This window comes from Planosporangium spinosum, assembly GCF_049999945.1.
Taxonomy (GTDB): Bacteria; Actinomycetota; Actinomycetes; order Mycobacteriales; family Micromonosporaceae; genus Planosporangium; species Planosporangium spinosum.
Genome location: NZ_JBLYUB010000004.1, coordinates 226,047 through 339,738 on the forward strand (window position 1 = coordinate 226,047; position 113,692 = coordinate 339,738).

General features: G+C 72.0%; 106 protein-coding genes and 1 pseudogene (2 of these 107 only partly in view). 73 read left to right on the forward strand and 34 right to left on the reverse strand.

The window, feature by feature from the left end; genetic code table 11:
- The 3 genes in view from cbiM to ACNTMW_RS07775 are tightly spaced (each overlapping or abutting the next) and all read left to right on the forward strand, a layout consistent with a single transcriptional unit that may run on beyond the window.
- Positions 1-39: the final stretch of a cobalt transporter CbiM gene (gene cbiM / locus ACNTMW_RS07765; protein WP_426632723.1), read on the forward strand. The gene continues 1,074 nt to the left of window position 1, outside the view; the window shows 39 of its 1,113 coding nt (coding positions 1,075-1,113); its start codon lies beyond the left edge, outside the window; the stop codon is at positions 37-39.
- Positions 36-1,055, forward strand: a complete 1,020-nt coding sequence (gene cbiQ, locus ACNTMW_RS07770; protein ID WP_426632724.1) for a cobalt ECF transporter T component CbiQ — start codon at positions 36-38, stop codon at positions 1,053-1,055. The genes cbiM and cbiQ overlap by 4 nt, the downstream gene beginning before the upstream one ends.
- Positions 1,045-1,899 (forward strand): energy-coupling factor ABC transporter ATP-binding protein, encoded by an 855-nt coding sequence (locus ACNTMW_RS07775; protein WP_426632725.1) that lies wholly within the window; start codon positions 1,045-1,047, stop codon positions 1,897-1,899. Before cbiQ ends, ACNTMW_RS07775 begins: the two co-directional genes overlap by 11 nt.
- 42 nt (positions 1,900-1,941) lie before the next feature.
- Here ACNTMW_RS07775 and ACNTMW_RS07780 read toward each other — a convergent pair whose 3' ends face one another.
- Complete coding sequence (locus tag ACNTMW_RS07780) at positions 1,942-2,727, reverse strand: SAM hydrolase/SAM-dependent halogenase family protein (RefSeq protein WP_426632726.1); 786 nt, start codon at positions 2,725-2,727, stop codon at positions 1,942-1,944.
- Positions 2,728-2,925: 198 nt separating this feature from the next.
- On the opposite strand from ACNTMW_RS07780, the gene ACNTMW_RS07785 reads away from it, so the two are divergent.
- A complete protein-coding gene (locus ACNTMW_RS07785) occupies positions 2,926-4,983 on the forward strand; it encodes a transglycosylase domain-containing protein (RefSeq protein WP_426632727.1) in 2,058 nt (685 codons plus the stop codon).
- 91 nt (positions 4,984-5,074) lie between these two features.
- Here the strand turns inward: ACNTMW_RS07785 and ACNTMW_RS07790 are convergent, their stop codons facing one another.
- Positions 5,075-5,986, reverse strand: a complete 912-nt coding sequence (locus ACNTMW_RS07790; protein ID WP_426632728.1) for an LLM class F420-dependent oxidoreductase — start codon at positions 5,984-5,986, stop codon at positions 5,075-5,077.
- A 63-nt stretch (positions 5,987-6,049) separates the two neighbouring features.
- Positions 6,050-10,675 carry an ATP-dependent helicase gene (locus tag ACNTMW_RS07795; RefSeq protein ID WP_426632729.1) on the reverse strand — a complete coding sequence of 1,542 codons (4,626 nt, stop codon included), beginning with the start codon at positions 10,673-10,675 and terminating at the stop codon, positions 6,050-6,052.
- 107 nt (positions 10,676-10,782) lie between these two features.
- Between ACNTMW_RS07795 and ACNTMW_RS07800 the strand changes: the two genes are divergently transcribed.
- Together ACNTMW_RS07800 and ACNTMW_RS07805 are read left to right on the forward strand one after the other, a co-directional pair.
- Entirely contained in the window at positions 10,783-11,493 is a 711-nt protein-coding gene (locus ACNTMW_RS07800; RefSeq protein WP_426632730.1) for a DUF4231 domain-containing protein, read from the forward strand.
- 219 nt (positions 11,494-11,712) lie between these two features.
- Positions 11,713-12,381, forward strand: coding sequence for a DUF4240 domain-containing protein (locus ACNTMW_RS07805; protein ID WP_426632731.1), 669 nt, complete (start codon positions 11,713-11,715; stop codon positions 12,379-12,381).
- On the opposite strand, the gene ACNTMW_RS07810 is transcribed toward ACNTMW_RS07805, so the two are convergent.
- Positions 12,356-13,168: a helix-turn-helix domain-containing protein gene (locus ACNTMW_RS07810; RefSeq protein WP_426632732.1), complete on the reverse strand. Its 813-nt coding sequence runs from the start codon at positions 13,166-13,168 to the stop codon at positions 12,356-12,358. The genes ACNTMW_RS07805 and ACNTMW_RS07810 overlap by 26 nt on opposite strands.
- Positions 13,165-14,406, reverse strand: coding sequence for a bifunctional pyridoxamine 5'-phosphate oxidase family protein/GNAT family N-acetyltransferase (locus tag ACNTMW_RS07815; RefSeq protein ID WP_426632733.1), 1,242 nt, complete (start codon positions 14,404-14,406; stop codon positions 13,165-13,167). The genes ACNTMW_RS07810 and ACNTMW_RS07815 overlap by 4 nt, the downstream gene beginning before the upstream one ends.
- A gap of 37 nt (positions 14,407-14,443) precedes the next feature.
- On the opposite strand from ACNTMW_RS07815, the gene ACNTMW_RS07820 reads away from it, so the two are divergent.
- The 9 genes from ACNTMW_RS07820 (at position 14,444) to rny (ending at position 24,354) form a co-directional block, all read left to right on the forward strand.
- Positions 14,444-15,763 carry an aminotransferase class I/II-fold pyridoxal phosphate-dependent enzyme gene (locus tag ACNTMW_RS07820; protein ID WP_426632734.1) on the forward strand — a complete coding sequence of 440 codons (1,320 nt, stop codon included), beginning with the start codon at positions 14,444-14,446 and terminating at the stop codon, positions 15,761-15,763.
- A gap of 70 nt (positions 15,764-15,833) precedes the next feature.
- Positions 15,834-16,508, forward strand: a complete 675-nt coding sequence (locus tag ACNTMW_RS07825) for a UdgX family uracil-DNA binding protein (protein WP_426632735.1) — start codon at positions 15,834-15,836, stop codon at positions 16,506-16,508.
- Between the two features lie 45 nt (positions 16,509-16,553).
- Complete coding sequence (locus ACNTMW_RS07830) at positions 16,554-17,324, forward strand: hypothetical protein (RefSeq protein ID WP_426632736.1); 771 nt, start codon at positions 16,554-16,556, stop codon at positions 17,322-17,324.
- 71 nt (positions 17,325-17,395) lie between these two features.
- The gene (locus ACNTMW_RS07835; RefSeq protein WP_426632737.1) at positions 17,396-18,538 is read left to right on the forward strand and encodes an acyl-CoA dehydrogenase family protein; all 1,143 of its coding nucleotides are present in this window, start codon (positions 17,396-17,398) and stop codon (positions 18,536-18,538) included.
- Positions 18,535-19,854, forward strand: coding sequence for an MFS transporter (locus ACNTMW_RS07840; RefSeq protein WP_426632738.1), 1,320 nt, complete (start codon positions 18,535-18,537; stop codon positions 19,852-19,854). Before ACNTMW_RS07835 ends, ACNTMW_RS07840 begins: the two co-directional genes overlap by 4 nt.
- Before the next feature lie 3 nt (positions 19,855-19,857).
- Complete coding sequence (locus ACNTMW_RS07845) at positions 19,858-20,058, forward strand: DUF3046 domain-containing protein (RefSeq protein ID WP_426632739.1); 201 nt, start codon at positions 19,858-19,860, stop codon at positions 20,056-20,058.
- A gap of 240 nt (positions 20,059-20,298) precedes the next feature.
- A complete protein-coding gene (gene recA, locus ACNTMW_RS07850) occupies positions 20,299-21,345 on the forward strand; it encodes a recombinase RecA (protein WP_426632740.1) in 1,047 nt (348 codons plus the stop codon).
- A 13-nt stretch (positions 21,346-21,358) separates the two neighbouring features.
- Positions 21,359-22,003 (forward strand): regulatory protein RecX, encoded by a 645-nt coding sequence (locus tag ACNTMW_RS07855; protein WP_426632741.1) that lies wholly within the window; start codon positions 21,359-21,361, stop codon positions 22,001-22,003.
- A 569-nt stretch (positions 22,004-22,572) separates the two neighbouring features.
- The gene (rny, locus tag ACNTMW_RS07860) at positions 22,573-24,354 is read left to right on the forward strand and encodes a ribonuclease Y (RefSeq protein WP_426632859.1); all 1,782 of its coding nucleotides are present in this window, start codon (positions 22,573-22,575) and stop codon (positions 24,352-24,354) included.
- Between the two features lie 90 nt (positions 24,355-24,444).
- On the opposite strand, the gene ACNTMW_RS07865 is transcribed toward rny, so the two are convergent.
- The 6 genes from ACNTMW_RS07865 to ACNTMW_RS07890 all read right to left on the reverse strand — a co-directional run bounded on the left by ACNTMW_RS07865 (position 24,445) and on the right by ACNTMW_RS07890 (position 28,689).
- Positions 24,445-24,747 (reverse strand): hypothetical protein, encoded by a 303-nt coding sequence (locus ACNTMW_RS07865; RefSeq protein ID WP_426632742.1) that lies wholly within the window; start codon positions 24,745-24,747, stop codon positions 24,445-24,447.
- Positions 24,748-24,933: 186 nt separating this feature from the next.
- Positions 24,934-25,845 carry an amino acid ABC transporter permease gene (locus ACNTMW_RS07870; RefSeq protein ID WP_426632860.1) on the reverse strand — a complete coding sequence of 304 codons (912 nt, stop codon included), beginning with the start codon at positions 25,843-25,845 and terminating at the stop codon, positions 24,934-24,936.
- A 110-nt stretch (positions 25,846-25,955) separates the two neighbouring features.
- A complete protein-coding gene (locus ACNTMW_RS07875; protein WP_426632743.1) occupies positions 25,956-26,660 on the reverse strand; it encodes an amino acid ABC transporter permease in 705 nt (234 codons plus the stop codon).
- A gap of 47 nt (positions 26,661-26,707) precedes the next feature.
- Positions 26,708-27,592 carry a glutamate ABC transporter substrate-binding protein gene (locus ACNTMW_RS07880; RefSeq protein ID WP_426632744.1) on the reverse strand — a complete coding sequence of 295 codons (885 nt, stop codon included), beginning with the start codon at positions 27,590-27,592 and terminating at the stop codon, positions 26,708-26,710.
- Between the two features lie 76 nt (positions 27,593-27,668).
- Positions 27,669-28,424: an amino acid ABC transporter ATP-binding protein gene (locus tag ACNTMW_RS07885; RefSeq protein ID WP_426632745.1), complete on the reverse strand. Its 756-nt coding sequence runs from the start codon at positions 28,422-28,424 to the stop codon at positions 27,669-27,671.
- Positions 28,425-28,470: 46 nt separating this feature from the next.
- Positions 28,471-28,689 (reverse strand): DUF2277 domain-containing protein, encoded by a 219-nt coding sequence (locus ACNTMW_RS07890; protein ID WP_426632746.1) that lies wholly within the window; start codon positions 28,687-28,689, stop codon positions 28,471-28,473.
- Between the two features lie 41 nt (positions 28,690-28,730).
- Here ACNTMW_RS07890 and miaB point away from each other — a divergent pair, with 41 nt between their 5' ends.
- Positions 28,731-30,224, forward strand: coding sequence for a tRNA (N6-isopentenyl adenosine(37)-C2)-methylthiotransferase MiaB (gene miaB, locus ACNTMW_RS07895; protein WP_426632747.1), 1,494 nt, complete (start codon positions 28,731-28,733; stop codon positions 30,222-30,224).
- A 76-nt stretch (positions 30,225-30,300) separates the two neighbouring features.
- Here the strand turns inward: miaB and ACNTMW_RS07900 are convergent, their stop codons facing one another.
- Both ACNTMW_RS07900 and ACNTMW_RS07905 read right to left on the reverse strand, forming a co-directional pair.
- Positions 30,301-31,056 carry a tyrosine-protein phosphatase gene (locus ACNTMW_RS07900; RefSeq protein ID WP_426632748.1) on the reverse strand — a complete coding sequence of 252 codons (756 nt, stop codon included), beginning with the start codon at positions 31,054-31,056 and terminating at the stop codon, positions 30,301-30,303.
- A 97-nt stretch (positions 31,057-31,153) separates the two neighbouring features.
- Complete coding sequence (locus tag ACNTMW_RS07905; RefSeq protein ID WP_426632749.1) at positions 31,154-32,362, reverse strand: DUF349 domain-containing protein; 1,209 nt, start codon at positions 32,360-32,362, stop codon at positions 31,154-31,156.
- Between the two features lie 294 nt (positions 32,363-32,656).
- Here ACNTMW_RS07905 and ACNTMW_RS07910 point away from each other — a divergent pair, with 294 nt between their 5' ends.
- From ACNTMW_RS07910 to dapF, 3 genes are read left to right on the forward strand one after another with little or no spacing between them, the layout of a single operon-like run.
- Entirely contained in the window at positions 32,657-32,908 is a 252-nt protein-coding gene (locus ACNTMW_RS07910) for a hypothetical protein (RefSeq protein WP_426632750.1), read from the forward strand.
- Complete coding sequence (gene miaA, locus ACNTMW_RS07915; protein WP_426632751.1) at positions 32,905-33,831, forward strand: tRNA (adenosine(37)-N6)-dimethylallyltransferase MiaA; 927 nt, start codon at positions 32,905-32,907, stop codon at positions 33,829-33,831. Before ACNTMW_RS07910 ends, miaA begins: the two co-directional genes overlap by 4 nt.
- Positions 33,832-33,859: 28 nt before the next feature.
- Complete coding sequence (dapF, locus tag ACNTMW_RS07920) at positions 33,860-34,759, forward strand: diaminopimelate epimerase (RefSeq protein ID WP_426632861.1); 900 nt, start codon at positions 33,860-33,862, stop codon at positions 34,757-34,759.
- Positions 34,760-34,776: 17 nt separating this feature from the next.
- Here dapF and ACNTMW_RS07925 read toward each other — a convergent pair whose 3' ends face one another.
- Positions 34,777-36,270 (reverse strand): NAD-dependent malic enzyme, encoded by a 1,494-nt coding sequence (locus tag ACNTMW_RS07925; RefSeq protein ID WP_426632752.1) that lies wholly within the window; start codon positions 36,268-36,270, stop codon positions 34,777-34,779.
- 150 nt (positions 36,271-36,420) lie between these two features.
- Between ACNTMW_RS07925 and hflX the strand changes: the two genes are divergently transcribed.
- Both hflX and ACNTMW_RS07935 read left to right on the forward strand, forming a co-directional pair.
- Positions 36,421-37,923, forward strand: a complete 1,503-nt coding sequence (gene hflX / locus ACNTMW_RS07930) for a GTPase HflX (protein ID WP_426632753.1) — start codon at positions 36,421-36,423, stop codon at positions 37,921-37,923.
- A 177-nt stretch (positions 37,924-38,100) separates the two neighbouring features.
- A complete protein-coding gene (locus tag ACNTMW_RS07935) occupies positions 38,101-39,489 on the forward strand; it encodes an SMP-30/gluconolactonase/LRE family protein (RefSeq protein ID WP_426632754.1) in 1,389 nt (462 codons plus the stop codon).
- A gap of 86 nt (positions 39,490-39,575) precedes the next feature.
- Here the strand turns inward: ACNTMW_RS07935 and lexA are convergent, their stop codons facing one another.
- Complete coding sequence (gene lexA / locus ACNTMW_RS07940; protein WP_426632862.1) at positions 39,576-40,328, reverse strand: transcriptional repressor LexA; 753 nt, start codon at positions 40,326-40,328, stop codon at positions 39,576-39,578.
- A 608-nt stretch (positions 40,329-40,936) separates the two neighbouring features.
- Between lexA and nrdR the strand changes: the two are divergent.
- From nrdR to ACNTMW_RS07960, 4 genes and pseudogenes are all read left to right on the forward strand, one after another.
- Positions 40,937-41,371 (forward strand): annotated as a pseudogene (gene nrdR / locus ACNTMW_RS07945) (transcriptional regulator NrdR); the annotation flags it as partial.
- A 267-nt stretch (positions 41,372-41,638) separates the two neighbouring features.
- Positions 41,639-44,539, forward strand: coding sequence for a vitamin B12-dependent ribonucleotide reductase (locus tag ACNTMW_RS07950; RefSeq protein ID WP_426632755.1), 2,901 nt, complete (start codon positions 41,639-41,641; stop codon positions 44,537-44,539).
- Positions 44,540-44,847: 308 nt separating this feature from the next.
- A complete protein-coding gene (locus tag ACNTMW_RS07955) occupies positions 44,848-45,225 on the forward strand; it encodes a PadR family transcriptional regulator (RefSeq protein WP_426632756.1) in 378 nt (125 codons plus the stop codon).
- A complete protein-coding gene (locus ACNTMW_RS07960) occupies positions 45,212-45,925 on the forward strand; it encodes a hypothetical protein (protein ID WP_426632757.1) in 714 nt (237 codons plus the stop codon). The genes ACNTMW_RS07955 and ACNTMW_RS07960 overlap by 14 nt, the downstream gene beginning before the upstream one ends.
- Here the strand turns inward: ACNTMW_RS07960 and ACNTMW_RS07965 are convergent.
- Positions 45,824-46,147, reverse strand: coding sequence for an NUDIX hydrolase (locus ACNTMW_RS07965; RefSeq protein ID WP_426632758.1), 324 nt, complete (start codon positions 46,145-46,147; stop codon positions 45,824-45,826). The genes ACNTMW_RS07960 and ACNTMW_RS07965 overlap by 102 nt on opposite strands.
- Before the next feature lie 141 nt (positions 46,148-46,288).
- Between ACNTMW_RS07965 and ACNTMW_RS07970 the strand changes: the two genes are divergently transcribed.
- The 10 genes from ACNTMW_RS07970 (at position 46,289) to ACNTMW_RS08015 (ending at position 51,149) form a co-directional block, all read left to right on the forward strand.
- Positions 46,289-46,726: a hypothetical protein gene (locus tag ACNTMW_RS07970; RefSeq protein WP_426632759.1), complete on the forward strand. Its 438-nt coding sequence runs from the start codon at positions 46,289-46,291 to the stop codon at positions 46,724-46,726.
- On the forward strand, positions 46,708-47,142 hold the full coding sequence (locus ACNTMW_RS07975) for a type II toxin-antitoxin system VapC family toxin (RefSeq protein WP_426632760.1): 435 nt from the start codon (positions 46,708-46,710) through the stop codon (positions 47,140-47,142). The genes ACNTMW_RS07970 and ACNTMW_RS07975 overlap by 19 nt, the downstream gene beginning before the upstream one ends.
- 141 nt (positions 47,143-47,283) lie before the next feature.
- On the forward strand, positions 47,284-47,406 hold the full coding sequence (locus ACNTMW_RS07980) for a hypothetical protein (RefSeq protein ID WP_426632761.1): 123 nt from the start codon (positions 47,284-47,286) through the stop codon (positions 47,404-47,406).
- Positions 47,407-47,761: 355 nt separating this feature from the next.
- Positions 47,762-48,073, forward strand: coding sequence for a gas vesicle protein GvpO (gene gvpO / locus ACNTMW_RS07985; protein WP_426632762.1), 312 nt, complete (start codon positions 47,762-47,764; stop codon positions 48,071-48,073).
- On the forward strand, positions 48,070-48,513 hold the full coding sequence (gvpJ, locus tag ACNTMW_RS07990; RefSeq protein ID WP_426632763.1) for a gas vesicle protein GvpJ: 444 nt from the start codon (positions 48,070-48,072) through the stop codon (positions 48,511-48,513). Before gvpO ends, gvpJ begins: the two co-directional genes overlap by 4 nt.
- Entirely contained in the window at positions 48,510-49,283 is a 774-nt protein-coding gene (locus tag ACNTMW_RS07995) for a GvpL/GvpF family gas vesicle protein (protein WP_426632764.1), read from the forward strand. The genes gvpJ and ACNTMW_RS07995 overlap by 4 nt, the downstream gene beginning before the upstream one ends.
- Positions 49,276-49,479 (forward strand): gas vesicle protein, encoded by a 204-nt coding sequence (locus ACNTMW_RS08000; RefSeq protein WP_426632765.1) that lies wholly within the window; start codon positions 49,276-49,278, stop codon positions 49,477-49,479. The genes ACNTMW_RS07995 and ACNTMW_RS08000 overlap by 8 nt, the downstream gene beginning before the upstream one ends.
- Positions 49,476-49,832: a gas vesicle protein K gene (locus tag ACNTMW_RS08005; RefSeq protein ID WP_426632766.1), complete on the forward strand. Its 357-nt coding sequence runs from the start codon at positions 49,476-49,478 to the stop codon at positions 49,830-49,832. Before ACNTMW_RS08000 ends, ACNTMW_RS08005 begins: the two co-directional genes overlap by 4 nt.
- 61 nt (positions 49,833-49,893) lie before the next feature.
- Positions 49,894-50,343, forward strand: coding sequence for a gas vesicle structural protein GvpA (locus tag ACNTMW_RS08010; RefSeq protein WP_426632767.1), 450 nt, complete (start codon positions 49,894-49,896; stop codon positions 50,341-50,343).
- Positions 50,343-51,149, forward strand: a complete 807-nt coding sequence (locus tag ACNTMW_RS08015; protein WP_426632768.1) for a GvpL/GvpF family gas vesicle protein — start codon at positions 50,343-50,345, stop codon at positions 51,147-51,149. Before ACNTMW_RS08010 ends, ACNTMW_RS08015 begins: the two co-directional genes overlap by 1 nt.
- A gap of 372 nt (positions 51,150-51,521) precedes the next feature.
- Here the strand turns inward: ACNTMW_RS08015 and ACNTMW_RS08020 are convergent, their stop codons facing one another.
- Complete coding sequence (locus ACNTMW_RS08020) at positions 51,522-53,021, reverse strand: APC family permease (RefSeq protein ID WP_426632769.1); 1,500 nt, start codon at positions 53,019-53,021, stop codon at positions 51,522-51,524.
- 108 nt (positions 53,022-53,129) lie between these two features.
- Here ACNTMW_RS08020 and ACNTMW_RS08025 point away from each other — a divergent pair, with 108 nt between their 5' ends.
- Positions 53,130-53,594 (forward strand): Lrp/AsnC family transcriptional regulator, encoded by a 465-nt coding sequence (locus ACNTMW_RS08025; protein ID WP_426632770.1) that lies wholly within the window; start codon positions 53,130-53,132, stop codon positions 53,592-53,594.
- Between the two features lie 87 nt (positions 53,595-53,681).
- Here the strand turns inward: ACNTMW_RS08025 and ACNTMW_RS08030 are convergent, their stop codons facing one another.
- On the reverse strand, positions 53,682-53,978 hold the full coding sequence (locus ACNTMW_RS08030) for a DUF6582 domain-containing protein (RefSeq protein ID WP_426632771.1): 297 nt from the start codon (positions 53,976-53,978) through the stop codon (positions 53,682-53,684).
- Between the two features lie 258 nt (positions 53,979-54,236).
- Between ACNTMW_RS08030 and ACNTMW_RS08035 the strand changes: the two genes are divergently transcribed.
- The 4 genes from ACNTMW_RS08035 (at position 54,237) to ACNTMW_RS08050 (ending at position 58,253) form a co-directional block, all read left to right on the forward strand.
- Complete coding sequence (locus ACNTMW_RS08035; protein WP_426632772.1) at positions 54,237-55,328, forward strand: alpha/beta hydrolase; 1,092 nt, start codon at positions 54,237-54,239, stop codon at positions 55,326-55,328.
- A 44-nt stretch (positions 55,329-55,372) separates the two neighbouring features.
- Positions 55,373-56,389 carry an ADP-ribosylglycohydrolase family protein gene (locus ACNTMW_RS08040; protein ID WP_426632773.1) on the forward strand — a complete coding sequence of 339 codons (1,017 nt, stop codon included), beginning with the start codon at positions 55,373-55,375 and terminating at the stop codon, positions 56,387-56,389.
- A 6-nt stretch (positions 56,390-56,395) separates the two neighbouring features.
- On the forward strand, positions 56,396-57,571 hold the full coding sequence (lhgO, locus tag ACNTMW_RS08045) for an L-2-hydroxyglutarate oxidase (protein WP_426632774.1): 1,176 nt from the start codon (positions 56,396-56,398) through the stop codon (positions 57,569-57,571).
- A gap of 118 nt (positions 57,572-57,689) precedes the next feature.
- A complete protein-coding gene (locus ACNTMW_RS08050; RefSeq protein ID WP_426632775.1) occupies positions 57,690-58,253 on the forward strand; it encodes a hypothetical protein in 564 nt (187 codons plus the stop codon).
- A 42-nt stretch (positions 58,254-58,295) separates the two neighbouring features.
- Here the strand turns inward: ACNTMW_RS08050 and ACNTMW_RS08055 are convergent, their stop codons facing one another.
- A complete protein-coding gene (locus ACNTMW_RS08055) occupies positions 58,296-58,976 on the reverse strand; it encodes an iron-dependent transcriptional repressor DtxR (protein ID WP_426632776.1) in 681 nt (226 codons plus the stop codon).
- Positions 58,977-59,029: 53 nt separating this feature from the next.
- Here ACNTMW_RS08055 and ACNTMW_RS08060 point away from each other — a divergent pair, with 53 nt between their 5' ends.
- Genes ACNTMW_RS08060 through ACNTMW_RS08070 form a run of 3 tightly spaced genes read left to right on the forward strand, consistent with a single transcriptional unit; the run spans position 59,030 to position 63,697 of the window.
- Positions 59,030-59,881 (forward strand): sulfurtransferase, encoded by an 852-nt coding sequence (locus ACNTMW_RS08060; protein WP_426632777.1) that lies wholly within the window; start codon positions 59,030-59,032, stop codon positions 59,879-59,881.
- Entirely contained in the window at positions 59,878-61,053 is a 1,176-nt protein-coding gene (locus ACNTMW_RS08065; RefSeq protein WP_426632778.1) for an acetoin utilization protein AcuC, read from the forward strand. The genes ACNTMW_RS08060 and ACNTMW_RS08065 overlap by 4 nt, the downstream gene beginning before the upstream one ends.
- Before the next feature lie 4 nt (positions 61,054-61,057).
- Complete coding sequence (locus ACNTMW_RS08070; RefSeq protein ID WP_426632779.1) at positions 61,058-63,697, forward strand: bifunctional acetate--CoA ligase family protein/GNAT family N-acetyltransferase; 2,640 nt, start codon at positions 61,058-61,060, stop codon at positions 63,695-63,697.
- Between the two features lie 90 nt (positions 63,698-63,787).
- Here ACNTMW_RS08070 and sigB read toward each other — a convergent pair whose 3' ends face one another.
- The 3 genes from sigB to ACNTMW_RS08085 all read right to left on the reverse strand — a co-directional run bounded on the left by sigB (position 63,788) and on the right by ACNTMW_RS08085 (position 66,907).
- A complete protein-coding gene (gene sigB, locus ACNTMW_RS08075; RefSeq protein ID WP_426632863.1) occupies positions 63,788-64,825 on the reverse strand; it encodes an RNA polymerase sigma factor SigB in 1,038 nt (345 codons plus the stop codon).
- A gap of 173 nt (positions 64,826-64,998) precedes the next feature.
- A complete protein-coding gene (gene dtd, locus ACNTMW_RS08080; protein WP_426632781.1) occupies positions 64,999-65,421 on the reverse strand; it encodes a D-aminoacyl-tRNA deacylase in 423 nt (140 codons plus the stop codon).
- Position 65,422: 1 nt separating this feature from the next.
- Positions 65,423-66,907 (reverse strand): DUF7782 domain-containing protein, encoded by a 1,485-nt coding sequence (locus ACNTMW_RS08085; protein WP_426632782.1) that lies wholly within the window; start codon positions 66,905-66,907, stop codon positions 65,423-65,425.
- Positions 66,908-67,077: 170 nt separating this feature from the next.
- Here ACNTMW_RS08085 and ACNTMW_RS08090 point away from each other — a divergent pair, with 170 nt between their 5' ends.
- The 8 genes from ACNTMW_RS08090 to ACNTMW_RS08125 all read left to right on the forward strand — a co-directional run bounded on the left by ACNTMW_RS08090 (position 67,078) and on the right by ACNTMW_RS08125 (position 74,632).
- The gene (locus ACNTMW_RS08090) at positions 67,078-68,019 is read left to right on the forward strand and encodes a ribose-phosphate diphosphokinase (RefSeq protein WP_426632783.1); all 942 of its coding nucleotides are present in this window, start codon (positions 67,078-67,080) and stop codon (positions 68,017-68,019) included.
- A gap of 141 nt (positions 68,020-68,160) precedes the next feature.
- The gene (locus ACNTMW_RS08095; RefSeq protein WP_426632784.1) at positions 68,161-68,568 is read left to right on the forward strand and encodes a helix-turn-helix domain-containing protein; all 408 of its coding nucleotides are present in this window, start codon (positions 68,161-68,163) and stop codon (positions 68,566-68,568) included.
- A 35-nt stretch (positions 68,569-68,603) separates the two neighbouring features.
- Positions 68,604-69,023, forward strand: a complete 420-nt coding sequence (locus ACNTMW_RS08100; protein ID WP_426632785.1) for a VOC family protein — start codon at positions 68,604-68,606, stop codon at positions 69,021-69,023.
- A 375-nt stretch (positions 69,024-69,398) separates the two neighbouring features.
- Positions 69,399-69,986, forward strand: coding sequence for an HhH-GPD-type base excision DNA repair protein (locus tag ACNTMW_RS08105; RefSeq protein WP_426632786.1), 588 nt, complete (start codon positions 69,399-69,401; stop codon positions 69,984-69,986).
- 256 nt (positions 69,987-70,242) lie between these two features.
- The gene (locus tag ACNTMW_RS08110) at positions 70,243-71,943 is read left to right on the forward strand and encodes an FAD-dependent oxidoreductase (protein ID WP_426632787.1); all 1,701 of its coding nucleotides are present in this window, start codon (positions 70,243-70,245) and stop codon (positions 71,941-71,943) included.
- Positions 71,944-71,977: 34 nt separating this feature from the next.
- Positions 71,978-73,264, forward strand: coding sequence for a cytochrome P450 (locus tag ACNTMW_RS08115; RefSeq protein WP_426632788.1), 1,287 nt, complete (start codon positions 71,978-71,980; stop codon positions 73,262-73,264).
- 358 nt (positions 73,265-73,622) lie between these two features.
- Positions 73,623-74,042: a large conductance mechanosensitive channel protein MscL gene (mscL, locus tag ACNTMW_RS08120; RefSeq protein ID WP_426632789.1), complete on the forward strand. Its 420-nt coding sequence runs from the start codon at positions 73,623-73,625 to the stop codon at positions 74,040-74,042.
- A 236-nt stretch (positions 74,043-74,278) separates the two neighbouring features.
- Positions 74,279-74,632 carry a DUF3099 domain-containing protein gene (locus ACNTMW_RS08125; RefSeq protein ID WP_426632790.1) on the forward strand — a complete coding sequence of 118 codons (354 nt, stop codon included), beginning with the start codon at positions 74,279-74,281 and terminating at the stop codon, positions 74,630-74,632.
- Positions 74,633-74,710: 78 nt separating this feature from the next.
- Here ACNTMW_RS08125 and ACNTMW_RS08130 read toward each other — a convergent pair whose 3' ends face one another.
- A complete protein-coding gene (locus ACNTMW_RS08130) occupies positions 74,711-75,625 on the reverse strand; it encodes a carbohydrate kinase family protein (RefSeq protein WP_426632791.1) in 915 nt (304 codons plus the stop codon).
- A 1-nt stretch (position 75,626) separates the two neighbouring features.
- Positions 75,627-76,532, reverse strand: coding sequence for a pseudouridine-5'-phosphate glycosidase (locus ACNTMW_RS08135; protein WP_426632864.1), 906 nt, complete (start codon positions 76,530-76,532; stop codon positions 75,627-75,629).
- A gap of 135 nt (positions 76,533-76,667) precedes the next feature.
- Between ACNTMW_RS08135 and ACNTMW_RS08140 the strand changes: the two genes are divergently transcribed.
- Both ACNTMW_RS08140 and ACNTMW_RS08145 read left to right on the forward strand, forming a co-directional pair.
- Positions 76,668-76,910 (forward strand): DUF3039 domain-containing protein, encoded by a 243-nt coding sequence (locus ACNTMW_RS08140; RefSeq protein WP_426632792.1) that lies wholly within the window; start codon positions 76,668-76,670, stop codon positions 76,908-76,910.
- A gap of 249 nt (positions 76,911-77,159) precedes the next feature.
- Positions 77,160-78,893 (forward strand): DEAD/DEAH box helicase, encoded by a 1,734-nt coding sequence (locus ACNTMW_RS08145; RefSeq protein WP_426632793.1) that lies wholly within the window; start codon positions 77,160-77,162, stop codon positions 78,891-78,893.
- Between the two features lie 353 nt (positions 78,894-79,246).
- Here the strand turns inward: ACNTMW_RS08145 and ACNTMW_RS08150 are convergent, their stop codons facing one another.
- Positions 79,247-79,477, reverse strand: coding sequence for a DUF7455 domain-containing protein (locus tag ACNTMW_RS08150; RefSeq protein ID WP_426632794.1), 231 nt, complete (start codon positions 79,475-79,477; stop codon positions 79,247-79,249).
- A gap of 288 nt (positions 79,478-79,765) precedes the next feature.
- The gene (locus ACNTMW_RS08155) at positions 79,766-81,349 is read right to left on the reverse strand and encodes an RNA polymerase sigma factor (RefSeq protein ID WP_426632795.1); all 1,584 of its coding nucleotides are present in this window, start codon (positions 81,347-81,349) and stop codon (positions 79,766-79,768) included.
- Between the two features lie 263 nt (positions 81,350-81,612).
- On the opposite strand from ACNTMW_RS08155, the gene ACNTMW_RS08160 reads away from it, so the two are divergent.
- A complete protein-coding gene (locus ACNTMW_RS08160; RefSeq protein WP_426632796.1) occupies positions 81,613-82,434 on the forward strand; it encodes an inositol monophosphatase family protein in 822 nt (273 codons plus the stop codon).
- A gap of 66 nt (positions 82,435-82,500) precedes the next feature.
- Here ACNTMW_RS08160 and ACNTMW_RS08165 read toward each other — a convergent pair whose 3' ends face one another.
- Positions 82,501-83,037, reverse strand: coding sequence for a LytR C-terminal domain-containing protein (locus tag ACNTMW_RS08165; protein ID WP_426632797.1), 537 nt, complete (start codon positions 83,035-83,037; stop codon positions 82,501-82,503).
- A gap of 408 nt (positions 83,038-83,445) precedes the next feature.
- On the opposite strand from ACNTMW_RS08165, the gene ACNTMW_RS08170 reads away from it, so the two are divergent.
- Together ACNTMW_RS08170 and ACNTMW_RS08175 are read left to right on the forward strand one after the other, a co-directional pair.
- On the forward strand, positions 83,446-83,742 hold the full coding sequence (locus tag ACNTMW_RS08170; RefSeq protein ID WP_426632798.1) for a DUF4193 domain-containing protein: 297 nt from the start codon (positions 83,446-83,448) through the stop codon (positions 83,740-83,742).
- A gap of 147 nt (positions 83,743-83,889) precedes the next feature.
- Positions 83,890-84,873, forward strand: a complete 984-nt coding sequence (locus ACNTMW_RS08175) for a hypothetical protein (protein WP_426632799.1) — start codon at positions 83,890-83,892, stop codon at positions 84,871-84,873.
- Positions 84,874-84,896: 23 nt separating this feature from the next.
- Here ACNTMW_RS08175 and ACNTMW_RS08180 read toward each other — a convergent pair whose 3' ends face one another.
- Positions 84,897-85,460: a DUF3093 domain-containing protein gene (locus tag ACNTMW_RS08180; RefSeq protein WP_426632800.1), complete on the reverse strand. Its 564-nt coding sequence runs from the start codon at positions 85,458-85,460 to the stop codon at positions 84,897-84,899.
- Positions 85,461-85,532: 72 nt separating this feature from the next.
- Here ACNTMW_RS08180 and dut point away from each other — a divergent pair, with 72 nt between their 5' ends.
- From dut to ACNTMW_RS08200, 4 genes are all read left to right on the forward strand, one after another.
- Positions 85,533-86,060: a dUTP diphosphatase gene (gene dut, locus ACNTMW_RS08185; RefSeq protein ID WP_426632801.1), complete on the forward strand. Its 528-nt coding sequence runs from the start codon at positions 85,533-85,535 to the stop codon at positions 86,058-86,060.
- Positions 86,057-86,809 carry a DUF3710 domain-containing protein gene (locus ACNTMW_RS08190; protein WP_426632802.1) on the forward strand — a complete coding sequence of 251 codons (753 nt, stop codon included), beginning with the start codon at positions 86,057-86,059 and terminating at the stop codon, positions 86,807-86,809. Before dut ends, ACNTMW_RS08190 begins: the two co-directional genes overlap by 4 nt.
- 62 nt (positions 86,810-86,871) lie before the next feature.
- On the forward strand, positions 86,872-87,255 hold the full coding sequence (locus tag ACNTMW_RS08195; RefSeq protein ID WP_426632803.1) for an OB-fold nucleic acid binding domain-containing protein: 384 nt from the start codon (positions 86,872-86,874) through the stop codon (positions 87,253-87,255).
- A 20-nt stretch (positions 87,256-87,275) separates the two neighbouring features.
- A complete protein-coding gene (locus ACNTMW_RS08200) occupies positions 87,276-87,944 on the forward strand; it encodes a DUF3159 domain-containing protein (protein ID WP_426632865.1) in 669 nt (222 codons plus the stop codon).
- 35 nt (positions 87,945-87,979) lie between these two features.
- On the opposite strand, the gene ACNTMW_RS08205 is transcribed toward ACNTMW_RS08200, so the two are convergent.
- Positions 87,980-88,672 (reverse strand): potassium channel family protein, encoded by a 693-nt coding sequence (locus ACNTMW_RS08205; RefSeq protein WP_426632804.1) that lies wholly within the window; start codon positions 88,670-88,672, stop codon positions 87,980-87,982.
- A complete protein-coding gene (locus ACNTMW_RS08210) occupies positions 88,672-89,337 on the reverse strand; it encodes a potassium channel family protein (RefSeq protein ID WP_426632805.1) in 666 nt (221 codons plus the stop codon). Before ACNTMW_RS08210 ends, ACNTMW_RS08205 begins: the two co-directional genes overlap by 1 nt.
- A gap of 191 nt (positions 89,338-89,528) precedes the next feature.
- Here ACNTMW_RS08210 and ACNTMW_RS08215 point away from each other — a divergent pair, with 191 nt between their 5' ends.
- Together ACNTMW_RS08215 and ACNTMW_RS08220 are read left to right on the forward strand one after the other, a co-directional pair.
- Entirely contained in the window at positions 89,529-91,634 is a 2,106-nt protein-coding gene (locus ACNTMW_RS08215; protein ID WP_426632806.1) for an APC family permease, read from the forward strand.
- Positions 91,635-91,639: 5 nt separating this feature from the next.
- Positions 91,640-92,842, forward strand: a complete 1,203-nt coding sequence (locus ACNTMW_RS08220) for a class I SAM-dependent RNA methyltransferase (RefSeq protein ID WP_426632807.1) — start codon at positions 91,640-91,642, stop codon at positions 92,840-92,842.
- A gap of 91 nt (positions 92,843-92,933) precedes the next feature.
- Here ACNTMW_RS08220 and ACNTMW_RS08225 read toward each other — a convergent pair whose 3' ends face one another.
- Positions 92,934-94,163: an ROK family protein gene (locus ACNTMW_RS08225; RefSeq protein WP_426632808.1), complete on the reverse strand. Its 1,230-nt coding sequence runs from the start codon at positions 94,161-94,163 to the stop codon at positions 92,934-92,936.
- A 206-nt stretch (positions 94,164-94,369) separates the two neighbouring features.
- Between ACNTMW_RS08225 and ACNTMW_RS08230 the strand changes: the two genes are divergently transcribed.
- The 9 genes from ACNTMW_RS08230 (at position 94,370) to ACNTMW_RS08270 (ending at position 105,887) form a co-directional block, all read left to right on the forward strand.
- Entirely contained in the window at positions 94,370-95,647 is a 1,278-nt protein-coding gene (locus ACNTMW_RS08230) for an ABC transporter substrate-binding protein (RefSeq protein ID WP_426632809.1), read from the forward strand.
- A gap of 64 nt (positions 95,648-95,711) precedes the next feature.
- Positions 95,712-96,602: a carbohydrate ABC transporter permease gene (locus ACNTMW_RS08235; RefSeq protein ID WP_426632810.1), complete on the forward strand. Its 891-nt coding sequence runs from the start codon at positions 95,712-95,714 to the stop codon at positions 96,600-96,602.
- Positions 96,599-97,501 carry a carbohydrate ABC transporter permease gene (locus tag ACNTMW_RS08240; RefSeq protein WP_426632812.1) on the forward strand — a complete coding sequence of 301 codons (903 nt, stop codon included), beginning with the start codon at positions 96,599-96,601 and terminating at the stop codon, positions 97,499-97,501. The genes ACNTMW_RS08235 and ACNTMW_RS08240 overlap by 4 nt, the downstream gene beginning before the upstream one ends.
- A gap of 27 nt (positions 97,502-97,528) precedes the next feature.
- Positions 97,529-98,734 (forward strand): ABC transporter ATP-binding protein, encoded by a 1,206-nt coding sequence (locus tag ACNTMW_RS08245; RefSeq protein ID WP_426632813.1) that lies wholly within the window; start codon positions 97,529-97,531, stop codon positions 98,732-98,734.
- Positions 98,735-98,904: 170 nt separating this feature from the next.
- Positions 98,905-100,848 carry a 1-deoxy-D-xylulose-5-phosphate synthase gene (gene dxs, locus ACNTMW_RS08250; protein WP_426632814.1) on the forward strand — a complete coding sequence of 648 codons (1,944 nt, stop codon included), beginning with the start codon at positions 98,905-98,907 and terminating at the stop codon, positions 100,846-100,848.
- A 134-nt stretch (positions 100,849-100,982) separates the two neighbouring features.
- The gene (locus ACNTMW_RS08255) at positions 100,983-102,464 is read left to right on the forward strand and encodes an outer membrane protein assembly factor BamB family protein (protein ID WP_426632815.1); all 1,482 of its coding nucleotides are present in this window, start codon (positions 100,983-100,985) and stop codon (positions 102,462-102,464) included.
- 23 nt (positions 102,465-102,487) lie between these two features.
- Positions 102,488-103,915: a hypothetical protein gene (locus ACNTMW_RS08260; protein ID WP_426632816.1), complete on the forward strand. Its 1,428-nt coding sequence runs from the start codon at positions 102,488-102,490 to the stop codon at positions 103,913-103,915.
- Between the two features lie 86 nt (positions 103,916-104,001).
- Complete coding sequence (locus ACNTMW_RS08265) at positions 104,002-104,679, forward strand: response regulator transcription factor (protein WP_426632817.1); 678 nt, start codon at positions 104,002-104,004, stop codon at positions 104,677-104,679.
- Positions 104,676-105,887, forward strand: coding sequence for a sensor histidine kinase (locus ACNTMW_RS08270; RefSeq protein ID WP_426632818.1), 1,212 nt, complete (start codon positions 104,676-104,678; stop codon positions 105,885-105,887). The genes ACNTMW_RS08265 and ACNTMW_RS08270 overlap by 4 nt, the downstream gene beginning before the upstream one ends.
- Before the next feature lie 65 nt (positions 105,888-105,952).
- Here the strand turns inward: ACNTMW_RS08270 and ACNTMW_RS08275 are convergent, their stop codons facing one another.
- The 3 genes from ACNTMW_RS08275 to ACNTMW_RS08285 form a co-directional block, all read right to left on the reverse strand.
- Positions 105,953-106,885, reverse strand: coding sequence for a DUF2637 domain-containing protein (locus ACNTMW_RS08275; RefSeq protein ID WP_426632819.1), 933 nt, complete (start codon positions 106,883-106,885; stop codon positions 105,953-105,955).
- A gap of 214 nt (positions 106,886-107,099) precedes the next feature.
- Positions 107,100-109,172, reverse strand: a complete 2,073-nt coding sequence (locus ACNTMW_RS08280) for a 3-hydroxyacyl-CoA dehydrogenase NAD-binding domain-containing protein (RefSeq protein WP_426632820.1) — start codon at positions 109,170-109,172, stop codon at positions 107,100-107,102.
- Positions 109,169-110,362 carry a thiolase family protein gene (locus ACNTMW_RS08285; RefSeq protein WP_426632821.1) on the reverse strand — a complete coding sequence of 398 codons (1,194 nt, stop codon included), beginning with the start codon at positions 110,360-110,362 and terminating at the stop codon, positions 109,169-109,171. Before ACNTMW_RS08285 ends, ACNTMW_RS08280 begins: the two co-directional genes overlap by 4 nt.
- A gap of 469 nt (positions 110,363-110,831) precedes the next feature.
- On the opposite strand from ACNTMW_RS08285, the gene ACNTMW_RS08290 reads away from it, so the two are divergent.
- Entirely contained in the window at positions 110,832-111,911 is a 1,080-nt protein-coding gene (locus ACNTMW_RS08290; protein WP_426632822.1) for a hypothetical protein, read from the forward strand.
- 127 nt (positions 111,912-112,038) lie between these two features.
- Positions 112,039-113,692, forward strand: partial view of a hypothetical protein gene (locus tag ACNTMW_RS08295; RefSeq protein WP_426632823.1) — the 5' portion only. The gene runs 167 nt beyond the window's last position; only the first 1,654 of its 1,821 coding nucleotides appear in the window; the start codon lies at positions 112,039-112,041; its stop codon lies beyond the right edge, outside the window.

A 113,692-nucleotide genomic window follows, 5' to 3' on the forward strand; every position in this document is an offset into this window, starting at 1 on the left:
GGCCCGGAGCGGGGTACGGCCGAACCGGAGACGGCATGACCACCGCGGTACGGGTCGGCGACCCCGCCACCGCCGTCCGGACCGGCGGCGACGCGGCAACGGTACGGGCCGGCGACGCCACGGCCACCGCCGACCGGACCCGCCGGACGCCGGACTGGCTACTGCGCGGCGAGGCCGGCTTCGGCCCGTGCGGCTGTTCCGGAGCCCGCCGCAAGGGCTCCTTCGTGGCGAAGACCCTCGACGGCAGTGCGGGCCTGCTGCGTCAGGTGATGTTCTCCGACGACGTCGCCGGTCGCCCGGGCCTGCTCCAGCGCCTCGACCCCCGGCTCAAGGCCGTCTCGCTGCTGGTCCTGCTGGTCGCCGTCGGCCTGGTCCACCACGTGGGCACGCTGGTCGCCGCGTACGCCGGCACGCTCGTCCTCGCGGCGGCCTCGCGGCTGCCGCTGACGTTCTTCGTGAAGCGGGTGTGGCTGTTCGTGCCGCTCTTCACCGGCATCGTGGTGCTGCCGGCGACGCTGTCGATCGTGACACCGGGCCACGTGGTCCTGACCCTGTGGCACTGGCACGGGACGCCTGAGGGGTTCACCGCCCAGGGGCTCACCTCGGCGGCCCTCGTGATGAGCCGGGTGGCCACGTCGGTGTCGCTGGTCGTGCTGCTCACCCTGACCACGCCGTGGACCAGGCTGCTGGCGGCGCTGCGCGCCCTGGGCGTACCCCGGATCTTCATCCTGATCGTCAGCATGGCCTACCGGTACGTGTTCCTGCTACTGGGCGTCGTGACGGAGATGTACGAGGCCCGCAAGGCCCGTACCGTGGGCGCCGCGGCGCACGACCGGACCTCGCGCCGCTTCGTGGCCGCGTCGGCCGGCGCGCTGTTCGGCCGCGCCGGCCACCTCTCCGAGGAGGTCCACCAGGCGATGGTGGCTCGCGGGTACCGGGGCAACCCCCGGACGCTGCACGCATTCCGGCTGCGGGCGGTGGACGCCGTCGCGGCGGTCGTCGTCCTCGCCGCCGCGGTGGCGATCTACGGAGGTGACCTGCTCCTTGGCCGCTGACTCCCGGCCCGCCGGACCCTCTGCTCTCCACGCCCGGCCCGCCGGCTCCACGGCCGCCGGCTCCCGGTCCGCCGACCTCGCAGCCGCCGATGGCGTCGTCTTCGCCTGCCGTGACCTGCGCTACGCCTACCTCGACCGGTTCCCGGCGCTGGCCGGCGTCTCCCTGGACGTGCGGCGGGGCGAGAAGCTCGCACTGCTCGGCCCGAACGGTTGCGGCAAGTCGACGCTGCTCAAGCTCCTCGCCGGGCTGATCTTCCCGGACAGCGGCACGTTCACCGCATTCGGCCAGGCGGTCACCGAGGACACCCTGGAAGACGAGCGGTTCTCGACCGCCTTCCGCACCCGGGTCGGCTTCGTGTTCCAGAACTCCGACGCGCAGGTCTTCTCCCCGACCGTACGGGAGGAGATCGCCTTCGGCTGCCTCCAACTCGGCCTGTCGACCGACGAGACGGCCGGCCGCGTCGACGACGTCATGGCGATGCTCGACATCGCCGACCTCGCCGAACGGGCGCCGTTCCAGCTGTCGGGCGGGCAGAAGAAGCGGGTGGCGATCGCGTCGGTCCTGGTGATGAACCCCGAGGTGCTGCTGTTCGACGAGCCGACGGCGGCCCTGGACCCGCGTACCCAGGCCTGGCTGATCGACCTGATCGGCGAGCTGAACGGCGCCGGCAAGACCGTCGTCCTCGCCACGCACGATCTCGACGCGCTCGAGACGATCGCCGACCGCTGCCTGGTCTTCGCCGAGGACCACACCATCAGCCGGGTGGGTACGCCCGACGAGATCCTCGCCGACCGCGAGCTGCTGCTGCGGGCCAACCTGATCCACGAGCGCAGCCGGATCTGATCCGCGGGCGCGGTCGGTCCGGTCCGGGAGCGCAGTGGGATCTCACGCGTCCGTGATGTGGACGACGTCCCCCGGCGCCACCGCCAGCGCCACCACGGCCCGACCGCCGTTGATGGCGACGGCGACCCGGTCGGCCGAGTCCACGTAGACCACCAGCGCTCCCGGCTCCGCGTCGCCGAACGTGGTGACCCGCCGGGCGCCGACCCCGCTGACCCGCAGCCGCTCGCCGAGGTGGTCCAGGGCGTCCCCGGACGCCGCCAGCTGCACGTTGCCGAACCGGTCGACGGTCGTCACCTCGGCCTCCAGCCAGCCGTCCCCGACCACGACCACCGGCTGCGGCAGCCGTACCAGCGTCGCCGGGTCCAGCGCGGTACCGGCCTCGGCGAGGTCGGCGCCCGCCGCCAGCCGGGCGGCCACCGGTGCGAACACGTCCCGGCCGTGGAACGTGGGGGAGACGGGCGCGGCGAACCAGGCGGCGTTATCGAGCACGACCGCGCGCCGGATGCCGCCCAGCGCGTCGGCCGCGGCCGGCAGCAGGCCGTTGTCCGGGCCGACCAGCAGGCCCCGCTCGGCCTCGAGCGCCACCCCACGGCGGGTGGTGCCGACCCCGGGGTCGACCACGGCCACATGGACCGCGGGCGGCAGATGGGGCACGGTCTGGGCGAGGACGGCGGACCCGCGGGCGACGTCCGCCGGCGGAACCTGGTGGGTCACGTCGATGACCCGTACCTGCGGCGCGAGCCGGGCGATCACCCCGTGGCACGCCGCCACGAAGCCGTCCGACAGGCCGTAGTCGGTGGTGAGGCTGATCCACTCGTACCCGGGCATGGATTCGAGACTATCCGCCGTATCAGCCGGTCCGGGCGCGGTGCGCGACGCCGGTGACCAACCTGGGAACAGGCTCTGAATCATCCTTGAGGTTGCCAACAGTCTTGTGCCCCGACGGGTGTGGACCTCGGCTGGCGGTAGCGCGGGCTCGTGCTGGGGTATTGGATCTTCAAAATTCTTACGGCGATCACGAACGCGATGCTGGTGGGACTCATCCTGGCGTGCGCGATGCTCCCCGCGGCGCTGGGGGCCGGGTACGTGCTCCAGGCGACATACGAGTCGTACGACAGGCTGCCGCAGAACCTGCGCACACCGCCGCCCGCCCAGACGTCGTACCTGTACGCGAACGACGGCAAGACCCTGATCACCGCGTTCTACGAGGAGTACCGCACCGACGTCAAACTGGCCGACATCGCCCCCGTCATGCAGAAGGCGATCGTCGCGGCCGAGGACAGAAGCTTCTACGAGCACGGTGGCGTGGACCTGAAGGGCGTGCTCCGGGCACTGGTCGCCAACCGGGGGAGCGGCCGCGTCACCCAGGGGGCGTCCACCCTGACCATGCAGTACGTCCGGAACGTCCTCAAGACCGACGTGACCCTGACGGAGGAGCAGCGCCGACTGGCGACCGTCGAGACCCCCGAGCGCAAGGTGCAGGAGATCCGGTACGCCCTGCAACTGGAGCGGAAGCTGTCCAAACAGGAGATTCTGAACCGGTACCTGAACATCACGTACTTCGGTGCCGGCGCCTACGGCATCGAGTCGGCCAGTCAGACGTACTTCTCCAAGCCGGCCAAGGAGCTGACACTGCCCGAGGCGGCGATGATCGCGGGTATCGTGCAGTCGCCGGAGGTCGACAACCCCATCGACGGTAACCGCAACCTGGCGCTGTCGCGCCGGGCCTACGTGCTGGACGCGCTGGCCGGGATGAAGGTCATCACCCACGCCGCGGCCGAGAAGGCGAAGGCGCAGCCGTTGAATCTGCGCCCGACCCCGGCACCGCCCAACAAGTGCGTCAACGTCACACCCGAACACAACGACTGGGGCTTCTTCTGCGACTACTTCCACCAGTGGTGGCGGACGCAGCAGGCGTTCGGCGCCTCGAGCGCGCTGCGCGAGCGCAACCTCAAGCGAGGTGGGTACCGGATCGTCAGCTCGCTCGACCCGGGCATCCAGACCAGTGCCATGCGGGAGTCACTGGCGGTCTACCCGTACGGCAATCCGCGGTCGCTGCCGCTGGCCGTGGTCCAGCCCGGCACCGGGCGGGTGCTCGCCATGGCGGTCAACCGCTACTACAGCCTCGCGCCGAACCCCGACAACGCCCCCTATCCGAACACCGTCAACCAGTTCGTCGGCGGTGACGACAACCTGGCCGGCTACCAGGCGGGGTCGACGTTCAAGATGTTCACCATGCTCGCGGCACTCGACGACGGGAAGCCGTTGTCCACCCTGTTCAACGCGCCCAGCCCGCTGGTGACCCACTGGCCCGGCGGTGGTGGTGCCGTCTGCGGTGGCCGCTACTGCCCGCCCAACGCGAACCCCGGATGGATGAACGGCCCCCGAACGATGTGGGACGGGTTCGGGCGTTCGGTCAACACCTACTGGGTCTGGCTGGAGGAGCAGATCGGTGTGGAAAAGGCGGTCGCGATGGCCAAGAAGATCGGTATTCAGTTCCGCACCCCGCTGGATGCCGAGCTGGCCGGGCCGCGCATCAACGAGTGGGGCGCCTTCACCCTCGGCGTGTCCCAGACCACGCCGGTGGACCTGGCCAACGCGTACGCGACGGTGGCCGCCGAGGGCATGTACTGCCCGGCGCTGCCGGTGCTGTCGATCACCACGTCGGACGGGCGGAGCCTGCCCCAGGGCACCCCGTCGTGCCAGCGGGCATTCAGCGAGGACGTCGCCCGGGCGGCGACGGACGCGGCGCGCTGCCCGATCGGACAGCAGTCGTTCTACGGCAAGTGCAACGGCGGTACCGCGGACAACATCTCGGCGGTCCTCGGCCGGCCGGTCGCGGGTAAGACCGGTACCTCCGACGGCGCCAGTACCGAGAGCTTCGCAGCCTTCACTCCGCAGATCGCCGCCGCGGCCACCGCGGTGAACCCCGACAACCCCAACGACGCCGTCGGCGATGGCGTGTCCGGATCGGTGAACCTGGCGGTCGCGAACACCATGGTGGACGCGCTGCGCAATCAGCCAGTCAGGGACTTCAACCGGCCCAGCGCGGCCATCGCGGGTCTGGGTACCCCGACGCAGTAGCCAGCGGTGACCCTGGACACCCGGCGGCGCCACCGGCCGCCGGGTGTCCGTGCGATCGGCCCGGCCGGGCTCGCCCGGGCCGTGGCCGGGCTCACGCGAGCTGCGGTGCGACCTTCGATGCGATCACGTCGAGGTGGTCGAGGTCGGACAGGTCGAGGATCTGCAGGAACAGCCGGACCGCACCGGCCTGGGCGAACTGCCCGATCTGGTCGACCACCTGGTCCGGCGTGCCGTACAGCGGCGGCGTCCGGCCGATCGCCTCGGCCCGCTTGCGCGCCTCCGCCTCGGTGCGCCCGACCGCGATGGTCTGCGCGGCCGAGAAGACCGGCGGGGCGGCGCGGCCGGCGCGTTCGCAGGCCTCGGTGACCCGCTGGTACATCTGCGCGGTCTCGTCCAGCGGGGCGAACGGCACGTTGAACTCGTCGGCGAACCGGGCCGCGAGTTCCGGGGTGCGCCGCGGACCGCGCCCGCCGATGATCACCGGTGGGTGGGGGCGCTGTACCGGCTTGGGTAGCGCGGGCGAGTCCTCGACCCGGTAATGGGTGCCCTGGAAGGTGAAACGCTCGCCGACCGGCGTGGTCCACAGCCCGGTGATGATCTCCAGCTGCTCCGCCAGCCGGTCGAAGCGCTCCTTGACCGGCGGGAACGGGATGCCGTACGCCTTGTGCTCCGCTTCGAACCAGCCGGTGCCCAGACCCAGCTCGATCCGACCGCCACTCATCTGGTCGACCTGCGCGGCGCTGATCGCGAGGACCCCCGGGTAGCGGAACGTCGCCGAGGTCACCAGGGTCCCGAGCTTGATCCGGGACGTCTGCACGGCCAGCGCCCCGAGCGTCACCCAGGAGTCGGTGGGGCCGGGCAGCCCGTCCGCATCACCCATGACGAGGTAGTGGTCGGAGCGGAAGAACGCGTCGAACTCCAGTTCCTCGGCGTGCCGGGCGACCCGGAGCTGGTCGTCGTACGACGCGCCCTGCTGAGGCTCGATGAAGGTAACCAGTCGCATCGTTCCACCCTGTCACAGGAGACGCCCATGATCACCTTTCCCGTGCGGCGCCCGGTGGGGCGGTCACGGGGAGGAGCGCAGCCGCAGGCCGCGCGGGGTGGCCCGGAAGCCGGCCGCCGCCAGCGCGTCACCCAGCGGCGAGGCGTGGATGCCCCCACCGTCGGCCCGCTCCACCGACAGGGCACCCAGCGCCCCGGCGTGCACCGCCGCGGCCAGCGCCTTCGCCGCCGCTGCCAGCCGCTGCGGGTCGTCGACGAACGACAGCAGAGTGCGCCCGCCGCGCTCCACGTACAGCGCCAGCTCACCGCCGACGAGCACCACCAGCGCCCCGGCCTTGCGCCCCGGCCGATGACCCGTACCGGCGCGATCGCCGGCATCGACGACCCGCTCCGGCCACGGCAGCGCCGCCCCGTACGGGCTGGCCGGGTCGGTCGCGGCGAGCACCAGCGCGTCCCCGTCGTCGCCGTCGCCGACCGCCCGCAGCCGGTCCACCGCTCCCGGCAGCGCGAACTGCGCCGCCCCGAGCCCCTCGACGAAGTACCCGCGCCGCGCGGCACCGCGCTCCTCCAGCGCGGCGAGGACCGGGTAGACCCCGGCGAAGCCGCCCGGCACGCCCTCGGCCGCCACCGCGCCCCGGGTCACCACGCCGTGCCGTTCCAGCAGCGCGTCCGCGGCCGCCGCGGCACGGCGGGTCGGGTCGGTGTCCCGCTCGGGCAGCCGGTACCACCGGCCGGCCGCGGTCGGCGGGCCGGCCCGCAGCACCGACAGCGACGCCGGCCGGCCGGGTCGCCGGTACCGGGAGCGGGGCGCGGCCGGCCGGGACCGGTGCACCCCGCCGCCGCCCAGCCGGGACCGCAGCGGCGCGAGGGTGTCGTTGGCGATCTGCCCGGCCCAGACCAGGTCCCAGACGGCGGCGAGCAGGTCGTCGTCGGGTACCCCGGGGACGCGGTCGGCCAGCGACCGGAAGAACAGCGCCTGGCCGCCGTCGAGCGCGTCGAGCACCGCCTCGTGCACCGGCGACGAGGGGCCTTGCGGGTCCGGCGGCGCGAGCAGCAGCGGCGCGGTGTCGGCGAACGCGAGGCTGACCCAACCGTCGCCGCCCGGGATCGCGCCGGCACCGGCCCAGACGACCTCACCGGCCGCGCACAGTTCGTCGAGGTAGGCCGGCGAGTAGTCGCGCACCCGCGCCGGCAGCACCAGCCGCTCCAGCGCCGAGGCCGGCACGGCGACGCCCTGCAGTTGCTCGACCGCCGCGGCGACCGCCTCGATGCCACGCGCGTCCCCGCCGACCTGCTGCCACCGGGGCAGGAACCGGGCGAGGGCGCGCGGCGGCACCGGCTCGATCTCGCGGCGCAGCGCGGCCAGCGACCGCCGGCGCAGCAGGCGCAGCACCTCCGCGTCGCACCACTCCGAACCGGCCCCGGCCGGGGAGAACTCGCCGGAGACCACCCGACCGGCCGCCGCGAGCCGTTTGAGCGCCTGCTCCACCACGAACACGCCGAGCCCGAACCGCGCGGCGCAGGTCGCCGCGGTGAACGGGCCGTGGGTGCGCGCGTACCGGGCGACGAGGTCGCCGAGCGGGTCGGCGACCGGTTCGAGGTAGGCCAGCGGCAGCCCGACCGGCAGCGCGGCGCCGAGCGCGTCGCGGACCCGGCCGGCGTCCTCGACAGCCAGCCAGCGCTCCGCGCCGGCGATGCGTATCCGGATCGCCCGCCGCGCGGCCTCCAGTTCGGCCAGCCACTCCGGCCGGGCCCCGCGCTCGGCCGCCTCGGCGGCGGTCAGGTCGCCGAGGATGCGCAGCAGCTCCGCGGTGTCCTCGGCGTCGCGCGGCACCCGCTCGCCGGACAGCCATTGCAGCCGGCGCTCGGTCTCGGCGACCACGGCCGGGTCGAGGAGGTCGCGCAGCTCGACCCGGCCGAGCAGCTCGCCCAGCATGGTCGTGTCCAGTGCGAGGGCGGCGGCCCGTCGCTCGGCCAGCGGCGCGTCGCCCTCGTAGAGGAACGCCCCGACGTAGCCGAACAGCAGCGACCGCGCGAACGGCGACGGGCGTGGCGTCTCGACCTCGACCACGCGCACCTTGCGCGCGCTGACCTGCCGCATCACCTCCACCAGGCCGGGAACGTCGAAGACGTCCTGCAGGCACTCGCGGGCCGCTTCGAGGGTGATCGGGAAGTCGGCGTATTCGCGTGCCACGTCGAGCAGCTGCGCCGAGCGCTGCCGCTGCTGCCACAGCGGCTGGCGGCGGCGCGGGTCGCGGCGCGGCAGCAGCAGCGCCCGGGCGGCGCACTCACGGAATCGGGCGGCGAACATCGCCGAGGTGCCGACGGTCTCCTCGACGATCTGCGCGATCTCCTCGGGGTCGAAGGTGATCAGGTCGGCGCCGGGCGGCTCGGCGCCCGGACCGGCCTGCGCACCCTCTCCGGGCAGCCCGGACCAGCCGTCGACGACGTCGGGCAGGCGGACCACGATGCCGTCGTCGCTGGGCAGGACCTGGCCGTCGACGCCGTACCGCTCGGCCAGGCGGCGGCCGATCGCCAGTGCCCAGGGCGCGTTGACCCGAGCCCCGAGGACACAGTGGACGGCGAGCCGCCAGTCGCCCAGCTCGTCGCGGAAACGTTCGACGACCACGGTGCGGTCGTCGGGCAGGTGCCGGGTGGCCGCACGCTGCTCGCCGAGGTAGGCCAGCAGGTTACCGGCGGCCCACTCGTCGAGACCGCCCGCGCGCAGCCGGGGCGTGGCCGCCTCGTCACCGAGTCGGGTCAGCTCCCGCAGCCGGGCGCCGATCGCCCGGCCCAGCTCGACCGGACGACCGGGCGAGTCGCCCTTCCAGAACGGCATGCGCGCCGCCGCGCCGGGGGCCGGCGAGACGAGCACCCGGTCCGGCGTGATGTCCTCGATGCGCCAGGAGGTCGAGCCGAGCAGGAAGACGTCGCCGACGCGCGACTCGTACACCATCTCCTCGTCGAGCTCGCCGACCCGCTTTCCCTTCCCCGCCTCGGCGCCGGCGAGGAACACGCCGAACATCCCCCGGTCGGGGATGGTGCCGCCGCTGGTCACCGCGAGCCGCTGGGCACCCGGCCGGCCGGTGAGCAGGTCGGTGGTGCGGTCCCAGACCAGGCGGGGGCGCAGCTCGGCGAAGGCGGTCGACGGGTACCGCCCCGAGAGCATGTCGAGCACCCCGGTGAACGCCGACTCCGGCAGCTCGGCGAACGGCGCGGCGCGGCGTACCACCGCAGCGAGGTCCGGCACCGACCAGGGCTCCATCGCCACCATCGCGACGACGTGCTGGGCGAGCACGTCGAGCGGGTTGCGCGGGTACCGCAGCTCCTCGATGGCACCCGCGGTCATGCGCTCACTGACGACGGCGCAGGAGAGCAGGTCACCGCGGTGCTTGGGGAACACGACGCCGCGCGACACCGCACCGACCTGGTGGCCGGCGCGGCCGATGCGCTGGAGGCCGGCGGCGACGCTCGGCGGGGACTCGATCTGTACCACCAGGTCGACCGAGCCCATGTCGATGCCCAGTTCGAGACTGGACGTGGCCACGACGGCCGGCAGCCGCCCCGACTTGAGCGCCTCCTCGATCTGGCGGCGCTCCTCGCGGGAGACGCTGCCGTGGTGGGCGCGGGCGATGACCGGCGGTGCGCCGGTGGCCATGCCGGACTGCGCCATGATCTCCGCCGGCATCCGGCCGGCAGGCGGGATCTCCGCCGGCATCCGGCCCGGCGGCCGGCTCTCCGCCGGCATCCCGCCGGGCGGTGCCGGTGTCTCGCCGTGCCGCTGCGCGGCCAGCTCGTTGAGGCGCGCGCACAGCCGCTCGGCGCTCCGCCGCGAGTTGGTGAACACGATCGTGGAGCGGTGCGCCTCGATCAGATCGCACACGCGCTCCTCCACGGCCGGCCAGATCGATGCCCGGCGCGGTCCGTCGGGGTCGTCCTCGTCGGCGGCCTCGTCGAGGCGGGTCATGTCCTCCACCGGGACCTCGACGCTCACCTCGATCGTCTTGGTCGTAGGCGGCGCGACGACCTCGACGGGTGCGGCGCCGCCCAGGAAGCGCGCGGTCTCCTCGACCGGGCGGACCGTCGCCGACAGCCCGATCCGCTGCGCCGGCCGCTCCAGCAGGGCGTCCAGCCGCTCCAGCGACAGCGCCAGGTGCGCGCCCCGCTTGGTCGAGCAGACGGCGTGCACCTCGTCGACGATGACCGTCTCGACGCCGCGCAGGGACTCCCGTGCGGCCGAGGTGAGCAGCAGGAACAGCGACTCGGGCGTGGTGATGAGGACGTCCGGGGGGCGGCGGCCGAACGCGCGCCGCTCGTCGGCCGGGGTGTCGCCGGTGCGCATGCCGACGGTGATGTCCGGCGGTTCGAGCCCGAGCCGGGCGGCGGCCTGGCGGATGCCGGCCAGCGGGGTGCGCAGGTTGCGCTCGACGTCCACCGCGAGTGCCTTGAGCGGGCTGACGTAGAGCACCCGGCACCGGCGGGCCGGATCGGCCGGCGGCGCGGCGGCCAGCCGGTCGAGCGACCACAGGAACGCGGCGAGGGTCTTACCCGATCCGGTGGGCGCGACGACCAGTGCGTGCCGGCCGGCGGAGATCGTCCGCCAGGCGCCCTCCTGGGCCGCGGTGGGCGCGGCGAAGGCGGTCTCGAACCAGGCCCGGGTCGCCGGCCCGAACCTGTCCAGCACGGTCATGGCCCCCATCCTGCCTCGCGGGTACGACGTTTTGCCGCCGGCTGCGTCGGATAGGCGACTCTCCGCGGGGAGCCCGCGAGGGCGCCCGGCTGGCTACAGTCCGCTGTGTGACGGACCTCTCGACCCGACCGGAGCAGCCGTCCCCGGCGGAGCCGGGGGACGACCCGCCGAAGCGGCGGCGCGACGTCGACCTCTATCTCACCGAGTTCCCGCTGTTGACCTGGTCGCGTAGCGAGATCCGGCACAGCCTCGACGAGCTGTACGCCTGGGGTGAGCGCCTGGCGACCGACGCCATCGGATGGTACCTGGCCGAGAAGCGGGCCAAGGCGCGCTGGTCGCGGGCGCTGCGCACGGCCGCCGTGGTCCTGGCCACGGCCGGCGCGGCCGTCCCGGTCGCCGCGCTCGCCGCCGGCCGGCCCACCGCCGGCAACTGGGGCTTCCTGCTGCTGGCGCTCGCCGGCGGGTGCGTCGCGTACGACCGGTCGTTCGGGTACTCGTCGTCCTGGCAGCGCTACATGGCCACCGCGACGTCGCTGCGGGCCCAACTGATCGAGTACCAGGCGGGGTGGGCCAAGGAGATGGTCGCGATGGCCGGGCGGGAGCCCGACCGCACCGACGCGGTCCGGCTGATCGACTTCGTGCGTACCTTCGCCTGGAACGTCAGCGACACGGTCCGCAGCGAGACCGAGGCCTGGTTGGTCGAGTTCCACACCCGGCTCACCGAGCTGGAGTCGCGGTTGCAGCAGGCCGAGGGCGGTCTGCCCCGGCGCGCCGGGGCGCCCGGCGCGGCACTGCCCGGCCCGACGCCGTCACCCTGAGCCCGTGCCCGGCCCCGGCGGCCCACGCCCTGGTCATGATCGTGGAAATTCGTCCGTGTCCCAGCACGGAGGAATCTCCGTGATCATGGAGGTCGTGAGGGGGGCGGTGGTGGCGAGCGCGCCGTGTGACCGTCATCGGACGGTGCGTATCGTCAACCGAACGGCCGACTATCAATAAACGATCATTGGGCTGGCCGCCGCGTCACCGTTCAACGGCGTATGTCAGGCTTCCGTCCCGTGGAGATGGACGCGTTCTGGGACCTCATCGAGCGGTCCTGGCGGCACACCGCCGATCCGGACCGGCGGTTGGAGTGGCTCACCGCTCAGCTCACCCGACTGTCGCCGGCCGAGATCGTGGAGTTCCAGGTCTGGCTGGACCGGCTGCACCGGTGGGCCGACAGCTGGCGGATGTGGGGCGCGGCCTACCAGCTCTGTGACGGGCTGTGCTCTGAGGACGGTTTCTGGTACTTCCAGGCGTGGCTGGTCGGGCAGGGCCGGGACGCGTTCGAGCGGGTGGTCGCCGACCCCGACGCGCTGGCCGACCTGCCGGCGGTGCGCCGGCTCGCCGGCCGTCCCGTCGAGACCTGGTCGGACGCGGAGTGGCCGGAGTGGGAGTGCCTGGACTACGTCGCCCGCCGGGCGTACGGGCAGGTGACCGGCGAGGAGGACGGATTCGAGGAGGCGCTGGAGGCGCGCGGCCACGATCCCTCGCTCTCCGCCGAGCCCGCCGGCGAGCGCTGGGACTTCGAGGACGCCGCGGAGGTGGCCCGGCGGTTCCCCCGATTGGGTGAAATGTTTCCGCTCAGCCCGCTCGCCGACCGTGGTTGCAAGGCCACCGAGGGCGGGCCCGACGAGGACGCCGTCAGGCAGTTGGCAGGGGAGCGGTAGCGCGCAGCGCCGTGGCCGTGGCGGGGTCGGCCGGGAAGAACGACTCGATCGCCAGTTCGGCCACGGTGATGTCCAGCGGTGTGCCGAAGGTGGCGACGGTACTGACGAAGGCCAGCTCGCCGCCGGAGTGCCGGACCCGCAGCGGTACGACGACGTCGCCCGGCCCCGGCAGTTCGACCTCCGGCTCGGGCTGGTCGCACGGGTACCCGCGCAGTTCGTCGTACAGGTCCGCCAGGACCGGGTCGGCGGTGCTGCCGACCTGGCGGCGCAGCCGGCCGAGCAGGTGGGCACGCCATTCGCCGAGGTTCACGATGCGCGGAGCCAGGCCGTCGGGGTGCAGGCTGACCCGCAGCACGTTGACCGGCGGGTCGAGCAGCGCCGCGGCCACCCCGGTCAGCAGCAGGCCCAGCGTGGCGTTGGCGTCCACCAGGTTCCAGTGCCGGTCGACCACGACCGCCGGGTACGGTTCGTGCGCGGTCAGGACCAGGCGCACGGCGCCACGTATCGCCGACATTCGCGGCGCGTCCAGCGTGGTCTCGGCGTACACCGGCGCATAGCCGGCGGCCAGCAGCAGGTCGTTGCGGTCCCGTAGCGGCACGTCGAGCTCGTCGGCCAGGCGCAGGACCATGTCCCGGCTGGGCCGCGACCGTCCGGTCTCCACGAAGCTCAGGTGCCGGGTGGAGATGTCGGCCTGGATGGACAGTTCCAGCTGGCTGAGGCGGCGCCGCTCGCGCCACCGGCGCAGCAGCTCACCGACCGGCCGCCGGGGTGTCCGTACCGTCGTCATCGGCGCTCCCTCGTGGAGATCCGGTCCGACAGCCGTTGCCGGACGGCGGGCCACTGGTCCGCGGTCATCGCGTACAGCACGGTGTCGCGCCACGAGCCGTCGGGGCGCTGCCGGTGCCGGCGCAGGACGCCCTCGCGGGCCGCGCCGAGCCGCTCGATCGCCCGCTGCGAGCGCTCGTTGCGGATGTCGGTGTGCCACTCGACGCGCTCGGCGCCCAACTCCTCGAACGCCCGGGTCAGCAGCAGCAGCTTGGACTCGGTGTTGACGCCGGTGCGCCACCACGCGCGGCCGATGAAGGTGTGCCCGATCGCCACCGCGCGGTGAACGGGGTCGACGGCGTAGAACGAGGTGGTGCCGATGACCGCCCCGGTCGCGGTGTCCCGCTGGACCCACGGCACCCGGCCGCCGGCGTGCGCCGTCGCCAGCGCGCCCGCGACGTACGCCGCCATCTCATCCCGGTCGGCCGGGCGGCGGTGCGTCAACCAGCTCCACACCTCGTCGTCGGCGGTGGCCGCGAACAGGCCGTCCACGTGGGACCCGTCGAGCGGTTCGAGCGTGACGTACCGGCCGCGCATGACCGCCGGCTGCAGCCACGGCGAGCGGGCCGGCCGCAGGTAGGCCGGGACGGGCGCGGTCACGCCGGCATCGGGCTCGGGCACGCCCGGCGTCAGGCGCAGCGGCACCACCCCGGCCCAGTACGGCAGCGCGTGGTCCGCCGGCTCGTCGATGACGCCGCCGGTGCGTACCTTCGCCGACACCTCGCGCAGGGGCAGCGCCAGCACCGCCGTCCGGGCCAGTTCCTTGTCGGTCGGCGGCCGGCTGTCGCCCGCCCGGCCGGCGCCGACCTTGTCGACCATGGCGGTGAGGATCCGTCGCTGGTCGGCCTCGTCGGTGACCAGTCGCGCGACCCCGTGCGCGACCACCGAGCGGTAGTTGGCCGAGTGGTCGAACTGCGAGCGGGCGTACACCAGTCCGTCGAGGAGGGTCACCGTGACGCAGACCGGCAGGCCGTCGGGGCCCCGGGCGGCCAGCAGCGGGCGGCTGCCGGTCGATCCGTGCAGGTACAGCGTGTCGCCGATGCGGACGTGCAGGGTGGGCAGGACCCGTGGTTCGCCGTCCACCACGAAGCCGAGGTGGCACACGTACGCCTCGTCGAGGATCGGGTGGACGGTGTCGGCGTCGTAGACCACGCGGTCACGGTCGCGCAGTGCCGTCGTCCGAGGGGTCTTCGGATACATTGCGCGTCCTCCTTTGTGCTAGTACAATCTTGAAGCTGTGCCAGTACATTATCAGGTCACTGGATCAACGTCGGCGGAGATCTCCGCCAGCGTCGAGACGGGCGTGCGTGACGGCGAACTGGCCGCGGGTGCGGTGCTCCCGCCGGTCCGCGGCCTCGCCGCGACGCTCGGTGTCAGCCCCGCCACCGTCGCCGCCGCGTACCGCACGCTGCGCGAGCGCGGCGTGGTCTCCACCGCCGGGCGGGCCGGCACCCGGGTCCGGGCCCGGCCACCGCTGCAACCCCGGCAGGCCCGGCGGCTGCCCGTGCCGTCGGGCACGCTCGACCTGTCCACGGGCGACCCGGATCCGCGCCTGCTGCCGCACCTCGGCGACGCGCTGCGCCGGCTCGGCGGCGACCCGGTCGGGTACGCGGCCGCCGGCCCGCTGCCCGACCTGCTCGACCTGGCCCGCGAGCGGCTCGCCCCGGTCCGGCCGCCCGCGCTGACCCTCACCGGCGGCGCCCTCGACGCCGTCGAACGCGTCCTGACCGCCCACCTGCGGCCGGGTGACCGGGTCGCGGTCGAGGACCCGGGGTGGGCCAACCTGCTCGACCTGGTCGCCGCGCTCGGGCTCACCCCGGTGCCCGTCGGAGTCGACGACGACGGACCCACCGAGGCGGGGCTGCGCGCCGCCCTGGCCGGCGGTGCGCGCGCCGTCATCGTGACCGCCCGGGCGCAGAACCCCACCGGCGCCGCCGTCAGCCGGGCCCGGGCGGCCACGCTGCGCGCGCTGCTGCGCGGGCACCGCGACGTCCTGGTGATCGAGGACGACCACGCCGCCGAACTGTCCCCGGTGCCGCTGCACCCGCTGGTCGGATCGACCGGTTCCTGGGCCTTCATCCGGTCGGTGTCCAAACCGTACGGTCCCGACCTGCGGTTGGCCATGGTCGGCGGGGACGAGGTGACCGTCGCACGGGTCGAGGGGCGGATGCGGCTCGGCAGCGGTTGGGTGTCGACCGTGCTCCAGCGCCTGGTTCTCGACCTGTGGCAGGACCCGGCCGTACCCGACCTGGTGCGCGCGGCGGCCGACAGCTACGCCGCCCGGCGCCAGGCCCTGCTGGCGGCGCTGCGCGCGCGGGGCGTACCGGCCTGCGGCCGCACCGGCATCAACGTGTGGGTACCGGTCGTCGACGAGACGGCGGCGCTGGCCCGGCTGCGCGACGAGGGGTACGCGGTGGCGCCCGGCTCGCTGTTCCGCATCGGGGCGCCGCCCGGGTTGCGGATCACCATCAGCCCGCTGGAGCCGGGGCAGGTGCCGGCGCTCGCCGACGCGGTCGCGCGGGCGGTCGGCCCTGGCCCGACCACCTGGTCGGCCTAGCCGCCATCGTCGAAGGAGCCCCCGACGCCGGGATGGCATAGCGGTCGCCGCCCAGGGGTACAGCCGAGGAATGGCCGACACCGTTCCGACCGCCGCGCCGTTCGTGCCCGCGACCGGCGACCTCGACCGGCTGCGCGCGGCCGCGCAGGGCTGCCGGGGCTGCGACCTGTACCGGGACGCGACGCGGACGGTGTTCGGCGAGGGTCCGCCGGACGCCGAGGTGGTGATGGTCGGCGAGCAGCCCGGCGACATGGAGGACCGGGAGGGCAGGCCGTTCGTCGGCCCCGCCGGCAAGCTGCTCGACCGGGCGATCGCTGAGGCCGGGCTGGACCGGTCGCGTACCTACGTCACCAACGCCGTCAAGCACTTCAAGCACAAGCCGGCCGCGCCGGGTAGGCGGCGCATCCACGAAAGCCCCAACCGTACCGAGATCATGGCCTGCCGTCCGTGGTTGGTCGCGGAGTTCGGCCTGCTGCACCCGCGCGCCGTGGTGGCCCTCGGCGCGGTCGCGGCCAAGGGTCTGCTCGGCCCGTCCTTCCGGGTGACGCAGCAGCGGGGGATTCCCATGCCGTGGCCGGAGTCGGCCTACCACCCCGAGGACTTCGCCGGAGAGGCGCACGACGACGCGTTCGTGCTCGCCACCATCCACCCCTCGGCGGTGCTGCGCGCCGACGACCGCGACGCGGCCTACCGGGGGCTCGTCGACGATCTGCGAAAAGCGTCCGAGCGCCTGGTGAAGGCGTAGCGTCCGGGCGTTACGATCCGCCTCGTGATGATCGGGGACGGATCGATGAGGCTTCGTACGGGGCTGGCCGCGCTCGCGCTCGCCGGATGCGCCCTGCTGGCGGCCGGTTGCAAGGCCGGCGGCACGGCAGGCCCGGCCACGTCGGCATCGAGCGGCGCGGTGGCGGCCACGCCGGCGGCGGCGCACGCCGCGGACGAGGTGGTCGCGGCGGCGGACAAGCTGCGCACCACCAGCTACACGTTCACGATCACCGGAGCCGGGCTCACCATGCAGGGGGCTGCCGACCCGCCGAACAGGACCCTCACGATGGATGCCGTGATGTCGATCAAGGCCATCATGGTGGACGGACAGATCTACCTGAAGTTCCCCAAGGACATGCCCGGTGCCGGCGCCTTCGGCGGTGGCGACACGTGGCTGCACCTGGACGCTTCGAAGTTCGCCGCCAGCAGGCTGGGCATCCAGCAACTCGGCGACCCGGGCGGCGTCTACGACACCGTCAGGACGGCCACCGCCGTGGAGAAGGTCGCCGACAAGCACTACAGGGGCACGCTGGACTATACGAAGACGCCCGCGTTCGCGGCCAACTCCACGTTGCGGTCGACCCTGGGTGACTCGGCGAAGGCCGTACCCTTCGAGGCGACCGTCGGCGACGACGGCTTCCTTTCCACCCTGGACACCACCACGACCGTCAACGGCACCGAGGTCACGCAGCACATGACGTTCTCCGGCTTCGGTACGAAGGTGACGGTTGCCAAGCCGGCGCCCGCCGAGGTCACCGAGGCGCCGGAGCGCATCTACGGCCTGCTGGGGGCCTGACCCACGCGACAATCCGGCCGGCCCGCGTCGCCCGCCACGGGCCGGCCGCTTCTCTCCACCGGACGGAACGCATGCACCAGCACCTGTACGAAGCCGACCACGAAGAGTTCCGGCAGCTCTGCCGGCAGTTCCTGGCCCGCGAGGCGGCACCGCACCACGACGAGTGGGAACGGGCCGGCATCGTGGACCGCGACGTCTGGCGCAAGGCCGGGGCCGCCGGGCTGCTCGGCATGGACGTCGACCCCGAGTACGGCGGGGGCGGCCAGCGCGACTTCCGGTACAACGCGGTGCTGGACGAGGAGATCACCGCGGCGGGGCTGACCGGCCTCGGGTTCGGGCTGCACAACGACGTCGTCGCGCCCTACCTGACCGGGCTGACCACGCCCGACCAACGCAAGCGCTGGCTGCCCGGCTTCTGCTCCGGAGAGCTGATCACGGCGATCGCGATGACCGAGCCGGGCGCCGGCTCCGACCTGGCGGGCGTGCGCACCACCGCGGTGCGCGACGGCGACGGGTATGTCCTCACCGGCCAGAAGACGTTCATCACCAACGGCGAGCACGCCGACCTGGTCATCGTCGTGGCGAAGACCGATCCGGCGCGGGGCGCGCACGGCGTGAGCCTGATCGCCGTCGAACGGGGCGCGCCCGGCTTCACCCGCGGACGCCGGCTGGAAAAGGTGGGTCTTTCGGGCAACGACACCGCGGAACTGTTCTTCGACGACTGCCGGGTGCCGGTCGACAACCTCATCGGTACCGAGAACAGCGGCTTCTACCACCTCATGGCCAACCTGCCGCGGGAGCGGCTGAGTATCGCCGTGGCGGCGGTGGCCGCGTCCGAGCGGATGCTGGCGCTGACCGTGGACTACACGCGGGAGCGGCAGGCGTTCGGCCGCCCGATCGGCGAGTTCCAGCACAGCCGGTTCGTCCTGGCAGAGCTGGACACCGAGGTCACGATCGCCCGCACGTTCGTCAACCACTGCGTCGCCGAGTACAACGCCGGCCGGCTGACCGCCGTCGACGCGGCCAAGGCCAAGTGGTGGACCACCGAGTTGCAGAACAAGGTCGCCGACCGCTGCGTGCAACTGCACGGCGGATACGGGTACATGCGGGAGTACCCGATCGCCAAGGCGTGGCTGGACAGCCGGGTCCAGACGATCTACGGCGGGACCACCGAGATCATGAAGGAGATCATCGGGCGGTCGCTCGGCCGGTGAGCACAGACGTCTCAAGGATCCAACGCCGCACCCTGTCGCTGCTGTTCGTGGCCCAGATCGTGGGCGGCAGCGGGGTGGCGATGGGCATCGCGGTCGGCGCGCTGCTCGCCGCGGCGATGGGCGGCGCCGGGGTGTCCGGCCTCGCCGCCAGCGCCAGCGTCGTCGGAGGTGCGCTGCTCGCGGTGCCCGCCACCCGGCTCATCCGCAGCCGGGGCCGCCGGCCGGGACTCGTCTTCGGGTACGCCTGCGGCGTGTCCGGGGCGCTGGCCGTGGTGACGGCCGCGGCGATCGGTTCGGTGGCGCTGCTGTTCGCCGGGATGGCCCTGTTCGGCGGCGGCAGCGCGGCCAACCTGCAGGCCCGGTACGCCGCCGTGGACCTCGCCGAACCCGGTCACCGCGCCCGGCACCTGTCGTTGATCGTCTGGGCCAGCACCCTCGGTTCGGTGGCCGGGCCGAACCTCGCCCCGCTCGCCGACCGGTACGCCCACCGGTCCGGCCTGCCCGCGTACACCGGGCCGTTCGTGGTCAGCGCCGTCGCGTTCACCGTCGTCGCGCTCGCGATAGCCGCCGCGCTCCGGCCGGACCCGCTGCTGGTGGCGCGCGGGTCGGGCCGTGGCGCTGCGCCGGCCTCGCCGGTCCCGCCGACACCGCCGGCCTCGCCGGTCCCGCCGGCACCGCCGGCCTCGCCGGTCCCGCCGACACCGCCCGCGGCCGGCCTGCGGGAGGCGGTGCGCGCGGTCCGGTCGGTCCCGGAGGCGCGGCTCGGCATCTCGGCTGTCGCGGTCGGGCACCTGGTCATGGTCGGCGTCATGTCGATGACCCCGGTGCACATCGGTGGGTACGTCCACGGTGACGTGCTCCGCGTGGTCGGTGTCGTACTGAGCCTGCACATCGGCGGTATGTACGCGTTGTCGCCCCTGGTGGGCTGGCTGACCGACCGGCTCGGCCGGCGTCCGGTGATCCTCGGGGGCCTCGCCGTCCTGCTCGTGGCGTGCGCGGTCGCCGGCACGGCGGGGCACCACACGCCCCGGCTCGGGGTGGGGCTGACGCTGCTCGGCATCGGCTGGTCGGGCACCATGATCGCGGGCTCGACGTTACTTTCGGAGTCGGTGGGTACGGTGGTCCGACCGGCCGTACAGGGCCTGTCGGACCTGGTGATGGGGCTGTCCGGGGCCTTCGCCGGCGCCGTGTCCGGGCTCGTCGTGTCCTGGTCGGGGTACCCGACCCTGACCCTGTTGTCGGCCATCGCGGCGGTGCCGCTGGTGGCCCTGGCGCTGCGGCCCGTACCGGCGGTGGCGATATCGGAAAGGAACTAGAGAGTGCGGCTGACCGACTTCTGGGAGCGGCTCGAGCAGACCTTCGGGCCCGGCTACGCGCGCAGCATCGCCCACGACCAGGTGCTGTCGCAGCTGGGTGGTCGCACGATCGAGCAGGCGCTCGCCGCGGGCGAGCAGACCGTCGCGGTCTGGCGGGCCGTCGTCGCGGCCTACCCCGACCGGGTACCGCCCAAGCTCCGCTGACCGGCTGTCTCCTGTTTCGTCCCGTATGTCGGGAAAATTTCGCTGACCGTGCAGGTTCCGCCTGGGTGTCGCTCCTTGTCTCGAACACGTGTACGGGTATTGTCGCCAACGGCACGGACCGGACTGTGCTGACTGCTACGGCCTGCCGACGCGTTTTTGTCGGACCCAGCGCCTAGCGTGTCCGGAGTGACGAAGCGACCGACCGCATCCGCGAAGACGGCCAATACAGGGGTGACAAACATGGCAGGCATGCCAGACCGCGAGAAGGCGCTGGGCCTTGCCCTGGCGCAGATCGACAAGCAATTCGGTAAGGGCTCGGTTATGCGACTGGGTGAGCGGCCGGTCACCCAGACGCAGGTGATCCCGACCGGCTCGATCGCCCTCGACGTGGCGCTGGGCATCGGTGGCCTGCCGCGTGGCCGGGTCATCGAGGTCTACGGCCCGGAGTCCAGCGGTAAGACCACCGTGGCGCTGCATGCGATCGCCAATGCGCAGCGTGAGGGTGGCATCGCGGCGTTCATCGACGCCGAGCACGCGCTCGACCCCGAGTACGCGCGGGCGCTGGGCGTCGACACCGACGCGCTGCTGGTGTCTCAGCCCGACACCGGTGAGCAGGCCCTCGAGATCACCGACATGCTGGTGCGCTCCGGCGCGCTGGACATCATCGTCATCGACTCGGTCGCCGCGCTCGTGCCGCGCGCCGAGATCGAGGGTGAGATGGGCGACAGCCACGTCGGTCTCCAGGCCCGCCTGATGAGCCAGGCGCTGCGGAAGATCACCGGTGCCCTCAACAACTCCGGCACCACCGCGATCTTCATCAACCAGCTGCGCGAGAAGATCGGTGTCATGTTCGGCAGCCCGGAGACCACCACCGGTGGTCGGGCGCTGAAGTTCTACGCCTCGGTGCGGCTGGACGTGCGCCGGATCGAGAGCCTGAAGGACGGCACCGAGGTCGTCGGCAACCGGACCCGGGTCAAGGTCGTCAAGAACAAGGTGGCCTCGCCGTTCAAGCAGGCCGAGTTCGACATCATGTACGGCAAGGGCATCTCCCGCGAGGGCTCGCTGATCGACGTCGGCGTCGAGCAGAACATCATCCGCAAGTCCGGCGCCTGGTACACGTACGAGGGCGACCAGCTCGGCCAGGGCAAGGAGAACGCCCGCAACTTCCTCAAGGAGAACCCGGACGTCGCGGCCGAGATCGAGAAGAAGATCAAGGAGAAGCTCGGCGTCGGAGTGGCAACGGCCGACGCGGCCGGCGCCCCCGTCGACGTCTCGGTGGACTTCTGAGTCCCGCCTGATCGTGGCAGGACGTCGCTATCGGCACCGAGGGGGTCCCGCTGACCAGACTCAGCGGGACGCCCCTGCCGAAGGATCCACTCGAAGGCGCGGCGGGTCCGCCGCCGAGCCCGACCGCAACCCGGCCGAGCTGGCGCGGGAGATCTGCCTGCGGCAGTTGGCCGTCCGCCCGCGTACCCGCGCGGAGCTGGCGACCGCGCTGCGCCGTCGCGGTATCGCCGACGACGTCGCCGATCAGGTGCTCGACCGGTACGACGAGGTCGGCATCATCGACGACGAGGCATTCGCCCGCGCCTGGGTGACCAGCCGTCACCACGGCAAAGGTCTCGCCCGCCGGGCCCTGGCCGGTGAGCTGCGCCGCAAGGGCGTGGATGCGGAGGCCGTCGGCGAGGCGCTCGACGAACTGGACCCGCAGACCGAGGAGGAGACCGCCCGGGCGCTGGTGGCTCGCCGCATGCGGGTCGAGCGGGGCGCGGCGCCGGATGCGGCCTTCCGCCGGCTGGTCGGGATGCTCGCCCGCAAGGGGTACCCGGCGGGCCTCGCGATCCGGGTGGTCAAGGACGCGCTGGCGGCGCAGGCGGAGACCGCGGAGTTCGCCGACGGCATCGACCCTGACGCGCTCGCGGAGACGCCCGAGCCGGGGGAATAGTTCGGCTCCGGCGCGCTCGCGCAGGCGATCGAGCCGGGAGGGTAGTTCGGCTCCGGCGCGCTCGCGGAGGCGGCCGAGCCGGGGAGTCGATCGACCCCGGCTGTCGGGTCGCTCCGGCGTCGGCGGCGGATGCGCGGACGCGCGTGAATTTCGGCATCGCCGGGCATCTCTGTGCACTGTGGCATGACCAGGGCACTCGATGGCCGGCCAGTTACCCGTGCGCTACGCCCCGATCCGGTGCTGATCATGAGTTCTTGACCGAAGCGCCCTCTAAGACCTAGCCTTCGGCTTACTGAGGAGAGCGCCCAACACCGCGGGTTCAACCGCACAACATAGATCGCGTTACAGATCAGCAACGCTTTGGCTATCGGCCTCGATAGCTCCGGCAGCTCCGGTGGGGCCGCACCGGCGCCCGCCGAGCCCCTTTGCCGTCGGCGATGCCAGCCAGGCACCGCGGGACGGATTCCACCTCGGCCCCCGCCGCGGACCCGGGCATCTCCTTGCCGGTAGACGGTTCAACCGGTAGACGGCGCACCGGTCCATTCGGCGCCGATGGGGAGGGGGTGGCCATGCAGCCGGCCGAGATCGCGCTCACGTTCGCGGTCGCGATCGTTGCCATCCTTCTCGTGGTCGTCCTCGTCGTCGGCCTGCGGGTCATGCGCCGGCTCCAGGAGGGGTCGAAGGCGCCCACAGGTGGCGACGGCGACGCTGTCTACCTCGCCGAGAAGGACCGCCAGGAGAACTCCCTCGCCTCCCTGCGTCACGCCGCGGAGGAGGCGACCGCGGCGGTCGACCAGGCCCGCGCGGCGGCCGCCGCCGCCCGTACCGAGGCCGCGGCCGCGAAAGCCGAGGCGAGCGCCGCCCGCGCCGAGGCCCGCCGGGTTCTCGACGCTGCCCGCGCCGAGGCCGACGCGGCGCTCGAACGGGCGCACCGTCAGGCCGAGCATGATGCCGAGCAGGCACGCGCCGCTGCCCGGCGGGCCGGTGAGCGTGAGGTCGCCCAGCTCACCGCCGCCGCCAAGGAGCAGACGCAGGACGCCGAACGGCGTCAGCGGCGCCTCGACGAGCGCGAGCGGTTGCTGGCGGAGGAGGCGGAACGGCTGGCCGAACGGGACCGGCGGATCACCGCCGCCGAGGCGGAGCTGGTCGACCGGGAGGGCGTCCTCGTCGACCGGGAGGCCGCCCTGGCCGAGGTGGAGGAGAAGCACCGCCGTGAGCTGGAGCGCATCGCCAATCTGACCGTCGAGGCCGCCCGCGCCGAGCTGATCGACTCGATCGAGGCGCAGGCCAAGCGTGAGGCGGCGCTACTGGTCCGCGACATCGAGCACGACGCCCGTGCGACCGCGGAGCAGCGCGCCCGGCACATCGTCGTCGACGCCATTCAGCGGGTCGCGAGCGAACAGACGGCCGAGAGTGTGGTCAGCGTGCTCCACCTGCCCAGCGACGAGATGAAGGGCCGGATCATCGGCCGGGAGGGGCGCAACATCCGGGCGTTCGAGTCGGTGACCGGGGTCAACCTGATCATCGACGACACCCCGGAAGCCGTGCTGCTGTCCTGCTTCGACCCGGTACGCCGGGAGATCGGCCGGTTGACGCTGGAGAAGCTGGTCCTCGACGGCCGGATCCACCCGCACCGGATCGAGGAGGTGTTCGACCTCGCCAAGCACGAGGTCGAACGGCTGTGCCAGCGGGCCGCGGAGGACGCGCTGGTCGAGGTCGGCATCACCGACCTGCATCCGCAGCTGGTGACCCTGCTCGGCCGGCTGCGCTACCGCACCAGCTACGGGCAGAACGTCCTCAAGCACCTGGTCGAGACCGCGCACATCGCCGGCATCATGGCGTCCGAACTCGGCCTGGAGTCGGCGCTGGTCAAGCGCTGCGCGTTCCTGCACGACATCGGCAAGGCGCTGACCCACGAGGTCGAGGGCAGCCACGCGCTGATCGGCGCCGACCTGGCGCGCAAGTACGGCGAGCCCGAGGACGTCGTGCACGCGATCGAGGCGCACCACAACGAGGTGCTGCCGCAGACCATCGAGGCGGTCCTGACCCAGGCCTCGGACGCCTGCTCCGGCGGCCGGCCGGGCGCCCGGCGGGAGAGCCTCGAGGCGTACGTGAAGCGGCTGGAGCGCATCGAGGAGATCGCCGGCGGCAAGGCCGGCGTGGAGAAGGTCTTCGCGATGCAGGCCGGCCGGGAGATCCGGGTCATGGTGCGCCCGGACGACGTCGACGACATCGGTGCGGCGGTACTGGCCCGGGACGTGGCCAAGCAGATCGAGGAGGAGCTGACCTACCCCGGTCAGATCCGGGTCACGGTGGTGCGGGAGTCACGGGTCACCGAGATCGCCCGCTGACGGACCGGCTCGCGGAATGATCGCGGAGGCTTTTCCGTGTTCCATTACGGAAAAGCCTCCGCGATCGCGAGGAACCGGAGCCGTGGCCGCTCAGTCGGGGTAGTCGGCGCCGTAGTAGTTGATGCTCTTGGTGTTGCCCGGGCACCAGGCCTGGGAACGCTGGTTCGGATTCGCCCAGGGACCGTAGGCGTACTGCGTTCCCGTGGCGGTGTTGCACGAGATGATGATCCGGTGGGCCCGGTTGGTGCACACCGAGTACGCGGACCAGTTGTAGGTCCAGTCCCGGTTTGACCAGCAGTTGGGCTCGTCGGCGTGCGCGGGCTGGGCGATGACGCCCATGGCGCCCAGCGTCAGGGCGCCGGTGAGCACGACGGTACGCACGCGTTTCAGCATGGCTTCCTCCCCAGTGAGTGACTGCAGTCACTCGGAGAGTAGTCGTCGCATTGAAGTAGATCAATTGTGGCAGGTGCTCTTTTGAGCAACGAGAACCGATGGGATGGCACCGAGCCGCGCCGTACCGGGGTGAACGACGTACGGGAAGTCTGAGATCGCGGCCGCTCGCCGAGACGCGGCCTCAGGTCAGGTGGTGCTTCCCGGTGCCGCCACCGATTCCGCCGTTGCAGGGTCGTCGTCGCGGCCACGGCCCGACAGGCCGCGACGGCTCAGCCGCCGCTGCGTGTACCCGGCCAGCTTGGACAGCGCGTAGTTGACCACGATGAAGAACACGCCTACGACGAAGTACAGCTGAATCGGGTTGTGCAGGAGCTGGGTTGCCTGTTTCGCGACGTTGAGCAGTTCCTCGTAGCTGATGATGAACGCCAGCGAGGTGTCCTTGAGCACCACCACGAGCTGGCTGATCAACGCTGGCAGCATGATGCGGAACGCCTGGGGCAGCAGCACCAGCCGGGTGGACTGCATGGGCGTCAGGCCGATCGAGGCGGCCGCCTCCCGCTGACCCCGGGGTAGGCCCTCCATGCCCGAGCGCAGGATCTCGGCGATGACCACCATGTTGTAGATGGTCAGGCCGATCACCAGGTACCACAGCGGGGTGCTGAAGTTGACCCCCCACGCCGGCAGGCCACGGCCGACGAAGAAGATCGTGATGACCACCGGCAGACCGCGGAAGATCTCGACGCAGACCCGGGTCACGACGTTGAGTACCCACGTCAGCGCGCGCAGGACCAGTGCCACCGGGGCCGGTAGCCCGACGTAGCGGCGCCGCGCGAGCTCCTTGAGTTGGATGCGGAGGACGGCGATGAGGGTGCCGAAGATCAGCGAGGTGAGGATCGCCAGTACCGCTGCCGTCAGGGTGGCCTGCGCGCCCTGGCCCAGTCGCTGCCACAGCAGGTGGAAGCTCTTGTCGGACGGGTCGAGCAGTGGCCCCCACAGCTTCGCGCTGAACTGCCCCTTCGCGTTCAGGGGCTCGATGATGAAGAGCCAGGCGCCGGCGATGATCAAAATGCCGATGACGACGCTGGTCACCAGGGTGATCCGCCGAGCCCGTGGACCCGGTGCGTCGTAGAGGACGCTGGCCTGCGGCGTGGACGCGCGGCGCGGCGGGCGCTTCGTGGCGGCCGGCTGCGGGGTCGTCGGGGCCGTGGTCACCGGGTCACCACCCGTCGTTCGACGCGGTCGAGGAGTATGCCGAGCGGAACCGTCATGATCAAGTATCCGATCGAGATGCCGATAAAGACGGGGATCAGTGGGAGCCCCTCGGCGGAGACGAGCGAGTCGGCGGTCTGCGAGAGGTCGCCGACGACGCCGAAGAATCCGGCGAGCGCGGAGTTCTTGATCATTGCGATGATCACGCTACCCAGCGGGACGACCGCCGCCTTCCACGCCTGCGGCAGGATCACGTACCGCAGGTTCTGGGTGAAGGTCAGCCCGATGGCGCGCGCCGCCTCCGACTGGCCGGCGGCCACCGCGTTGACACCGCTGCGCAACGCCTCGCAGACGAACGCGCCGGTGTACAGGCTCAGGCCCAGCACGGCGAAGCGGAAGTACGGAAGGTCCATGCCGAGCCGGGAGAACACCGAGCTCAGGCCCGGGATGGCCAGGAACCGGGCGTTGGAGCCCAGGGCGGGCAGCCCGAACGCGGAGAAGAACAGCACGACCGTCAGCGGCACGTTGCGGAACACCGTCACGTAGGCGGTGCCCACCGCCCGCAGCGGCGGTACCGGCGAGATCCGCAGCACCGCCATCAGCGTGCCGATCAGCAGCGCTCCGACCCCCGCCAGGATGCAGATCTGGAGGGTGAGCCAGAAGCCGCCGGCGAAGACATCAAACCGGTCGACCAGTACGTTCACCGCTCACCCTCCAGATCCATGTCACTTCGTTCCGGTTCCGGTCGCTGTCAGTACCGGTCGACGGCCGGGGCGGCCGGCGTGTTCTTGTCGACCTTGCCGACGGTGTCCTTCCACGCCTTCTCGTACCGACCGTCCTTGGCGATCTTCTCCAGGGTGTCGTTGATGAAGTTGCGGAACTCGGTGTCGCCCTTCTTCAGGCCGATGCCGTACGGCTCCTTCGTGAACTTCTCGCCGACGAGCTTGAAGTCGTTCGGGTTGTCGGACACGAAGCCGGACAGGATGACGTTGTCGGTGGTGAGCGCGTCGACCTGCTTGTTCTTCACCGCGTCCGCGCACTTGGAGTAGGTGTCGAACAGCACCAGCTGGGTGGTCTTGTCCTTCAGGTACTGCTCGATGTTCTTGCCGGGGGTCGAGCCGGTCACCGAGCAGACCTTCTTGGTGCCGTCCTTGAACGAGTCCGGCCCGGTGATCGAGTTGTCGTCCTTACGGGTCAGGATCTGCTGGCCGGCCACGTAGTACGGCCCGGCGAAGTCGACCCGCTGCTTGCGGGTGTCACTGATCGTGTAGGTGGCGACGACGATGTCGACCTTGCCCTGCTCGATGTACTCCTCGCGGACCTTCGAGGGCGACTCGACCCACTCGATCTTGTCGGCCGGGATGCCCAGCTCGCCCGCGATGAGCTTGCCGATCTCCACGTCGAAGCCGGCCGGCTTGCCGTCGAGGCCCTTGAGCCCGAACAGCGGCTGGTCGAACTTGGTGCCGATCCGGATCTTCTGGTCCTTGTTGAGCTTCTCCATGGTGGTGCCGGCCGCGAAGTTGACGTCCTTCTTCACGTCCGAGCCGCCGTCGCTCTTGCTGTCGCCGCCACAGGCCGCCGCACCAAGAACGAACACCGCGGACGCTGCGAGCGCCGCGAAGCGGGTCAATCGCATCTAGTTACTCCTCCCGTCGAGTGGCCGATCCGGGGTCGGCCGCCTCCACAATGAACGACACTGAGCCAGGAAAGTGTCAGTGCGTAAGAATCTTGGACAGGAAGTCCTTGGCCCGGTCGCTTCGGGGATTGGCGAAGAACTCCGCGGGTGGCGCCTGCTCCACCAGTTGGCCATCGGCCATGAACACGACCCGGTTGGCGGCGTGCCGGGCGAAGCCCATCTCGTGGGTCACCACGATCATCGTCATGCCGTCGGTGGCGAGCGAGGTCATCACGTCGAGCACCTCACCGACCATCTCCGGGTCGAGGGCGCTCGTCGGCTCGTCGAACAGCATCGCCTTCGGCTGCATCGCCAGCGCCCGGGCGATCGCCGCGCGCTGCTGCTGACCGCCGGACAGCTGCGCCGGCAGCTTGTCGGCCTGGTTGGCGATGCCCACCCGGTCGAGCAGGCTCATCGCCCGCTCGCGCACCACGGCCGGCTTCTCCCTGCGCACCTTGATCGGGCCCAGCATGACGTTGTCGAGCACCGTCTTGTGGGCGAACAGGTTGAACGACTGGAACACCATGCCGACCTCGCTGCGCAGCCGGGCGAGCGCGCGCCCCTCGGCCGGCAGCGGCTGTCCGTCGAAGCGGATCTCGCCGGAGTCGATCGGCTCCAGGCGGTTGATCGAACGGCACAGTGTCGACTTACCCGAACCGGACGGGCCGATCACCACGACCACTTCACCGCGGTCCACGGTCAGGTCCACGTCCCGGAGGACGTGCAGCGAGCCGAAATGCTTGTTGACCCGTTCCATGGCGATCAGCGGCTCGCCGGTCGACGTCGTTGTCATGTACCCCGCCTTCGTACTCTCGTGTGCTGATCGTCAGGCCTGGAGGTCACGTACGGGTAACGCCCTGTACCTCAAGCTCGTTGAGCAGGGTACGGGTTGCCTTCGCGACCTCCGCGACCGCCGCCTCGAAAATCACCTTGTTGCGGGCCGAAGGCTGACGAAAGCCCGAAATCTTCCGCACGTACTGCAGCGCCGCCGCCTCGATGTCGGCATCGTCCACGTCAGGGGTGAACGGCGGGCGGAGCGTCTTGATACTGCGACACATTCTTCGTCTCCCGACCGGGCCGGATACGCTGTACAACCGTTATGGGTACCACTACCGTGCCAGCCGCCGCGCGCACCTACGAGGTGCGCACCTACGGCTGCCAGATGAACGCGCATGACTCCGAGCGCATCTCGGGGCTGCTCGAGAGTGCCGGGTACGTACCCGCCACCGACGGCGAGCAGCCCGACGTGGTCGTGTTCAACACCTGTGCGGTGCGGGAGAACGCCGACAACCGCCTCTACGGCAACCTCGGACACCTGCACCCGGTGAAGAAGGCCCACCCGGGCATGCAGATCGCCGTCGGCGGCTGCCTCGCGCAGAAGGACCGCGGCGAGATCGTCAAGCGGGCGCCCTGGGTCGACGTGGTGTTCGGTACCCACAACATCGGCTCGCTGCCCACGCTGCTGGAGCGGGCCCGACACAACGCCGCCGCCGAGGTGGAGATCCTCGAGTCGCTCGAGGTGTTCCCGTCGACGCTGCCGACCCGCCGCGATTCGGCGTACGCCGGCTGGGTGTCGATCTCGGTCGGCTGCAACAACACCTGCACCTTCTGTATCGTGCCGGCGCTGCGGGGCAAGGAGAAGGACCGCCGGCCCGGCGAGATCCTCGCCGAGGTCGAGGCGCTGGTGGCCGAGGGGATCCTCGAGGTGACCCTGCTCGGGCAGAACGTCAACACGTACGGCGTCGAGTTCGGCGACCGGCTCGCGTTCGGCAAGCTGCTGCGCTCCTGCGGTGGTATCGAAGGGCTGGAGCGGGTCCGCTTCACGTCCCCGCACCCGGCGGCGTTCACCGACGACGTGATCGACGCGATGGCCGAGACGCCCAACGTCTGCCACCAGCTCCACATGCCGCTGCAGTCGGGCTCCGACCGGGTGTTGAAGGCGATGCGCCGGTCCTACCGCACCGACCGGTACCTGGGGATCATCGACAAGGTCCGGGCGGCCATGCCGGACGCGGCGATCACCACCGACATCATCGTCGGGTTCCCGGGGGAGACCGAGGAGGACTTCCAGGGCACCCTGGAGGTGGTCCGGGCCGCCCGCTTCGCCAGCGCCTTCACGTTCCAGTACTCCAAGCGCCCCGGCACCCCGGCGGCCACTTTTGCCGACCAGGTGCCCAAGGAGGTCGTGCAGGACCGGTACGACCGGCTGGTCGCCTGCCTGGAGGAGATCACCTGGGCGGAGAACAAGCAGTTGGTCGGGCAGACCGTCGAGGTCCTGGTCGCCACCGGTGAGGGGCGCAAGGACGGCGCGACCGGCCGGATGTCCGGCCGGGCCCGCGACGGCCGGCTGGTGCACTTCGCCGCTGGTGACACCCGGATCCGGCCCGGCGACATCGTGCACACCACGATCACGTACGCCGCCCCGCACCACCTCAACGCCGACGGGCCGCTGGTCTCGCACCGGCGCACCCGGGCCGGCGACGTCTGGGCGGCCGGCAACGCCGTACGTACCCCGGGCGTGGCGCTCGGGATGCCCACCCTCGGTGCGCCGCCGGCGACGAGTGCTCCGGCGACCGCCTGCGGCTGCGACTGACCATCCATCCGAGCCGTGATCGTGAAGGGTTTCCGGGCCAGAGCCTCCGAAACCTTCACGATCACGGACGTGAGGGTCAGTCGAGCAGGTTCTCCCGTAGCCGGGTCACGTCGGTGACCGTCAACCCGGCCCGCCGGACGTAGCTCTCCACCGAGCCGTGGCGCTCGCGCAGCTCGGTCAGGAACAGGTGCATCGCCTCCCGGGGGCACGGGTTGAGCACCCAGGCCGGCGCGTGGCCGGCCTCCTCCGGTACGTCCGGGGAGAGGCTGCGGCGCCACTGCCGGAACCGCCGTTCCGACTCCTCGGTGAGCGCGTAGTCGGCCGCGATGTCGTCGTCGCTGACCCCGAGCAGGCTCAGGGTCAGCGCGGCGAGCACCCCGGTGCGGTCCTTGCCGGCGGCGCAGTGGAACGCCAGCGGGGCGGACCGCGAGTCGGCGATCAGCCGCAGCGCCGCACCCACGCCGTTGCGGCCGGTCAGGCCCCCCTCGGCCATCTCGGCGTACCGGTCGGCAAGGTACCGGGGCATGTCGTCGGGGCCCAGGTTGTGATCCGGCCACATGTCGGCGTGGAAGTTGACGTTGTGGTAGTCCAACCTCAGGGAGTCCGCCACGCGGCCGTCGGCCGCCAGCTCGTCCGGGCGCCGGAGGTCGAGCACGGTACGCACGCCGAGCGCGGCGAACTCCTCGAAGTCGTCGTCGACCAGCCGGTGCAGCCCGTCGGAGCGGTACACCCGGCCCCACCGGACGGTCCGGCCGTCGGCGGCCTCGTAGCCGCCGAGGTCGCGGAAGTTGAAGACCGTGGAGAAGCGGATGATCCGCTCGACCGCGGTCACCTGCCGCGACCGGGTCGTTCCCAGGCCGGGCACCGCAGCCGGCGCGGACCCGGGCACCGCAGCCGGCACGGACCCGGGCACCGCAGCCGATACGGGTTCAGGCACTGTGCTCGGCGAGGGCAAGGAAGTTCCGCTTGGACTCCAGCGCCTGCTGAGCCTCCCGGATGCGCCGGGCGTCACCGGCGGCCTGCGCCTTGGCCAGCCGCTGCTCGGCCTCGGCGACCTGCTCGCGCATCTGCGCCAGCAGCGGGCTCTCCTCGGGCGGGGTGCGGCGCCAGGCGGCGTCCATCGCGTGCTTGACCCGGTCCTCGATGGCGCGCAGCCGCCGGTCGAGGCCGGCCGCGGCGTCGCGTGGCACCCGACCGATGTCGTGCCACTGGCCCTGGATCTCGCGCAGCTTGGCCTGCGCGGCCCGCGGGTCGGCGTCGACGTCGATCGCCTCGGCCTGCGCCAGCAGCTCCTGCTTGCGCTCCAGGTGGCCCTTCAGCTCCGCGTCACGGGCGGAGAAGACCTCGCTGCGGCGGCTGAAGAACGCGTCCTGCGCCGCCCGGAACCTCTCCCAGAGTTTCTGCTCGGCCTCCTTGGACGCGCGCGGCGCGGCCTTCCACTCGCCCATCAGCTCCTTGAGCCGGGCGGCGGTGGGGCCCCAGTCCGTGGAGTCGGACAGCGCCTCGACCTCGGCGACCAGCTCCTCCTTGTGGTTCTGGGCCTGCTTGCGGGTGGCGTCGAGGATGGCGAAGTGGGCACCCCGGCGGCGGGTGAACGAGTCGCGGGCAGCCGCGTACCGCTTCCACAGTTCGCCGTCGGTCTTCTTGTCGACGCCGTGGATGGTCTTCCACTCGTCGAGGATCTCCTTGAGCCGGTCGCCGGCGCTCTTCCAGCCGGTCGCCTCGGCCGCGATCTTCTCGGCCTCCTCGACCAGCGCGGTCTTGCGCGCCACCGCCTCGGAACGCGCGGCGTCGCGGGCCGCCCGCGCCGCGCCGGCCTTCTCCTCGGCGATCGTGGCGAGCTTGTCCAGCCGGGCCGTGAGGCCGTCGACGTCGCCGACGACGTGCGCGGTGTCCAGGCTGGCGCGCAGGCGGCGGATGCTGTTCAGGGAGTGGGCCGCGTCGGCGGTGCCGCTGCCCAGCCGGGCCTCGATGAGGTCCACCTCGGTGGCCAGGTCGGCGAAGCGTCGGGCGAAGTGGGCCAGTCCCTCCTCGGGGGTTCCGGCCTGCCAGGAACCCACGGCGCGTTCACCCGCCGCGGTCTTCAGGTACACCGTGCCGTCGGCGTCGACGCGACCGAAGGCCGTGGGGTCGGTCATGCCGCCACCTCGCTTCGCTCGGCCTCGGCACGAGACTCAAACGCGCTGAGCCTCCCGATTCGCTCGCTCATGTGCCCATCCTCGTTTTCCCGGCGCCCGTGGATTTGCGGTAACCCCCGGTGTCGCCGCCGTCGCGCAGCAGTGTTCAGTCGTTCCGGGCTCATTCTCACAGGTCCGACCCCGTCCGCGTCGAGCGGCCGCAGCCGAACCGTGACTTTCCCTGTCAGGTTGCCGCCGACGAGTTCCGCCCAGTCCGGTACGGACCGGGTGAAGCCACCCGATACCGTTTTCGGCGTGCCGTTCACCGCCGCCGTCTGCCCCAGCCCGACGCTCCCCACCTCCGACGCCGCCTCCGGTGTCGCCGGAGCCGGTGTTCCGGGAGCCGCGGTGGTGCGACGGGGCGCGGCCCGACGGCGGTCGGCGACGCTCGGCGACGGTTGCCGGACGTGGGAGTCATCGTCACCGTACCGCGATTCGGCCGCCTCGTGGGGTGAGCGGACCACGGTCGCGGTGCACACCGGCCACGCCACGGTGGTACGGCCGTGACCGCGCTGCCGGGTCCGGTGATCGCCGTGGTCGGGCCGACCGCGGCCGGCAAGTCCGACCTGAGCCTCACGCTCGCGCACGCCCTCGGCGGCGAGGTGGTCAACGCCGACTCGATGCAGTTGTACCGCGGCATGGACATCGGTACCGCCAAGCTGCGCCCCGACGAGCGTGCCGGCGTCGCCCACCACGTCCTCGACATCTGGGACGTGACCGAGCCGGCCAGCGTCGCGGTGTACCAGCGGCTGGCGCGCGCCGCGATCGACGACATCCTGGCGCGCGGCCGGGTACCGCTGCTGGTGGGCGGGTCGGGGCTGTACGTGCGTGCGGTCCTGGAGGAGTTCGAGTTTCCCGGCACCGACCCCGTGCTGCGGGCGGAGCTGGAGGCCGAACTGGCGGAAAACGGCCCGGCGCCGCTGTACGCCCGGCTGGTGGCGGCCGACCCGGTGGCGGCCGAGCGGATCCTGCCCAGCAACGGCCGGCGCATCGTGCGGGCCCTGGAGGTGATCGCGCTCACCGGCGGGCGGTTCACCGCCGAGCTGCCGGAGCCCCGGCCGCACTACCGCGCTCTCCAGCTCGGCGTCGACCTCGACGCGGGGCTCCTGGACGCGCGGATCGCCGCCCGGGTCGACCAGATGTGGGCGGCCGGCCTGGTCGACGAGGTGCGCGCGCTGGAGGCCCGGGGGCTGCGCGACGGGCGTACCGCCAGCCGTGCTCTCGGCTACCACCAGGTCCTGCGCTTCCTCGACGGCGCCGACACCGAGGAAGCGGCGCGCGAAGCGACGATCCGGACCACCCGCCGGTTCGTCCGGCGCCAGCGGTCCTGGTTCCGGCGTGATCCGCGGATCCACTGGCTCGACGCGGCCGCCCCGGACGCCGTGGCGGTCGCCCGAGGTACGGCGGAATCGTTCCTGGAGGTGTCATGATGACGGCGTGTTACGCGAGGGCAGGGCGTTGAACTACGCCAAGGGGCACGGCACCGGCAACGACTTCGTCATCCTTCCCGATCCGGACGGGACGCTGCCGCTCACGCCGCGGCTGGTGGCCGCCCTGTGCGACCGGCGTCGGGGGATCGGCGCCGACGGCGTGCTGCGGGTGGTCCGCACCGCCGCCCACCCGGACGCCGCCCGTTTCGTCGGTGACGCCGAGTGGTTCATGGACTACTGGAACGCCGACGGCACGTACGCCGAGATGTGCGGCAACGGCGTACGGGTGTACGCGCGGTACCTGGTCGAGACCGGCCTGGCCGCCGCCGGCGAGCTGACGGTGGCGACCCGCGCCGGTGTCGTACGCGTGGTCGTCGGCCCCGAGGAGATCTCCACCGGCCTGGCCAAGCCCCGCGTGTACGGGCAGAGCGTGGCCCGGGTCGAGGGCAGCCGGTACGTCGGCGAGGCCGTCGACGTCGGCAACCCGCACCTGGTCTGCCGGGTGGCCGACACGCACGAACTCGCCGGCCTGGACCTGTCCACGTCGCCGGAGTTCAGCGACGCGGACTTCCCCGCCGGGGTCAACGTCGAGTTCTCCGCGCCGGCCGTCGCGGTGCCCGGCGCCGACCTGCACGTCCGGATGCGCGTCTACGAGCGGGGCTCGGGGGAGACGCTGTCGTGCGGTTCGGGGGCGTGTGCCGTGGCGGCCGTGGCGCTCGCCGACGCGGGCTTCCGCACCGGCCGGGTGGCCGTGGACGTCCCCGGCGGCAGGCTGACCGTCACGCTCGACGACGAGGCGTGCTGGCTGGCCGGGCCGGCGGTCATCGTGGCCACCGGCACCGTCGACCCGGCGGCGCTCGACGTGCGGCTGCCGGCACCGGAGGACGGCCACCGCGAGGTGGGTGCGGCGGAGGCCGGCGCCGCGTAGCGCCGGCCCCGCGACCGTCAGTTCACCGCCGGGTCCGGCACGTCGGGTACCTGGCCGATGGTGGTCCGCAGGATCTCCGACGCCGCACCGCCGGCGAACCCGTCGCCGGTCGTCACGTCCTCGCCCTTGGCGACGGCGCGGACGGCCGCGGCGACCGCCGGTGCGACCCGGGCGTCGAACACGCTGGGCACGATGACGCTGGCGTTGAGCTTGTCCGCGCCGACGGTGTCGGCGATGGCCCGGGCCGCCGCGAGCGCCATGTCGTCGGTGTACCCGCGCGCCTGCGCGTCGAGCATGCCGCGGAAGACGCCGGGGAACGCCAGGACGTTGTTGATCTGGTTGGGCTGGTCGGAGCGGCCGGTGGCGACGATCGCGGCGTGCTCGCGGGCCGCCCGGGGGTCCACCTCCGGGTCGGGGTTGGCCAGCGCGAACACGATCGAGTCCTTCGCCATCGTGGCGATGTCGTCGCCGGTGAGCAGGTTGGGGGCGCTGACGCCGATGAACACGTCGGCACCCCGGATCGCGCCGCGCAGGTCACCGGCGTAGTTGTCGCGGTTGGTGTGCTCGGCCAGCCACTGCCAGGACCCGCTCAGCCCCGGCATGCCGCGGTACAGGGCGCCCGGGCGGTCGGTGGCGATCAGGTCGCCGACGCCCTGGCGGAGCAGCAGCTTCATGATCGCGGTACCCGCGGCGCCGGAACCGGAGACCACCACCCGGACGTCGGCCAGTCGCTTGCCGACCACCCGCAGCGCGTTGGTGAGCGCGGCGAGCACGCAGATCGCCGTACCGTGCTGGTCGTCGTGGAAGACCGGGATGTCGAGCGCCTCGCGCAGGCGCGCCTCGATCTCGAAGCAGCGTGGCGCGGCGATGTCCTCGAGGTTGATTCCGCCGTACGCGGGCGCGAGAGCCTTCACGATGCTGACGATCTCGTCGGTGTCCTGGGTGTCCAGCACGACCGGCCAGGCGTCCACCCCGGCGAACCGCTTGAACAGGGCGGCCTTGCCCTCCATCACCGGCAGCGCGGCGGCCGGGCCGATGTTGCCCAGGCCGAGGACGGCCGATCCGTCGGTGACGACCGCGACGGTGTTGCGCTTGATCGTCAGGCGCCGGGCGTCCTCGGGGTTCTCGGCGATCGCGAGGCAGACCCGGGCCACGCCCGGCGTGTACGCCCGGGACAGCTCGTCGCGGGTGCGGAGGGCGACCTTCGAGGTGACCTCGATCTTGCCACCGAGGTGCAGCAGGAACGTGCGGTCGGAGACCTTGCGGACCTCGACGCCGTCCATGGCCTCCAGCGCGCCGACGACCTGGTCGGCGTGTGCGGCGTCGGCGGTGTCGCAGGTGAGGTCGGCGATGATGCGGGTGTGGTCGGAGTCGACCACGTCGAGGGCGGTGACGACGCCGCCCGCCTCGCCGACCGCGGTAGTGAGCCGACCGATTGCGGAGGCGTCCGCGGTCACGGCGGCCCGGATGGTAATGGAGAACCCGGCACTGGGAAGACGACGTACGGTCACGGCGTTCTATTTTGCGGGTTATCTCCCCGTCAGCAACGCCCACCCCGCCCGTATCGGCAGGCATCACGTGCGGTAACGGGGGTACGCAAACCCTGGCGGCCCGCAAATTGCGGGTGCGCCGCCTGTGACGACATGACACGATCGGAAGCGATGCGAGAAACCAACCTGACATCCGCGTACGACCTGGACCTCGAGCTCGACCTCGACGATCTGGGCGGGCGGCCGGGCCAGGGCCGCGACGGCGCGGACCTCGACGACGCCACCACCGGCGAGCTGGAGCTCGAGGAGCGTCACGCGCTGCGCCGGGTCGCGGGCCTGTCGACGGAACTGTCCGACATCACCGAGGTCGAGTACCGGCAGCTACGGCTGGAGCGGGTCGTCCTGGTCGGTGTCTGGACCGAGGGCACCGCCACGGACGCCGACAACAGCCTCGCCGAGCTGGCGGCGCTGGCCGAGACGGCCGGCTCGCAGGTGCTCGACGGGCTGATCCAGCGGCGCGGCCGGCCCGACCCCGCCACCTACATCGGCCGGGGCAAGGTCGCCGACCTGCGCAGCGTGGTCGTGGCCACCGGTGCCGACACGGTGATCTGCGACGGCGAGCTGTCCCCGTCCCAGCTGCGCAACCTCGAGAACGAGGTCAAGGTCAAGGTCATCGACCGGACCGCGCTCATCCTGGACATCTTCGCCCAGCACGCCAAGAGCAAGGAGGGCAAGGCCCAGGTCGAGCTGGCCCAGCTGCAGTACCTGCTGCCCCGCCTGCGCGGTTGGGGTGAGGCGATGAGCCGGCAGGCCGGTGGCTCCGCCAGCGGCAACGGCGGGGTGGGTCTGCGTGGCCCCGGTGAGACCAAGCTCGAGACCGACCGCCGGCGCATCCGTACCCGGATCTCCCGGCTCAAGCGCGAGATCGCCGGCATGGCCACGATCCGTGAGACCAAGCGGGCCGGTCGCCGCGAGCGCCGGGTGCCGAGCGTCGCGATCGCCGGCTACACCAACGCCGGCAAGTCCAGCCTGATCAACCGGTTGACCGGCGCCGGGCTGCTGGTGGAGAACGCCCTGTTCGCCACCCTCGACACCACGACCCGCCGGGCCCGCGCCACCGACGGCCGGATCTACACGCTGTCGGACACCGTCGGGTTCGTCCGGCACCTGCCGCACCAGCTGGTCGAGGCGTTCCGCTCGACGCTGGAGGAGGTGGCCGAGGCCGACCTCGTGCTGCACGTGGTCGACGCCAGCCACCCCGACCCCGAGGAGCAGGTCCGCGCGGTACGTGAGGTGCTCGCCGAGGTCGGCGCCGACACGGTCGCCGAGCTGCTGGTGGTCAACAAGACCGACGCGGCCGACGAGGAGACCCTGCTGCGCCTCGCGCGGGAGTGGCCGGAGGCCGTCTTCGTGTCCGCGCGTACCGGGGCCGGCGTCGCCGAGGTACGGGCGGCCGTCGAGGACCGGCTGCCGTGGCCGGCCGTCGAGGTGTACGCCTGCGTGCCGTATGACCGGGGCGACCTGGTTGCGCGGGTGCACTCCACCGGCGAGGTGCTCGGCACCGAGCACACCAGCGACGGGACCGTGCTGCACGTCCGGGTGGCCGAGGGTCTGGCGGCGGAGTTGGCGCCGTATGCGCTGGTCGGCCGATCCGCGGCGGGCCATGTGGCGTAGTTGAGGCCGGGCCGTACCCCGAATCGACAACACCTCTGCCAAACTGATCCGATGCGACGAGTGGGGTTGGTGGTCATCGGGTTATGGGTTGCCGTCTTCGGACTGGTGACCCCGGCGGGTGCCGAGCCGAGCCCGACGGCGGCTGCTGCGGGCTCGGCTCCCGAAACCGTCTGTACGTTGACCGACAACCGGCTGACCGGCGTCACCGGGCTCGTCGCGACGTCGGAGGGGTTCGTGGTGGCGACCACCGGGGCGGAGTCCGCCGCCCGGCGGCTGTACTACCTGGACAGCAAGTGCAAGCAGCTGCGCCAGCCGCTGTCGTACCCGGCGGCCAACCCCGCCCGCGATCCGCAGGACCTGGCGGTCGCCTCCGACGGCACGGTGTGGGTGGCCGACACCGGTGACAACTCCACGAACAACGCCGACCGCCGGGACACCATCGCGCTGTGGAAGGTGCCGCCCGGCGGCGCCGCCCCGGTCATCCACCGCCTGGCATACCCCGACGGTGAGCACCACGACGCCAAGGCGCTGCTGTTCGGGGCCGGGGACACGCCGGTCATCGTGACCAAGGAGACCAGCGGCACCACGCAGATCTTCCAGCCGACCGCGGAGTTGCAGCCCGGGAGCAAGCAGGGCGTGCCGCTCAAGAAGGTCGGCGTGTGGAACCCGAAGCGCACCGGCACCTCCAACAGCATGGGTACCGTCGGTCAGTTGCTGGTGACGGGCGGCGCCCAGTCACCCGACCGCAAGCGGGTCGCGCTGCGGACGTACTCCGACGCGTACGAGTGGACCGTGCCCGACGGCGACATCGTCAAGGCGATCACGACCACCGAGCCGCGGGTGACTCCGCTGGCCAGTGACCAGCAGGGCGGTGAGTGCCTGGCCTACAGCCCCGACGGCAAGACGTTCCTGACCTGTTCGGCCCTGGGCGGCGCCAAGATCCTGCGGTACCAGCCGGCGGCCGCGACCGCTGCGGCCACCCCGGCGGCCGACAAGTCGGCCCAGACGGGTGACACCCGCTCCTGGTACCAGAAGCTGTCGCTGCCTCAGATCATCAACCTGGTGGCCGGCGTCGGCGTGCTGGGCCTCATCCTGGTGGTGGTCGGCGTGATCGGGATCCGGCGGTCGCGCAAGGTGCGGCGGGCGGCGATCGAGGAGCAGGGGGCCGACCGGCCGGCCGGCGGAGACGGAACCGGATCGGCGACGCCGTCGGGCGGCAACCGTCCGCCGGTCGCGGCGGCCACCGCTGCTGCTGGCCCTCGTCCGTCGGTGCCGCCCGGCGGAAACCGTCCCGCGGCTGCCGCGGCCGGTCCCCGGCCACCGGCCGGTCCCCGGCCACCGGCCGGGCCGATGCCGCCGGCCGGTGGCATGAACCCCGGCCGGCCGGGACGTGCCGTGGGCGCGCCGCCCTCGCCGCCGCAGCGCGGCGGCGGCGCGCCGCCGTCCGGCGGCGGAAATGTCTACGGTGGCGGTCCGGCCCGGCCCGGTTACGACCAGACACCGGGGAACCGGGAGTACTTCCAGCCCGGGTATCACTCCGGACACGACGGTGACGGTCGCTACTGAACACCTCAGGGCCCGCTGATCGTTACTGAAAAGGGCCCCGGGGCGCGTTGCCAGCGCCCCGGGGCCCTTTTCCGCGTGTCCGGAGGTCAGATCCGGCGCAGGACGGCGACGACGCGGCCCAGGATGGTGGCGTCGTCACCCGGGATCGGCTCGAACGCCGGATTGTGCGGCAGCAACCACACGTGCCCGTCGCGGTTGCGGTACGTCTTGACCGTCGCCTCGCCGTCCAGCATCGCGGCGACGATCTCGCCATTGTTGGCGGTCGGCTGCTGGCGCACCGCTACCCAGTCGCCGTCGCAGATGGCGGCGTCGATCATCGAGTCACCCTTGACCTGTAGCAGGAACAGGGTGCCTTCGCCGACGAGTTCGCGGGGGAGCGGGAAGACGTCCTCCACCGCCTGCTCGGCGAGGATCGGGCCACCGGCCGCGATCCGGCCCAGCATCGGCACGTAGGCCGGGGCGGGGCGGGCGGCGCGGGCGGCCTCCTCCTGCTCGGCGACGAGGTCGCTGGGCGGGCGCACGTCGACCGCGCGCGGCCGGTTGGGGTCGCGCCGCAGGTACCCCTTCCGCTCCAACTCCTTGAGCTGGTAGGCCACGCTCGACGGCGAGACCAGGCCGACGGCCTCACCGATCTCGCGGACGCTCGGCGGGTAGCCGTTGCGGTCGACCGCGCCGCGGATGAACTCCAGGATCCGCCGCTGGCGTTGGGTCAGATCGGCCGCGACGAGGTCGGGGAAGGCGGTCACGACCGACGTGACGGGGCGGATCTCCGGCTGGCCACCGCGCTTGCCGGCGCCGCGCCGGGCCGCGGTGCGGCCGCCGCGCGGCGCTGAGGGGATCGCCGTACCGGCGGGGCGGCCCGGGGTGGGCGCGTGGTCGGGGGTGGTGCCGGGGTCGGGGTCAGGGCCCCGGCCGTCGGTCTGGCGCCCGCTCGCGGGGTCGTCGGTGGCCACGTCCATCCTCCTTGTCGCAGCGACGGTCCGGGTGGGGGCCCGCTCCGTGGTGCGTGATCGATATGCCGAATGAACCTAGCCGCCCGATCCGGCACTTTCAAACATCTGTACTACTCCGTCCGGCGTGTCGCGGCGTGGCGGCTCGACGCGGCTTGGCCGGCTCTGATACATCACATCGTACGTCCGTTCGATAGAACGCGTGTGCGAAGGGGTGTCGTTTCGGACACGAGGTGCGATCGGCCAGCGACCGAATCCGTTCCCGCGCGTTAGACACGCGACACGCGCCACGGATAGGGCGTTTTAACTTGCGAATGATCGGCGCACCGCCTAACGTCAGCCCCTAGATGTAGTAGTCCAGTGGTACGAGATGCCCACAGGTTGGGGTTTCGCGCTCACGGTTCATCCACTCGTCATACACGGTGACGCCCCCCCCTGGCGGGTCGGTGTCGCTGTGTTCGGCATGCCCGCGCCCACGCAGGAGAGGCCCTCAGACCATGCGCTGCCCGTACTGTCGGCACCCGGACTCCCGGGTCGTCGACTCACGCGAGGCCGACGACGGCCAGTTGATCCGTCGTCGCCGCTCCTGCCCGGAGTGCGGCCGCCGGTTCACCACGGTCGAGGAGGCCGTGCTCGCCGTGGTCAAGCGCAGTGGCGTCACCGAGCCGTTCAGCCGCTCGAAGATCATCACCGGGGTGCGCAAGGCCTGCCAGGGCCGGCCGGTCGACGACGACGCGCTCGCCGTGCTGGCCCAGCGGGTCGAGGAGGCCGTCCGGGCGCGCGGCGCCGCCGAGGTGCCCAGCCACGAGGTCGGCCTGGCCATCCTCGGACCGCTGCGCGAGCTGGACGAGGTGGCATACCTGCGCTTCGCGAGCGTCTACCGGTCGTTCGACTCCCTGGGTGATTTCGAGCGCGAGATCGCGGCGCTGCGGGTCGACCGGGGTCGGGCCGAGCGGGAGCAGGCCGATCGGGTGGACCGGACCGACCGGGTGGACCGGACCGACCGGGTGGACCGGGAGCGGGCCGACCGGACACCCGGGGCGGGACGTACGGTCGCGGCGGCCCCGAGCGGCTGACGCGAGCGGGTGCGCCGGCGCGGCGCGCCGACCCGGCAACCGCAGCCGGGCTCGAAGTGTGACGGAAAAAGACGAGGACGACAGCACACGGGGTCGTCACGCATTCGGCAGGACCATTCAAAGATGGTGGGGGAAGGTATGACAGAGGCAGTACGCACGTCGTCGGGCAGGGCACGCGGGGGGAGCGGTGCCGCCAAGAACGGCACCGCCAAGGCGGCCGGCGCCCGGGGGCTGCAGGTCGCGCGGGTGTGGACCACCGAGGGTGTCCACCCGTACGACGAGGTGACCTGGGAGCGCCGCGACGTCGTGATGACGAACTGGCGGGACGGCTCGGTCAACTTCGAGCAGCGCGGCGTGGAGTTCCCCACCTTCTGGAGCGTGAACGCCGCGAACATCGTCACGACCAAGTACTTCCGTGGCGCCGTGGGCACCCCCGAGCGGGAGGCGAGCCTCCGCCAGCTCATCGACCGGGTGGTGAACACCTACCGGGAGGCCGGGGAGCAGCACGGGTACTTCGCCTCGCCCTCCGACGCCGAGATTTTCGCCCACGAGCTGACCTGGATGCTGCTGCACCAGGTGTTCAGCTTCAACTCGCCGGTGTGGTTCAACGTCGGCACCGCCTCGCCGCAGCAGGTCAGCGCCTGCTTCATCCTGTCGGTCGACGACTCGATGGACTCGATCCTCGACTGGTACAAGGAAGAGGGCTTGATCTTCAAGGGCGGCTCCGGATCGGGTGTGAACCTGTCGCGCATCCGCTCGTCCAGGGAGCTGCTGTCGTCCGGCGGCACCGCGTCCGGCCCGGTGAGCTTCATGCGGGGCGCCGACGCCAGTGCCGGGACGATCAAGTCCGGTGGCGCCACCCGCCGCGCGGCCAAGATGGTCATCCTCGACGTCGACCACCCCGACATCCAGGAGTTCGTCTCGACGAAGGCGCGCGAGGAGGACAAGATCCGCGCCCTCCGCGACGCCGGCTTCGACATGGACCTGGGCGGCAACGACATCGTCAGCGTCCAGTACCAGAACGCCAACAACTCCGTCCGCGTCTCCGACGAGTTCATGCGGGCCGTGGAGTCGGCCGGGACGTTCGACCTGCGCGGCCGCCTCGACGGCAAGGTCATCGAGACGATCGACGCCAAGAGCCTGTTCCGGGCGATCGGCCAGGCCGCGTGGGAGTGCGCCGACCCGGGTCTGCAGTACGACGACACGATCAACGACTGGCACACCTGCCCGGAGACCGGCCGGATCACCGCGTCCAACCCGTGCAGCGAGTACCTGCACCTGGACAACTCCTCCTGCAACCTCGCCAGCCTCAACCTGATGAAGTTCCTGCGCTCCGACGGCTCGTTCGAGGTCGAGAAGTTCGTCAAGTCGGTGGAGTTCGTCATCACCGCCATGGACATCTCGATCTGCTTCGCCGACTTCCCGACCGAGAAGATCGGTGAGACCACCCGCGCCTACCGGCAGCTCGGCATCGGGTACGCCAACCTCGGCGCGCTGCTGATGGCCAGCGGCCTGGCGTACGACTCCGAGGCGGGCCGCTCGCTTGCCGCCGGGATCACCAGCCTGATGACCGGTACGGCCTACCGCCGCTCGGCCGAGCTGGCCGGCATCGTCGGCGCGTACGACGGGTACGCCCGCAACGCCAAGCCGCACAAGCGGGTCATGCGCAAGCACGCGGCGGCCAACGACGCGATCCGCCCGCTCGGCGCGGTCGACACCGTGATCGTGGACGAGGCCAGCAAGCAGTGGCAGCGGTGCCTGACGATCGGCGAGAAGAACGGCTGGCGCAACTCGCAGGCCAGCGTGCTCGCCCCTACCGGCACGATCGGCCTGATGATGGACTGTGACACCACCGGTGTCGAGCCCGACCTGGCGCTGGTCAAGTTCAAGAAGCTGGTCGGCGGCGGCTCGATGCAGATCGTCAACCAGACCGTGCCGCGGGCCCTGCGCACCCTGGGGTACCAGGAGGAGCAGGTCGAGGCGATCGTCGAGTACATCTCCGAGCACGGCCACGTCGTCGACGCGCCGGGCCTCAAGCCGGAGCACTACAGCGTGTTCGACTGCGCGATGGGCGAGCGGGCGATCGCGCCGATGGGGCACGTGCGGATGATGGCGGCGATCCAGCCGTTCATCTCCGGCGCGATCTCCAAGACGGTCAACATGCCGGAGTCGGCCACCGTCGAGGAGGTCGAGCAGATCTACTTCGAGGGCTGGAAGCTCGGCCTGAAGGCGCTCGCGATCTACCGCGACAACTGCAAGGTCGGCCAGCCGCTGTCCAACGCCAAGCAGGCGAAGAAGGAAGAGCCGGCCGCCGTCGCGGTCGCCGAGCCGGAGAAGGTCATCGAGTACCGGCCGGTGCGCAAGCGGCTGCCGAAGAAGCGCCCGTCGCAGACGGTGTCGTTCTCGGTCGCGGGTGCCGAGGGTTACCTCACCGCGTCGTCCTACCCGGACGACGGCCTCGGCGAGGTCTTCCTGAAGATGTCCAAGCAGGGCTCGACCCTCGCGGGCGTCATGGACGCGTTCTCGGTGGCCATCTCCATCGGCCTGCAGTACGGCGTGCCGCTGGAGACCTACGTCAGCAAGTTCACGAACATGCGGTTCGAGCCGGCGGGCATGACCGACGACCCGGACATCCGCATGGCCTCGTCGGTGATGGACTACATCTTCCGCCGCCTGGCACTGGACTTCCTGCCGTACGAGCGCCGCGCCGAGCTGGGCATCCTCACCGCCGCCGAGCGGGCGCAGCAGCTGCGCGAGGAGAGCGGCGAGGCGTCGGTCGACCTGACCGAGATGGCGTCGTCGGCTCCGGTCGAGTACGTGCCGGTGGAGAGGCCGGCCGCCGCGCCGGCCCCGGCGGAGGCCCCGGCTCCGGTGAAGGCCGCGCACTCCTCGACCGAGCTGCTGGAGCTGGTGCAGGGCATGGCGGCCGACGCCCCGCTCTGCTTCACCTGCGGCACGAAGATGCGGCGGGCCGGTAGCTGCTACGTCTGCGAGGGCTGCGGCTCGACCAGCGGCTGCAGCTGAAACCCCGCCTTATTGCATCTGATGCACCATACGAGGCGCGTGGTCGACGCGTGAAAACGCCTTGACCGAAGGGCGGTGTCGGGTTTCCCGACACCGCCCTTCTGCATGTCAGGTGCGCAGTGACCTTGTCGTCTGGTGCACCGACGCAACGATGTTGCATCGGATACAACAAGGCGTCGGAGCGTGCAGCAGGATTGGCAGCCCTTCATCGCTGAGGTCGAGAACGCCGCCGCGGCGGCCTCGGCGGCGACGGATTCCCGCTCGTGAGGTACTAGGCATCACCTAGTACCGGCACTACTATGTGTCACATGACACCGGATCCGGACCGTCGCACGCAGCTGCTGCGGGGTGCGCTGGACACCTGTCTGCTGGCACTCCTGGCACAGAAGCCCACCCACGCCTACGGCCTCGTCGTCCTGCTGGAGCAACACGGGCTACCGGGCGTCGGCTACGGCACCGTCTACCCCTTGATGGGGCGCCTGCGCCGCCAGGGCCTGGTCAGCGAGCGCAGCGAGCCCAGCCCCAGCGGTCCACCTCGAAAGATCTTCGAGGTCTCACCTGCCGGGGCTGAGGCGCTCGCCGAGTGGGCCCGCCAGTGGGTCGACACGACTTCCGCCATCACCGGGCTCCTGGCGTCGGTCGGAGCCCTCGACACCCGAGAGGTGAGCTCACGTGTCCATCCCTGACAGCGGGCCCATCCGCACCGAGCAGATCCAAGCCGTGACCGCGGAGCTGGACCGCCGGCTCCGACGGATGCACCTCTCCCGGCGTGACCGGCGGACGGTCGTGGACGAAGTCCGAGCTGACCTGGAGACGGCTGCCGCCGAGGGGGTGAACCCCGAAGCCCTGGTCGGACCAGACATCGACGCGTTCGCGCGGGAGGCGATCGAGGCGGGCGGGTACCGCCCGTGGCCTCGCGACTACCCTCGCGTCCTGGTTGGTGGCCTCCTCGCGGCAAGCGTGGCCGTTGTCGCCGCGTACTGGCTCATCGTCGGGGTGGTCCAGCCGGCCTTCGCCTCCTGGTTCACGCTGGAAGGCAGGTATCCGACTGCCGGCCCGGTCGTCGTCTTCGGCGCCATCGCCCTGACCGGGTTGCTCGGCGCCCTCGCCGGCCTGAAGTGGCTCTTGGCCGGTCGACCGGCCGCCCGACCGACGCTGAGAAGAGCTGCCCTGCTATTGCCGATCGGTGCAGTTGCCGGCATCGCCGCCGTGGTCGCCGTGGCCCACGACCCGGACTACCGCTCCACCCTCGGCACTGTGACGCTTCAGGTGCTGTTCGTGGTGCTAGGCGTCGTCCTGGCCCTGGGCGTCGCCCGGTGGTGGGCGGTCCGCGCGACCACCGACCGCGATGGCGCGGCCAGCATTTCTCACGCCGCATGGAACTGACCTCGGGGCCAGAGCCGGCCTCGGTGCTGGCCGCATCACCTGTGTGCGGACGCCGGTCTCCTCAACCACTTCCCGCTGGGCGGCCTGGGCCGGGTCCTCGTCGGGGTCGATGTGGCCACCGGGGTAGAGCCACCGGCCGAGCTTGTTGTGGTGCACCAGCAGCGCCCGTTCGTGGTCGTCGAAGACGATCGCTGAAGCGGTGAAGTGGCGGATGCCGGCCATGACCTGGTTCCTCCATGGGCAAGGGTGGCGACCCGTCCGGCCGCCCGCTCTATGGCGGAGTCGGTCAGGCCGTATCGGCTTTGGCTAGAACGCGGACTTCCGGGACCGACGTTAGGTTGCTACCGGCGGTAGCATTGCTGCATGAGTGCAGCAGCCGCTCCACCATTCTCGCCGCACGAGGACGGTCCGGCCGCAGAAGCCGGTTCGGCCGCAGAAGCCGGTTCGGTGGGCGAGATTGTCCGGTTGCTCGACGACCTCCGTCACGGTGGGACGGACTCCCGCGAGCTTCAGGATGCGGCTGCCCGGCTCATGGCCGCGCTGGAATCCGATCCTGGTCGACGGCTCAAGCTGGTGGGGCGTGCTCGCAAGGTTAGCGTGTCGATGCCTGCGGACCTCGCGGACGCCATCCAACGGCGGGTGGGGCGTGGAGCGTTCAGCCAGTACGTGACCGATGCCGTCGCGCGCCAACTCGAGCTGGATCTTCTGGGAGAGCTTTCCGCACTGCTGGCTTCCGAACATGGTCCGGTCTCCGATGAACTGCTGGCCGAGGCGAGGCGCTCGTGGCCCGACGAGCGGTAGGCCTCGGCGGCACGCTGGTCCTGGACAGCGAAGGGCTGGTCAAGCTGGCGGCTGGTGACGCGCGGGTGCGCGCCTATCTCGAGAGCGCGCGTGAACGCGGTGCCCGGGTGACGGTCAGCGCCATCACCCTCGCGGAGGTGCTGCGCGGTGGCCCCCGGGACGCTGCGGTTCACCGTGTGCTGTCCCGGATCGTGGTTCAGCCGGTAAGCGCCGACGTTGGTCGACATGCCGGTGACCTACTTGGAATGACGGGTTTGTCGGGGCACCGGTGTGCCATCGACGCGGTGGTGGCTGCGATGGCGCTGGCGGCGGCCCGGCCCGTGGTGCTGCTGACCAGCGACCCGGACGACCTGAACATGCTGGTGGAAGAGTCGAGCCGAGCAAAGGGCGAGCGGGTCGTCGTCGTACACGTGTGAGTTGGCCTGGGGACAAGACCCGAGCACGGCGCGCCCGATTCGGCTCCGACCACGTCCGCCTGACCGTCGACACGTTCCCGCGGACCATGTTCTGCTACCGGACGGTGCCTTCGAGCCGGCCGCCTTCGAGGTGCGGACCGCGTGTTACTGATCGCGCTGGCCGAGGTCGACGACGGGTACACCTTCGACGACCACATCGGTGCGGGCCGGTCGCGACGTCGGCACCGCCCCTCTCGATGGTCACGTATGGGCCGCCGCGCGTGATGACGGCAGGCCGGGTGAAGCGCTGATCATCTCCGTACGGCGGGCCGGATCCGCCGACACGGTGTCGCCAGTCCATCGTGGACATTTCTGGTTCCGGGCCGGCCCGGTCGTCCGGTACTCCGGGTGTGATTACGCCAAGTAATGAGAATGGCGCTTCTTGGTAATATCTGGTACTCATTTGTCAATTGTGGACATAATGAAGGTCACGTTTATTCGCGCTTGAGCATGCATATCGATGTAGTTCGCGCAATATGACACATACGACCATACTCCTCGATAGTCGACCTGTCTATGTCTCATTCCACAGAGGGTTACATATCCCCTGAGCTGCGCATACGTGGCACAATTCGCTGTTATGGCGCGAAGTAACGATCAGGGTGAGATTAGCCAAAAAGGACAGTCACCCCCACCCCTGACCCTCGCGCAGGTCGCCCGGGTGGCCATGCGTGAATTCGTGGAGTTCACCGGACTCGATCCTGCGGCCATGACCGGGGCGCGGCCCGATGGTGACGGATGGTCACTGCTCGTCGACGTCACGGAGCTCGAACGGATCCCGGCGACCAGCAGCGTCATGGCCACCTACCGGATCGACACCGACCGGTCCGGACACATCGTCTCGTACGAGCGGCTCCGCCGCTTCTCCCGGAACGCGACTGATCCGTCATGAACCCAGAACCACGAACCAGCCAGGTACGGCAGAGCCAGTACGCCGTCGCGTCGCCGCGGTTCGGCGCCCAGCGGACGGACTCGCTGGCGGACATCCTCGAACGCGTCCTCGACCGCGGCGTGGTGATCGTCGGCGACATCGTCGTCGGCGTGGTCAACGTCGAACTGCTGACGCTGAAGGTGCGGCTCCTCGTCGCCTCCGTCGACACCGCAAAGGAGATGGGCATCGACTGGTGGATGAACGACCCGTCGCTCAGCTCGAAGGCGGCCCGGGAGCGCGACGCGCTGGAGGCGGAGAACCGCGACCTGCGCGGCCGGTTGGACGCCCTGGAACGCCGCCTCGGCACGGGGGACACGCAGGAGCGTCGCCTCGAGTCCGGGGAGGCACCCGAGGCCGGGGAGACATCGGAACGTAACCCCGAACCGGGGGAGGCGTCATGACGCCCGAGCGCGCCCTGTACCTGTACGCCGCCACCTCCGGCGACTGCGCCGTCGCGGACCTGTACGGAATCGGCGACGAGCCGGTCGACATCCTCGTCGCGGACGGTCTCGGCCTCGCCGTCAGCGACGTGACCACGGCCGAACTGGCCGCCGTGAACGACGACTCCGCCGACCCGCGCCTCGTGGCGGTGCTGGCCCAGCGGCACGACTCGGTCATCCGTACGGTGACCGCCGCCGCGACCGCCGTCCTGCCCTTCCGGCTCGGGATCGTCGTCACCGACCGGGAGGCCGCGCACCGTTTCCTGACCGTCCGCGCGGACGCGCTCCGATCCGGGCTGGCCCGCGTCGCCGGCTGCGACGAGTGGGGGGTCACCGTCCGCGACGACGGCGACCCGGCCGCCCAGAGCGGCGGCGAACCGGTACCGGCCGGTACCGGCGGGGCCGCGCCGGGCGCCGGTGCCGCGTACCTCGCCCGGCGCCGGCAGCACTTCGACCGGCTGGAGCAGCGCCGCCGTGCGGCGCGGGAACTCGTCGCCGAGATGGAGGACGCGCTGGCCGGGATCGCCGGGGACTCGGCGCCCGGACGGCGGGAGGGAAGCCTCCTGCTCGACCGCGCCTACCTGGTACGCCGGGACGAGCAGCCCAGGTTCGTGGAGATCCTCGACGCGTGCGGCGACCGGCTGGCCGCCGACGGGTTCGCGCTGCGGGTGACCGGGCCGTGGCCGCCGTACTCGTTCGTCACCGACCTGGAGGTGACGGCGGATGGCTGACTCACTGCCGCTGCCGGCCCGCCACGCCGGCGCCGCCGACCTGGTCGACCTCCTCGACCGGGTCATCGACCGGGGCGCCGTCGTCGTCGGTGACATCGTCATCGGGCTGGCCGGCATCGACCTGATCCGGCTCGACGCGCGCCTGCTGCTCGTCGCGGTGGACCGCCTCGCGTCCGACGGGCGGGACGACCGATGACCGGGCCGGGGACGCCGGGCGACCCGGCTTGGGAACCGGGCGGCACGTTGCGGTTCAACATCGACCCCGACGATGCCGGGCGCGGACTCGGCCGGCTCGTCATCGCCCTGCTGGAGATCGTTCGCCAGCTCCTCGAGCGCCAGGCCCTGCGGCGGGTGGACGCCGGCTCGCTGACCGACGACGAGGTCGAGCGGCTGGGCCGGGCGCTGATGGCGCTGGACGAGCGCTTCGCCGAGCTGCGGGAGATCTTCGACATCTCCGCCGACGACATCCGGCTGTCCAACGACGCGGTGGACCGGCTGGCGCCGACCGAGGCGCCACCGGCCGAGGCGCCACCGGTCGAGAGGAGTTAGCCGGGAAGCCGAGAAGGGCTGGCCGCACCGAGGAGCGTCAGCCGAACCCCTACCGGAAGAGGTGAGAACGATCAGCTCGTATTCAGGAGTAACGCGCGCTCCACGGCCGAGCGGACTGGCCGACGTACTGGAGCTCATTCTCGACAAGGGGATCGTCATCGACGCGTACGTGCGCGTCTCGCTCGTGGGCATCGAACTGCTCACCATCGACGCCCGCATCGTGATCGCGAGCGTCGACACCTACCTGCGCTTCGCCGAAGCGGTCAACCGGCTGGACCTGCAGCCGGAAGGGCAGGTGACCGGCCTGCCGGGGCTGGTGCAGGGGATCACCAACGGAGTCACCGAGGGCGCCGCCAAGCACAAGACGCGGGGCGTGCTGGGCGGTGTCAAGGAGACCATCAGCGACGCGGCCGACGCCCTCCTGCACGGCGACGACGACCGGGACAGCCGGCGGGTACCCGCCCGGCGGGCATCCGGCAGCCGCCGCGCCCGGGCGGGGGAGGACGGGTGATGCCGGTCCTGGTCTACGGCATGGTGCGCGCCGGCCACCCGGACCCGCGGGACCTGCCCGGTGTGGGCGGGCCGGCCGCCCCGGTCCGGCTGGTACGGTCCGGCCAGGTGGCGGCAGCCGTGAGCGACGTGGCCGGCGACACGGCCGGTACGGAGTCACGCGACCCCGACCTGGCCGAGGTCGAGCTGCGTGACACCGACGCGGTCGGGTACCTCGACGTCATCACCGCGCTGCTGCCGGACGGTCCGGTGCTGCCGGTCCGGTTCGGCACGGTGGCGCCGGACGACGACTCCGTCCGCACCGAGATCATCGAGCCGGAGCATGACCTGCTCACCGGCCGCCTCGACGCCCTCGACGGGCTGGTCGAGGTCAAGCTGGACGTCGTCGTCGACGAGGACGCCGGGATCCGGCAGGCGGTCGCCGGCGACCCGCACCTACGCCGCCTGGTCGAGCGGTCCCAAACCAACGGGGCGCTGGACGTCCGCATCGGTCTCGGTGAGGAGATCAGTCGGGCCCTGGACGCCCGCCGCGGCGCCCTCACCGACCGGGTCCTGACCGACCTCGGCGCGGTCGCGGTGTCGCACGTCGTCCGGCTGCCCGACGACGTGACCGTGGCGCGCTACGCGTTCCTGGTACCCGCCGCGCGACTCGCCGACGTCGACGACGCGGTACGCCGCCTGCGGGCCGATCTCGGCGACGGCTACGAGATCGGGTACGTGGGCCCGCTGCCGGCCTTCGACTTCATCGACTCCATCGAGGACGCGCCGGGGCCACAGGAGCCCGCCCATGGGCGGTGGGGCTGGTGACCATGACGGTGGGGAAGGGGAACGAACGGTGAAGGACAGTGTGAAGCTCGGTGCGGCCGTCGCCGGCGGCTACCTGCTGGGCCGTACGAAGAAGGGCAAGGCCGCGATCGGCCTGGCGCTCTGGCTGAGCGGGACGCGGATCGGCAACCCGCGGGAGGTGCTCGCGCGACTGGCGGCCGTTCCCGAACTGGCCGAGTTGGCGGCGCACGTGCGCGGTCCGCTGCTGGTGGCGGCGCACCGCGCGGCGACCGCCACCCTGGAGTCCCGTACCGCGGCGCTGACCGACTCGCTTCAGCAGCGGACGTCCCGGTTGCTCGCGGCGGCCGGTGCCACGGACGACGACGCCACCGACGAGGCCGACGACGACTATGACTATGACGAGTACGACGACGACGACGACGACGACGCCGACGACGCCGACGACGCCGACGACGCCGACGACGCCGACGACGCCGACGACGCCGACGACGCCGACGACGCCGACCTCGACGAGGAGGAGATCGACGACGAAGCCGTAGCGGAGGAAGAGCCGGAGGTGCCGGCCACCCGTCGCCGCCGGTCCCGGTAGTCGGCCCCGGGACACCGGGCGGACGGTACGGCGTACCGGGCGAACAGCAGCGCGGCGGCGGCCAGCCCGACCGGCAGGACCAGCAGTGCGCCGCAGAAGACCAGGATCGCCGTGGTGCACAGGACCCCGGCGAGGGCGCAGTACCACAGGGGACCGCGACGGGGCAGCAGCCTCGTCGCGGCGAGCATCCCGGCGACGGTGACCGCGGCCAGGCAGGCCGACGTGGCGCGCAGTTGGGTGTCCAGGTCGATCGGCAGCGCGACGGTGGCGACGGCGACGGCGCCGGACAGGGCCGCGAGAAGGCCGAGACTGCGCCGGGGTACGTCCCCGGTCGCGCCGCCGTGGGCGAGCCAGCCGGGCAGGGCGCCGTCGCGGCCGAGCGCGGCGCCGAGGCGTACCCCGCCGGCCACGTAGGTGTTGACCGCGCCGAACGTCAGGAAGAGCGCGGCCGTGGCGGTGACGGCCCGGGCCGGACCGCCCACGCCGACCGTGAGCAGCGCCGTCAGCGGCATACCCGTGGTGCCGGCGCCGGTGCCGAGCACGCCGATCGTCGTGGCGGCCAGGCCGAGGTAGAGCACCGTGACGACGACCAGGGTCAGGACGGCCGCCCGGGGCAGGTGCCGGCGCGGGTCGCCGAACTCGGCCGACAGGTGGATCGCGGCCTCCCACCCGGCGACGGCGAAGAACAGCACGCTGGCGGCGGTCCCCACCGAGGACCAGCCGTGCGGGGCGAACGGCGTGAAGTGGTGGCGGTCGGCGTGGGGTAGCGCGGTCACGATCGTGCCGACCAGCAGGGCGACCAGCACGCTGACCAGGGCCAGTTGTAACCGGCCCGAGAACCGCAGCCCGACCAGGTTGCCGCCGAAGGCCGTGGCCAGCAGCAGACCCGCGACGACCGGCGCGCCCGCGCCGCCGAGGTCCAGGGCGGCTGCCACGTACCGGCCCCCGATGAGTGCCCCGGCGACGGCGCCCACGGGTACGGCGAAGTAGAACCACCACCCGACGACGACGGCGGCGCGCCGGCCGAACGCCCGACCGACGAGGGCGGACACCCCGCCCGCGTCGGGGTGCCGGCCGGCGAGTGCGGCGAACACGAGCGCCGTCGGCGCGCTGAGGGCCAGCAGGCCGATCCAGGAGAGCAGGGACGCGGGCCCGGCGGTGGCCGCCGCCAGCGAGGGCAGGGCCAGTACGCCGGGGCCGAGCACCGCGCCGACGTACAGGGCGGTGCCTTCGGCGAGGCCGAGGCGGTGCGGCGGCGGTACCGCGCGCCGCGGTGCGGTGACCGGCGAGGTCGACCAACTCATCAGCGTCTCCGTCACATGGGTGCCTGTGACGGTGAAAGCTAGCCACATGAGCAATGGAAAGTGATGGTCGCCGACCATTTGCGCGGCGTACCCGCCAAAATAGCGCCCGTGGACGAACTTGATTCGGCGATCATCCGTCATCTCCAGCAGGATGCGCGGCAGACCAACCGGGAGCTGGCCCGCCGGCTGGGCGTGGCTCCCTCCACCTGCCTGGAGCGGGTGCGAGCGCTCCGGGAGCGTGGAGTCATCACCGGATATCGGGCCACGGTCAGCCTGCCCGCCCTCAACCGGAGGGTGCAGGCGCTGCTGTCGGTGCAGGTCCGGCCGCTCAGCCGGGAGGTCATCGAGGGCTTCAAGGCGTACGTGACCGGCCTGCCGGAGGTGCTGTCGGTGTTCGTGGTGGCGGGCGGGGATGACTTCCTCGTCCACGTCGCGGTGCAGGACGTCGACTCCCTGCACGCCTTCCTCATGGACCGTTTCAGCAAGCGCCGGGAGATCGTCAACTTCCGCAGCTCGGTGATCTACCAGCACACCAGCAACACCGTGATCGCCCCGCTGACCGCGACGGAGTGACGCACCCGGCCGGACCGGTTGCCGCCCCATCGTGTGACCGGGCCGGGCCGGGTACGTCAGCACCGGCTGTGCTCGCGCCGGCTGTCGTCAGTGCGCCGGGTTGCGGGTGTGCGGCCGCGTGCCGAGCTGGCGCCAGTCGTCCTCGGCGATGTCGACGTCGTAGTGTTTCGCCGCCGCCCGGATGTTGGCGAACGCCTGGTCGCGTTCGGCGTCGCTGACGCCCTGTACCTGGTCGAAGCGGGCCAGCGCGGTGCGGACGTGGGCCGCGTCGGTCAGTGGTTCCTTGCGCTTGTCGGGGAATGCGTACGCGCTGTCGGGTAGTTCCTTACGCTGGGTGGTGGACAGCTCCCCGTGCTCCCCGTGCGGTTTCCACGTGGTCTTCATCTCTCCCAGGGTGCCCCCGGTGCCGGGCCGCTACACGTACTCAGCGCCGCTTCACGTCCTCAGAGCCGCTTCACGTACTGAGAGTCACTGATCATCCGGTTCCCGCCGGTACCCTCGTGGTCGCGGGTGCGGACCCCTACGGTTCGTGATCGAACGGTCGCGCGGATGTGCGCGTCAGTCCGACCCGCCGACGACGTCGAACCCGCGCACCGTCGGCTTCGTAACGGACATGAGACACCCGACGTCAGGAGGCGACGAATGCGGCTGTCCGGCACCCCCCGGCGCCTGGTACTCCGGCTGACCCGCGACGTGGCGACCACGGCCCTGGCCGTTGTCGTCGGTTTCGGCGGCTGGCTGTTCGGACCGGTCGAGGCCGCGGCCGCCGCCAGCGCCTCCGCCGCGTTGCCCGGGACCGCCGCGTGGCGCGGTGACCGGATCGCCGGCCGGTCCTTACCGGACCCGCTGCGGGCCACGCCGGCCGAGGTGGCCCGCTTCTTCTCCGGCCTGAGCGGGGCCGACCGGACCGCGCTGGCCGACCGGTACCCCGCGATCGTCGGCAACCTCGACGGCGCGCCGCTGGAGCTGCGGTTCGCGGTCAACGCGCGCCGTTCGTCGTGGTCGCCCGAGCGCCAGCTGATCGAGTACGACCCGCGCGGCAGCGGACACGTAGCCGAGGTGATCGGCGACCTCGCCACCGCCGACCGGATCGCCGTCATCGTCCCCGGCCTGAGCAACCGGCTGGCCAACTTCGACCGCGGCTGCGCCGGCCGGCAGCGCCGGGCGCCGTCCTGGCAGGCCCGCCAGCTCCACGACCAGATGCGCGCGCTCGACGGTACGGCCCGGATCGCGGTGATCGCCTGGCTGGGGTACGACCCGCCGGAAGGCATCGGGCGCGAGGCCGCCCGCGAGGAGCGGGCCCGAGCCGGAGCCACCGCGCTGACCCGGTTCGTCGCCGGGCTCGGCGCGTACCGGCCCGCCGCCACGGTGACGGTGGTCGGGCACAGCTACGGTTCGGTCGTCGCGGGCCTCGCCGCGCCGGCACTGGACCCCCGGGTACCCGACATCGTCGCTCTGGGGAGCCCGGGCATGGGCGTGGAGCGGGCGGCCGAGCTGCGTACCACCGCGCGGGTCTGGGCGGGCAGCACGCTGTCGGACTGGACCCGGGACGTGCCCGGTGTCCGGATCTTCGGTGCCGGCCACGGCACGCTGCCGTTCGACGCCGCGTTCGGCGCCCGGCCGCTGCCGGTCGGCAACGTGGTCGAGCATGACGGCTACTTCGTGCCCGGTTCGGACTCGCTGCGCGCCGTCGCGGAGATCGCGCTCGGCGCGCCCGACACCGTCGGCCGGTAGCCGGCCTGGCGCCGCGACCCCGGCATCGGGCATGCTGAGTCGCGATGGCCACCGCAGCACATGATCGCGCATCGGGGAGCCTGTACGGTCTGGCGTTCGGCGACGCGCTCGGTGCGCCGACCGAGTTCATGCCGTACGAGCGGATCGTCGAGGTGTACGGGCCGGGCGGCCCGCGGGAGCTGGTCGGCGAGCCGGCACGGGTCACCGACGACACCCAGATGGCCCTCGCGTTCGCCTCGGCGCTGTACGCCGCCGCCCTGGAGGAGTGGCCGCTGAGCCCGGAGCGGCTCGCCGCGCAGACCCGGGAGGCGTTCGTCCGCTGGGCGGTGAGTCCGGACAACAACCGCGCGCCCGGCATGACCTGCCTGCGCGCCTGCGGCGGACTCGCCGAGGGTCTGCGCTGGCAGGACGCCACGGTCAAGGACTCCAAGGGCTGCGGGGCCAACATGCGGGTCACCCCGGTCGGCCTCGCGCCCGGACTGGCCGACGCCGACCGCGCGGGGGCGGCCCAGTTGCAGGCGGCGCTGACCCACGGCCACGCCACCGGGCTCGCCGCGAGCGAGCTGACCGCGTTCGCCGTCTGGTGGCTGCGGGAGGGGATCCGCCCGGCGGACCTGCCCGCCGCGCTGCGCGAGCGGGCCGCCAGCCAGCGTGAGGTGTACCACGAGCGGTGGCTGGGCGACCTGTGGCGGCGCCCCGGGGTCACCGATCCGGTCGGGTACATCGCGCGCGGCTGGGACGAGTGCCTGGCCACGCTCGACCGGCTGGACGCGGCCCTCGCCGCACCCGACCGGGCCGCCGACCCGTGCCTGGCCACCGGCGCGGGCTGGGTCGCCGAGGAGGCCCTGGCCACCGCCCTGTACTGCTTCCTGCTGTACCCGGACGAGCCGGTCACCGCGATCGCCCGGGGCGCCGCCTCGTCCGGTGACTCCGACTCGATCGCCTGCCTCGCGGGTGCGTTCGCCGGCGCCGCCCACGGGATGGCGGCGTGGCCGGCCGGCTGGGTCGCCCGCATCGAGTACGGCGACCGGTTGGCCCGGTACGGCGCGGCCTGGGACTGAGCCATCGTGGGTACGCGGTACGTGGTGATCGGTGGCGGCATCGTCGGGCTGGCGGTGGCGTACCGGCTGGTGTCCGACCGGCCGGGCGCAACCGTGACGGTGGTCGAGAAGGAGTCGGCGGTCGGCGCCCACCAGACCGGACACAACTCCGGCGTCATCCACGCCGGCGTCTACTACCGCCCCGGCAGTCTGAAGGCGCGGCTGTGCCGGGCCGGCAGCGCGTCGATGGTGCGGTTCTGCACCGAGTACGGCATCCCGGTCTCCGTCTGCGGCAAGCTGATCGTCGCCACGGCCGGCGACGAGGTGCCCCGGCTGCACGCCCTGCACTCCCGCGCCCTGGCCAACGGGCTGCCGGTGCGCCTCCTGAGCCCTGCCGAGGCCCGCGGGTACGAACCGCACGTCACCTGCGTCGCGGCGATGCACGTCGCGTCGACCGGGATCGTCGACTTCGGCGCGGTCTGCGAGCGGCTCGCGACGCTGCTCACCGAGGCCGGCGCGCAGGTGCGGACGGGGGAGCGGGTGGTGGCGCTGCACGACGGGGTCGTGGCGACCACGGCCGGTGAGATCCGCGCCGACGCGGTGGTCAACTGCGCCGGCCTGCACGCCGACCGGATCGCCGCGCTGGCCGGCGTCGACGTGCCGGCGCGGATCGTGCCGTTCCGGGGCGAGTACCACGAGCTGCGGCCGGAGCGGCGGTTCCTGGTCAACGGCCTGATCTACCCGGTACCCGACCCGGCCCTGCCGTTCCTCGGCGTCCACCTGACCCGCATGATCGACGGCAGTGTGCACGCCGGGCCGAACGCGGTGCTGGCGCTGGCCCGGGAGGGGTACCGGTGGTCGCGCGTCGACCCGCGCGACGTCCTCGACGCGGTGAGCTACCCCGGCCTGTGGCGGTTGGGCCGCCGTCACCTGCGGTACGGCCTGACCGAGCTGGGTCGGTCGCTGTCGCGGCGGCGGTTCGCGGCGAGTCTGGCCCGGCTGGTGCCCGAGATCGGCGTCGACGACCTGCTGCCCGCGGCGGCCGGGGTACGGGCGCAGGCCGTCCGGCCGGACGGGTCACTGGTCGACGACTTCCTGATCGTGCGGCACGGCCGGCAGGTACACGTGCTCAACGCGCCGTCGCCGGCCGCGACCAGTTCGCTGGAGATCGCCCGACATATCACGGCACAGCTACCGGATTAGCGATCTTCGCCTGATCGTGATGGAAAGCCCGCTTCCCCCGCCGGCGCGGCACACCGTACGGTGATGCCTCGGCGAGGGGAGACGTCGGGTGTCGAGATGGCGGCCAACGATGGACCGGATGGCGTTCGTGTCCAGGGCGCTCGGCGTGCTCTCGGCCGGTGCGGTGCTGCTCGCGGCCGCCGGCTGCGGTGGCAACCGGGATGCCGCCCGGTTCGCCGCGGCCGGCACGCCGTCGACCCGGGTACCGGCGGCCGCCGCGGGCGGAGCCTGCTACCTGCTGGAGTACGAGACGATCGAGCAGACCGTCGGGACCGCCTTCGACGTCGCGGCCGCCAGTACGTCCACGGAGACGTTCACCTGCGTCCTGCAGGCCAGCGGCCAGAGCCTGCCCGACCTGATCCTCTCGGTGACGCCGGTCGCCGCGGACGTCGCCGTGTTCACCTCGACCGTGGCGCCCAAGGACTCGGCGGGAGTGGAGGAGCTGGGCCGGGTCGGGTACACGGCCGCCCTGGCGCCCGCCGCCGGCACCGGCCCCGGCGTGGAGGTCGGCTGGCTGTCCGGCAACGGCCGGCTGCTCGTCCTGCGGTACCGCTGCCCGGCGCAGGTCTCGCCGGAGGAGGCCGCCGCGCTGACGCCGAAGCTCGTCACGCTGGCGCGGAAGGTCGACCAGAACAGCGTGTGAGCGCGGTAGCCCTCAGGTAGCGGTAGCCCCCAGGCACGGGACTCAGCCGACCGCGACGAACACCCGCGAGGCGACCTCGCGGGGGAGCCTGATCTCCTCGCCGCCCCGGTCGACGCGGACCGCGTCCCGTTCCTGGGCCACCGTGACGCGGGCGCCCGGGTCGATCCCGGCAGCGTGCAGCTGGCGCAGCACGTCCGCGTCGGTCTGCACGCTCTCGCAGATGCGGCTCACCACGACCGGCCCGGCCAGGCCGGGGAAGGCCAGGTTGCGTTCGCCGTCGGCGACGAGGGCGCTCGGCTCGGTGCCGTCGAACTCGCTCAGCCCGGGGATGGGGTTGCCGTACGGCGAGCGGGTGGGCCGTCCGAGCAGCTCGTACACCCGCTGCTCGACCGACTCGCTCATCACGTGCTCCCAGCGGCAGGCCTCCTCGTGGGCCTCCTCGTAGGGCATCCCGATGACGTTGACCAGCAACAGCTCGGCGAGGCGGTGCTTGCGCATGACCGCGACCGCGTACGCGCGTCCGGCATCGGTGAGCACGAGATGCCGATCACCTTCCACGGTCAGCAGGCCGTCGCGCTCCATCCGCGACACGGTCTGGCTGACCGTCGGGCCGCTCTGGCGCAGCCGTTCCGCGATACGGGCACGCAGCGGCCGGACGCCCTCCTCCTCAAGTTCGAGGATTGTCCGGAGATACATCTCCGTGGTGTCGACCAGCTCGTTCACAACATGCCCTCCCGTTTGTCGATGTTACCTGCTAGGTAGGACAAACTGGTTTCATGACCAACCGGCAGCACCTTGTCGACGAGGCCGCGCTGATCGGCGAACTAGCCCGTGACGATCCGCCGACCGTACTGGACGTGCGGTGGACCCTGACCGGCGGTGGCCGCGCCGCGTACGAGGCGAACCACCTGCCCGGCGCCGTCTTCGTCGACCTCGACGCCGACCTCGCCGCCCCACCCGGCGCCGGTGGCCGCCACCCGCTGCCCGACCCCGGGGCGCTGCAGGCCGCCCTGCGCCGGGCCGGCGTCCGCGCCGGGCATCCCGTCGTCGTGTACGACGCCGGCGGTGTGCCGCCGACCGGTGCCGCCGCCCGGGCCTGGTGGATCCTGCGCTGGGCCGGGCTGGCCGACGTGCGGGTCCTCGACGGCGGGTACGCCGCCTGGGTCGCCGCCGGCGGTGCGCTGACGGCGGACGTACCGGTACCCGCGCCGGGCGACGTGACGGTGCGGGCCGGTGCACTGCCCGCCGTGGACGCCGAGGGCGCGCGGGCCGTCGCGGCGGGCGGGGTGCTGATCGACGCCCGCGTAACGGCCCGGTACCGGGGCGAGACCGAGCCGGTCGACGCGGTCGCCGGCCACATCCCCGGTGCGCGCAACCAGCCCGCCGCCGAGACGGTCGACGCCGACGGCCGCCTGCTGGCACCCGAGCGGCTCCGGGCGCGCTACGCCGACCTCGGCGTACGGGCCGACCGGCCGGTCGGCGCCTACTGCGGGTCGGGCGTGACCGCCGCCCAGACCGCGCTGGCGCTGACCGTCGCGGGGTTCGCGCCGGTACTGTACGTCGGCTCCTGGAGCCACTGGATCACCGATCCGGACCGGCCGATCGCCGTCGGGGAGGAGCGGCCGTGACCGACACGACGGTCGTCTGGAACGAGGCACTGCTCGGCTACGACCTGGGTGAGCACCCGCTCAACCCGGTCCGGGTCGAGCTGACCATGGCCCTGGCCCGCGACCTGGGCGTACTCGACCGGCCCGGAGTGCGCCTGGAAGCTCCGGCACCGGCCGACGACGACGCGCTGCTGCGGGTGCACACGCCGGAGTACCTGGACGCGGTCCGTCGCGCCACGCCCGCGACCCACGGCCACGGGCTCAACACCCCGGACAACCCGGTCTTCCCGCACATGCACGAGGCCAGCGCGCTCGTGGCCGGGGCGACCATGCGCGCCGCCGAGGCGGTCTGGCGCGGTGAGACCACCCGGGCCGTCAGCATCTCCGGTGGCCTGCACCACGCCATGCCCGACCGGGCGTCGGGCTTCTGCGTCTACAACGACCCGGCCGTCGCCATCGCCCGCCTGCTCGACCTGGGTGCCGAGCGGATCGCGTACGTCGACGTCGACGTGCACCACGGCGACGGCGTGCAGGAGATCTTCTACGACGATCCCCGGGTTCTGACGATCAGCCTGCACGAGACGCCGCTCACGCTGTTCCCCGGCACCGGGTACCCGGCCGAGACCGGGGGCCCCGGCGCCGAGGGCAGCGCGGTCAACATCGCCCTGCCGCCCGGTACCGGCGACGGCGGCTGGCTGCGCGCCTTCCACGCGGTGGTACCCGGCGCGCTGCGCGCGTTCCGGCCGCAGGTGCTGGTCACCCAGTGCGGCGCCGACGGCCACCGGCTCGACCCCCTCGCTGACCTGCGGCTGACCGTCGACGGCCAGCGCGCGACCTACCTGGCGCTGCGCGACCTCGCCGACGAGCTGTGCGACGGCCGGTGGGTGGCGATGGGCGGCGGCGGGTACGCGCTGGTCGAGGCCGTACCCCGGGCCTGGACGCACCTGCTGGCGGTCGTCACCGGCGAGCCGCTCGACCCTGGACTCGCCACCCCGACGAACTGGCGGGCGCTCGCCGCCGACCGGTGCCCCGACCGCCGCTGCCCGGAGGCGATGACCGACGGTGTCGACCCGGCGTACCTGCCCTGGTCGCCGGGGTTCGCCGCACCCGACGCGATCGACCGGGCGGTCCTGGCAACCCGCCGGGCGGTGTTCCCGCTGCTCGGGCTCGACCCGGCCGACCCGAGGGACTGACGGCGTGGGCACCACCGGACGCACCAGATCGGCCGACATCGTCCTGTCCGACGGCTCCACCGCGCATGTACGGCAGATCCGGCCCTCCGACGGGCCGGCCGTGCTCGCGCTGCACTCCCGCTTCTCCGAACGCACCCGGTACCTGCGCTACTTCTCCCCGTACCCGCGGATCCCGGCCCGCGACCTGGAGCGCTTCGTCAACGTCGACCACCACGACCGGGAGGCGTTCGTGGTGGAGCTGGGCGACCAGCTGATCGCGATCGGCCGCTACGACCGGCTCGGCGAGGGCTCAGGCGAGGCCGAGGTGGCGTTCGTCGTCGAGGACGCCCACCAGGGGCGGGGGCTCGGCTCGGTGCTGCTGGAGCACCTGGCCGAGGCCGCGCGGGAGGAAGGCATCAGCCGGTTCGTCGCCGAGGTGCTGCCGATGAACTCCACGATGCTGCGCGTCTTCGCCGACGCCGGGTACTCCGTGGAGCGCCAGTACGCCGACGGCGTGGTGCACCTGACGTTCCCGATCGCGCCGACGGCCGAGTCGCTCGCCGTGCAGTGGCGGCGCGAGCAGCGCTCCGAGGCGGCCTCGATCGCCCGGCTGCTCAGCCCCCGGGCGGTGGCCGTCTACGGCGCGTCGTCGCGGGACAAGGGGGTCGGGGCCGCGCTGCTGCGGCACCTGCGGGCCGGCGGGTACGCCGGGCAGATCGTCCCGGTGCACCCGACCGCGCCGACGGTCGGCGGCCTGCGCGCGTACCCGTCGCTGGCCGAGGCGCCCGGCGGCGTGGATCTCGCCGTCGTCGCGGTACCGGCCGACGGCGTCCCCGCGGTGGTCGCCGACTGCGCCGCGGCCGGGGTGCACGGCCTCGTGGTGGTCTCCGCCGGCTTCGCCGAGTCCGGCCCGGACGGCGCGGAGGCGCAGGCCCGGCTACTGCACACGATGCGCGGCCACGGCATGCGCCTGGTCGGCCCGAACTGCCTGGGCGTGGCCAACAGCGCGGTGCGCCTCAACGCCACCCTCGCGCCCGCGCTGCCCCGCGCCGGCCGGGTCGGGTTCTTCAGCCAGTCCGCCGCGCTCGGTACCGCCCTGCTCGGCGAGGCCGACCGGCGCGGCCTCGGGCTGTCCAGTTTCGTGTCGGCCGGCAACCGCGCCGACGTCTCCGGCAACGACCTGCTCCAGTACTGGCGCGACGACCCCGGTACCGACGTGGTGCTGCTGTACCTGGAGACCTTCGGCAACCCGCGCAAGTTCGCGCGGATCGCCCAGGAACTGGCCCGGCACAAGCCGGTCGTCGCCGTCGCCAGCGCGGTACGGCCACCGGCGCTGGAGGCGGTCGCGCCCGGCCCGGACGCGCGCGGCGTGGCCGCCCTGTTCGCCCACGCCGGCGTGATCCGGGTCGACACCGTCGCCGAGTTGTTCGACGTCGGGCTGCTCCTGGCCGACCAGTCGCTGCCGGCGGGCCGGCGGATCGGTCTGGTCACCAACGCGGCCGCGCTCGGCGCGCTCGCCGAGGCCACCGCGCCCGGGTTCGCCCTGGAGTTCGCCTCCGGCTACCCGCACGATGTCGGCCCGACGGCGGACGCGGCCACGATCCGGCAGGCGATCGCGGACGCGCTCGCCGATCCGCGGGTCGACGCGCTGGTCGTCGCGTACGCGCCGGCGTTGGCCGAGGAGTGGGACGACGCCGCCGTGGTCGCCGAGGGCGTGCACGCCGAGGCGGCCGGCAGCGACAAGCCGGTGCTGGCGGTGTTCCCGTCCGACCCGGCGCTCACCTCCCGGCTGCGCGGCCCCGGCGACCGCACCCTCCCCGGCGAGGTACCTACGTACCCGACGGTCGAGGAGGCCGTCCGTGCGCTCGGCCGCGCCGCGGCGTACGCGGCCTGGCGGCGCGAGGAGCCCGGAACGGTGCCCGAACTGCCGGACGTGGACCCCGGCCGGGCCCGGCGGCTCGTGGCCGAGCTGGGCGCCGCGGCCGTCTCCCGGATCGGCGACCTCGGCGAGGCCGACGAGCTGCTGGCCTGCTACGGCATCGAGGTCGTGCCCAGCCGGGCCTGCGCCGGCCCGGCCGAGGCGGTCGCCGCCGTGGCCGCCGAGGTCGGCTTCCCGGTGGCGATCAAGGTGGCCCGCTCGCCGTGGCGGCACCGGATCGACCTCGGGGCGGTACGGCTCGACCTCGCCGACGCCGACGACGTGGTCCGCGCCTACGACGAGCTGCAGCGGCTGTTCGGTACGGGCGTCGAGGTCGCGGTCCAGCCCATGGTCGCGCCGGGGGTCGGCTGCGTGGTGGAGGCGGCCGAGGACCCGGCGTTCGGGCCCGTCGTCGGGTTCGGGATCGGCGGGGTCGCCAACGACCTGATCGGCGACCGGGCCTGGCGGCCGGTGCCGTTGACCGACCGGGACGCCGCGTCGCTGGTACGGGCACCGCGGGCGGCGCCGCTGCTCACCGGGTACCGCGGTGCCGCGCCCGTGGACCTGGACGCGCTCGCGGACCTGGTCCTGCGGGTGGGCCGGATGGCCGACGAGCACCCGCAGCTGCACCGGCTGGAGCTCAACCCGGTGCTGGCCCGGCCCGACGGACTGTCCGTGCTGCACGTCAGCCTGCGGGTGGGCACACCGGCCGCGCGTCCCGACACCGGACCCCGCCGGCTGCGCTGACGCCGCCTCTTTTCATGACAATGAAGACTTCGGGGGCCACTGGCCCCCGAAGTCTTCATTGTCATTCTGAATGAGAGTCAGGAATGAGGGTCAGCTCGCGTACGCCTCCAGCCGGCCGGCCCGCTCCGGGTCACGGAGCTTGAGCAGCGTCACCTTCTCGATCTGCCGGATGCGCTCGCGGGACAGGCCGAACTCGCGGCCGACCTCGTCGAGCGTGCGCTGGCGGCCGTCGTCGAGGCCGAACCGCAGCCGGATCACCGCCTGCTCGCGCTGGGACAGCGTCGCCAGGACGATCTCCACCTCGTCGCGCAGCATGCCGTTCTCGGCGCTGTCGGCCGGCTCCTCGCGGGGATCCACGCGGGCCACGAAGTCACCGAGCGCGCTCTCGCCGTCCTCGCCGACCGCCTGGTCGAGGCTGACCGGCTCCCGGTCGTACGAGATCAGCTCGATCACCTGGAACTCCTGGATGCCCAGGTGCCGGGCGATCTCGCCGATCGTCGGTTCGCGGCCCAGCTCCACCGTGAGGTCCCGGCGGACCCGCACCATCCGGTTGACCTGCTCGACCATGTGCACCGGGATGCGGATGGTGCGGGCCTGGTCGGCCATGGCCCGGCTGATGGCCTGGCGGATCCACCAGGTGGCGTAGGTGGAGAACTTGTAGCCCTTGGTGTAGTCGAACTTCTCGACCGCGCGGATCAGGCCGAGGTTGCCCTCCTGGATCAGGTCCAGGAACGCCATGCCCCGGCCGGTGTACCGCTTCGCGATACTCACCACGAGGCGGAGGTTCGCCTCCAGCAGGTGGTCCTTGGCCGCCTGCCCCTCGGCGGCGACGACGGTCAGCAGGGCGCGCAGGTCGGCGTCGTCGATGTCGTCACCGGCGAGCTTCTCCTCGGCGTACAGCCCGGCCTCGACCCGCCTGGCCAGCTCGACCTCCTGCTCAGCGGTGAGCAGCTTGGTGCGGCCGATCGCGTTGAGGTACGCCCGGACGAGGTCGGCGGACACCCCCCGCTCGTCGGCGCCGCCCGCCCGCTCGGACGCCTCGACCGCGTCGAGGTCGGCGCCGTCCAGTCCCGTGGCGTCCAGCCCGGTGCGGGTCTCGGACTCCAGGTCGATCAGCGGCTGAGCCACGCTCCTCGCCTCCCCGTTGACAAAGTGGAGCATCATGTGGGGAAAGCTTGGTCCAGCCGGCGTTAAGCCGCGGTGAGGCGACGATCAGGTAACGGCCATCGACGGGTAATGCCGGTCACATTCCGGTGTCGGGGCGGCGGCTCAGACCGCCGGCAGCGGGGTCGCACCCCCGCTCAGATCTCCAGCAGCACCGTCCGCGGCCCGACGTTGACGCTCTCGACCAGCATGTGCGCGCCGAACCGGCCGGTCTCGACCAGCGCGCCACGCGAGCGCAGAGCCTCGACGAACGCCGTGACCAGCGGTTCGGCCACCGGTCCGGGTGCGGCGGCGGTCCAGCTCGGCCGCCGGCCCTTGCGCGCGTCGCCGTACAGGGTGAACTGGCTGACCACCAGCAGCGGTGCGCCGGTGTCGGCGCACGACTTCTCGTCGTCGAGGATGCGCAGCTCGTACACCTTGCGGGCGAGGGTGTCCGCCTGCGCCGTCGTGTCGGAGTGCGTCACGCCGACCAGGACCAGCAGCCCGTCGGTGACCGCGCCGACCACCTCGCCGTCGACGGTGACGCTGGCCCGGCTCACCGTCTGCACCACCGCGCGCACGTCAGCTCCCCGCCGGCAGCAGGATGCCGCGCTCCACCAGGTGCGCGACCAGCGGGACGGCGGCCACGGCCAGGGCCGCCGGGTCCGCCTCGTGCGCCGCGGCCAGCAGGTCGACCTGGTCGCGCAGCGGGAGGCTGCCGTCGCAGGCGCTCACCAGTGCCAGGACCAGCGGATCGATCTCCTCCACCCAGCGCAGGCCGTCGGTGAGTGCCAGCAGCTGGCGGTCCACCTGCCAGCCGTCCGGGCCGCGGGTGGCCTCCTGGTTGAGCTGGAGACCGTCGGCGGCGACCAGCCGGGCGCCCAGCAGGGCGTCAGCCGGGTGGGCACGCAGCCAGTCCTGCCGGTCGAACCACGGCTCGACGTGCGCGCCGAGCGGCTGGTCGACGGCCTGCCGCAGGTCCTCGACGCGTACCGTCGGGTCGTCGTGACCGCCGGCCCGCAACGTGATCAGACCCAGTCCGACCGCCTCGATCTTGTTGGCGTCGAACCAGTCCAGCCAGGCGGCGGCGCGGGCCGGCCGGGTCGCCGGGTCCTCCGAGGCGTCGTCGAGCCACAGGTTGACGTACCCGACCGGGTCGGACACCTCGCGCTGGATCACCCAGGCGTCCAGGCCGGTACCGGCCACCCAACCGGCGACCCGGTCGGACCAGTCCTCTCCGGCGACGTGCAGCCAGTTCGCCAGGAACTGCAGGTACCCGCCCTCGTTGAGCAGCCGGGGCGCGGCCGCGACCAGTTCGGCGCAGACGGCGTCACCGGCCCGGCCGGAGTCGCGGTACGTGTGCGTGGTCGTACCCGGACCGACCACGAACGGGGGGTTGCTCACCACCAGGTCGAACCGGCGCCCCGCCACCGGCGCGGTCAGGTCGCCGCGCAGCAGCTCCCAGTCCAGGCCGTTGAGCGCGGCCGTGGTCGCCGCGAACCGCAGCGCCCGCTCGGACAGGTCGGTCGCGGTGACGCGGCCCGCGTGCGCGGACAGGTGCAGCGCCTGCACCCCGCAGCCGGTACCGAGGTCGAGCGCGGTGCCCACGCTCCTGCGGATCGTCGACTGCGCCAGGGTCGTCGATGCCCCGCCGACGCCGAGGACGTGGTCGGGTGGCAGCGGCCGGCCCGGGCGCATCGCGGCGTCGACGTCGGAGACGATCCACTGTTCGCCGTACGCCTCGATCTCCAGCGCCGCCCGCAGTCCGGAGCCGACGCGTTCGACCAGGCCGGCGGCGAGGGCGTCGGCGAGCGGCAACGGCGCCAGCGCCGCCGTCACGGCCGGCTCGGACTCGGTCTGGCCGCACACGAACACGCGGATCAGCGTCGCGAGCCGGTCGGGCGCGCCGGCGGTCGCGTGCAGCGCCGCCCGCAGGTCGCCCAGGCGCATCCCGACCGTACCGGCCGGCCCGATGCGTTCGGCGATCCCTCGTGAGATGTACCCGGCCGTGGTCAGGGCTTCCCGGAGCCGGGCGATTCCGTCGGGGGAGAGGATGGCGTCGGTCACCGTCCCATCCTGCCCTGTGCCCGTGAACCACCTGCCCGGAGCCCGTGGGTCGCCGGCCCGGCGCCGGTGGACCGCCCGCCCCGTGCCGGGCCGTTCGCCGGAGGGTCGCTCGGCGTTCGCTGAAGCGTCACGTACTTTTGTGCCGGAGCAAAATCGTCAAGGGAGCATTCGTGCGGGCAGGCATCGCGGTCTTCAGTGGAAGCGCACATCCTGAGCTGGCAGCGGAGATCTGCCGGCAGCTCGGGGTTCCGCTGAATCCCACCCGGACCACCCGGTTCGCCAACGACTGCCTTGAGGTGCAGCTTCAGGCCAACTGCCGGGAACGTGACGTCTTTCTCATCCAGCCGCTGGTGCCGCCGGTCCAGGAGAACCTGGTCGAGCTGCTGCTCATGCTGGACGCCGCCCGGGGGGCGTCGGCGGCCCGGACGACCGTGGTGATGCCGCACTTCGCGTACGCCCGCTCGGACAAGAAGGACGCCCCGCGCATCTCCATCGGGGCGAAGCTGGTCGCCGACCTGATGCAGACCGCCGGCGCCGACCGGGTACTCGCGCTGACCATGCACTCGCCGCAGGTACACGGCTTCTTCGGGGTCCCGGTCGACCACCTGCACGCGCTGCGCGAACTGGCCGCCCACTTCCGTCAGTATGATCTGTCGAACGCCGTGGTCGTCTCGCCCGACCTGGGCAATGCCAAGGAGGCGGCCCGGTTCGCGCGGCTGCTCGGCGTCGGCGTCGCGGCCGGCGCCAAGGAGCGCCTGTCCGACGACAAGGTGCGGATGAGCGCGATCATCGGCGAGGTGGCCGACCGGGACGTGATCGTGCTCGACGACGAGATCGCCCGCGGCACGACCGTGCTCGAACTGCTGGATCTGCTGCGTAAGCAGGGAGTCCGCTCGATCCGGGTGGCGTGCACCCACGGCCTGTTCGCCGACGACGCGCTGGAGCGGATCGGCGCTGAGCCGGACGTCGCCGAGATCGTCTGCACCAACAGCGTCCCGGTCCGGTACTCCTCGCCCAAGCTGCGGGTGCTGTCCGTGGCGCCGGCGCTGGCCGAGGCGATGCGCCGCATCCACGAGGGTGAGTCGGTCAGCGCGCTCTTCGCCGATCACTGACCACCGACAATTCGGGGCGTGCGGTACGCGCTGCCGGGCCCGTCGAGGTCCGCGCGCTGTCACGCCGCGCATGCTCCTCGTACCACCGCTCGCGGGCGGTTCGGCGCCGGTAGTCTGGCGCGGGATCGGCGGAGGTGATCGATGAGCCGCGCGGTGGAGGAGTCCAACCGGGCGATGCTGCGCGCCCGCGACGCCATGGACCGGGCGTACGCGCAAGCACTCGACGTGCCCGCGCTGGCCCGGATCGCGCACGTGTCGGAGGCGCACTTCATCCGCACCTTCCGCGCCACCTTCGGCGAGACCCCGCACCGGTACCTGCAACGGCGCCGGGTCGAACGGGCGATGTTCCTGCTGGTCCAGACCGATCGGAGCATCACCGACATCTGCTACGCGGTCGGCTTCGGCAGCCTCGGTACGTTCAGCCGCACGTTCCGCGACATCGTCGGTGAGCCGCCGTCGGACTACCGCAAGCGGAAGGTCACCGCCACCGCCGCCGCCATTCCCGGCTGCTTCATCAAGGACTGGATGCGACCCAGCAGTTTCGGATAAGCACCAGGCCAGCGGCGCTGTCTAGCATGATCGGCATGACGATGAATGCGATCTCCCGCTCCCAGATCTACGTCCTCGACCAGAACGAGGCCCTGGACTTCTATGTCGGCAAGCTCGGCATGGAGGTCAACACCGACGTCGACCTCGGCTTCATGCGCTGGCTCACGGTCAACCTGCCCGGCGACCCCGAGCGCGAGGTCCTGCTGGAGAAGCCCGGGCCGCCGGCCCTCGACCCGGCCACCGCCGAGCAGGTCCGCGAGCTGCTCGCCAAGGGGGCGCTGGGCGGCCACCTCTTCATGACCACCGACGACGCCCGCAAGACGTACGAGGATCTGGTGGCCAAGGGCGTGGACGTCTACGACGAGCCGACGGAGCAGCCGTACGGCATCGACTTCGGCATCCGGGACCCGTTCGGCAACAAGATCCGCATCGGCCAGATGTTCCCGCGGGACTGAGGGGCATGCGGTGATCGAAGCGACCGTGCCGGGCGTGGGCGCGGTGATGACACCCGACCGTGGGGGCGTGAGCGTGCTCGCGCCCCCCGACCGGCGGGTGATCGACGTCGAACCGGTGGCACCCGCTGACACGTCCATCCGGGTCTCTGGTCCGGATGTACGCCAGGTTCGCGACAGCCGAAGGCCTCCACGGTGATCTCCCTGCCCATCGACTCTGCCGCCAATGGCCTGCTGCGGCGCGGCCCGCTCGCACTGCTGATCGGTATGGTCCTCGACCAGCAGGTGTCCCGAGGAACAGCAGGGCCGTTCTGACCGTGGCACGCCACGGCGTGTACCGGCGCATTTCGCCAGCGGGGATACGGCATGATCTCCGGTGTGCCGACCCTCGCAATCGCCCAGGACGACGCCGCCGACGAGCTGCTCAGCCGTGACCCGCTGGCGCTCACGATCGGCATGATGCTCGACCAGCAGTTCCCGATGGAGCGCGCCTTCGGCGCGCCCCGACTGCTGGCCGGCCGGCTGGGCGTCGAAACGCTCTCTGCGGCGGACCTCGCCGCGATGGACGGCGCGGAGCTGGTCCGGGTGTTCCAGGGGCCGCCCGCGCTGCACCGCTACCCGGGGTCGATGGCCGCCCGCACCCAGGAGCTGTGCCGACTGCTCGTCGAGCGGTACGACGGGCGGGCCGAGGCGGTGTGGGCCGACGCGCCCGACGGTGCCACCCTGCTGCGCCGAGTGGGTGAGCTGCCAGGGTTCGGGGCGCAGAAGTCGAAGATCTTCGTCGCCCTGCTCGGCAAGCAGTACGGGGTCACGCCGCCGGGCTGGCGGGAGGCGGCAGGCGACTACGGCCAGGAGGGCTCGTTGCGGTCGGTCGCCGACGTGACCGGGCCGGAGTCGCTGGCGGAGGTCCGCCGGTTCAAACAGGAGCAGAAGGCCGCAGCGAAGAAGGCCAACGCCGCCGGGTGACGCGCCGGGGGCGGCTGAGCGCTGCCCTGGCTATCGCGCGTGGAGCCACCGGTGTCGAACCGGTGGCACCCCACTGAACGGTACAAGATCATGACGCAGCGCGGGCTGCGCTGCGAAAGGATGCGGGAGCGCGGGCGGCGTCATGCTGACGTCCGCGTGGTGGGAGTCCCGGAGAACGTGGCCCTGCTTCAACGCGGTTTGCCGGCACCTCGACCGGGCAGGGCACGCAGGCAGGCCCGACCGGGAGGGACGGCCCATGAGAGTCGTGGTGAACCTCACCCGCTGTCAGGCGTACGCGCAGTGCGCCTTCCTGGCCCCTGATGTCTTTCAGCTGCGCGGCACCGAGGCGTTGATGTACGACCCGCAGCCCGACGACGCGCAGCGTGAGCGGGTGCTGCGGGCCGCGGCGGCCTGCCCGGTGCAGGCGATCCTGGTCGACCGGATCGAGGATCGGGAAGCCACCACGGATGCCAGGTCGGCGGCCGTGGCGGCGCGGCCAAGACCGGTATCGCCGGACCGCTCATCCGGGCGCGCCGTGCCGACCCGGGCGTCCGCGTCGGCGTCCGGCTTGCGCGACGCGGCGGTCGAGGCGATGCGGCGTACCGGGCGGATCGTGATCGTGGGGGCGTCGCTGGCCGGGATGGCCGCCGCGGCCACCCTGCGCCGGGAGGGCTTCACCGGCTCGCTGACGGTGATCGGGGACGAACCGTACCGGCCGTACGACCGGCCGCCGCTGTCCAAGCAGGTCCTCGACGGATGGGTGCCCGCCGACCACACCGGGCTGCCCCGTGCCGATGACATCGACGCCCGCTGGCTGCTCGGCGCGCCCGCCACCGGACTCGACCTGTTCGGCAAGCGGGTCCGCCTCGCCGATGGCGGTACGGTCGACTACGATCGGCTGCTGATCGCCACCGGTACCCGGGCGCGGCCCTGGTTCCACCCGGACCAGGCCGCCCTCGACGGCGTGTTCGTGCTGCGTACCCGCGACGACGCCGCTCGACTGCAACAGCGTCTGGCCGACCGGCCCGGGCGGGTGCTGGTCATCGGCGGCGGGTTCACCGGCTCCGAAATCGCCTCGGCCTGCCGGGACCGCGATCTGGCGGTGACGGTCGTCGAGCGGGGCCCGGCGCCCCTGGTCGGGGCCCTCGGCGGGGTGATCGGCGCGGTCGCCGCCGACCTGCAGCGTGCGCACGGCGTCGACCTGCGCTGCGGTGTCACCGTCACCGGTCTGGAGGGCGATGCCGCCGGTCGGCTGCGCCGCGCCCACCTGTCCGACGGCGGCACGGTCGACGCCGAGGTGGCCGTGGTGGCGCTGGGCGCGGTCCGCAACACCGAATGGCTGCACGGCTGCGGGCTCGCGGTCGGCGACTGGGGGGTGGGCTGCGACGCCGGCTGCCGGGCGTTCGATGCGGCCGGTGTGGTCACCGACGACGTGTTCGTCGCCGGGGACGTGGCGCGGTTTCCGCATCCGCTGTACGACTACGAGTTCCTGGCCCTGGAACACTGGGGCAACGCGGTTGCCCAGGCCGAAGTCGCCGCCCACAACATGGTCAGCGCCCCGGCCGACCGGTGGCCGCACCTTGCCGTTCCGGTGTTCTGGTCGGCGCAGTTCGGCACCAACATCAAGTCCGTCGGGGTGCCGACCTACGCCGACCATGTCGTCATCACCCAGGGCTCGGTCGCCGAGCGCCGGTTCGTGGCCGCCTACGGCTGCCAGGGCCGGATCACCGCCGCGGTCGGGTTCAACCAGACCAAGTGGCTGGACGCCTACCAGGATCTGATCGAAGTGGCCGCGCCGTTCCCGCCCGGCTTCCGCCGGGTCGACCAGGCCGCCGACGGGCAGCCGGTGCCGGCTCAGCTGCCCGACCGCAGGATCCGCGACCTGCACGCCACGGTTGTGGTCACCGGCCACGATCCGAGCGAGCGCCGTGCCGAACTGGTGTACCACCACCGCTGACCGCGCGCGCCGGACATCCCAGGAAGGCACCGTCATGGCAGCGCCCAGCATTTTCGGCCAGATCCTCGACCCGGCCAACCGGGCCGACCCGTACCCGCTCTACGCGCGGCTGCGCCAGACCCCGGTGGTGCGCCAGCCCGACGGCACCTACGTGGTCAGCACCTACCGTGAGATCGTCGCGCTGCTGCACGACCCCCGGGTCAGCTCCGACCCCCGCAGCCACCCCGAGCTGGCCGCCGCCCCGCCCGCGCCGCCCGAGGGCGCCCCCGGACTGCCACTGCCGTTCATCAACCTTGACCCGCCCGCGCATGACCGGCTGCGGGAGCTGGCCATGCGACCGTTCGGCCCGCCCTGCACCCCCGACCGCGTCGAGAACATGCGCCCCTGGCTGGCCGAGGTGACCAACAGCCTGATCGACAACTTCGCCGGCAAGCACGTCGTCGACCTCGTCGACGACTTCGCCTACCCGCTGCCGGTGACCGCGATCTGCCGGCTGCTCGGCGTCCCCCGCGAGGACGAGCGGCGCTTCCACGAATGGGCCGACGCGATCGTCGCCACCCTCGACCCGGCCACGGGCACGTTCGCCCAACGCGCACGCCGACGGACCCAGGTCAACGCCGAGCTCGGCGCGTACCTGGGCGGGCTCGTCGACGCGCACGCCCGTCAACCCGGCGACGACCTGATCTCCGGGATGCTCACCGACACCGGCCCGCACGCGCCGATCTCGCACGGCGACCTGCTGAGCACCGCCGTGCTGCTGCTGGTCGCCGGCCACGAGACCACCGTCAACCTCATCGCCGGCGGCATGCTCACCCTGCTGCGCAACCCCGACGTGCTGAGGCGGCTGCGCCGCGAACCCGACCTGGCCACCCCCCTGGTCGAGGAACTGCTGCGCTACGAACCACCGGTACAGATGCGCACCAACCGCAGCACGCTGGCCGACATCCACATCGCCGGCACCACCATCCCCGCCGGCTCGCCCCTGGCGCTGGTGCTCGCGGCCGGCAACCGCGATCCCGACCGCTTCCCCGACCCGGACCGCTTCGACCCCGACCGCACCGACAACGTCCATCTCGGCTTCGGCGGCGGCATCCACTACTGCTACGGCGCCCCCCTCGCGCGCGTCGAGGCCCAGGTCGCCCTGTCCGTGCTGGCCCGCCGCCTCGTGAAACCCCGGCTGGTGGCCGACCCACCGCCGTACCGGCCCAACCCGGAGCTGCGGGGCCCCCGCCACCTCCCCGTCGAGTTCGACACCGTCGTTCCAGCCGCGGAGGCCGAGGCGGTGGGACGTGAACGCGTGCCGCACCCGGCGCACGGATAGGGCGCCGGTCCTCCCAGCCATGCGTGCCGCAGGTAGCCGACGCCGCTGCGACCAGCGGAGGCACCAGGCGGTTGATCAGGCGGTTGTCGATGGGCGTGGCAGCCACGGCCGGGGCATAGGGCGGTGAGATCGGGTGCGGCATCCGCCGCTGGTTCGTCTGGTCCCATCCGCCAAGGCGGGAGTCGCGGAGCCCGGCCTGGGCTGCGTCCCACAGCCCAACAGGTTCGTTCGTACAAGCAGCAGATGAAGGCCGCGGCCAGGGCGAGCAGGGAATGACATTGTAGGTGATCGATCGGGCTGGCGGGCTGACCGATAGGGTGGTTGCTGTTCCTCCCCCGGGTCATCTCTGGAGATGTGCATGCTTCGCGGCTTCAAAGACTTCATCATGCGCGGCAACGTCGTCGACCTCGCGGTCGGCGTCGTGATAGGTGCGGCGTTCGGCGGTCTCGTCACCCAGTTCACCAAGTCGTTCCTCGAACCGATAATCCGTGTCGTCACCGGCGGCGGTGGCAAGGCGCTCGACAAGGGCGTGTTCCACATCAACGGTGTGCCGTTCGACTACGCCGCCTTCATCAACACCGCCTTCACCTTCCTGCTGACGGCCGCCACCCTGTACTTCCTGGTTGTCTTGCCGATGAACAAGCTCGCCGAGCGCCGCGCCAAGGGGCAGGAGCCGAAGCCGAAGGCGCCCAGCGAGGAGATTCTGCTGCTGCGCGAGATCCGCGACGCCCTGGCCGGCCCCCGGCTCGAGGTGGTCCACCCGGACGAGCGCCGCTAGGGGGCCGGCGCGCCGCTTTCGTGGCGGCCTCGCGGTATGTCCGAGGAGGGCGGCCCCTCCCACCATCCACCCGGTGGGAGGGGCCGCCCTCCTCGGTGACGGATGAAGAACCGGATCTCGTGAGCGGTGCGGGGCCGGACGAGGCGGCCCGGGGCCGGCGCGAAGTCACGCATTGGGACCGCACATCGGAACGTGAAAGACTTCGAGTGATACCTCGTGCCCGGAGAGGCGGCCAGGTGAGACGACACAGGCAGCGTCCGGTGGTGATCACCGACGCCGAGATCAGTCAGGACGACCAGCTCAAGCTTCGGCAGGTCCGGTACCTGATCATGATGATGGTCAGGGCGCTGTGCCTGATCATCGCGGCGGTGCTGGTGAGTCTGCGGGTACCGCTGCTACCGCTGTGGCTGATCCTGTGCGTGACCGCGATGGTCCTCCTGCCGTGGCTGGCGGTGATCATGGCCAATGACCGGCCGCCGAAGGAGGAGCACCGGCTGTCCCACCGGTTCCACCGCGCCCGTACCGAGCCGCCCCCGCCGAACGCGATCACCCCGCCCCGGGAGCCGACCGTCATCGACGCGGAGGAGTAGGTCGACGACCCGGGCGGCCGGGGAGCGGCGCGGACCCGGGTGGGAGCAGCGTGGCCTGGAGCGGCGCACGCCCGGCGATCAGGGACGGTCCGGGCTCGGGCGGCCGCCGACCAGGCCGACCGCCGCGGCGCCGGTACCGGTCCCGGCCCGCAACGACTCCACCGGCGACCCGCCGGCCAGCCACGACGCCAGCAGCCCGGCGGTGAACGCGTCGCCGGCGCCGGTGGCGTCGACGACCGTCGTAGGGACCGCGGTGACCTCGACGACCTCGCCATCCCCGGTCGCCCATACCGCGCCGGCCGCGCCGCACTTGACCACCGCGTGCCGGGCCGACCCGGCGAGCCGGATGGCCAACTCCGCCGGGGGACCGTCACCCACCAGGGCGCGCGCCTCGTCGGCGTTGGCCAGAAGCAGGTCGGTACCCCGTACCCAGGACAGGAACGCGGCAGCACCCACCCGCCGCAGCAGTGCGGCGGCGGCCAGGTCCACGCTGGTCGTCAGGCCGGCGCGGGCGGCGGCGGCCAGGGCGTACCGGCCGGCGTCCCGCGCCGGCGGCGCCAGCAGCGTGTACCCGGACAGGTGCAGGTGCCGGGCGCCCACGGCGAGTCCGGCGTCCACGTCCTCCGGTGACAACAGCAGGTTCGCGCCGCGCTCGCTGAGCATGGTCCGGTCGCCGGCGCCGGAGAGGACCACGACGCTGCCGGTGGGCGCTGCACCGGTGCGGCGCAGCAGTGGGCACACCCCCGACGCCGCCAGTTCGGCCAGGCGGGTGGTCCCCGCGTCGTCGGTCCCGACCACGCCGACGAGAGCCGTCGGTACCCCGCAGGCGGCGAGCCAGGCCGCCGTGTTGGCGCCCGATCCGCCACCGAGGATGCGTACCCGCGCCGTGGTGTCGGAGCCGGCCGCGAGCGGCGGGTCGTACCTGGCGACCACGTCGGTGACGACGTCGCCGACGACCACCACGGTCACCGCCGGCCCCATTCCGGCCGGCATGTCACGGTCGGGCGGAGGCCACCGCCACCGCCGCGGCCAGTTCGGCGTTGCGCAGGATGATGCGTACGTTCACGGCGAGGCTGCGACCTTCCGTGGCCTCGTGGAAGTGGGCCAGCAGGTACGGCGTGACCGCCTTGCCGGTGATCCCGTCGGCGGCCAGGCCGGCGAGCCCCGCGGCGAGTACCCGGTCGTGCAGTTCCGGGTCGAGCTGTTCGTCGGCCGGCAGCGGGTTGGCCACGATCAGACCGGCGGTCGACACGCCCTGCGCGGCGCGGGCCCGCATGATCTGCGCCACGTCCGTCGGTGACTCCACCGACCAGTCCAGGTCGTGGCCGCCGTCGGTGAGGTAGAAGCCGGGGAACCGGCGGGTGCCGTACCCGACCACCGGCACGCCCAGCGTCTCCAGCCGTTCCAGCGTCGCGCCGACGTCCAGGATCGACTTCACGCCGGCGCACACGACCGTGACCGGGGTGTACGCGAGCGTGGTCAGGTCGGCGGACTCGTCGAAGCTCTCCGCGGCCTGCCGGTGCACGCCGCCGAGGCCACCGGTGGCGAACACGTCGATCCCGGCGCGGGCCGCGACGGCGGCGGTGGCGGCCACGGTCGTCGCGCCGTCGACGCCACTCGCGGCGGCGACGGCCAGGTCACGTACCGACAGCTTGGCCACGCCGTCGGTGGTGGCGAGCCGGGTGAGCTGTGCGGAGTCCAGGCCCACCACGAGCTCCCCGCCGACCATGCCGATGGTCGCCGGCACGGCACCCGCGTCGCGTACGGTCTGCTCGATCTGCTGTGCGACCTTCAGGTTGTCCGGCCGGGGCAGGCCGTGGGAGACGATGGTGCTCTCCAACGCCACGACGGGCCGTCCGGTCTGGAGAGCCGCCGCCACCTCGGCGCTGGGCCTGATCATGTACTCGTCCACGTCGACACCATACGTCCGGTGCGGCGCGGGCCTTTGTACGCCCGTCGCGGGCGTTGCCTGGCAGACTGGGATGTCCGTACCGGAGGCGGTGTTGCGATGCCGCCCGCAGATGGGGAGCGTGTGGTGACCACTGGTCCCGAGTCCAACACCGACACGATCGTCGAAGAGCGCGTCGACTACCGCCTCGACGAGGGTGACCACGAGCGTTTTTCGCACTACGTGCCGAAGGACAAGCTCATGCAGGCGATGGTGGAGGGCGTTCCGGTGCGTGCGCTCTGCGGCAAGCTGTGGGTACCGTCACGGGACCCCCAGCGGTTCCCGGTCTGCCCGGAGTGCAAGCGGATCTACGACGAGGTTCCCGAGTAACGACGGTTCCGGCTTGAGGTTCCTGCCCCGGCGCCGGCCATTTTTGAGGGCCGGCGCACAGGCGGGGTTGAGCCTCGATCCGCGCGCCGACCGTTAAGCTGGAGGACGCCTTCGCGGCCTGGCTCGCCCCCTGCGGCTCGCCCGCCGCGGGGGCTGCTTCATGTTGGCTACCGGGCCTTCCGGTCTCGGTTGTCGGGGCCTCTCGGCCTTGGCGACCGGGGCCTTTCCGGCCACGAGAGAGGGGAGTGCATGCCGCCGCGTCCCGTACCGGAGGCAGGCCCCAATCTGCGGGCATGGCAGCGCAAGGCCCTCGTGCGGTACCTGCGCAAACCCACCGAGGACTTTCTGGCGGTCGCCACCCCCGGCGCCGGTAAGACCACCTTCGCGCTGCGCATCGCCGCCGAACTGCTGGCCGACGGGACCGTCGACGCGGTGACGGTGGTCGCGCCGACAGAGCACCTGAAGGTCCAGTGGGCCGCTGCCGCCGGGCGGGTGGGCATCCAGCTCGACCCGATGTTCCGCAACGCGGACGTGCACTCGTCGGCCGACTTCCACGGCGCGGTGCTCACGTACGCCCAGGTCGGCATGGCGCCCGAGGTGCACCGTCGGCGCACCATGACCCGTAAGACGTTGGTGGTCCTCGACGAGATCCACCATGCGGGTGACTCGCGCTCCTGGGGCGACGGCGTGAAGGCCGCGTTCGAACCGGCGGTACGGCGGTTGATGCTGACCGGTACGCCCTTCCGGTCCGACGACAACCCGATCCCGTTCGTGGAGTACGAGCGTGGGTCGGACGGCCTGCCCCGGTCGCGCGCCGACAGCGTGTACGGGTACTCCGACGCCCTCGCCGACGGCGTCGTACGCCCAGTGATCTTCCTCGCGTACTCCGGCGAGACGCGGTGGCGCACCTCCGCCGGTGACGAACTGGCGGCGCGCCTGGGCGAGCCGATGACCCAGGACCTGATCGCCCAGGCCTGGCGGACCGCCCTCGACCCGCGGGGCGACTGGATGCCGCAGGTCCTGCGGGCGGCCGACGCGCGGCTCAAGGTCAAGCGGGCCGGCGGCATGCCCGACGCCGGCGGCCTGGTCATCGCCACCGATCAGCAGTCCGCCCGGGCGTACGCGAAGTTGCTGCACCAGATCACCGGCGAGTCGGCCACCGTGGTCCTCTCCGACGACGCCGGCGCATCCGGCAAGATCGCCGAGTTCTCCGCCTCTCAGGATCGCTGGCTGGTCGCGGTGCGGATGGTCTCCGAGGGCGTCGACATTCCGCGGCTGGCCGTCGGGGTGTACGCGACGAGCTCCTCCACGCCGCTGTTCTTCGCCCAGGCCATCGGCCGGTTTGTGCGGGCCCGCCGCTCCGGCGAGACCGCGACGGTGTTCCTGCCCAGCGTGCCGCACCTGCTCGGGCTGGCCAGCGAGATGGAGGTCCAGCGCGACCACGTGCTCGGCGAGCCGAAGCGCCGCGAGGGCTTCGACGACGAGCTGCTGGAGCGTGCCCAGCGCAACGAACAGGCCAGCGGGGAGCTGGAGAAGCAGTTCGAGGCGCTCAGCGCCACGGCCGAACTCGACCAGGTGATCTTCGACGGGGCGTCGTTCGGAACGCCGGTCGGCGCCGGTACCCCCGAGGAGGAGGAGTACCTGGGCCTGCCCGGCCTGCTCACACCGGACCAGGTGGCGACGCTGCTGTCCAAGCGGCAGGCCGACCAGGTCGCCGCGGAGGCGCGCCGACGCTCGGCGGCAAAGGCCGAGACACAGCAGCAGGTGGCGTCCCGGCAGCAGGTCGCGCCGACGACCGCGGGGGAGCGCCGGGTCGTCCTGCGCCGCCAGCTCAACGCGCTGGTCGCGGCGCACCACCACCGCACCGGACTGCCGCACGGGAAGATCCACGCGGAGCTGCGCCGGCGCTGTGGTGGTCCACCGAGCGCCCAGGCGACGATCGAGCAGCTCGAGGAGCGGATCGCAACGATCCAGAGCCTTTGAGGTCTGTTCCGTCGGTCGAGGTCTGTTCCGTCGGTCGAGGTCTGTTCCGTCGGTCATCGAAGCCGGCGTACGGCGGTGATGATGAACGCCGGGCTGGCGCGGCAGGGGCTGGGCGCGGGGCCGGTGCGGTAACCGAGGCGTGCCTGATGAGGTCAGGACCGTTCGATCGCGGCTCCACATTTCCGATCTTGGAGAGTTGGGCACCAATATTGGCGCCTAACTCTCCAAGATCCAGGAGGATGGCCGTCCGGGGCCGGGAAAAGCCGCAGGGCGCCCGGAAAAAGCCGCAGGGCGCCCCGGGAAAAGCCGCAGGGCGCCCCGGAAGGGACGCCCTGCGGCTGTTATCCAGTCCGTCAGCTGGTCATCAGGTCGGTGCCACGCCAGGAGAACTCCGGAGCGACGGCCACCTCGACCGCGATCTTCACCAACTGTTCGGCGTACTTGTTCGCGTGATGTCCGCAGAACACGAGTTCGCCGCCTTCGGCTACCCGAATTCGCAGCTTGCCCGCAGCGTTGCAGCGGTCGCACCGTTCATCGGTGGCGGGGGCCACCATCGCTGGCGGCGGCGTGAGGGTCGGGGTCATCGCCATCCTCCTTTGGTCCTCACCGACGAACGCATCCAATACGTTGCCGTTTCACACATCGTTCAACAGTGGCGAGGCTGCGGCCCTTCCACGCCGTAGCGGGACAAAGGTCACAGTTCTCCTTCCCTCACCGCTGCGGCTCGCCGTGATGTGTCCCTAGCCTGCCACAGAAACGTGCCACAGAGTCGATCACAATTCGGTACACCCGCCCAGGTCGAGCCGGACACACGCATACTGTGACCGCGAACACACCAATCCGTGGCCGTTCGGATGATTCGTACCCGCCACTCAGTCCAGGTAATCGCGCAGAACCTGGGAACGTGAGGGGTGACGCAACTTCGACATGGTCTTCGACTCGATCTGGCGGATCCGCTCCCGGGTCACCCCGTAGACCTGACCGATCTCGTCGAGCGTGCGCGGCTGGCCGTCGGTGAGGCCGAAGCGGAGCCGCACGACGCCCGCCTCGCGCTCGGACAGCGTCTGCAGCACCTGCTGAAGCTGGTCCTGCAGCAGCGAGAACGACACCGCGTCGACCGCGACGACAGCCTCGGAGTCCTCGATGAAGTCGCCGAGCTGGCTGTCGCCCTCGTCGCCGATGGTCTGGTCGAGCGAGATGGGCTCACGCGCGTACTGCTGGATCTCCAGCACCTTCTCCGGCGTGATGTCCATCTCCTTCGCGAGCTCTTCCGGGGTGGGCTCGCGACCGAGGTCCTGCAGCAGCTCCCGCTGAATCCGGCCGAGCTTGTTGATCACCTCGACCATGTGTACCGGGATGCGGATGGTGCGGGCCTGGTCGGCCATGGCCCGGGTGATGGCCTGGCGGATCCACCAGGTGGCGTAGGTGGAGAACTTGTAGCCCTTGGTGTAGTCGAACTTCTCGACCGCGCGGATCAGGCCGAGGTTGCCCTCCTGGATCAGGTCCAGGAACGCCATGCCGCGGCCGGTGTACCGCTTGGCCAGCGACACGACCAGTCGAAGGTTCGCCTCCAGCAGGTGGTTCTTGGCCCGCTCGCCGTCCCGGGAGACCCACAGCAGGTCCCGGGTCATCGTGGTGCCCAGGCTCTCGCCGTTCTCCTCGGCCAGCCGCAGCCGCTCGGCGGCGTACAGCCCGGCCTCGATCCGCTTGGCCAGGTCGACCTCCTGCTCCGCGTTGAGCAGGGGAACCTTGCCGATCTGCTTGAGGTACGCCCGGACCGAGTCCGCCGAGGCGGTCAGCTCGGCGTCGCGGCGCGCCTGCTTGAGCGCCTCCGACTCCTCGTTGTCCCACTCGAAGTCGTCGGCGGCGTCCGCGGCAGCGGCCTGCGCCAGCTCGGGGGTCGGCTCCTCCTCGACGTCCTCGATGTCGGCGGCCAGTACCTCGGCCTCGAGGTCGTCGTCGTCGGGACCCTCGCCGGGCTCGCCCTTCTTGGCCTTGGTCGCCTTCGTCGCCTTGGTGGCGGCGGCCGGGCCGGCAGTGGCCTTGCGGGTGGTCTTGGTGGCGCCGTCGGCAGCCTTCTTGGCGGTCTTGGCGACCTCCGGTGCGGCGTCGGCGGCCTCGACGGCCGGCTCGGTGGACGCGCTGGTCACCTTCTCGGTCTTGCGGGTCACCGGGCGGGCGGGTGCCTTGGCGGTGGTGGCCTTGGAGGCGGGGGTGGCGGAACGGGCGGCGGCGACTCGACGTCGCCCGGAGCCCGAGTCATCGACCACCACGGTCACTCCGGACTCGGCCAGGGCTCGGAGGAGCTTCTTGGCCTGCGCGGGAGTCACCTCCGCGGCTTCGACGGCGTGGGCTACATCAGCCGATGTCAGCTGACCACCAGTGGTGGTCGCACGCGCGATCAGCGTATCGGCGAGTGAGCGTACATCGGCGCCGGTCTGGCGGGGTGCTGTCACGGACGACCTTCCCGAGGCGGAGAGCGAGCGTGGCCTCCCCAACCAGCTTCGCGCACGACGAAGCCGTTGACGAGTGGCCGGTTGTGATGTCTGGGGCCCGTACGCCGCGGGCCGGGGCGATCCGTAACGCAGCGGGCAAGCGTGAATTGTAACGCCGATATAAGCGATCGACCTGCCGGCGCCGAGTGGGGTGCTCCATTGTTATGGATCACATCGCCCGGCGGGCCTGCAAGTATGGTAGCGAGACCCAGGAGGTGGCAACCATGCACGAGGCGCCGCAGGCGCTCCCGACGGCGGCGCAACTGCTCGACATCGCCGTGACGGTGGTCCGTCCGGCCGCCGAGCTGGCCCGGTCCATGCGGACCGATGGCGTGGCGGGCGTGGACACCAAGAGCACCGCGACCGACATCGTGACCGCCGCCGACCGGGCCGTGGAGCGCCAGGTCACCGGGGCGCTGCGGGAACTGCGTCCGGACGACCGCGTCGTCGGCGAGGAGTACGGGGCCGCGGGCGGAGCTGACAGCCGGGTGCGGTGGATCCTCGACCCCATCGACGGCACGGTGAACTACCTCTACGGCATCCCGGTCTACGCGGTCTCGCTGGCCGCCGAGGTCGACGGGGTGGTCGTCGCCGGGGTCGTCCGCAACCCGGTCACCGGCGACGAGTGGACCGCGACCCGCGGCGGTGGTGCCTACCGGGCAGGGAACCGGCTGGCCGGTTCCCTGGTCACCGATCTGGGACAGGCACTGCTCGGCACCGGCTTCGGGTACGACGCGGGCCGGCGCGCGCACCAGGCGCGGGTACTGGCGCGGCTGATCCCGCACGTACGCGACATCCGGCGGATGGGTGCCGCCTCGATCGACCTCTGCCTGGCCGCCGAGGGCGTCCTCGACGCGGTGTACGAGAAGGGCCTCAACCTGTGGGACCACGCGGCGGGCGGGCTGGTGGCCGCCGAGGCCGGCCTGCGGGTCACCGGTCTCGACGGCGCCCCGCCCGGTTCCGACATGGTGCTGGCCGCGCCCGCCGCGCTGCACGGGCCGCTGGACGCGCTACTGATGGAACTGGACGCGGCGGGCGGTCCCTGATGGTGGACGCGGCGGGCGACCCGGCCGGGCCAGCGGAGATCGGGTCAGATCCGGACGGAGGTCGGGTCAGGGCTCGCGGATGTCGCAGGAGCCCTTGGGTAGTTCGGCGCGGCCGACGGAGGCCAGGGCCAGCCGCTGCTCGGTCTCCGTGGCGAGCTTCTTGAACGACGGGCCCAGGACCACGTCGATCGTCTCGTCCTGGCGGCTGGGGTCGAACTCGCCGACCGCCTCGTTGAGGAAGTAGGAGCGCACCACCCACGCGGCGCCGACCATCTTCGGCCCGTACCGCAGCACGGCGACGCCCTCGACCGGCTTGTTCAGCGGGTCGTTGTTGGCCTTCTCCGGGTCGACCTTGAACTTCCGCTGCTTCAGTTCCATCGCGATTTCCCTGGCCAGACCGACCTTGTCCGTCGCGTTGTACACGTTGAGCTGGATGTTCTCCGCGTCGGCCAGGTGGGTGTCGACCCGTACCGCGTCCTTCGCGCAGGTCGAGCCGGGCGCGCCGGTCTGCTTGTCCTTGACGATGCTGACCGTCACGAGCACGAGCGCGGCGACGAAGAGCACGCCGACGACGACGAGTGCCCGAATTCTCGCGATGGTCATCTGTCGGCTCCCCGTAGAGCAGGCTGGCATCCGGGCCGGTCGGCCGGACGTGGGACGAGGTGGTGTACCGCGGCGCGCCGTGCAGCCGATGGTCGCGCCGCCGAGGTTAGCGTGTACGCGCTCGCGGCGCGCGACCAGACCGGCGGTCTCCCGGCGCGGCGGACGTCCCCGCAACCTTCAAGCCCATACCGTGGTGTCGCCTCAATCACAATGGGAACAAGTTTCCGCGCGGAGGCGTACAACCTACGCGCGAGAGAGGTAAGGTTCCGCGCTCGCAAGATACATTTCCGACACGGTCGGCAGGATCCGTGCGGAAGCCGCGGCGAAAGTGCTCCAGGGCGGGTACCAAAACCACGACGTCTGGCGTTACACACGGCGCGACACGATATTGGGGAGTGTGACTAACCGATGGCCACCGACTACGACGCCCCGCGTCGCGACGAGGTAGACCTCGGCGAGGACAGTCTGGAAGAGCTCAAGGCGCGACGCGTCGACGCGCAGTCGGCCATCGTCGATGTGGACGAGGCCGACGTCGCGGAGAGCTTCGAGCTGCCCGGAGCCGACCTCGCCGACGAGGAGCTCACCGTCAGGGTACTGCCGATGCAGTCGGACGAGTTCCGCTGCTCGCGCTGTTTCCTCGTGCACCACCGCAGCCAGTTGGCGACGGAGCGGAACGGGGAACTGATCTGTCGCGAGTGCGCCTGACGGCACAGGACGCCTGACAGCACAGGCATAGATTCTCGTCGCTCGGGGTACGGGTGACGGGAGCGACGACCGATCCGGCGACCGGTCTGACACCCCGCGTACCGCGCGAGGGCCAGGCTGGTCGCGGGTGTGAGGGAGGGCGACACCATGTCAGAAGGTGATCAGCTGTCCGACGGGAGCGGACTCGGGGCCGGCTCGACCGGCCCCGAGGCGACACCCCACGCCGACGGCGGCCCCGACAAGGCCCGGATCGCCGACCCCGACACGATCCGGATCAACGACCCCGACACGATCCGGATCAACGACCCCGACACGATCCGGATCAACGACGTCGACACGGTCCGCCTGGAATCGGCCGAACTCCTGGACGTCGACGACACCGTCCGGGCAGACACGGTCGATCTCTCCCGCGCCGTCGCGGCGCTCACCGACTCAGGCCTCGACCGCGGTACCCGATCCAAGCTCCTCGGCCGGGTGATGCGCCACGAGATCCGCGAACGGGGCGTGAAGGACCTGTTCCGCCCCAGGAGCGCGGCGCGCTGGGTGGCCGACGCCGTCGCCGACGTGACCCCGTACATCCCGGTCCGCGACCTGGAGACCCTGCGCGCGCACCACGACGGGCTGGACGGCGAGGAACTGGTCGAGCGACTGGTCCGCAACGCCGCCCGGGTGACCGCCGGGATCGGTGCGGCGAGCGGCGGGGTCGCCGCCGTGGAGTGGGCGGCCGCGCCGGCCCTGCTGTCGGCGCCGGTCCTGCTCGCCGCGGAGACCGTCGCGGTCGTCGCGGTCGAGATCAAGCTCATTGCCGAACTGCACGAGGTGTACCGCCAGCCGCTGCCCGGCAACGGGACCCAGCGGGCGGTCGCGTTGGTGCAGTCGTGGGCCAACCGCCGCGGGGTCAACCCGTTCACCCCCGGCCGCGGCGTGGCGGCCGCCCTGAGTACGGCCGCGCGCAAGGAACTGCGGGAGCGCCTGGTTCGCCGGCTCGGCCGCAACCTGACCACGCTCGGTCCGCTGCTGACCGGCGCCGCGGTCGCGGGCTACCTCAACCAGCGGGCGACCCGCTCGCTCGGCGCCGACATCCGCACCGACCTGCGCAAGCGAGGCCCGGCCATCGGGCCGGGCCGGTAACGGCGGCACCGATGCCGGCCGTGCTAGTCCCCGGCGACGCCGCCACCGGTCGCGCGGTCGGTTCCGGAGTCCGCTACCCGGTGGTCGGTTCCGGGATCCCCGGGATCACGCCCGGCGAGGACCGCCGCCGCCAGCGCCGTCGGCCGCCGCGAGCTGACCACCCAGTACGGGGTGGGGTCCGCCGGGTCGTTCAGATGAACCTGCACCGCACCCTTGACCCACGGCCGCTGCACGACGAACGCGTACGGGTGCGCCGCCGGGCCGAGCAGCAGCCGCTTCTCCGGCACGCCCAGGACCGTCACGCCGGCCACGAACTCCAGCGGCAGCCGGGCGTCGTCGACGCGCAGCTCGCCGTCCTCCACCGCCACCCGCAGCCGCCCCAGCGCCCACAGCCCGGCGGCCGTGGCGGGCAGGAGGATCGCGTACGGCACCCAGGTGGCGATGCCGGGCGCCCCCAGGTACACCTCGGCGGCCAGGACCGCGGCGACGGCGAGCGCGGGCAGCCAGAGCCACCACGGCACCCGCAGCCGCTCCGCGTACCGCGAAGCCGTGCCGTCGCCGGTTTGCGCAGCCGTTCGCTGTGCCACGGTGCGAGAGTACGACGCCACGGTGCGAGAGTACGACGCCACCGCCCGCCCCGACACGGCAGGATGTAGCGCATGGAAGACCAGAACACGCCGTCGCCACCGGCCGGCGCCGTACCGGTGGCGCTGCGCCGCCTCGACCCCGACCTGCCGCTGCCCGCGTACGCCCACCCGGGTGACGCCGGGGCCGACCTGGTCGCGGCCGAGGACGTGGAGCTGCCGCCCGGCGGCCGGGCGCTGGTGCGCACCGGGATCGCCGTCGCCCTCCCCGCGGGCTATGTGGGGCTCGTGCACCCCCGGTCCGGCCTGGCCACCCGGCTGGGCGTGACCGTGCTGAACGCCCCCGGGACGGTGGACTCCGGGTACCGCGGTGAGATCATGGTCAACCTGGTGAACCACGATCGACAGACCTCGGCGAAGGTCTGCCGGGGTGACCGCATAGCCCAACTTGTCGTCCAGCGCGTGGAGCGGGCACACTTCCACGTCGTCGACCAGCTACCGCCATCCCGGCGGGGCGTCGAGGGACACGGCTCGACCGGCGGGCACAGCGGGCTGGCCGGCGCAGCGCCGGACCGGTCGGTAGTGAACGGAGAGGTTCAGTGATCTTCTCGCGCAATCGCGGGAGCGGCGGCCGCCACCACCGGGTGGACCCGCCGCGGCGGGGCCGGCAGGCCGACCACCGTGACGTCCACGACGAGGTGGGGTCCGACGAGTCGGCGCCGCAGCCGACCCGCGGCCCGTACGACGTGCCCGACGCCCCGGCCGGCGTCGAGCGCCTCGACCTGGGCAGCCTGCAGATCCCGGCGGTCGCCGGCGTCGAGGTGCGGCTGCAGGCCGACCCCAACGGCCAGATCCAGCAGGTCGTGCTGGTAGCCGGCGAGAACGCGCTGCAGGTCGGGGCGTTCGCGGCACCGCGTACCGAGGGCATCTGGGACGAGGTCCGCGAGGAGATCCGCGCGCAGCTGTCCGCCGACGGGATGGCCACCGAGGAGGTCGACGGTGCCTACGGCGTGGAGCTGCGGGCCCGGGTCCGCACCCCGGACGGCGTCACCGACCTCCGGTTCGTCGGCATCGACGGGCCGCGCTGGATGGTGCGCGGCGTCTACCAGGGTCCGGCCGCCGCCGACCCCGCCCAGGCGGGGCCGCTGGCCGAGTGCCTGGAGGGTCTGGTCGTGGACCGCGGCCGGGAGGCGATGCCGGCCCGCGAGGCGCTGCCGCTGCGACTGCCGCCGGAGGTCGCCAGCCAGGCCGCGCAGCCCGGCGGTGAGGCGGGCGAGGGCACGGCGGGGACCGACGGCCCGGCGCTGCCGGCCGACGCGGAGCCGTCCTCGGGCCCGCGGCACCGGGCTTGACGGCCGCACCGATGATGACTGGGGCGGGCGGGTCGCCCGTCGAGAAGGGTGGCGACAAGGCCATGGCCACAGCGGAACGGCCCTCGCCGGTACGGCGGTTCATGCACCGGCTGTTCGCCACGCCCGAGGAGCTCGACGCCGAAGAGCTGCAGCGGGACGCGGTGGAGTGCGGCAGCACGCCGGCCTGTGACGTGCGCCGAGGGCAGCTGGTCACGGTCACCGGCCGGCTGCGTACGGTCGTCTACACGCCGCGCACCAACCTGCCGACGCTGGAGGCGGACCTCTACGACGGCAGCGACCTGGTCCGGCTGGTCTGGCTGGGTCGCCGGCACATCGCCGGGATCGAGCCGGGCCGGGCGCTCACGGCCCGGGGGCGGATCGCGTTCCGGGAGCACCACAAGGTCATTTACAACCCGTACTACGAGCTGGGAGCGCCCCGCCCATGAGCAGACCCAGCCAGGGCCGGATGGGCACCGGCGACCACGACGACACCGACCACGACGAGGAGCTTCCGCTCCCGTCGTTCTCGGAACAGATCGCCGAGCAGCTCGGCGGCGTCCGTGGACTGGTCGAGTCGAGCATCCCGGTCGCGGTCTTCGTGATCGTCAACATCGTGTGGGCGCTGCGGCCGGCGCTGATCCTGTCCGTCCTGATCGGGCTGGGAATCGCCGGCTGGCGGCTGTCCCGCCGGGAACCGGTCCGGCACGCCGTCAACGGGCTGTTCGGCATCGCGCTGGGCGCGGCGATGGCCAACTGGACCGGTCAGGCCAAGGACTTCCACCTGCCCACGATCCTGTACACGCTGGGCTACGCGGCGGCGCTGGTCGGGTCGGTCGTCATCCGCCGGCCCCTGGTCGGCTGGCTGTGGTCGGTCACGTTCGCCGGCGGTACCGAGCGGTGGCGCAGCGAGCCGCTGCTGCTGCGCCTGTTCGGCCGGCTCACGATCCTGTGGGCCGCCGTCTACGTGGTGAAGGTCGTGGTGCTGGGCGCGCTGTACCTGGCCAACCGGGACGACGCGCTGGGCATCGCCCGGCTGGTGCTGGGCTACCCGCCGTACGCGCTGCTGCTGACGGCCACCGTGTACTCGGTGCGCCGGGTGATGCGGTCGTTGCCGGAGCCGGTCAGCGGCGGCTGAGCCAGCCCCCGCTGACCGGCCCAGCCGACCGCGGCTCAGGCCGAGCCGGACCGGGTGCGCTCGACGCTGTCCGAACCGAGGATCACCGCGCGCACCTCGTCCTCGACCTCACTGGTACACACGAACACCAGCTCGTCGCCGGCCTCCAGCGGGTCGTCCTGGCTGGGCACCAGGACCCGCTTGCCGCGCAGGATGGCCACCAGTGCCGAGTCGTGGGGCAGCGGCACCTCGCGTACCGGGTGGCCGACGTACGGTGCCGACGCCGGCAGCGTGGTTTCGACGAGGTTGGCCGCGCCCTGCCGGAACGTCATGATGCGGACCAGGTCGCCGACCGTGACCGCCTCCTCGACCAGGGCCGCCATCAGGCGGGGCTTGCTGACTGAGACGTCCACGCCCCACTGCTCGTTGAACAGCCACTCGTTCTCCGCACGGTTGATCCGGGCCACCACCCGGGGCACCGCGAACTCGGTCTTGGCCAGCAGCGAGACGACCAGGTTCGCCTTGTCGTCGCCGGTGGCGGCGACCACGACGTCGCAGTTGGCCAGATCGGCCTGCCGGAGGCTGGAGACCTCGCAGGCGTCGGCGAGCACCCACTCGGCCGCCGGTACCCGCGACGGCAGCAGCCGGGCCGGCTCCCGTTCGATCAGCATGACCTGGTGGCCGTTGTCGACGAGTTCCTGGGCGATGGAACGGCCGACGTTGCCGGCCCCGGCGATCGCGACCTTCATCAGTGTGTCCCTTCCGGCGCGGCGGTGGTGACCTTCGTCACGGGCGCCACCATGTCATCGGTGACCAGCATGAACACCTGGTCACCGTCCTGCACCACGGTCGATCCGGTCGGCAGGGTGCCGATGCCGAAGCGCATCAGGTACGCCACCCGGGCGCCGCTGGCCTCCTCCAGCGCGCGCAGCGGACGGCCGACCCAGCCGGTGTGCACCGGGACCTCCACGATCGCGACCGAACTGGTCGGATCGCGCCACACCTCGCCCGCGCTGACCGGGATGAGCTGGCGCAGCATCCGGTCGGCGGTCCAGCGCACCGTCGCGACCGTGGGGATGCCGAGCCGTTCGTACACCTCGGCGCGCTGCGGGTCGTAGATGCGCGCGACGACGCGCTGCACGCCGAACGTCTCCCGGGCCACCCGGGCGGAGATGATGTTGGAGTTGTCGCCGGAGGAGACCGCGGCGAAGCCGTCGGCGCGCTCGATGCCCGCGGCGGTCAGGACCTGGCGGTCGAACCCCTCGCCGGTGACGGTCAGGCCGGTGAACTCCGGCCCCAGCCGACGGAACGACTCGCCGTTGCGGTCGACGACCGCGACCGAGTGCCCCCGACTCTGCAGGCTCAGCGCCAGCGTCGATCCGACGCGGCCGCAGCCCATGATGACGATGTGCACCCTGACCCTCCGGGACCCTGCCGACTTCACGTGCGGCTGGTTGACGTGTGCTGGTGGACATGCTGGTGGCGCCGCTGAGAGCATGACATGCCGGGGCCGCCCGCAGTGCGGGAAGGTACACCGGTACCCGTACGGGGTGGTGATCGCCCACCCGAGGTCTGTTATGTGGTGGCGGCACTACTCTTGCTGCCGTGGCCAGTTCCACCTCTCTGCTGAAGCGACTGCTCGTCGGCCGGCCGTTCCGGTCCGACCGGTTGCAGCACACCCTGCTGCCCAAGCGGATCGCGCTGCCCGTGTTCGCCTCCGACGCGCTGTCATCCGTGGCGTACGCCCCCGACGAGATCCTGCTGACGCTGTCCGTCGCGGGCGCTTCGGCCTTCGTCTTCTCGCCGTGGATCGCGCTCGGCGTCGTCGTCGTGATGCTCACGGTCGTCGCCAGCTACCGGCAGAACGTGCACGCCTACCCGTCCGGCGGCGGCGACTACGAGGTGGCAGGAGTCAACCTGGGCTCGAAGTACGGGCTCGCGGTCGCCAGCGCACTGATGGTGGACTACGTGCTCACGGTGGCCGTGTCGGTCTCCTCCGGGGTGCAGAACTTAGGTTCGGCGGTGCCCTGGGTGGCCCAGCACGCGCCCCTGGTCGCGGTGGTCACGGTGCTGGTGCTGACCGCGTTGAACCTGCGGGGCGTGCGCGAGGCGGGCACCGCGTTCGCGATCCCCACGTACGCGTTCATGATCGCCATCGTCGGCATGGTCGCCTGGGGGCTGTTCCGCTACTTCGTGCTCGGCGACCCGGTACGGGCGGAGAGCGCCGGTATCACCGTGAAGGCCGAGCACTCGATCGCCGGGTTCGCGATGGTCTTCCTGCTGGTGCGCGCGTTCTCGTCCGGCTGCGCCGCGCTGACCGGTGTGGAGGCGATCTCCAACGGGGTACCCGCGTTCAAGCCGCCCAAGAGCCGCAACGCCGCCACGACCCTGCTGATGCTCGGCACGGTCGCGATCGGCATGCTGGTCGGCATCATCTGGCTGTCGCGCGTCACCGGCATCCAGTTCGTCGAGTGTGACAAGCTCAAGCCCGGCTGCACCGCCGCCGACCTGCAGATCGTGTCCGCGCCCGCGGACTACGTCCAGCACACGGTGACCGCACAGCTCGCCGGCGCGGTGTTCGACCACTTCCCGCCGGGCTTCTGGTTCGTGATCGCCACCACGGCGCTGATCCTGGTACTGGCGGCGAACACGGCGTTCAACGGCTTCCCGGTGCTCGGCTCGATCCTGGCCCAGGACCGGTACATGCCCCGCCAGTTGCACACCCGCGGCGACCGGCTGGCGTTCAGCAACGGCATCATGTTCCTCGCCGCGTTCGCGATCGTGCTGATCGTCGCGTTCAAGGCCGAGACGACCCGCCTGATCCAGCTCTACATCGTCGGCGTGTTCGTGTCGTTCACGCTCTCGCAGACCGGCATGGTGCGGCACTGGAACCGGCTGCTGCGGGTCGAGCGGGACCCGGCGGTACGCCGGCGGATGCTCCGCTCCCGCGCGATCAACGTCTTCGGCCTGTGCATGACCGGCTTCGTGCTCGTCCTCGTGCTGGTCACCAAGTTCACCAAGGGCGCCTGGATCTCCATCGTGGCGATGGGCCTGATGTACCTGCTGATGGTGGCCATCCGCCGGCACTACGACCAGGTGGCGCGCGAGCTGGAGCCGGCCGAGGACAAGCCGGTCCTGCCCTCGCGCAACCACGCGGTGGTGCTGGTCAGCAAGGTGCACCAGCCGACGCTGCGGGCGCTGGCGTACGCCATGGCGACCCGGCCGGACTCGTTGACGGCGGTGACCGTGAACGTCGACGACAACGACACCCGCGCCATCCAGGCGGAGTGGGAGCGGCGCGGGCTGACCGCCCCGCTGACGGTCGTCGACTCCCCGTACCGGGAGATCACCAACCCGATCATCGACTTCGTGAAGTCGATGCGGCGCGAGTCGCCGCGCGACGTGGTCACCGTCTTCATCCCCGAGTACGTCGTCGGCCGGTGGTGGGAGCACCTGCTGCACAACCAGAGCGCGTTCCGGATCAAGACCCGGCTGCTGTTCATGCCCGGCGTGATGGTCACCAGCGTGCCCTGGCAGCTCAGCTCGACCGAGGGCAAGAACATCGAGCGCCAGGTCCGCAGCCAGTGGCGGACCCCGCACCGGGGTCCGCGCCCCGGCCCGGCCGACGCCGGGCTGCCGGCCGGCGGCGCCGCCCGGCCGGGCGACGGCAACCGGCCCGCCGGCGACGACGAACTCGCACCGTTGAGCTGATCGTCATGGACATGCTGGAACTGGAGGTCGGGCCCGTCGCGCACGGCGGGCACTGCGTCGCCCGGCTGCCCGAGGGGCAGGTCGTGTTCGTCCGGCACGCGCTGCCGGGGGAGCGAGTCCGCGCGGTGGTCACCGAACGGCGGCGCGGGTACCTGCGCGCCGACGCGGTCGAGGTGCTCCAGCCCTCGCCGCACCGGGTCGAGGAGCCGTGCACGTACGCCAGGCCGGGCCGCTGCGGCGGCTGCGACTTCCAGCACGCCACCCCGGCCTACCAGCACGAGCTCAAGGCGGCGGTGGTCCGGGAGTTGCTCACCCGCATCGGTGGCCTGTCCGCGGGCGAGGTCGACGAGTTGCGGGTACGGGTCGAGCCGCTGCCCGGCGGCCCGCTGGGCTGGCGCACCCGGGTGCAGTACGCCGTGGACGCCGAAGGGCGGCCGGGGTTCCGGCGGCACCGGTCGCACGACGTCATCCCGATCGACCGCTGCCTGATCGCGCACCCGGCGATCCAGGAGGCGCCGGTGACCGACCGGACCTGGCCGGTGGCCGGTGGCGGGGTCGAGGTGGTCGCGTCCTCCGGCGGCGATCTCACCCTTTTCACCAGGCCGCGCGGTGGCCGCTCGCCGCGGCTGGTCTCCGGGCCCCGGGTGGTCCGCGAGCGGGCCGTCGGGCGCGAGTGGAAGATCGACGCGGCCGGCTTCTGGCAGGTCCACCCGGCGGCGCCGGACGCGCTCGCGAACGCCGTCCTGGAGTTCCTCGCGCCCCGGTCGGGGGAGCGGGCCTGGGACCTGTACGGTGGGGCCGGCCTGTTCGCCGCGGCGCTGGCCCCGGCACTGGGCACCGAGGGACGGGTGACGATCGTGGAGTCCGACCCGCGCGGGGTGACCGCCGCCCGCAAGAACCTCGCGGACCTGCGGCAGGTGCACGTCGCGCCCGGCGACGTCGCGGGGGTGCTCGCCAACCCGCGCTGGCGTTCGGTCGACATCGTGGTGCTCGACCCGCCGCGCGCCGGTGCCGGCAGGGAGGTGATCGGGCAGATCGCAGCCCGGGCTCCCCGCGCGGTGGCCTACGTCTCCTGCGACCCGGCCGCGTTCGCCCGGGACGTGGCGACGTTCCGGGAGCGGGGGTACCGGCTCGCGGCGCTGCGCGGGTACGACGCCTACCCGATGACACAGCACGTCGAGTGCGTGGGCCTGCTGGTACCCGCCTGACGGTCCTCGACGGTCCTTGATCGTCGCAACTTCCGGGAAACTGTGGTCATCCGGAGCACCTGAGACCACAACTTCCGGGAAGTTGTGACGATCATGGCGCGGCGTTGACGCCGAGGGCCAGCGCGACCCCGCCCAGCGCCGCCGCACGCGGTTCGAGCTGGGCCGGGACGACCCGTACCGCCTCGGCCGGGGCGGCCATGGCGGTGTCGGCCAGCCCCCGCCGCAGCGGCTCCCGCAGCAGCTCGGCGCCCCGGCCCAGCTCGCCGCCGAGCACGATGAGGGCCGGATTGAGCAGGTTGACCAGGCCGCCGAGGGCGTACCCGAGCTGGGTACCGGCGTCGATGAGCAGCCGCCGGCAGCCGGGGTCGCCGTCGGTGGCCAGCCGTACCAGGTAGTCGAGGTTGTCCAGTTCGGGCCGGGTCGACCGGGCGTCCTCCAGCAGCGCCCGCCCGCCAGCGGTCAACTCCAGGCAGCCGCGGTTGCCGCAGCGGCAGACCGCGCCGCGGGCGTCGAGGGTGACGTGCCCCAGTTCGCCGGCGGTACCGTCGGCGCCCCGGTAGAGCCGGCCGTCGAGCACGATCCCGGCGCCGATACCGGTGGCGATCTTGACGTAGACGAGGTCGGGGCAGCCGCGCCCGGCGCCCCACACGTACTCCGCGAGCGCACCGAGGTTGGCGTCGTTGTCCACCCGTACCGGCAGGTCGAGCCGGGCCGCCAGCTCCTCGGCGGGTGCCAGGTCGGCCCACGCCGGCAGCAGGGCGGGCGAGCCGATCCGGCCGTCGCGGGTCATCGGCGCCGGGATGCCGACGCCGATCCCGACGACGTCGCGGCGGCCGGCCCCGATGCCGGCCAGCGACCGGTCGACCAGCTCGGCGGCCAGGCGCAGCACCTCGGCCGGGTGGTCGTCGGCGTCCCAGGTCAACCGGGTGTCGCACTCGGTGAGGACGGCGTGGCCCAGGTCGGCGACCGCGACCCGGACGTGCCGGCGCCCGACGTCGATGCCCAGCGCGAGCCCGGCGGCGCGGGTGAGTCGGACGACGGAGGCGGGCCGCCCGCCGGCCGGCCGGGCGGCCGGCCCGGGCTGCTCGGTCACCAGGCCGGCGCCGGCGAGGCCGGCGAGGCCGGCCGTGACCGTCGGGCGGGACAGCCCGGTGAGGGTGACCAGTTCGGAGCGCCGGCGCGGCCCGTACGCGCGGAGGACCTCGGCCACCCGGCGCGCGTTGCCCGTCAGCGCACCACCGGTCGCCGTGCCGCCGCCGGGCGGGTCACCCGTCGGCGCACCGCCCCACAGGGTGCGGGCATCGACGTGTTCCGTGGTCATCGCGGAATGGTCCAGGGACTGCGCCAGTTCTGTCAAGTATTTGCAATACTGGCAACCCTTTTGTCACTATTGCGGGTATATTGACCGCGAGTGCACGGCTACGTTGCAGCCAGGTCACGACCACATTGGCAGTCGTTGACAAAACCAGGCGTGCCGGAGAAGGTTCGCTCAGTACATTGAGCCCGTTTTCTCACTGGGAGGGTGGCATGCGACTCAGCCGAAGAGGCCTGGTCGCGCTGGGCCTGGTCGCGGCGTTAGGTGCGCTTCCGGCGTGCTCCAAGGACGCCAACGACTCGAACACGTCCGGCGGCAACAAGGTCGAGGTCTTCTCCTGGTGGACCGGCCCCGGCGAGCAAGAGGGCCTGGACGCCATGATCGCCGACTTCAAGAAGAACAACTCCGGCATCGAGTTCGTCAACGCCGCCGTCTCCGGTGGTGCCGGCACCAACGCGAAGGCCATCCTCGCCAACCGGCTGCAGGCCAACGACCCGCCGGACTCCTACCAGCGCCACGCCGGCCTGGAGTTGGCCGACGACATCAAGGCGGGCAAGGTCAGCGACCTGACCTACCTGTACGACCAGCAGGGTTGGAAGGACAAGCTCCCCAAGGGTCTGCTCGACGCCATCACCATCGACGGCAAGATCTACGCCGTGCCGGTGAACATCCACCGCGCCAACCTGCTGTGGTACCAGCCGAAGACGCTCCAGGCGGTGGGCATCGCGGCGCCGCCGAAGACGTGGAGCGAGTTCCTGACCCAGGCCGAGCAGATCAAGGCCAAGGGCAAGACCGCACTGTCGATCGGCCCTGGCTGGACCCAGAAGCACCTGCTGGAGACGGTCATCCTCGGCGAGCTGGGCCCCGACGCCTACACCGGCCTGTGGAACGGCAAGACCGACTGGAAGTCGGCGCAGGTCACCGCCGCGCTCGACACCTACAAGAAGGTGCTGTCCTACTCCGACATCGGCTCGGCGGCCGCCGACTGGCAGCCGGCGCTGGACAAGGTGCTCGACGGCAGCGCCGTCTACAACGTGATGGGCGACTGGGCCGCCGGCTACCTGGCCAACACCAAGAAGCTCGCGTTCTCCACCGACTTCAACGTGGTCGCCACGCCGGGTTCGGAGGGCGTCTACGACTTCCTGTCCGACTCGTTCACCCTCCCGGTCAACGCCAAGAACAAGGCGGCCGCCGAGAAGTGGCTGATCGAGTGCGGTTCGACCGCCGGTCAGGACGCGTTCAACCCGCAGAAGGGTTCGGTGCCGGCGCGTACCGACGCCGACAAGTCCAAGTACACGGACTACCTGGCCACCGCCATGAAGGAATGGCAGGACCCGAAGACCAGGATCGTCGGTTCGCTGGCGCACGGCGTGGTCGCCAACAACGCGGTCGGCACCGAGATCGACACCGCCCTCGGCCTGTTCATCCAGGACAAGGACTCGGGCAAGTTCGCCGCCGCGGTCGCCAAGGCGATCCAGGACAACAAGTAACCGCACCTGACCGAGGGGGTCGGCCGGCCGCGAGGCCGGCCGACCCCGCGGCAAGGAGACAACGATGCGACGCATCCGGTCCTGGGGACCAGGACTGTTGCTGGTCGCGCCCTCGCTGGTCGCGCTCGGCGTGTTCGTGTACGGCTTCCTCGGCTGGAACATTCGGGTGTCGCTCACCAGTTGGCGCGGCCTCACCCCGAAGTACGACAACGTCGGCACCCGCAACTACACCGCGCTCGCCGACGACCAGCGGTTCATGCAGGATGTCCGCAACATCCTGATCTTCACGCTGGTCTTCGTCGTCGGTTCACTGCTCCTCGGCTTCGTCATGGCGCTGCTGCTGGAGAAGGGGGTCCGCGGGGAGACGTTCTTCCGCAGCGTCTACCTGTTCCCGATGGCGATCTCGTTCATCGCCACCGCGATCATCTGGCGCTGGCTGCTCGACAACGGCAAGGGCGGGGCCACCGCCGGCCTCAACCGGCTCTTCGTCAACCTCGGCCTGGACTTCCTGCGCAGCGACTGGTACCGGTCGAACTCCGCCCTCGCGATCGCCGCGGTGGCGCTGCCGGCCGGGTGGGCCCTGAGCGGGTACGTCATGAGCCTGTTCCTCGCCGGTATGCGCGGCGTGCCCGAGGAGCTGCGCGAGGCGGCCCGGGTGGACGGCGCCAACGAGCCGCGGGTCTTCTGGCACGTGGTACGCCCGATGCTGCTGCCGGTGATGATGAGCGCGGTCGTGATCCTCGCCCACATCTCGCTGAAGACGTTCGACCTCTTCTACGCGCTCGACCTCAACAACATCAAGATCGATACCCCGGCGACGTACATGTGGTACACGACGTTCGCCGGTGGCTTCTACGCCCGCGGAGCCGCCATCGCGACGCTGCTGCTGCTGGGCGTGGCCCTGGTGATCGTTCCCTACATCTGGTACTCCGTGCGGTCGGAGCGTAAGAAGTGACGACAATCGAAACCACTCCGCCGCCGGCCGCGCCGGTCGCCGGCGACACCGGTGCCCGCGGCCACGGCCGGATCCGCTCGCGCTGGTCGCCGTACGTGACGTTCGGCCGGTACCTGGCGCTGTTCTTCCTCGCCTGCTTCTTCCTCCTGCCGGTGTACGCCCTGCTCGTGACCGCGTTGAAGAACCCGGCCGAAGTCAGCGTGGTGCGGATGTGGGACTGGCCGAGCGCGTTCTCGCTGGAGAACTTCCGGATCGTCTGGCCGAAACTGTCCGACGGCTTCGTCAACAGCCTCATGCTGGCGATCCCGGCGAGCGTGATCTCGTCGGTGCTCGGCGCCGCCAACGGCTTCGTGCTGTCCAAGTGGCGCTTCCCGGGCGCGGACTTCGTGTTCCCGCTGATCCTGTTCGGCATGTTCATCCCGTACCAGGCGATCATCATCCCGATGTTCCAGACCATGTCGAACGCCGGCCTGCAGGGCGGGCTCGACGGTCTGATCCTGGTCCACGTCATCTACGGCCTGCCGATCACCACGCTGATCTTCCGCAGCTACTTCGCCGGCATCTCCGACGAGCTGATCGAGGCCGCGAAGGTCGACGGTGCGGGCATGCTGCGCACCTTCTTCTTCGTGGCGCTGCCGATCGCGCCGCCGGCCTTCGCCGTATCGATCATCTGGCAGTTCACCTCCGCCTGGAACGACTTCCTGTTCGGGGTGCTGCTCACCAACAAGAGCTACTGGCCGATCACGGTGGCGCTCAACAACATCGCCGGCGGCCAGGCCGTCCCGTTCAACCAGGCGATGGCGAGTGCCCTGCTGGCCTGCCTGCCCACCTTGCTCGTCTACGTTCTGCTCGGTCGCTTCTTCATGCGTGGCCTGATGGCCGGCGCGCTCAAGGGCTGACCGGACTCACTTTTCGGGAGAACACCAGTGACCGAGACGACCGCGACCCCCAGCGTGGCCGAGCCGACGCGCCGCAAGGCGTCGGGTATCCGGCTGGAGCGGGTGGGCAAGCGCTACCGCGGCGGGGTGCAGGCGGTACGCGACGTCGACCTCACCATCGAGCCGGGCGAGTTCGTCGTCCTCGTCGGCCCGTCCGGCTGCGGGAAGTCGACCCTGCTGCGGATGATCGCCGGGCTGGAGGAGGTCACCTCCGGCCGCGTGCACATCGGCGACGCCGACGTCACCAACGAACTGCCCCAGCAGCGCGACGTCGCGATGGTGTTCCAGAGCTACGCGCTGTACCCGCGGATGACCGTACGCAAGAACATGGGCTTCGGCCTGCGCATGCGCGGCACCCGCTCCGACGAGCGTCGGCGCCGCGTCGACCGGGTGGCCGAGGACCTCGGTCTGGCGCACCTGCTCGACCGGCGCCCCGGCGCGCTGTCGGGCGGCCAGCGCCAGCGGGTGGCGATGGGCCGGGCGATCGTCCGGGAGCCGCAGGTCTTCCTCATGGACGAGCCGCTGTCCAACCTCGACGCCAAGCTGCGCGTGACGATGCGCTCCCAGCTGTCCCTGCTGCACCAGCGGCTCGGCGTCACCACGGTCTACGTCACCCACGACCAGATCGAGGCGATGACGCTGGGCCAGCGGGTGGCCGTGCTGCGCGACGGGGTGCTCCAGCAGTTCGACACCCCGCAGAACCTGTTCCGCAAGCCGGTCAACCTGTTCGTGGCGGCGTTCATCGGCTCGCCGTCGATGAACTTCGTGCGCGGCAGCGTCGGCGGCGGCCGGGTGCGCCTCGGTGAGGTCACCGCGCCGCTGCCGGCCGGTTCGCCGCTGGCCGGTGCGGAGCGGGAGGTCATCGTCGGGGTGCGGCCGACCGCGTTCGCGCCCGGCGAGAGCGCGGGCTGGGTGCCGATGACCATCACTCCGGCGGTGGTGGAGGAGCTCGGCGACGAACGCAACGTGATCTTCGAGCTGGACGCGCCCCGGGTGGACACCGAGGCGACCCGGGCCGCCCTGGACGCCCGCAGCGCCGACGACGCCCTGCTGCTGGCCGACGAGGAGCGGGCCCGGTTCACGGCGAAGCTGCCGGCCGGTACGGCGCTGCCGCTCGGCGTGCCCGTGACGGTGAGCTTCGACCCGGCCCGGCTGTACTTCTTCGACCCCGCGACCGGTCTGGCGCTGAGCTGACCGGGCGGCCATGAGGACGCCGGGCCGGCCCCGCACGGCCGCGAGGAAGCGGGGCCAAACCCCGGTGGCTGGGAGGAACCTGGGCCGATCCACCCGGTGGCTGTGAGGGAACTGTGTAGGAATGATCGGCCCCGGTGACGTCGGGCGGGGCACCGCTAGACTGGCCCGTCATGAACGCTTCCTCTGGGGATCCCGCGAGGCTTGTCGGCACCATCCGTGACCCGCGGGATCTGCGGGGACTGACCGAGGAGCAACTGGCCGTCCTCGCCGCCGAGATCCGCGACTTCCTCGTCGACAAGGTCTCGCGCACGGGTGGGCACCTCGGCCCGAACCTCGGCGTCGTCGAGCTCACCCTCGCGCTGCACCGCGTGTTCGACTCGCCCAAGGACCGGATCCTGTTCGACACCGGACACCAGGCGTACGTGCACAAGATCCTCACCGGCCGCCAGGACGGGTTCGACCTGCTCCGCCAGCGCGGCGGCCTGTCGGGCTACCCGAGCCGGGCCGAGAGCGAGCACGACCTGATCGAGAACTCGCACGCCTCCACCGCGCTGTCCTACGCCGACGGTCTGGCCAAGGCGTACGCGCTGCGCGGCGAGAACCGCCACGTCGTGGCGGTGGTCGGGGACGGCGCGCTGACCGGGGGCATGTGCTGGGAGGCGCTCAACAACATTGCCGCGGCGAAGAACCCACTGGTCATCGTCGTCAACGACAACGGCCGGTCGTACGCGCCGACGATCGGCGGCCTTGCCGACCACCTCGCGACGCTGCGGCTCAACCCCGGCTACGAGAAGATCCTCGACCTGGTCAAGGAGACGCTCGGGAACACCCCCGTGGTCGGGGGACCGCTCTACGAGCTGCTGCACGGCCTGAAGAAGGGCATGAAGGACGCCATCGCCCCGCAGGCGATGTTCGAGGACCTCGGCATCAAGTACGTCGGCCCGGTCGACGGGCACGACCTGGGTGCCGTGGAGTCGGCGCTGCGCCGGGCCAAGGCGTTCGGCGAGCCGGTGATCGTGCACGCGGTGACCCGGAAGGGGTACGGCTACCTGCCGGCCGAGAACGACGAGGCCGACTGCCTGCACGGGCCGGGGGCCTTCGACCCGGAGACCGGCAAGCTGCTCGCGCCCGCCTCGGTCAAGTGGACCGGCGTCTTCGCCGAGGAGCTGGTCGCGATCGCCGACGAGCGGGCCGACGTGGTCGGCGTCACCGCCGCCATGGCCGAGCCGACCGGCATCGCCAAGCTCATGCGCAAGTACCCGGAGCGGGCCTACGACGTGGGCATCGCCGAACAGCACGCCATCACGTCGGCCGCCGGCCTGGCCATCGGCGGCCTGCACCCGGTCGTCGCGGTGTACGCGACGTTCCTCAACCGGGCCTTCGACCAGGTCCTGCTCGACGTGGCCATGCACAAGCTGCCGGTCACCATCGTGCTCGACCGGGCCGGCATCACCGGCCCCGACGGGCCCAGCCACTACGGCATGTGGGACATGTCGGTCTTCGGGGTGGTCCCGGGCCTGCGCATCGCCGCGCCACGGGACGCCGCGACCCTGCGCGAGGAGCTGCGCGAGGCGGTCGCGATCGAGGACGGGCCGACGATCGTGCGGTTCCCCACCGGCAGCGTCGCCCCCGACCTGCCCGCCATCGACCGTATCGGCGGCGTGGACGTCCTGGCCCGCGCCGAGCGCCGGGACGTCCTGCTGGTCGCGGTCGGCTCGTTCGCCCACCTCGGTGTCGAGGTCGCCGCGCGGCTGACCGAGCAGGGGTACGGGGTGACCGTCGTCGACCCGCGCTGGGTCCGCCCGGTACCGGTCGAACTGGTCGGCCTGGCCCGCGAGCACCGGCTCGTCGTGACGCTGGAGGACGGTGTGCGCACCGGCGGCGTGGGCGACGCGGTCGCCAAGGCGCTGCGCGACGCCGACGTGTGGGTACCGCTGCGTGACCTCGGCGTGCCGCAGGACTGGCACCCGCACGGCACCCGCGCGCAGATCCTCGCGGCGCTGGGGCTGACCGCCCAGGACATCTCCCGCCAGGTGACCGAGTGGGTCAGCCGGTTGGAGGGCCCGGTGGCGTCCCGTCCCCGCGCGGTCTCCAACGGCCGCGTCGGCCGCTGACGCCGGCGCTCCGTCGGCCCCTGACGCCCGACCGGCGGCCCGGCCCCTGACGCCCGACCGGACCCGGCCCCTGACGCCGGGCCGGTCGCGTCGTGTCCCCTGCCGGCGCGCCGGCCGTCACGCACAATGGCGGCATGGGACAGCCCGCCGGTTCACCGACCGCCGAGCCGGTCATCGACCTGGGGGAGCTGACCGGCGAGGGCGCGCCGGAGGCGGCCGACGGGCCGGTCCGGCCACCGCGCCGGCTGGCGTTGGCGCTCGTGGCGGTTCTCGTCGTCGCCGGGCTGTTCGGCGACGACGCCCGGCTGCCGCTGCGCCCCGTGCTGACCACGCCGTTCACCCCGACGGACTTCGACCTCAGGGGCGATGTGCTGTACGTCTTCGACGGCTCGTACGCGCCCAACGAGGTCTCCGCGTACCGGCTGTGGGACGGGCGCCGGCTGTGGCGGGCACGGTCGCCGAAGACCACCACCTACACGACGGTACGGCAGGTCGGGGCGCGGACCCTGCTCATACCCGAATCCGGCTCGTGCGGAGCGGACGATCCGGTGTCGACCGTCGCGGTCGACACCGGATCCGGCCGGGAGGTGTGGCGCCACCCCGGCACCCCGCAGCCACCGGTCAGCGGTGGCGGGGTGGTCCTGATGAGCCGGCCGGCGGCGTCGGGCTGTGGCGCCGGCTCCAGGCCCGGCCGCGGGTACTGGGAGGCCGTCGACGCCGCCACCGGAGCGGTGATGTGGTCGACCGAGCTGGCGGCCGACGTCCGGGCACTCTTCGAGACCGGGGAGGACCGCGGTACCCGATGGGCCGCGCTCGTCGCGAACGACGGTACGGTCACCACCCGCGACCTGTTCACCGGTGCGGTCACCGGTCAGACCGTCCTGCCCGACCTGACCCTGCCGAACCCCCGCCCGACCCTGCCGGACCCGCCGACGGAGCCGGGGCCGTCGGGTGTGTCGGACGAGCCCGGTCCGGGCGTGCCGCCCGACGTCACGATCGCCGGCGACCATCTCCTCGTCGTCCGCCACCGACCGGTACGCACCGGCCGCGACGTCAACCCCACGGTGCTGGACATCTCCGCCTACGATCTCGTCACGCTCGCGCCCAGCTGGAGCGTCCGGGTCGACCTCGGGCTGTCGGGCCGGTCCGGCGGCTCCGGGTACCACGACCTGTCCGCCTGCGGACCGATGCTGTGCCTGCGCGGCCGGCAGTGGACGGTCTACCTCGACCCGGCCGACGGCGCCGAACGCTGGCGCAGCTCCCTGTCCCTGCTCACCACGGCCGGCGGGTGGGCGCTGCTGGCCGACCCGAGGGTGGGCACCGAGCAGAGCCCACCCGGTGCGCTGGCGGTACGGGACGTCCGTACCGGCCGGCTGCACGGCACGGTCCCCGGCTGGCGGGTCGTCACCATGGACGTCCGGCGCGGAGTGTCCCCGGCGCTCGGTGTCACCGCCGGCGACCGTACCTGGTTCGCCCGGCTCGACGTGCCCCGCCTGCGGGTCGTCACGGTCGGCGCGGTACCGGGCCGGTACGGCTCCTGCGTCGCCGAACCCCGGTACCTCGCCTGCCGCGGTACCGGCGGGTCGGTACTGGTCTGGCAGGTACCCGGGGGATAGACCGCTTCCTCTACGGTGGTCGCGTGCACGTCTCGGGTGAGTACGAACGGGTGTCGATCGATCTCGACCTCGTGGCGGAGTCCCCGCCGCCGGACGATGCGCCGCGGCCGCTGTGGACCCCGGCCCGCCGGCGGATGGCCGTCGCGGCCGCCGTCGTGGTGGCCGCCTGTGTCACCGCCGCCGACACCCCGTCCCGGTCCGCCGGCCTCGACCAGTCGGTGACGCTGTCGGTCGCCGGCACCCCGGTCGGCATCGCCGACGGCACCCTCTACGCCATGGATGGCGGCGGTGTCCTCTACACCATGACGGCGCCTGAAAACCGGCTCGACGCGTACTCCCTGCGGACCGGGCGGCGGTCGTGGAGCGTCACCGTCCCGGCCATCGGCAACCCGGCGCTGCGCACGGCCGGCCGGTACCTGCTGTTCACCGGGGACAGGCAGATGGGGTCCGTGGGCAGCGTCGGCTTCATCGGGTCGTGGACCGTCGCGGTCGACTCCCGTACCGGCGCCGTCGCCTGGCAGCGGGCCGGCGCGCCGTCCTGGGTGGCACCGGCCGGGGACCGGGTGGCGCTCTCGTCCTGGGTGCTGGTCGACGAGCAGGGCGAGGGCCGGCTCAGCGTGGCCGTCGTCGGCGTCGCGGACGGCGTACCGTCCGTGACGATCGCGGAGTCCGGCGACCACGACATGCTGGCGTGGTCGGGGTCGGCGCAGCGCGGGGCCGATCTGGCGACGGGCGTGTTCCGGCGTACCGGGCCGGACGGCGGGCAGCTCTTCGACTTCGCCAGCGGCCGCACCAGCCACCTCGACCTGCCGCTGCCGTCGACCCCGCCTCCGCCGCCGGAGCAGCGGGACGGGCCGGGACCGTACGGGGTATTCGAATCCCTGGTGTTCGACGGCGACCGGGTGGTCCAGACCGTCCAGTCGAGCGGGTACACCGTGCTGACCGGGTACGCCGGCAGCCCACCACGGCAGCGCTGGTCCGTGCCGGATCTGGGGTTCGCCGCGGGATGGCGGTGCGGTTCGCTGCTGTGCGGCAGTGGGCTCGACGACACCGCCGTCGCGCTCGACCCGGCCACCGGGGAGATCCGCTGGCGTACCACCGGCTACCTGCTGTGGCCGGCCGGCGGCCGCGTCATCTCGTCGCGGATCAGCACCGGTCCCGGCCGTACCATGGGCGTGACGGTGCTGGACCAGGCCAGCGGCCGGGAGCTGCTGGGGCAGGACGCGTGGCGCCCGGTCGCCTGGACTCCGGACGCACCACGGGTACCGGTCATCGCGTACAACGCCCGGGGAGTGTTCCTCGCCGTACTGGACGTCCCGCGGTTGATCACCTACCGCGTCGCCCGGCTGCCCGCCGCCGACAGCCTCGTCGCCGACTGTTGGGCCGGCACCACCCACGTCGCCTGCAGTATCAAAGCGGGCACTTTCCGTGTCTGGCGGTACTCCTCCTGACACCGGCGGAACGGCGGCACTAGCGTGGCTCACGCGAACTTCACGCCCGGCGCGCTGTGCTGGGCCGCGTGGGAGGAGACGGACCGGTGCGGGTACTCGTGGTCGAGGACGAGCGGAACCTCGCCGATGCGATCGCGCGTGGACTGCGCCGCGAGGGGATGGCGGTGGACGTCGCCTACGACGGGTCGGACGGGCACGAGATGGCGTTCGTCACCCGGTACGACGTCGTCGTGCTGGACCGGGACCTGCCCGGCATGCACGGCGACGAGATCTGCGCCGCGCTGGTCTCGGCGGGTGCTCTGACCCGGGTACTGATGCTGACGGCCAGCGGCAGCGTCGCCGACCGGGTCGAGGGCCTGCAACTGGGCGCCGACGACTACCTGCCCAAGCCGTTCGACTTCACCGAACTGGTGGCCCGGGTACGGGCGCTGGGGCGGCGGGCCACCCCGGCCACCCCGCCCGTCCTCTCCGTGGCCGACCTGATGCTCGACCAGGCCAGGCACGTGGTGACCCGCGGCGGCCGGACGCTCGACCTGACCCGCAAGGAGTTCGGCCTGCTCGAAGAGCTGCTCAAGGCCGACGGCGGGGTGGTGTCCAGCGAGGAGCTGCTGGAACGGGTCTGGGACGCCAACGCCGACCCGTTCACGACGACGGTACGGGTCACCATGCTGACCCTGCGCAAGAAGCTGGGGGAGCCGGCACTGATCGAGACCGTCGTCGGCGCCGGATACCGGATCCGGATCGACGAGGAGACCGGGTCATGACGGTGTACGACGCCAGGAATCCGCGCCGTCCGCGTCCGACGCTGCGGCTACGGCTGACCCTGCTGAACGGGATCCTGCTCATCGGCGCGGGGGCCGTGCTGGTCCTGCTGTCGTGGACCGTCGTCAGCTCCGCGCTGCACCCGTCCGACCAGCTCCGCGCCGGTACCCAGGTGCAGCTCGCCGACGGGCGTACCGTCGACGCCCGGGTCTGGCAGAACGAGCTGATGCACACGGCGGAGAAGGAACTGCTGCTCAAGGGCCTCGGCGCGTTGGTGGCCATCGGCAGCGCCGGGGTCATCGGGGCGTACCTGGTGGCGGGCCGGGCGCTGCGGCCGCTGCACGGGGTGACCGCCGCCGCGCGCCGGCTGTCCGGGGAGACGCTCGACCAGCGGATCTCCTACGACGGAGCCGACGACGAGGTGGCCGAACTGGCGGCCACGTTCGACGCCATGCTGGACCGGATCGGCACCGCGTTCGAGAGCCAGAAGCGCTTCGTCGCCAACGCGTCGCACGAGCTGCGTACCCCGCTGGCCGTCATGCGTACCGAGATCGACGTGACCCTCGCCGACCCCGACGCCGGGGTCGCCGACCTGCGCCGGATGGGTACGGTCGTCCGTGACGCCTCCATCCGGGCCAACGCGCTGGTGGAGTCGCTGCTGCTGCTGGCCCGTACCGAGGCGCAGGCCGGGCGCCGGCTGGCCCGCAAGGTACCCGCGGACCTGTCGGCCGGCGTGGCCGCGGCGCTGGCCTCGATGCGCCAGGAGGTGTCCCGGCTCAGCCTCGACGTGACGACCGACCTCGCCCCGGCGCCGGTGGTGGGCGATCCGGGGCTGCTCGAGCGGCTCGCCGGCAACCTCATCGAGAACGCGGTGCGCTACAACCACCTGGGCGGCCGGATCTGGGCGCGTACCTGGGCCGACTCCGCCCAGGCGTGGCTGGTCGTCGGCAACACCGGCTTCGAGGTGGAGCCCGCGGACGTACCGGGGCTGTTCGAACCGTTCCGGCGCGGTGGCCGGGAGCGTACCGGGGCCCGGGGGTCGGGGCTGGGGCTGTCCATCGTGCGGGCGGTGTGCGACGCGCACGGCGGTACGGTCTCCGCGGTCGCCCTCGACGGTGGGGGACTGGAGGTGACGGTACGCCTGCCGGCCGCCGCCACCACGCCGCTGCTGACCGGGACGGCGACCGTACCGTCGGCACCCGCGCCGTGATTTTTGTGGTGCTCCGGCCCCGCAGAGTCGCCACGATCACGGAAGGACGGGGCGGTGCGGCGGGGTCAGGCGGCCACGGCCTGGCGCTTGGCCTGTTGTAGCCGTTGGGTGGTGATGCCCAGCTCGGCGGCGATGGCCGCCTGGGTCAGCCGCGGCCGGTCGGCCTTCATCTGCTCGACCAGCTTGACCAGCTCAGCCGGTGACAGGTCGCGGCCGATGACGTCCGGTCCGTCAGCCTCGCCCGTGTCAGCGGAGGTGGTCCCCGCCGGGACGGCTTTCGTCGAGGCCCGCTTGCGTGGTACGGCCTTGGTCGGGGTGACCTTGGCCGGGGCGGCCTTCGCGGCGGCGGGGGCTGCTTTCGCGGCGCGCGACTGGCCGGCCCGGCGTGCTGCCGGTCGTTCGGTTCGGGCGCCGTCCGGAATGACGGTGGCGCCGCCCGGAATGACGGTGGCGCCGTCCGGAATGACGGTGGCGCCGTCCGGAATGACGGTGGCGCCGTCTGGAATGACGGTGGCGCCTTGGACTGCGGCGCCCTCGGCCATTGTTGACTCCTCGGCCACCGTCGACTCCTCGGCCACTGTCGACTCCTCGGCCCGGATCCGGCCGGCCAGCTCGACCAGGCTGACGCTCGCGACGATGACGAGTCCGTCCACCGACAGCGGGAGCAGGTACGGCGACGGGCCGGTCTCGCCGTAGCGTGCCGCGACGCCGACCATGTGCCAGTACGACACCCAGGCGGCGATCCCGGCGATCGTGGCGGTCGCCGCCAGGCGTACCGCGGCAAGGGAGCGCCGGTGCACCGGTACCCGCGAGATCAGCTCGACCGTGAGCAGCAGGGCCAGCGGTGGCCAGGCCGCGATGACCTGGCTGACCGGGTTGGACCGGGCGTGCAGGATGTTCGCCGCGACCGAGGCGGCCACGCCCAGCGTGAGCGTGGCGCGGACGGCCCAGCGGACGCGACGCAGCTGTGGCAGGGGCATCCGTCGTGGCAGGGGCATCCGTCCATCTTGGTGAACGGCCGCCGATTCGCCAGCCCTTCCCGGCGTGTCGAGGTGTGACATGGCCCAGATGTAGAAGAAGGGGCGCTCGTCTACACAAGATCGTGTAGACGAGCGCCCCTCTCGCCGTGATCAGCGACCCTCTCGCCGTGATCGTGGAGGATTTTCCGTGTAGGAGCACGGAAAATCCTCCGTGATCATGAAAGTGGCGCCGTCAGGCGGGCAGGCTCGCCACGCCCTTCGGCAGGAACCGCTTGCCGGTGACCCGCTCGGCGGTGCCGGTCCGGTCCAGGTACGGCGTGACGCCGCCCAGGTGGAACGGCCAGCCCGCGCCGAGGATCATGCACAGGTCGATGTCCTGCGGCTCCGCCACGACGCCCTCGTCGAGCATGAGGCGGATCTCCTGGGCGAGCGCCTCCAGGGCGCGGGTGCGGACCTCCTCGGCGGTCAGCGGGGAGTCGCCGACCTGGAGCAGCGCGGCGACCTCGGGGTCGATCTCGCCGTCCTTCGTGAGGAAGCCCGGCTTGCCGGCCTCGACGATGCGGGCCAGGTTGGCGCTGACGCCGTACCGGTCGGGGAACGCGGCGTGCATCGTCTCGGCCACGTGGTGCGCCACGGCCGGCCCGACGAGCTGCAGCAGCGCCAGCGGCCGCATCGGCAGGCCGAGCGGGTCGATCGCGGCGTTGGCGACCTCCAGCGGGGTACCGGCGTCGACCGCGGCGAAGATCTCACCCAGGAACCGGGTGAGCAGCCGGTTGACCACGAACGCCGGGGCGTCCTTCACCAGTACGCAGGACTTCTTCAGCTTCTTGCCCACCGCGAACGCGGTGGCCAGGGTCGCGTCGTCGGTCTTCTCCGCCTTGATGATCTCCAGCAGCGGCATCATCGCGACCGGGTTGAAGAAGTGGAAGCCGACGACCCGCTCGGGGTGCTCCAGGTCGGCCGCCATCTCGGTCACCGACAGCGACGAGGTGTTGGTCGCCAGCACCGCCTCGGGCTTGACGATCTTCTCGAGTTCCGCCCAGACCTGCTTCTTGACGCCCAGGTCCTCGAAGACGGCCTCGATGACGAAGTCGGCGTCGGCGAACGCGCCCTTGTCGACCGAGCCGCTGACCAGCCCCTTGATCTTGGCGGCCTTGCCGGCGTCCATGCGACCCTTCGACACCTGCTTGTCGACCTCGGCGTGGACGTACCCGACGCCCTTGTCGACCCGGGCCTGGTCGAGGTCGGTCAGCACGACCGGCACCTCCAGGCGGCGGGCGAACAGCAGCGCGAGCTGGCTGGCCATCAGTCCGGCGCCGACGATACCCACCTTGGTGACGTCGCGGGCCAGGCTCTTGTCCGGCGCGCCGGCCGGCCGCTTGGCCCGCCGCTGCACCAGATCGAACGAGTACAGGCCGCTGCGCAGCTCCTCGCTGAACACCAGGTCGGCCAGGGCCTCGTCCTCGGCGGCGATGCCGGTGGAGAACGGGGCGTCCTTGGCCAGGCCCAGCAGCTCCAGGGCCTTGTACGCGGCGCGGTGCGCGCCGTGCAGCCGCTCGTCGAGCTGCTGCTTGGCGAAGAACAGCACGCCGTCCCACATGTCCCGGTCGACCTCGGGGCGCTGCACGGTGATGTCACCGCGAACGACGCCGGCCGCCCACTCCAGGGACCGCTCCAGGAAGTCGGCCGCCTCGAACAGCTCGTCGGCGATGCCCATCTCGCGCGCCTGCTTGGGCTTGAGCATCTTGTTCATCATCAGCGGGTTGGAGATGATCACCGTTGCCGCGTTGACGATGCCGATGAGGTTGGGCAGCAGCTGCGTGCCGCCCCACCCGGGTACCAGGCCGAGCGAGACCTCGGGCAGGGCGAGGGCTGCCGCGCCCGTCGACAGGGTCCGGTAGTGGCAGTGCAGGGCCAGCTCCAGGCCACCACCCATGGCCGCGCCGTTGACGAACGCGAACGTCGGGATCTGGGAGTCCTTGAGCCGCTTGAACACCCGGTGGCCGAGCCGGCCGGTCTCCAGGGCGTCGGAGCGCGAGCGGGCCTGCGGGATGACGGTGATGTCGGCGCCGACGCAGAAGATGTACGGCTTGCCGGTGACGGCGATGAAGCGCGGGTTGCGCTCCAGCGCGGTGTCGATCGCGGCGTCGAGGCTGGCCAGGCCGCCCGGGCCGAACGTGTTGGGCTTGGTGTGGTCGTGACCGTTGTCGAGCGTGATGAGCGCGGCCTCACCGTCCAGCCCGGGGACGGAGATGAAGCGTACGAACGCCTTGGTGACGACCTCGTTGATGACTGGCTGCGTCACTTGTTTCCCTCCCAGGCGGGGTTCTCCCAGATCACGGTGCCGCCCATGCCGATGCCGATACACATGGCGGTCAGGCCGTACCGCACGTCGGGGCGCTCGGCGAACTGCCGCGACAACTGCGTCATGAGCCGGATGCCGGAGGACGCGAGCGGGTGGCCGATGGCGATCGCGCCGCCCCAGGGGTTGACCCGCGGGTCGTCGTCGGCGATGCCGAAGTGGTCCAGGAACGCGAGCACCTGGACGGCGAACGCCTCGTTCAGCTCGAACAGGCCGATGTCGTCGATGGTGAGTCCGGCGATCTTCAGGGCCTTCTCGGTCGACGGGACCGGGCCGTACCCCATGATCTCCGGCTCGACGCCGACGAAGCCGTAGCTGACCAGTCGCATGCCGACCGGCAGACCCAACTCGCGGGCCACGTCCTCGGCCGCGATGATCGCGGCGGTGGCGCCGTCGTTGAGGCCGGCGGCGTTACCGGCGGTGACCCGGCCGTGCGGGCGGAACGGCGTCTTCAGCGTGGCGAGCTTCTCCATGCTGGTCTCGCGCGGCGCCTCGTCGATGGTGGCCAGTCCCCAGCCGGCCTCCGGGTCGCGGACGGCGACCGGGACCAGGTCGGGCTGGAGCTTGCCGTTGGCGTACGCCTTGGCGGTCTTCTGCTGCGACGCCAGCGCGAACGCGTCCACGCGCTGTTTGGTGATCTCTGGCAGGCGGTCGTGCAGGTTCTCCGCGGTGGAGCCCATGACGAGCGCGGACGGGTCGACCAGCTTCTCGGCGATGATGCGCGGGTTGGGGTCGACGCCCTCGCCCATCGGGTGGCGGCCCATGTGCTCGACGCCGCCGGCGATGGCGATGTCCAGCGCGCCCATGGCGATGCTCGACGAGACCGTGGTCACCGCGGTCATCGCGCCGGCGCACATGCGGTCGATGGAGTAGCCGGGAGTGGTCTTGGGCAGACCGGCCAGCAGGGCGGCGACGCGGCCGAGGGTCAGGCCCTGGTCACCGATCTGGGTGGTCGCGGCGATCGCGACCTCCTCGACGCGCTCGGGCGGCAACTGCGGGTTGCGCCGCAGCAGCTCACGAATGCAGCGGATGACGAGGTCATCGGCGCGGGTGTTCGCGTACATCCCTCCGGCCTTGCCGAAAGGGGTGCGCACACCGTCGACGAAGACGACGTCGCGGACGGTACGGGGCACGGAGAGCCTCCTTGCGGGCGGTCTTTTCCGCGTATGTTACTCGTCAGTAGCTCATCGGTAGAGCCCGGCCCTTGTGGCCCGACCCACACCCTCAATTTTCCGTCACATCGGCCCCGCGTCGAATTTCCGTCACTCCGGTCTTCGTGTCGTACCGCGGCATGGCCTACAGATCTGGACGATCACCCGCGAAAGTGACGCGGCCTCCCGCCGGTTCACCTCCAGGTCACGCGCCGTTCTGGCGGTCCCCGCACTCCGGCCGGCGCCGGGCGCCGGCCGCGTGTTTACACGACAGTGGCTGGAGTGCGGCGTCGATACGATTACCGCCGCCAATATCTGGTGCGGTCGCGGACGGGATCTCCGTGGCCGGTACGCGCGTCCGGGCTACCGGCGCCGAGCGGGGAGGAATCACATGTCGGTTGAGGCCAGTACGGGGCCACGCGGCAGAGCGTGGTGGTCGAGACGAACCTGGGTGGTCGCCGCCGTGGCCGTCGGCATCGGGGCGATGCCGTTGGCCAAGAAGGCCATGGCCAATGACGTGCCACAGCTCGTCAAGGCGACGTCGCCCATCACCTTCGACGTCGAGAAGACAGTCGAGATCAGTTGTCCGCGGGGGACCACCGCGGTGGGCGTGTCGGCGACCGTGCGCGGCCTCGACGGTGTGACCATCACGCGGATGTGGCCGGAGGGGCAGCACGCATACGCCCGGGCGTCAGCCACGCGTGCTGTGACCGCCAAGTGGTCCCTGGACGCCCAGGCGATCTGTGTGCACAAGACGTCTGACATCGAGTACGTCTCCGCGTCGCGCGGTGCGCCGGCGGTGACCGTGCCGACGGCGACCTGGTGCAGCGGTGGCAAGGAGCTCATCGGCCTGGGCTGGGCCGCTGACCGCGGTCTTCGTGTCTGGGAAGCGCGCCCGATCGGCTCCGGCGGCGGTTGGGGTTATCCGGGTACGGGTGGCTATCCGGGTACGGGTGGCTATCCGGGTACGGGTGGCTATCCGGGTACGGGTGGCTATCCGGGTACGGGTGGCTATCCGGGTACGGGTGGCTATCCGGGTACGGGTGGCTACCCGGGTACGGGTGGCTACCCGGGTACGGGTGGTTACCCGGGTACGGGTGGTTACCCGGGTACGGGTGGTTACCCGGGTACGGGCGGCTATCCGGGTACGGGTGGTTACCCGACCGGCACCGGAGGCAACGTGCTCACGCCGTATGTCGTCGGCGTCGAGACCGCCGCGGCGGCCGAGCCGAACGCCCCGGCGGGGGCACGCCTCGCCACGATGGCGGTGTGCGCCACGCCGGGTCACTTCGCCCGGACCGAGTACGCGGGCCTAGGCGCTTCGCCGGGCTCCACGACGGTGACCACCAAGTGTTACTCGCCGTACCAGCATGTCACCGCGGTGGGCTTCGCCGTCCATGACGCCGCGGGATTCCCTGGTGAACTGCGCAGCCTGAAGGTGGATGACGACCTCACGACGGGTCGTTCGGTCATCACGATGGCCCAGCCCGACGCGACGTTGAGTGAGCTGTTCCTGCTGTGCACGTACTGATCCGCGGTACCGGCCCGGTCGCCTGACGACAGGCTCGGTCGACTGACAACCGGCCGGATCGGGTACCGTCGCCCGCTCGGGCGCCACGGGATCCGATCCGGCCGTGTCGCATATGGGGGAAACGAGCATGGAACCGCCGCAGCCGGTAGCCGCCAGGGACCTGTCACCGGCCGGAGCCGATGGGCCGGGCCACAGCCGTACGGCCGTCGCCCGGCCGGAGCACCGGCGCTGGCTGGTCGCGACGGTCGTCGTCGGGTACCTGTTGCACCTGGGGTGGCGACTGTGGCTCGCGCGCGCCGTCGTCGCTCCCGTCGGACACCCCGACGAGGACGGCTACCTGCTCGCGGCCCGCGCGCTGGCCGGTGGGCCGGGTGGGTACTCCACCGAGAACGGCCCGTTCCGGCGGGTCGGCTATCCCCTTCTGCTGTCGCCCGTCTACTGGTGGGGCGACGACGCCTTCGCGGTCTTCCATCGCGCTCAGGTGGTGGGTGCGGTGGCCGGCGCACTGGTGTTCCCCCTGTCCGCGATGTTCGCCCGGCGCGTGCTGGGCCTGTCGGCGTGGTGGGCGGTCGGTGCGGCGTTCGCCGCTACCGCCCTGCCGGCGGCGGCCTACTACTCCTCGATGGCGATGACCGACGCCGTGCTGCCGGCGGGGTGTCTGCTGTGGCTGCTCCTCACGCACGGCTGGATGGCCGCCACCTCCGACCGGTACCGGCGGGCGTGCGCGGTGGGCGGGGGCGCGGCCGCCGGCTTCGCGTACACCCTCCACGTCCGCGGCATGATGATCGTCGCGGTGCACCTCGTCCTCGTCGTGACGCTGCTGGTCACCCGCCGCGCCCGGCTCACCGCGGCGGTCGGCTCCATCGCGGCGGCGACAGCCGTCGGCGCTCTCGACCCGCTGCTCAAACTCGTGCTCGGCGACGCGGTCGAGCTCATCGGCGCCAACCCGGGCGGGCAGCTGCCCACCGCGGTCAGCGTCGGCTGGGGGATCGCCCTCGTCCTGCTGCGCGCGGTCGGGCAGTTGTGGTACCTGGGCGTGGCCACGCTCGGGCTGGGTGCGCTGGGCATCGTCGCCACCATCGGGCGGTTCCGACACCGGCCGGCGGACCGGGCGGAGCGCGCCGGCATGCTCGTCACCGCGGCGGTGCTCGCGGTTACCGTACTGGTCGCGCTGGGCAGTGCGGCGTCCCTGCCGTTCGGGGAGCGCCGCGTCACCTACTTCGCCTACCCGCGGTACCTCCACTTCCTGTTCCCCGTCTGGTTCCTGATCGGCTTCGCGGCGATGCGCGCCAGTGGTCTGCGGCGGCGACTGACGCTCGCGGGTACGGCTGCGGGTGCGTTGGCGGCGACCGCCGCCGTGGTGGGTTGGCGGACCGCCCAGGCGGCCGGCTATGCGTTCGCCCCTTTCGACGCGCCCGAGACGACGCTGCTGTCCTGGCAGTGGGTGCGGTTCCCGGTGCTCGTACCGACGGCGGTCGCGCTGGGACTGTTCGGCCTGGCCGTGCTGGCGCAGGTCCGGCCGGCGGCCGCCGCGGCGGTGCTGGTCGCCGTGACGGTCCTGGGCGGGGCCGGGATGGAGGTGATCCAGCGGCGGGTCGTCACGCCGATGGTCGCTCCGCAGTACGCGCCCGGCACGCCACGGCTGGTCCGCGACGTGCGTCTCGGGCCGGGGGACACCGTGGCGGAGGCGTGGCAGGTCCCGTTCCCGTACCTGTTCAACCACATGCGCGAGGTGTCCTGGCAGCGGCTGACGTTCTTCGACGCCGGAGCGGCGCCACCAC

Excerpts from the sequence above, each read along its gene's own strand:
- cbiQ (WP_426632724.1), top strand. The coding sequence starts at position 36 with ATGACCACCGCGGTACGGGTCGGCGACCCCGCCACCGCCGTCCGGACC.
- ACNTMW_RS07780 (WP_426632726.1), bottom strand. The coding sequence starts at position 2,727 with ATGCCCGGGTACGAGTGGATCAGCCTCACCACCGACTACGGCCTGTCG.
- ACNTMW_RS07785 (WP_426632727.1), top strand. The coding sequence starts at position 2,926 with ATGCTGGTGGGACTCATCCTGGCGTGCGCGATGCTCCCCGCGGCGCTG.
- ACNTMW_RS07790 (WP_426632728.1), bottom strand. The coding sequence starts at position 5,986 with ATGCGACTGGTTACCTTCATCGAGCCTCAGCAGGGCGCGTCGTACGAC.
- ACNTMW_RS07795 (WP_426632729.1), bottom strand. The coding sequence starts at position 10,675 with ATGACCGTGCTGGACAGGTTCGGGCCGGCGACCCGGGCCTGGTTCGAG.
- ACNTMW_RS07805 (WP_426632731.1), top strand. The coding sequence starts at position 11,713 with ATGTCAGGCTTCCGTCCCGTGGAGATGGACGCGTTCTGGGACCTCATC.
- ACNTMW_RS07810 (WP_426632732.1), bottom strand. The coding sequence starts at position 13,168 with ATGACGACGGTACGGACACCCCGGCGGCCGGTCGGTGAGCTGCTGCGC.
- ACNTMW_RS07815 (WP_426632733.1), bottom strand. The coding sequence starts at position 14,406 with ATGTATCCGAAGACCCCTCGGACGACGGCACTGCGCGACCGTGACCGC.
- ACNTMW_RS07825 (WP_426632735.1), top strand. The coding sequence starts at position 15,834 with ATGGCCGACACCGTTCCGACCGCCGCGCCGTTCGTGCCCGCGACCGGC.
- ACNTMW_RS07830 (WP_426632736.1), top strand. The coding sequence starts at position 16,554 with ATGAGGCTTCGTACGGGGCTGGCCGCGCTCGCGCTCGCCGGATGCGCC.
- ACNTMW_RS07835 (WP_426632737.1), top strand. The coding sequence starts at position 17,396 with ATGCACCAGCACCTGTACGAAGCCGACCACGAAGAGTTCCGGCAGCTC.
- recA (WP_426632740.1), top strand. The coding sequence starts at position 20,299 with ATGGCAGGCATGCCAGACCGCGAGAAGGCGCTGGGCCTTGCCCTGGCG.
- rny (WP_426632859.1), top strand. The coding sequence starts at position 22,573 with ATGCAGCCGGCCGAGATCGCGCTCACGTTCGCGGTCGCGATCGTTGCC.
- ACNTMW_RS07865 (WP_426632742.1), bottom strand. The coding sequence starts at position 24,747 with ATGCTGAAACGCGTGCGTACCGTCGTGCTCACCGGCGCCCTGACGCTG.
- ACNTMW_RS07880 (WP_426632744.1), bottom strand. The coding sequence starts at position 27,592 with ATGCGATTGACCCGCTTCGCGGCGCTCGCAGCGTCCGCGGTGTTCGTT.
- ACNTMW_RS07885 (WP_426632745.1), bottom strand. The coding sequence starts at position 28,424 with ATGACAACGACGTCGACCGGCGAGCCGCTGATCGCCATGGAACGGGTC.
- ACNTMW_RS07890 (WP_426632746.1), bottom strand. The coding sequence starts at position 28,689 with ATGTGTCGCAGTATCAAGACGCTCCGCCCGCCGTTCACCCCTGACGTG.
- miaB (WP_426632747.1), top strand. The coding sequence starts at position 28,731 with ATGGGTACCACTACCGTGCCAGCCGCCGCGCGCACCTACGAGGTGCGC.
- ACNTMW_RS07905 (WP_426632749.1), bottom strand. The coding sequence starts at position 32,362 with ATGACCGACCCCACGGCCTTCGGTCGCGTCGACGCCGACGGCACGGTG.
- hflX (WP_426632753.1), top strand. The coding sequence starts at position 36,421 with ATGCGAGAAACCAACCTGACATCCGCGTACGACCTGGACCTCGAGCTC.
- ACNTMW_RS07950 (WP_426632755.1), top strand. The coding sequence starts at position 41,639 with ATGGTGGGGGAAGGTATGACAGAGGCAGTACGCACGTCGTCGGGCAGG.
- ACNTMW_RS07955 (WP_426632756.1), top strand. The coding sequence starts at position 44,848 with ATGACACCGGATCCGGACCGTCGCACGCAGCTGCTGCGGGGTGCGCTG.
- ACNTMW_RS07965 (WP_426632758.1), bottom strand. The coding sequence starts at position 46,147 with ATGGCCGGCATCCGCCACTTCACCGCTTCAGCGATCGTCTTCGACGAC.
- ACNTMW_RS07970 (WP_426632759.1), top strand. The coding sequence starts at position 46,289 with ATGAGTGCAGCAGCCGCTCCACCATTCTCGCCGCACGAGGACGGTCCG.
- gvpO (WP_426632762.1), top strand. The coding sequence starts at position 47,762 with ATGGCGCGAAGTAACGATCAGGGTGAGATTAGCCAAAAAGGACAGTCA.
- gvpJ (WP_426632763.1), top strand. The coding sequence starts at position 48,070 with ATGAACCCAGAACCACGAACCAGCCAGGTACGGCAGAGCCAGTACGCC.
- ACNTMW_RS07995 (WP_426632764.1), top strand. The coding sequence starts at position 48,510 with ATGACGCCCGAGCGCGCCCTGTACCTGTACGCCGCCACCTCCGGCGAC.
- ACNTMW_RS08000 (WP_426632765.1), top strand. The coding sequence starts at position 49,276 with ATGGCTGACTCACTGCCGCTGCCGGCCCGCCACGCCGGCGCCGCCGAC.
- ACNTMW_RS08005 (WP_426632766.1), top strand. The coding sequence starts at position 49,476 with ATGACCGGGCCGGGGACGCCGGGCGACCCGGCTTGGGAACCGGGCGGC.
- ACNTMW_RS08015 (WP_426632768.1), top strand. The coding sequence starts at position 50,343 with ATGCCGGTCCTGGTCTACGGCATGGTGCGCGCCGGCCACCCGGACCCG.
- ACNTMW_RS08020 (WP_426632769.1), bottom strand. The coding sequence starts at position 53,021 with ATGAGTTGGTCGACCTCGCCGGTCACCGCACCGCGGCGCGCGGTACCG.
- ACNTMW_RS08030 (WP_426632771.1), bottom strand. The coding sequence starts at position 53,978 with ATGAAGACCACGTGGAAACCGCACGGGGAGCACGGGGAGCTGTCCACC.
- ACNTMW_RS08035 (WP_426632772.1), top strand. The coding sequence starts at position 54,237 with ATGCGGCTGTCCGGCACCCCCCGGCGCCTGGTACTCCGGCTGACCCGC.
- ACNTMW_RS08040 (WP_426632773.1), top strand. The coding sequence starts at position 55,373 with ATGGCCACCGCAGCACATGATCGCGCATCGGGGAGCCTGTACGGTCTG.
- ACNTMW_RS08050 (WP_426632775.1), top strand. The coding sequence starts at position 57,690 with ATGGCGTTCGTGTCCAGGGCGCTCGGCGTGCTCTCGGCCGGTGCGGTG.
- ACNTMW_RS08060 (WP_426632777.1), top strand. The coding sequence starts at position 59,030 with ATGACCAACCGGCAGCACCTTGTCGACGAGGCCGCGCTGATCGGCGAA.
- ACNTMW_RS08095 (WP_426632784.1), top strand. The coding sequence starts at position 68,161 with ATGAGCCGCGCGGTGGAGGAGTCCAACCGGGCGATGCTGCGCGCCCGC.
- ACNTMW_RS08100 (WP_426632785.1), top strand. The coding sequence starts at position 68,604 with ATGACGATGAATGCGATCTCCCGCTCCCAGATCTACGTCCTCGACCAG.
- ACNTMW_RS08110 (WP_426632787.1), top strand. The coding sequence starts at position 70,243 with ATGAGAGTCGTGGTGAACCTCACCCGCTGTCAGGCGTACGCGCAGTGC.
- ACNTMW_RS08115 (WP_426632788.1), top strand. The coding sequence starts at position 71,978 with ATGGCAGCGCCCAGCATTTTCGGCCAGATCCTCGACCCGGCCAACCGG.
- mscL (WP_426632789.1), top strand. The coding sequence starts at position 73,623 with ATGCTTCGCGGCTTCAAAGACTTCATCATGCGCGGCAACGTCGTCGAC.
- ACNTMW_RS08130 (WP_426632791.1), bottom strand. The coding sequence starts at position 75,625 with ATGCCGGCCGGAATGGGGCCGGCGGTGACCGTGGTGGTCGTCGGCGAC.
- ACNTMW_RS08135 (WP_426632864.1), bottom strand. The coding sequence starts at position 76,532 with ATGATCAGGCCCAGCGCCGAGGTGGCGGCGGCTCTCCAGACCGGACGG.
- ACNTMW_RS08145 (WP_426632793.1), top strand. The coding sequence starts at position 77,160 with ATGCCGCCGCGTCCCGTACCGGAGGCAGGCCCCAATCTGCGGGCATGG.
- ACNTMW_RS08150 (WP_426632794.1), bottom strand. The coding sequence starts at position 79,477 with ATGACCCCGACCCTCACGCCGCCGCCAGCGATGGTGGCCCCCGCCACC.
- ACNTMW_RS08160 (WP_426632796.1), top strand. The coding sequence starts at position 81,613 with ATGCACGAGGCGCCGCAGGCGCTCCCGACGGCGGCGCAACTGCTCGAC.
- ACNTMW_RS08165 (WP_426632797.1), bottom strand. The coding sequence starts at position 83,037 with ATGACCATCGCGAGAATTCGGGCACTCGTCGTCGTCGGCGTGCTCTTC.
- ACNTMW_RS08170 (WP_426632798.1), top strand. The coding sequence starts at position 83,446 with ATGGCCACCGACTACGACGCCCCGCGTCGCGACGAGGTAGACCTCGGC.
- ACNTMW_RS08175 (WP_426632799.1), top strand. The coding sequence starts at position 83,890 with ATGTCAGAAGGTGATCAGCTGTCCGACGGGAGCGGACTCGGGGCCGGC.
- dut (WP_426632801.1), top strand. The coding sequence starts at position 85,533 with ATGGAAGACCAGAACACGCCGTCGCCACCGGCCGGCGCCGTACCGGTG.
- ACNTMW_RS08195 (WP_426632803.1), top strand. The coding sequence starts at position 86,872 with ATGGCCACAGCGGAACGGCCCTCGCCGGTACGGCGGTTCATGCACCGG.
- ACNTMW_RS08200 (WP_426632865.1), top strand. The coding sequence starts at position 87,276 with ATGGGCACCGGCGACCACGACGACACCGACCACGACGAGGAGCTTCCG.
- ACNTMW_RS08205 (WP_426632804.1), bottom strand. The coding sequence starts at position 88,672 with ATGAAGGTCGCGATCGCCGGGGCCGGCAACGTCGGCCGTTCCATCGCC.
- ACNTMW_RS08220 (WP_426632807.1), top strand. The coding sequence starts at position 91,640 with ATGGACATGCTGGAACTGGAGGTCGGGCCCGTCGCGCACGGCGGGCAC.
- ACNTMW_RS08225 (WP_426632808.1), bottom strand. The coding sequence starts at position 94,163 with ATGACCACGGAACACGTCGATGCCCGCACCCTGTGGGGCGGTGCGCCG.
- ACNTMW_RS08230 (WP_426632809.1), top strand. The coding sequence starts at position 94,370 with ATGCGACTCAGCCGAAGAGGCCTGGTCGCGCTGGGCCTGGTCGCGGCG.
- ACNTMW_RS08235 (WP_426632810.1), top strand. The coding sequence starts at position 95,712 with ATGCGACGCATCCGGTCCTGGGGACCAGGACTGTTGCTGGTCGCGCCC.
- dxs (WP_426632814.1), top strand. The coding sequence starts at position 98,905 with ATGAACGCTTCCTCTGGGGATCCCGCGAGGCTTGTCGGCACCATCCGT.
- ACNTMW_RS08255 (WP_426632815.1), top strand. The coding sequence starts at position 100,983 with ATGGGACAGCCCGCCGGTTCACCGACCGCCGAGCCGGTCATCGACCTG.
- ACNTMW_RS08270 (WP_426632818.1), top strand. The coding sequence starts at position 104,676 with ATGACGGTGTACGACGCCAGGAATCCGCGCCGTCCGCGTCCGACGCTG.
- ACNTMW_RS08275 (WP_426632819.1), bottom strand. The coding sequence starts at position 106,885 with ATGCCCCTGCCACGACGGATGCCCCTGCCACAGCTGCGTCGCGTCCGC.